The organism is Bacillus sp. ChL18 (assembly GCF_026241425.1).
GTDB lineage: Bacteria > Bacillota > Bacilli > Bacillales > Bacillaceae > Bacillus > Bacillus velezensis.
The window spans coordinates 172302-287644 of the sequence record NZ_JAPHWE010000002.1; the positions used below are offsets into that span (position 1 = coordinate 172302).

Below are 115343 nucleotides of genomic sequence, written 5' to 3' on the forward strand. Positions count from 1 at the left end.
AGGGGAGGCATCACGATGGGCAAACAAGATATTCTGTGGGGCATCGCTCCCATTGGGTGGCGCAATGACGATATGCCGGAAATCGGAGCCGGGAATACGCTGCAGCATTTGTTAAGCGATATTGTTGTCGCCGGCTTTCAAGGTACGGAAGTGGGAGGGTTTTTCCCTGAACCCTCCGTCCTCAATAAGGAGCTGGCTCTCCGGAACTTGCGGATTGCGGGGAAATGGTTCAGCAGCTTTATCATTCAAGACGGTATTGAAAAAACGGCTGAACAATTTACAGAACACTGTGATTATTTGCAGAAAGTCGGAGCGGATGTCGCCACCGTTTCTGAACAGACGTACAGTGTTCAAGGCTTGGACATTGATGTATTTAAGAAAAAACCGCACTTCACAGATGAAGAATGGGATACACTGTGCCAAGGCTTGAACCGTCTCGGGAAAATCGCTGGCGAATACGGGCTGGATCTCACATTTCATCATCATCTCGGCACAGGTGTCCAGACGGCGGAAGAAGTTGACCGGCTGATGGATGGAACGGACCCGCGGTATGTCCATTTACTATATGATACCGGCCATGCCTATATCTCGGACGGAGACTATATGACGATTCTCAACAAGCATATGGATCGGATCAGACACGTTCATTTCAAGGACGCGCGGTTTGACATTATGGAGCGGTGCAGACAGGAAGGCAAGTCATTCAGGCAGTCGTTTTTACAGGGCATTTTTACGGTTCCCGGAGACGGTTGCATCGATTTTACCGAAGTATACCGAACGCTCGTCCGTCATGATTATTCAGGCTGGATCGTCATCGAAGCCGAACAAGACCCGGCAGTCGCCAATCCGCTTGAGTACGCGCTGATTGCGAGAAAGTACATCGACAGTGAACTGCTTGATCCTGCAAATTAGAGGGGGACTTATATGAATAGTGCCAAGGCGGAATCAGCTTTCAGCAAAAGGACTATCGCCGCAGCATTAGCAAATTACATTGATGCAGGTTCCATCGTGGCAGGATCAGCGGGTTTATCTATGTGGGCCAGCTATTTAAAGCTGTCCGACAGCCAGATCGGATTGCTCGGCGCCTTCAGCGCAAATGCGATATCAGCGGCCGTCGGCGCGCTGCTCGGCGGGTATTTGGCTGATAAAGTCGGCCGAAAAGCTGTATACACAAACAGTATGCTCGTCTACGCCTTAGGAATTTGTTTGGTTTTGTTTGGATTCAACTTTCCCATACTGTTATGCGGATACATGATTATCGGGATTTCTGTAGGCGCGGATATTACGGCTTCATGGACCATTATCGCGGAAAACGCCCCCGAGAAAAACCGGGCGAGGCATTGCGGAGTGGCGCAGGCGGCGTGGGCCGCAGGAGCTGTTGTGGTTCTGCTGTTATCCGTTTTGGTCGGTGACCTCGGGCTTTTAGGAAATAAAATTGTCTTTGCGCATCTATTGGTGATCGCCCTTATCACATATGTGATAAGAAAGCGTTTACCTGAGTCGGATGCCTGGAAAAACAGTGAAGAGCGGCCTGCCGCCGTGAAAAAAACATCTTATTTTGACCTGCTTCAGCCGAAATTTTTCAAGAACATTTTGTTTTTAATGGGTGTGTTTCTCGTATGGAATCTCGCCGCGGGCGTCATGGGATTCTTCATGCCGTACATCTACCAGCAGGTCGGCGGCGTATCCGCAAATACGGCCAACATTCTGCAGATGGCCCTGTTTATCTTCACCGGGCTCGGCGTCGCCTGTATCTTCATGCCTTTTGCAGATAAATATCGGAAAACGGTGTTCGGAATCTGCGCATTTATGGCCGTTGTCGGCTGGTCGCTGTTTTTACTGCCGTTTCAGGGGCTCCCGATGCTGCTTTTGTTTGTTTTAGCGATCGGCATCAATAACGGAGCCGGCCAGCAGGCGAACTACCAGCTGTGGGCAAGCGAGCTGTTCCCGACAGAATACAGAGCGTCAGCACAAGGGCTCATGTTCTTTCTCGTCCGTATTTCAATCGGCATTTGGAGTTTATTTGTGCCGGTCATCATGTCACAATTCGGCATCGGTTTTATGGCCGGTATTCTGCTCATATGCGTGACGGCCAGTATGATCATCGGGCTTGTCTTCGCACCGAATACGTCCGGCAAGTCGCTTGAACAGATACAGAAGGAACTGTACGGCGCTCCTCAGGACGGCAGCGGGAAAAGAAAGACGAAAACCATTATTTGATTATCAGAAGGAGTGGCGATCAATGAATTTACGTATAGGTGTTATCGGAACCGGTGCTATCGGAAAAGAGCACATCAACCGCATCACAAATAAGCTGTCCGGAGCGGAAATTACCGCTGTCACAGATGTGAATCAGGAGACCGCGCAGCAGACCGTTCAGGATTTCAATTTGAACGCCTCCGTTTATCCTGATGACGACAGCCTCCTCGCTGCTGAAAATGTGGATGCCGTCTTAGTGACAAGCTGGGGCCCGGCTCACGAGTCCAGCGTTTTGAAAGCGATTCAGCACGGCAAGCACGTGTTTTGTGAAAAGCCGCTTGCGACAACGGCAGAAGGCTGTATGCGCATTGTCGAGGAAGAAATGAAGACGGGAAAACGGTTGGTGCAGGTAGGTTTCATGCGCAGATATGACAGCGGTTACGTTCAGCTGAAAGAAGCGATTGACAACCGCGTGGTCGGCGAGCCGCTGATGATTCACTGTGCGCACCGCAACCCGACAGTCGCATCGAATTATTCAACAGACATGGCCGTCGTCGATACGCTCGTTCATGAAATTGATGTCCTCCACTGGCTCGTCAATGACGACTATGAATCCGTACAGGTGATCTATCCGAAGAAATCAAAAAATGCGCTGTCGCATCTGAAAGATCCGCAGATGGTCATCATCGAAACAAAAGGCGGCATCGTCATCAATGCCGAAATCTACGTGAACTGTAAATACGGCTACGACATTCAATGTGAAATCGTCGGGGAAGACGGTGTCATCAAGCTTCCGGAACCGTCAAGCATCAGCTTGAGAAAAGAAGGGACATTCAGCACCGATATCCTGATGGACTGGCAGCGCCGATTTGTGGCTGCGTATGATGTGGAAATTCAAGACTTCATTGATTCGATCCGGAATAAAGGCGAAGTCAGCGGTCCGACGGCATGGGACGGTTATATTGCCGCGGTGACAACTGACGCGTGCGTAAAAGCTCAGGAATCCGGCCAGAAAGAGCCAGTGGCGCTTCAAGAGAAACCGGCATTCTACCAATCATTTACGACTGTGAACAAATAATAGATCGGGAGTGAAAGAAATGAAACTGGCCTTAGATCCATCCATGTACCGCGATGATTTAACTTTGGAGGAAACGGTCTATAAAACGGCGGAACTCGGATACGAATATATCGAACTGTCTCCGCGCGAGGATTTTTGTCCTTTCTATAAATATCCGAAAGTCGATTCAGCAAAAATCAAACAATTGAAGCGCCTTTTAAAAGATACAGGTGTGAAGCTGTCTTCTCTTCTTCCGCTTTACCACTGGGCGGGTCCTGATGAAGACCGCCGACAGGCCGCCGTGCGCAACTGGAAACGGGCGATCGAAATTGCGGTTGAACTTGAAGTGGATTTGATGAACAGTGAATTCAGCGGTTCAAAATATGATCCGTTGACAAGTGAAGAAAAATTCATAAAATCCATGGATGAACTGCTGCCCGTCTTTGAAAAAGAAGGCGTTAAACTCAATCTTCAGGCTCACCCATACGATTTTATCGAAACGCACAAAGGGGCGATGGATATGATCCGCGCGCTTGACAAGGATTGGATCAATCTTGTCTACTCGACTGCGCATACGTTCTTCTATGATGACGGAAAAGGCGATATTGCGACCATGTTTGATGAAGCCGGCGACCGCCTCACACATGTTTTATTTGCAGATACTTTTAATCATAAAGCGGCGCACGGTCTGCGCTACATCGTCAACCCGCCTGATGCGAAAGTAACGGTTCACCAGCATTTGGACATCGGGCAAGGCGAGGTCGATTTTGAGACGATTTTCAGAAAGATGAGAGAGATGAAATTCGACGGAATTGCGACGAACGCCGTTTTTGCTTGGGTCGGCGAAAGAGCGGATGAATCAAGCCGGACCATGCTTAAGAAATTAAAGGAAGAACTGGGTATGGCATAAGCTGAGTATGGAGTTCGGCGGAGCGGGGCAAACAAGCCCTCCTGCCGGACTCCCTTCATATCGAAAACGCGGATGGGAGAGGCTGACATGAAACTTTGCTTTAATGAAGCGACTACGCTGGAGAATTCAAACCTGAAACAGGATTTAGAACTGTGCGAAAAGCACGGCTATGATTATATTGAAATCCGCACAATAGATAAGCTGCCGGAATACTTAAAAGACCATTCACTGGCCGATCTGGCGGAATATTTTCGAACCCATCACATTAAACCGCTTGCCCTGAACGCACTGGTTTTCTTCAACAACCGTGATGAGAAGGGCTATAGGGAGATCATTTCGGAATTCAAAAGCATGATGGAAACCTGCAGGACGCTCGGCGTGAAATATGTGGTGGCCGTGCCGCTTGTGACAGAGCGGAAAATCTTGAAAGAAGAGATCAAAAAGAGCAGCATAGAGGTGCTGACTGAGCTTTCGGACATCGCGGAGCCGTACGGCGTAAACATTGCCCTTGAATTTGTCGGCCACCCGCAATGTACGGTCAATACATTTGAACAGGCGTATGACATCGTGAACGCTGTCGGCCGCGATAATGTCGGACTGGTGTTTGACAGCTTCCATTTCCACGCGATGGGCTCCAATATTGAGAGTTTGAAGCAGGCGGACGGAAAGAAAATTTTCATCTATCATATCGACGATACAGAAGACTTTCCGATCGGCTTTTTAACGGATGAAGACCGCGTCTGGCCTGGGCAGGGTGCGATTGACTTAGACGCCCATCTGTCAGCGTTAAAAGAAATCGGATTCAATGATGTTGTCTCCGTAGAGCTGTTCAGACCTGAATATTATAAGCTGACTGCGGAGGAAACGATCAAAACGGCAAAGGAAACAACGGAAGCCGTCGTATCAAAATACTTCATGAAGGAGGCGTGAACATGGCTTTTGTCACCATGAAACATCTTCTTGCAGAAGCGAAACGGGAGCATTATGCAGTCGGCCAGTTTAATATCAACGGCCTCCAATGGACGAAGGCGATTCTGCAGGCGGCGCAAAAGGAGCAATCGCCGGTCATCGCCGCGGCTTCCGATCGTCTGGTCGACTATTTAGGCGGATTTAAAACGATTTCCGCCATGGTCGGCACGTTAATGGAAGAAATGGCGATTACCGTTCCCGTCGTGCTCCATCTTGATCACGGAAGCAGTGCGGAACGCTGCAGACAGGCCATTGACGCGGGATTCAGCTCAGTGATGATTGACGGCTCCCATCATCCGATTGATGAGAACATCGCGATGACAAAAGAAGTTACCGACTATGCCGCAAAGCACGGCGTCTCAGTAGAAGCAGAAGTCGGTACGGTCGGCGGCATGGAAGACGGGCTGGTCGGCGGGGTCCGCTATGCCGATGTCGCCGAATGTGAGCGGATCGTCAAAGAAACCAATATCGACGCGCTGGCCGCCGCCCTCGGCTCCGTCCACGGCAAATATCAAGGTGAACCGAATCTCGGATTTAAAGAAATGGAGGCTATCTCCCGCATGACTGATATTCCTCTCGTTCTTCACGGGGCATCCGGGATTCCGCAGGATCAGATCAAAAAAGCCATCACGCTCGGCCACGCGAAGATCAATATCAACACGGAATGTATGGTAGCCTGGACAGACGAAACACGCCGCATGTTTCAGGAAAACGGAGATCTGTACGAACCGCGCGGCTACATGACACCCGGCATTGAAGCCGTGGAAGAGACAGTGCGAAGCAAAATGAGAGAGTTCGGATCAGCCGGTAAAGCCGTAAAGCAGCAGGTCGGCTGATGAAAAGCACTCACAACATCGTGAGTGCTTTCGTCTTTCCGTTTATTTCCTTCTCACGTTTCACCAAAGTATACAGCTTGCCCCCTCGTTTACTATAGTTATGAAAACTAGAATTCGTTATTATCCTTTTCTTATCGATGACGTCGGTAACTTTCTTTTTTGTTAAAATAATCTATAAGTCATGTATTTTTGGCTTTCGCAGTGATTTCATTATTACCTTGTCTCGAATTCTCATAAGTTTATACCGCATATACCCTACGTAAGGTCTCGTTTAGTAAAAGTTCTTATTCCGTAAACCAGGAGACCGAGACATGTTATTACCATAATTGAGTAAAATAGGAAGTTTGATTGAATCGGTGATTCATCTTCGGGTGACATTGCTAACATAGGCTGTGTCCATGGATATACTTGACCTAATGGTGTACTGGCAATAATAATGGCCGGTAATGTAAAAACAATGCTAACAGCGAGTGGTATGCCAAATGTTTTAGACCTGATTGAAACAATAAGCTGCAATAAAATTAATGGTAAACAAGCTAAGATCCCTCTAATTCCATAACCTAGAATTGTAAGTAAAGGAAGAGTCCCGCTTATGCCTAACATATAACCGAATCCAATAAATAAGAGGATTAAAATGAACATACTAATGAATATCATGCGGACCACTGTTAGAAACTTTCCCAGAAAGATATCTGAGTGTTTGACTGGTAAGGCTAGAAGCTGTTTCCAACCGCCTCCTACATGTTCCCCCCTGCAAACAAGGGCGGCGAAAATTCCCACTACGATAGGCAATACAAAAGGGCCCATAAATAAGGCAACTTGTGTCCAAGCCTCTACCCAGGGATTGTCTCCAGGATTCATAAAAAGGTTATAGTTTTTAATAAAGTTAGTGTATGCCAGGGATACACCTAACAAAGGCCCTAATAAATAGATGATCCATAACTTTGATCGCTTAAGCTTTAAACGTTCTACAAATAAAATGTTTTTCAAGTATTTCGCCTCCTTTTTACAAAGCATCCCGTTTAGCAAAATGAATAGAGCCTAGAAATAATATAATTATCCCTAAGAAAAGGCTAATGCAAAGGTAAGATGAAAGATCTGGGTTATATCCTATCCCTTCATACTGCAGAATGACTGTCGAAGATTGACTAGGATAAGCAAGCGGAAACCATCTCGTTGATTGAGCAGCTGCCAAAAACAAACCCATTATAGATGATACTGATCCTACAAGAATTGAGAATGCCTGGTTGCTAAACACCATAGATAACCATATCTGGAATGCCATTATAGGCAGTACTGTAACTAACATGCTGTAACTATCTCCAAACAAAAGTCCCCAAGGTACACTACCTTCGAATCCTACCAGTTTGCCCAGCAGTACCATGCCGAGCAAGAAGATTGTTGACGAAATAAATAAACTGACTACTAAGCAAATAAATTTACTTACATAAATTCGCATTCTAGATACAGGAAAAGAAAGGGTTTGCTTCCATCCGTTTGCTTGATGCTCTATATTTGCTATTATTGACGCAGAAAGTGTGGCGGCTAATGGAAAACCCAGACCAAATAACAAACTGTTATCATACAGTAAATACATCCACATTGATCCAGCATGGAACATTTCAGCTTGTTTTTCCACGTATTCAGATCGATAAGTAAGATTTACCAACTCATATGCTATAATGAGTAAGGGAACCAATAAGACTACAATCAATAACGACGAACGTTTCAGTTTTAATTGATCTGCCCATAATAACTTTTTCATAGACTTCCCTCTGTACCAGTTAATTCTAAAAAAATATCCTCAAGCGATCGTGTCTTTTCTTCAAGTCGAAATACAGACAGCCCTGAATGAAGAAGTATGGAATTGATTTCTGAAACAAATTCCGGTTCTGTTTGAGACAGCCACAAATAATTTTTTTGTAAATCAACCTTTAATCCTTTCCTGTTTAGTATTGTTTTTGCTTCGATTACGTCACTAACACCGACTTTTAATAGTGGTTTTCGTTTTTGATGTAAACTTGCAATCGAGTCCTGAAAAATCATCCTTCCATTGTTGATAATTCCCACTTGAGTAGCCATTTGATCTATTTCACTCAATAAGTGGCTGGATACAATAACACTCATTCCCGATTTAGGCAATTCTTTAATTAGCTCTCTTATTTCTTGGATACCGGATGGATCTAAACCGTTTGTCGGTTCATCCAGAATTAATAAATCAGGACTGCTTAACAGGGCAACTGCAATTCCCAAACGTTGTTTCATTCCAAGGGAATACTCCTTAGTCAGTCGATTTGCTACTTTAGATAACCTTACAGTTTCCAATACTTCATTGACCCGTTGTTCCGGAAGTCCTCGTAACCTCCTAACAGTTTCTAAGTTTTCGTAACCTGTTAAATTACCATAATAAGTTGGAGATTCTACCAGTGACCCGATTCTTTGCAATATCTGCAAACGATTCTTGTTTAGGTTTTGGCCAAAGATTTCGATGTTTCCTTTTGTTGGTTTAATTAAACCTAATAACATTCGGATGGTTGTTGTTTTACCAGCACCATTCGGTCCAAGAAAACCATAAATTTCGCCGCGCCTAATCCTTAAGTTTAATCCATCAACAGAAGTATGCTTTTTATACTTTTTAGTTAGATCGTGTGTTACCACTATTTGATCATTCATTTGTCTCTCACCTCACTTTTATCATAAGCGATGTTCTTTAAACACAAACGAAACTCTTCCTAAACATTCACTTAACGACATCCCTGGTTTATTTTCTGTATGTAGTTATATTGATCCCTGAATATCAAGGTTAAAAATTTAAAAGAATATTCTGAACCCTTAACGAAAGTTAAATTCTTTCCTTTTCTGACCTTTATGTCATTGATCTCATATAAAATAAGAAATAAAAAGGAGGGTAACTTATGACGTTAGAAGAGAACAAAATCCTCATGGTGGATGATGACGAACATATCTTAAACTTATTAATAACTTGCTTTGAAAAGGAAGGTTTCAGCAATATTTCCACAGCTATGACAGGGAGCGAAACCCTTCTGAAAATCGATCAGGAACTTCCGAATATTATTTTATTAGATGTCATGCTTCCGGACACTGATGGCTTCACCTTATGCAGCAAAATACGCTCGCATACAAATGTGCCGATACTCTTCTTAACGGCAAAAACAACAGATTTAGATAAATTGCAAGGGTTTAGTTTTGGGGGAGATGACTATATTACTAAACCATTTAATCCACTGGAAATTGTAGCTCGTGTAAAAGCCCAATTAAAGAGAATGACTCAACTCTCTTCTGCTTACCCTCTAAAACAGGTATACGATTATGAATATTTTAAAATAGATCCCAATACCGGAAGACTTGTTGTTAACGGGACAAGAATCGATTGCCCTGCTCAGGAAATGAAACTTCTGATTTATTTCTGTGAACATCCCAATCAAATTTTAAGTAAACACCAAATTTATAAAGATGTGTGGGGGGAGTTTTATGGCGGAGATAGTACTGTAATGGTACATGTAAGACGATTACGTGAAAAATTAGAGGAAGACCCGAGCAGACCTAGATGGATTAAAACGGTTCGAGGACAGGGCTATATATTTGAAGCAGAGCCTATAGATGAGGATTTATTTTGAAGCTGAGAAATAGGATAGCATTTTACTTCGTATCGAGACTTTTTTTACTCATGTTTATTTGGGGTCTGCTCATTGTGGGCAGTATCATATTTTTCAGCCTCGCCTTAGGTCAGAATAAAATGGAAACGCCGCACTTATCCTTAAAAAAAATTGTTGACCAAACAGTTGTTGCAGATAAACAATTTTCAATAAATACGAAAGCAAAAGAAGATTTATTAGAGAACCGAATGTGGATTCAAATTTTAGATGAACAAGGAGATCAGGTTTTTTCTTTTAATAAACCTCAAAATATACCTAAGCATTATATTCTTGGAGAGTTAATATCAGATTACATGTATCCTGCCAAAAAAGGTTATCAATTATCTACGTGGTACGAAACGAAAAACAATCAGGATTTAACATGGGTATTGGGAAAGCCGATGGAAAAAAATAACCCTTTTTTCTATTGGGTGAATAACTTGTGGATAGTTTCTATTATTATGGCAGGGATTGTAATTGCAATATTTTACGGAAAAAAACTAGGTGCTCCCCTGCTGTTTATTGTATCTTGGATTGAGAATTTGTCTAAAGAAAAATATGAAGAACCTTATGATTGGAAGTTTCATTCAAGCAAATATAGACATAATAAATCTGGATATAAGACCTATCAAGAATTAATGCAGGCTCTGTCTGAACTTACCTCAACGCTTCAAAGGAATAAGGCTGAGCGAGAATTATTGGAAAAGACACGAGAAGAGTGGATGGCCGGTGTCTCACATGATTTAAAAACCCCTCTTTCGGTTATTAAGGGATATACGGTTCTTTTATCTTCAAATGAATATGATTGGGAAAATCAGCAAGTGCGTGATTTTTCCTTAATAATGGAAGAACGTGTAGAATATATGGAAAAGCTGATTGAAGATTTCAACTTAACTTTTCAATTGAAAAATGAGTCGCTTCCAATCCATCTTGAAGAAAAAAACGTAGTGAAAGTAATTCATGACACTTTAGAAAAAATGAAGCTGCTACCGGAGTCAGAAAATAAGAGATTCGCTTTAGAATCCAGTCACAATAAGATACTTTTTAATATGGATGAAAGGTACCTAAAGCGCGCAGTTGAAAACTTGATTGCTAATTGTATTAAACATAATCCTCCGGGCACTAAAATAAAGATCATATTATATCAGGACGTGTTACATGACAATGAAATACAAATTATAATAGAAGACGATGGGATAGGAATGGACGAAGAGACGGTCGAATGTTTATTTGATCGGTATTTCAGAGGGACAAGCGCTACGTCAAATAACTCAGGGACTGGATTAGGAATGGCTATTGCTCAACAAATTATCAAGGCACATGGGGGAAATATTGATATATATAGTCAGCCGGGAATTGGCACAAGATTTAAAATTACCTTTCCGAGTCCGCCATCTAAGTATAACAATGTCAATTAGAAATAATCGATCTTACATTGAGAAAGGGAGAAGCGGGTCTTTTATAAAGGCCCGCTTTCTCATGTTGCAGAGAACCGATGAAAGCATTATGATGGGGGCATCAAATAATGAGGGCTCAGAAAAGCCGTATCCTTTTGGAGGATGGTTGCATGAATAAAATCATGATTGTGGAAGATAGTGAAGACATTCGCGGACTATTGCAGAATTACCTTGAAAAATACGGATATCAAACCGTGGCCGCCGCGGATTTCACGGCTGTTCTTGATGTTTTTTTGCGGGAAAAGCCTGATGTGGTGCTGCTTGATATCAATCTGCCGTCTTATGACGGCTATTATTGGTGCCGCCAGATCCGCCAGCATTCTACAAGCCCGATCATTTTCATCTCAGCCAGAAGCGGGGAAATGGATCAGGTGATGGCGATTGAAAACGGCGGAGATGATTATATCGAAAAACCGTTTTCTTATGATATTGTGCTGGCGAAAATCAAAAGCCAGATCCGCAGGGCATACGGAGAGTACGCCGCCAAGCAGGGAGAGAAAGTGGTTGAATATGCCGGTGTGCAGCTCTTTGTGGAACGGTTTGAACTGCGCTTTCAGGACGAAAAAAGCGAGCTTTCTAAAAAAGAAAGCAAGCTTTTGGAAGTGCTGCTGGAGCGGGGAGAAAAGGTGACGAGTCGGGACCGGCTCATGGAAAAAACGTGGGACACCGACATTTTCGTCGATGATAATACGCTTAACGTGTATATCACGCGGCTCAGAAAAAAACTGCGGGAGCTGAATGCGCCTGTTTCCATTGAATCGGTGCGGGGCGAAGGCTACCAGCTGAGGGCGCTGTCATGAAGCTGTTTCTCCGGTCTCATGCCGTGCTGATCCTGCTTTTTCTCCTTCAAGGGCTGTTTGTCTTCTTTTATTACTGGTTTGCGGGTCTTCATTCTTTTTCTCACCTGTTTTACATATTGGGCGTGCAGCTTCTTATTTTAGCGGGGTATCTTGCCTATCGCTGGTACAAAGACCGCAGCGTGTATCATTGGCTCAGCTCGGAGCAGGAAGGGACGGACATCCCGTATCTCGGTTCTTCAGTGTTTTGTTCAGAGCTGTATGAAAAGCAGATGGAGCTGATCCGGCTGCAGCACCAGAAGCTCCATGAGACCGAAGCCAAGCTCGAGGCGCGAGTGACGTATATGAACCAATGGGTGCACCAAGTAAAGACGCCGCTGTCAGTCATTAATTTAATCATTCAGGAAGAGGATGAGCCCGTCTTTGAACAAATCAAAAAAGAGGTTCGGCAGATTGAATTCGGGCTGGAGACGCTTCTTTATTCTTCAAGGCTCGACCTGTTTGAGCGGGATTTTAAAGTCGAAGCGGTTTCCTTATCAGCGCTTCTCCAATCGGTCATTCAAAGCTATAAACGATTTTTTATTCAATACCGCGTCTATCCGAAAATGGACATTCGCGATAATCATCAGATTTACACCGATGCGAAATGGCTCAAATTTGCGATCGGCCAAGTGGTCACAAATGCGGTCAAGTATTCGGCAGGCAAGAGTGACAGACTGGAGCTGAATGTCTTCCGCGATGAAGACAGGACGGTGCTTGAAGTCAAAGATTACGGTGTCGGGATTCCCTCGCAGGACATCAAGCGGGTGTTTGACCCTTATTACACCGGCGAAAACGGACGGCGTTTCCAAGAATCTACGGGAATCGGCCTCCATCTCGTCAAAGAAATTACGGGCAAGCTCAATCACACGGTGGACATCACTTCGTCCGCCGGTGAAGGGACATCGGTCCGATTTTCATTTCTTACAAAAATGTAAGACTGCGTTAAGAAAACAACATAGCTCGTTCTGTTTCCCCTTGATAACATGGATTTATGTCAAGGGGATTTTTTATGCTGAACGTCCCGGCACTACATGAAAGAAGCCCAGATCAACAAGAATAAAACCATAAGGAGGATTTTCATGGCGAATATGCTTGAAGTCAAACATATAAATAAAACCTATAAAGGACAAGTGTCCTATCAAGCTTTAAAACAAATTTCGTTTTCAATAGAAGAAGGCGGGTTCACGGCGGTGATGGGACCGTCCGGCTCCGGAAAAACAACGCTTTTGAATATCATTTCAACGATTGACCGTCCGGATTCAGGCGATATCCTGATTCACGGAGAAAACCCGCACCGGCTGAAGCGGACAAAGCTCGCTCATTTCCGCCGCAAGCAGCTCGGATTTGTGTTTCAGGATTTCAACCTTCTGGACACACTGACAATCGGTGAAAATATCATGCTGCCGTTAACGCTTGAAAAAGAAGCGCCGTCTGTCATGGAAGAAAAACTGCACGGCATCGCGGCAAAGCTCGGAATCGAAGACCTGCTCAACAAACGGACGTTTGAAGTATCCGGCGGACAGCGCCAGCGGGCCGCCATCGCAAGGGCGGTCATTCATAAGCCGTCACTCATTCTGGCCGATGAACCGACGGGAAACCTTGATTCCAAAGCGTCAAAAGACGTCATGGAAACGATGCAGAGCCTGAATCAGGATGATCATATCACGGCTTTGATGGTGACCCACGATCCGGTTGCGGCAAGCTACTGCCGCCGCGTCATCTTTATAAAAGACGGCGAACTGTTTAATGAGATTTACCGCGGGGAAAACCGCCAAGTCTTTTATGAGCAGATTCTTGATGTGCTGTCTATGCTGGGGGGAAACGCAAATGACCTTTCTTCAGTTCGCTTATAAAAACGTCACGAGAAACAAAAGGGCCTATCTTGCATTCTTCTTGAGCAGCGCTTTTTCCGTTTTGATTTTCTTTACCTTTGCGATGTTCCTGTTTCATCCGGCACTAAAGGAAGGCTACCTGAATAACATCGCCAGAAAAGGCTTAACCGCCGCGGAATGGATGATCTTTGTTTTTTCTTTCTTATTTGTTCTGTATTCGGTTAACGCATTTTTGAAATCGAGAAATAAAGAATTCGGTATTCTGCTGATGCAGGGTATTACGCCGGTGCAGCTGAGAAAGCTCATTACGGCGGAAAACATGATCATCGGCGTCATGTCGATCGCAGCCGGGATTATCGGAGGCTTCATTTTTTCGAAAACGTTCTTTACGGTCGGCGCTTATATATTAGAAATGGACGCGCTGCCTCTGTATATGCCTTGGAAAGCGCTCGGCATTACAGCCGGCGGATTTCTGCTCTTATTTTTCCTTTTATCGCAGTTCACGATCCTTTTTGTCAGATCAAATACGGTGATCAAATTAATAAAGGGCACTGACAAAATCAAGCCGAAGCCGAAGCCGTCCGTGCTTCTGTCCTTATTCGGCATCGCCTGTCTTTGCGGCGGGTACGGCATGGTTCTGAAAGGCAATGTCCACGGGACCGAGCCGTTCATCATTTTACTGCTTACCGTCATCGGCACGTATTTCTTTTTCAGCCAAAGCAGCATCTGGATTCTACGCGCGCTGAAGAAGTGGAAAACCTTTTATCTGCGCGGGAAAAATGTCATTTGGGTTTCTGATCTTGTCTATCGTTTAAAAGACAACGCCCGCCTGTTCTTTATCGTCAGCATTATTTCCGCGGTAGCCTTTACGGCGACAGGCGTGCTCGCAATGTACAAATCGACCGTCGGGGCGGAAGAGTCCGCCTATGAGATGGAGTATGTATCTTTCAGCAATAATCCAAAAGAAAAGACTCATTTGAAAGATATTGACCATGAACTGAAAACACACGGCTTTACGTATAAGAAAGACAAAATAAATGTTTCCTATGTCCGCTATCAGGAAGGAGATGCTGTTCCGCCTGTTTACATGATCAGCGAATCGGAGGCGGCGAAGTACTTCCATGTTAATCTAAACGGCCTGAAACATGGTGAGGCCGTCTATTTCCCGGGCACGTATGACCGCAATTTCAAAAACGAAGCGCCGGATCAGCTGAAGCTGCTGAACCAAAAAGGCAAGCCGTCTGACCAAAAACTGACGGTAAAAGAAGTCAAAAAACCGCTGATCTCATTGAATGCCATCATCGCGGTGAACGATCAAACCTTTGATCAGCTGAAATCACTCGGTGAGAAAGCGTCATTATACGGCTACAGCTATGATCATTGGAAAGACAGTCTTGGGATCAGCCAATCCTTGAAAAATGAGATTTACGGCAACTATATCGATGTCCATTCTGATTTTATGGCAAAAGCCGGGACGTACTATGATACGGTTCAGCTGCCGAGCCTGAGTTTATTCATCGGCCTGTTTATCGCGATCGTCTTCTTTGTCGCGGCAGCAAGTTTCTTATATTTCAGGCTGTTCACCGATTTAGATGAAGACAGGGAGCGCTACCGTTCATTGGCCAAAATCGGCCTGAGTGAGCGTGAAATGGCACAAAGCGTAACGATACAATTGGCGATTTTGTTCTTCTTCCCATTTGTCATTGCCGTCATGCATACGCTGTTTGCTTTGAGAACATTGGCCGTGGAAGGCTATTCCGATGTAGCGGGGCCGCTCAGTCTGACCATCGGAGGGTTTTTCATCTTTCAGCTTCTATTCTTCCTCGCGGTGCGGACAAGCTATTTGAAAAAAATGAACAAGTAAGGGGAGTGCAAAGATGAAAAAAGCATTGGCAATCCTGGCCGTCTTGGCGGCCGCTGCCGTCATATACGGACTTCTCTTTTTTCATAATGATGTTACAGACCGATTTAATCCGTTTATTCACCAGCAAGATGTTTATGTACAGATTGATCGAGATGGCAAACATCTTAGCCCGGGCGGTACTGAGTATACATTAGACGGATACAACGCATCCGGGAAAAAAGAAGAAGTGACCTTTTTCGCCGGGAAAGACCTTCGAAAGAACGCGTATTTGAAGGTGAAGGCGAAAGGAAAGTATGTCGAGACCTGGGAAGAAGTCAGATTTGAAGATATACCGGGCTCCGTACAGTCAAAATTAAAGTGAACAGGAAAAACGGCACAGTGTCATGACTGTGCCGCTTTTTTTATTTTTTATTTTCTTCAGCCCGTTTGATCAGCATGTCGGTGATGATATCCATCTGTTTGCTGACGGCAATCGGGTCATACGGATAGAAGGTGTTGAAATCGTTGATAAAGACACGATTGTGTTTTACGGCATCGAGATTTTTCCAAACGGATGAATCTTTCAGACGCTCAAATGTTTTGCTTTTTCCATTCGGATTGTAATCGGTAATGAACATATAATCAGCCGCATATTGAGGGATGACCTCTTGGGAAACCTGTTTCATGGCGCCCGTTTTCATGATGTTTTTTTCAATTTTGGCCGGCGCTTTCAATCCGAGCGCGTTATAAACGGCTTGGCCGCCGCGGCCGGAATTGTCATTGAAAACCCAGATCTCGCCTTTATCCGTCGTTTCATATAGGCCGACTGTCTCGTCTTTGCCGATCACGTTTTTGAGGCGCTTTTGATTCGCTTCGGCTTTTTTGTTGAAGTCTGCCATAAAGCTTTTGGCTTTATCCTTCGCCCCGGCGATGTCGCCGAATAGGCTGACCGTATCTTTCGTATTCTTTGCGGTGTTAAAAGGAATGACAATCGTCGGCGCGATTTTTGATAGTTTCTCGTATTGGTCTTCCTTCATCAGCACGATTAAATCAGGCTTCAGCTGCATCACTTTCTCCACATTGACGGGATTGCCGATGTCAGTAATGTTTTTCAGCTGTTTTTTGATAAACGGATTTTTGAAAGTCCATGAGCCCGCCCCGACGACATTTGCGTCAACGGACAGCAGCTCACCCGCATAAAAGTCAGTGACGATCCGCTTCGGATGTGCGGGTATGTCAATATTTCCTTTTGTTGATTCATATGTACGCATGTCTGTCTTTCCTTTGCCTGATGCCGATCCGTTGTTTTCCTTCGCGCCGCTGCAAGCGCTTAATGCGAAAACAAGCAGAAGTGCCAGGCCGATCAGCCATGATTGTTTCTTCATAATGATCCCCCTATTTCAGTGATAATGATTATCATTATTAATATAGCAGGAAGACGTCATTCCGTCTATGTTTTTTATAGAAAACCTTCCTTGATTATCCATGTTATAGTAGTAAAGGAGGAATGAATGTTGATTACGAAAAGAGGGACTTGGTGGGAAGTGCTGCACAGCTGGTGGCTGCTGCTGACTTTTGCGCCGTTTGCGCTGACCGCTTTCTTGGCCTTTTTCTATATCGGCTACCGGGCCAAGAACAAAAAATGGCTGAAATACGGACTTATCTATTTTATTATTTTAGCAATTGCTTTTGTGCTGCCGAGCACGCCGGGCGTGTATATCGTGCTGCCTTTATGGGTCATCTCCATTATCCACGGGCTGAAAGTGCGGGCGGCTTATTTGATACAGCTTGATGTGTTTAAACAAAACGTCGAAGCAAGAGCGTTTGAAGCGGTAAGGCATGAGGCTGAAGCAAAATTCGGCGGACAACCCGCTCATCGCATTGATCTGACAAAACAGAGATAAAAACAAATGACAAAGCCGGTATCTCGCGCTTTGTCATTTGCATGACCGGCCTATTGCTGGTATGAATGCTGCTGAAACGGTGTGTGATGCTGTGTTTGCGGGAATGAAGAAACATTAGCGTTTGCCATCGGTGCAGGCATGTGTCCGCTTACTTCCTGCTGAAGCTGATTGCACACATTCACGATTTGCTGGCATTTCTGAATGGCCAGTTCATGCCCCTGCAGCGCTTGCTGAATGGTATGAACGGCATGCTGTTCATGGTTAAGCATCTGCTGAAGCATTTGGATGTTTTGCTGTTCCTGCTGGAGCATTTGCTTGTACTGCTGACTGCTTTGCTGTGTCTGCTGAATAAGCTGCTGTGCTGTTTGGCGGCATTGCTGCAGCTGATTTCCGCTGTATTGGTTTTGGTACATCATGAAAACCTCCTGGAGTGATTGATTTTACACATTTATCATGTGAAAGAATAGGAGAGGCATTCATGCAAGAAAAGGATTCAAATATTTACCTGTTATGTACAGAGCGGAATACAAGGCTCGGGATGGCCTGTCGAGCTTTGTATTCCGGCCCTTTTTCTCAGAAGCCGCCTTCTGTAGCGTGAAAAGGAATATTGAGTCTGTTTTCGACTGCGCGCAGGCGCTGATTCAAACGGTTTAAGCGGCGGGTATGGATTTCAATGGACTGGCTCAGCCGTCTGATCTGCTCATTCATACGCGTGATTTCCCGGTTTTGGCGCTGGTCTTCTTGTGAGAGGCGGGTGAGCTCTCTCGTTTGCTGGGCGTTTTGTCTTTCAAGCTGGGCAACTCTCCGTTCTAAACCTGTCGGCTGCCGCTCTTCGGACTGAGGGGGCGCATAATAATAGCTTTCCTGCTGCTGATACGGCTCATACTCAACGCGGCTCACTTCGTATTCCTGCTGCTGAGGGAAATAGGCAGATGGGGTGTAGTACTGATATGGGTTCATTCATCATTCTCCTTATCTAGTGAAGTCTTTATACACTATGTAGTCAATTGCACAGTGCCACGGCATCCGCCTAAGTTACAGGCGTAAAAAGCTTCAAAGGAAGGTGATCATGTTGCGGAACATACGGATTTTCATCATGACGGTTCTTGTTTTCGGATGCGTCATGATAACAGGCTGCTCGCAAAAGAAAGCAGACGATACCCCTTTTTATTACGGGACATGGGATGCGGGGCTGAAACCGGGCCCGATGGACGGGGTCAGATCTGAAACCGTCACGTTTACGAAAGACAGCGTGCTGACAAAGCAGGTCATTCAAGGCCGCGGCGAGGTTGCCATGCCCTCAGATGTGTACAAGGTGATCTCACAAAACACGGACGGGACGATCGAGATTGAATACCTCGGACATCCGCACCCCGTCAAAAGCACGTTGAAAAGAGGAAAAAACGGTACGCTCATTTGGAAGATATACGGAGAAACAAAAACAATGACAAGATTAAAAACCGGCGGGGAGGATGCACATGAGAAATAAGGCTGCCGACAGACTCGTTTTGACGGGTGTCATCGTACATATCATTCAATGGTTTTCACTGTTATGGTTATTTTTTATGCTTTTTGATCAGTTCGGGCGTTTTACCATTTACAATCCCAATGTCGTTAACGGCAGCATGCAGTCTTTTTCATTCTTTGATATGATGCGCGCTCTTCTGTTTTCCGGCACGCTGCGGAATACGCTTCTGCTGTTTCTGTTTGCGGCAATGCTCATTTACTTGTGGGTGAACGCTCTGTTTATCCTTCTGGAAATCGTTTCTTATATCATGATCAGGCGGAACAGCCGTTCATTATGGGCATACTTTCCCGCAGCGATGGGAATAAAGCTTGCCCTTCTGGACATAGCGGCCGTCCCTTTCTTTGCGGCGGGGCTGATGCTCTTGAAGCAGAAAACAGACGACGGCGGCGAACAAGCTGACAAGAGGAAAAGACGGCCCCGCATCCGGAGGCAGGCCCGGTATACGAAGAGAAGGCGGAGAAACTTGTCCATTTGATTTTTCATTGAAACGAAAAAACGATATGATGAAAGCATAAGTAGAAAAGGATACAAAGGAGATGCAGGATGTACAAGTTAATCGCAATAGATATGGACGGAACACTATTAAACGATCATCATGAAGTGACGGATGAAGTCCGCGGGGCGCTTGATGCCGCCAAAGCGGAAGGGGTCAATATCGTCCTGTGCACGGGCCGGCCGATCGGCGGCGTGCGTCGGTATTTGGAAGAGCTGAATTTACAGGAAGAAGGCGACTTTGTGATTGCCTATAACGGCGCACTCGTCCAAAATACGTATACAAACGGTGTCGTGGCCGAGCAGTCATTAGGCTTTGAAGATTTGGAGTCGCTTTACGAGCTGAGCTTACAGCTGGATACCCCGATGCATTACTTTGACACAGCCAATCTGTACACGCCGAACCGGGATATCAGTGAATACACGGTATACGAATCATACATTACGAAAGTGCCGCTTCATTTCCGCACGATCGATGAAGTGCCGAAGGATATTCTGATTCCGAAAGTCATGTTCATTGACGATCCGGACAAGCTGGAGAAAGCGATCGCTTCCATTCCGGAATCATTCAAGGAAACATACACAATGGTCAAAAGCGCGCCATTCTTCCATGAGATTCTTCACCCGAAAGTCAGTAAAGGAAACGCGGTCAAGCTGCTGGCCGAAAAACTCGGCATTGAACAGAAAGACGTCATGGCAATCGGCGATAACGGCAACGACATGTCCATGATTCAGTGGGCCGGCTGCGGTGTGGCAATGGCCAATGCCATCCCGGAAGTAAGGGAGATTGCCGATTTTGAAACGAAATCAAATAACGAACACGGCGTGGCGCATGCGATTCAGGAGCTTGTGCTGAAAAAATAGGCACCCCATCAGAGGGTGCTTTTTTACCGCGTGTTTTGGTGATATGATAAGCGGAGAGGGGAGGCGCGACATGGATCGTGAAAAACAGCAGCTCAGCATAGAAGCGGCAAAACTATATTATCAATCAGATTACAGCCAGCAGCAGATCGCCGAACGGCTTAATCTGTCACGCCCCACCGTTTCAAGGCTGCTTCAGTACGCAAAGGAAAAAGGGTATGTGCAAATTCGCGTCATGGACCCGTTTGAGGATCTGGACGAACTCGGTGCGAAGCTGGAAGAAAAATACGGGCTGCTTGAGGCACACGTCGTCTTTTCTCCAAGCGACGATTACCAGGCCATTACACATTACTTAAGCCGCTATGGCGCAGACTATATGCATAAAACCGTAAAGGACGGCGATATACTCGGCGTAAGCTGGGGGACGACGATGTACCAGATCGCAAGCCGCATGGAGCCGAAGCAGGTAAAGAGCGTTGAAGTCGTGCAGCTGAAAGGCGGCATCAGTCATTCCAATGTCAATACGTATTCGTCAGAAACGATTCAGCTGTTCGCCGAAGCATTTCAGACGATGCCGAGGTATTTGCCGCTGCCGGTTATATTTGACAGCGCCGATGTGAAACAGATGGTCGAGCGGGACAGACATATTAAGCGGATCATTGAAATGGGCAGACAAGCCAATATCGCCCTGTTTACGGTCGGAACCGTCCGGGATGAGGCGCTGCTTTTCAGACTCGGCTATTTCCGGGAAGAAGAGAAACAATTGCTGAAAGCACGCGGAGTCGGCGATATTTGTTCGCGCTTTTTTGACGAGGAAGGCAGGATTTGCAGCAGCAGCATTAACGGCCGGACGATCGGAGTTGAGCTCAGCGACTTGAAAATGAAAGAGCGTTCGATTCTGGTGGCGGGCGGCAGCAGAAAATGCAAGGCCATTCACGGTGCCCTGAAAGGAAAGTACGCCAACGTTTTGATTACCGATCAGCATACGGCCAAAAAACTCATTCAAGAATTGTGACAATTCATGAACATAATTTCAATTACCAATTTACATATGTTCAAAATTCGGTTATTCTAAACGTATCCTAGGAAAAAGGAAGTGCATACAATGTCAATTGCAAGTCAAATAGACCATACTGCTTTGAAACCGCATACACAAAAAGCGGATATTTTACAACTGATAAAAGAAGCAAAAGAATATAAATTCGCTTCCGTTTGTGTGAACCCGACTTGGGTCAAACTCGCAGCGGAGGAACTGAAGGGCACGGGAGTTGACGTTTGCACCGTTATCGGATTTCCTCTCGGCGCAACGACATCGGAAACAAAAGCATTTGAAACGAAGGATGCCATCTCAAAAGGAGCCACTGAGGTTGACATGGTCATCAATATCGGCGCATTAAAAGACGGCGATGATGAAGCGGTTGAAGCTGATATCCGTGCGGTAGTTGAAGCAGCTGATAAAAAAGCGCTCGTCAAAGTGATCATCGAAACATGCCTTTTGACAGATGAAGAAAAAGAGCGCGCGTGCCGCTTAGCGGTATCAGCCGGCGCCGATTTCGTCAAAACGTCTACCGGTTTTTCTACAGGCGGGGCAACGGCTGAAGATATCGCTCTTATGAGAAAAACAGTCGGACCGGACATCGGGGTCAAAGCATCAGGCGGCATCAGAACAAAAGCTGATGTTGACAGCATGATCGCTGCGGGCGCGAGCCGGATCGGCGCAAGTGCGGGCGTCTCTATCGTGAGCGGCGGAGACAGCGGCAGCAGCGACTATTAATCAGCAGTGCGGAAGCCGAAAGCTTCCGCCATCCTCTTTCTTTGTTGATGCATAAAAAATTGTAAGCGAATACAAATAAAAGGAGAACACATATGAAGTATCTCATCGGAATTATCGGAATCATTGTGTTTTTAAGTCTTGCCTGGCTTGCCAGCAACGGCAAAAAAAGAATCAGAATCCGGCCGATCGCCGTCATGCTCGTGCTGCAGCTGATTCTCGGTTATATTCTCCTCAACACCGGTATCGGGAATTTTCTTGTCGGCGGTTTTGCAAAAGGATTTAACTACTTGCTGGAATATGCATCAGAAGGGATTAACTTTGTATTCGGCGGGCTTGTGAATGCGAAACAGACGACGTTCTTCATGAGCGTGCTTCTGCCGATCGTTTTTATATCCGCTTTAATCGGAATTCTGCAGCATTGGAAGGTCCTCCCCTTCATCACGAAGTATATCGGTCTTGCGTTAAGCAAGGTGAATGGAATGGGGAAAATCGAATCTTACAACGCTGTCGCATCCGCGATTTTAGGGCAATCAGAAGTCTTTATCAGTTTGAAAAAACAGCTCGGTTATCTTACTGAACAGCGCTTATATACGCTTTGCGCATCCGCAATGTCGACGGTCTCAATGTCGATCGTCGGTTCTTACATGATGATGCTGAAGCCTGAATACGTCGTGACGGCGCTTGTGCTGAACTTATTCGGCGGATTTATCATCGCTTCTATCATCAACCCGTACACCGTCAGCAAAGAAGAGGATTTGATCGTCGTTCCTGAAGAAGAAAAGCAATCCTTTTTTGAAGTGCTCGGTGAGTATATAATGGATGGATTCAGAGTCGCTGTCGTCGTAGCGGCGATGCTGATCGGATTTGTCGCACTCATTGCCCTGGTCAACGGCGTTTTTAACGCGGTCTTCGGCATTACATTCCAGGCGCTGCTCGGATATGTATTCGCGCCGTTTGCGTTTTTAACCGGTATTCCGTGGAATGAAGCGGTGAGCGCCGGAAGCATTATGGCGACGAAAATGGTATCGAATGAATTTGTGGCGATGCAGACACTCTCATCCGGCGATTTCCATTTCAGTGCGCATACACAGGCAGTAGTATCTGTATTCCTTGTCTCATTCGCAAATTTCTCCTCTATCGGGATCATTACCGGTGCGGTGAAAGGGCTGCATGAAAAACAAGGAAACGTCGTCGCGCGGTTCGGGCTGAAGCTGCTGTACGGCGCAACGCTCGTCAGCTTCCTGACAGCGGCGATCGTCGGATTGATTCACTGAACATAAATGAAGGACAGGTGATAGATCATGAGAATGGTAGATCTTATTGTAAAAAAACAAAATGGAAAAGAACTGACAACAGAAGAAATTCAATTTTTCGTAAAAGGATACACGGACGGAAGCATCCCTGATTATCAGGCAAGCGCACTGGCTATGGCGATTTACTTTCAGGATATGACAGATCAGGAGCGCGCCGATCTGACAATGGCGATGGTGAATTCAGGGGAAACGATTGATCTCTCCGCCATTGAAGGCATTAAGGTCGACAAGCACTCTACGGGCGGGGTCGGCGACACGACAACTCTCGTACTCGCACCGCTCGTCGCGGCGCTCGGCGTTCCCGTCGCTAAAATGTCCGGCCGCGGTCTTGGCCATACGGGGGGTACCATTGATAAGCTGGAAGCGATCGAAGGCTTCCACGTGGAATTATCAAAAGATGAATTCATCAAGCTTGTGAACCGCGACAAGGTAGCGGTCATCGGACAAAGCGGCAATTTGACGCCTGCCGATAAAAAGCTGTATGCGCTGCGTGATGTAACGGGTACGGTGAACTCCATCCCGCTGATCGCAAGCTCAATTATGAGTAAAAAAATCGCCGCCGGAGCAGATGCCATCGTGCTTGACGTCAAAACGGGAGCCGGCGCGTTTATGAAAACGGATGAAGACGCCGTGAACCTCGCCAAAGCAATGGTCCGCATCGGAAACAACGTCGGCCGCCAGACGATGGCCGTGATTTCTGACATGTCGCAGCCGCTCGGTTTTGCGATCGGGAATGCTCTGGAAGTACAAGAAGCCATTGATACGTTAAGAGGGGAAGGGCCTGAAGACTTAAACGAACTCGTCCTCACGCTCGGCAGCCAAATGGTCGTATTGGCGAAAAAAGCCGAGACATTGGAAGAAGCAAGAACGAAGCTGCAGGAAGTCATGAAAAACGGCAAAGCGCTTGAAAAGTTCAAAGAGTTCCTGAGCAATCAGGGAGGAGACGCTTCTGTCGTTGACGATCCGTCCAAACTTCCGCAGGCGGCGTACAAAATTGACGTTCCGGCGAAAGAAGCGGGTGTCGTTTCAGAAATCGTCGCTGACGAAATCGGCGTCGCAGCGATGCTGTTAGGCGCGGGACGTGCGACAAAAGAGGACGAAATCGACCTTGCCGTCGGCATTATGCTCCGCAAAAAAGTCGGTGACAACGTCGAAAAAGGCGAGCCGCTCGTCACCCTTTACGCCAACCGCGAAAACGTTGAAGACGTGACCGCCAAAGTCTATGACAACATCCGCATCTCAGAAAAAGCGGAAGCGCCGAAACTGATTCATACGCTGATTACGGAATAAGAGAAGAAAGGCACATACCTCATCAGTATGTGCCTTTTTTTATGGCATGGTTTTATCCAAATGAATGTCACGGACGGATTGTTTCGGCTGTTTCTTTCTCAAAAAACGAATGAGATAGCACAGGATCATACAAGGAATTCCGCAGAAGAGGGCGATTCTTTGATTGGGATCAAATGCAAGGCCTACGCATGAAGCGAAACATAAGATCACAGCGGCGATCGGAACGAGAGGGTATAACGGTGTGCGGAAGGTCAGATCCGAGACGCGTCCGCCGTTTTTCACATAATGTTTTCGAAATAACAGCTGAGACAGGGCGATGCTCATCCACACCACGACGCCGGCAAATCCGGCTATTGCCACGAGCACCACGTAGACCGTGCCCGGGGCGGCGATGCTTGAGATCAAGGATATGCAGGAAACGGCCATGCTGGCGAGCAGAGCATTCAGCGGAATGCCTTTCGGCGTGACTTTTTTGAACCGGGCGCTGATCATGTTTTCATTCGCAAGAGACCACAGCATCCGGGTGGAAGCATACAGTCCGGAGTTGGCGACCGAAAGCAAAGCCGTTAAAATCACGAAGTTCATGATATCTGCGGCGTATGGGATACCGATTTGGGAAAAGACCGCGACAAACGGGCTTTCAATCACACCGGCTTCCTTCCAGGAGATCAGTCCGGACAGCACAAAAATGGCGCCGATAAAAAAGATGACCGTTCTCCAGGCGACATTTCGGATCGAACGCGGAATATCTTTTGCCGGATTGGCGGTTTCACCCGCGGTAATTCCGATCAGCTCCGTCCCTGAAAAGGCGAAGCTTACGGAAATCATTGCGATGAAAACCGCAAGAAAGCCGTTCGGAAACAGTCCGCCGTGTGAGGTGAAATTCGACAGCATCGGAGCTTCACCCGAACCGTGCAATGAAATCAAACCGAACATCGCGGCGCCGCCTAAGATGATAAATAAAAGGATGGTAACGATTTTGACGCTGGAAAACCAAAACTCCGTTTCTGCAAACAATTTAACGGAGAATGCATTGGCGGCAAAAAGGAGAGCCGCGAAAATCGCGCTCCACATCCAGACGCTGCTGTGGGGAAACCAGCGCTGCATGAGGATACCGGAAGCTGTAAACTCCGATCCTACCGTCACCACCCAATTCACCCAATACATGATACCGACCATAAAACCCGTGGACGGCCCGATAAACGTTGTCGCATACGTTTGAAATGAACCGGTCACAGGCATGGCTACTGACAATTCCCCGAGACACTGCATGACAAGATACATCATCAAGCCGCCGATCAGGTAAGCGGCGATCGTCCCGCCCGGCCCGGCCTGGCTCAATGTATACCCTGTGCTCAAAAACAGCCCCGTGCCGATGACTCCTCCCAATGAAATCATAAATAAGTGCCTGCTTTTCATCGTGCGCTTTAGTTGATTGCCGCCTTGATCAACATCCATCGTGATCTCCCCCTTTTTGCGTGGCGTGAGAATCTTCCGGCAGCCGAGAGCACGCGTGCCGGATTTGACTTTAACGTGACAATTTAAATCCCTTTAATGCATGTAAAATGACGTGTGCGGCTGCCCGGCTTGTCATATCGCGAAAATCAAGTGTCGGATCAACCTCAACGATCTCAATACCCGAGATGTCAGCCTCCTGGGCTAAAAACCTGACCGCCTGAAGCAGTTCCTCGGTATACAGACCTCCGGGACCGATCGCGGGGCAGCCGGGCGCATGAGCTTGATCCAGCACATCCATATCAACCGAAATAAAAATGGCGTCGGCTCTTTTTTGAACGGCCGGCAAGACCTCTTGTATCGTTCGGAGGAGCCCTTTCTCCCGGATCATCTCCATTGTATGCACGTCTGCCTGCCGCTCTTTTACATATTGTTCATATGCCAAGCTGTTGCTGAACTCCCTGATTCCAAGCTGAATCAGGTTTTGTCCGCTTATGATATTTTCATCTAACAGCCGGCGGAATGGCGTGCCGTTTGTCGGCCCTCCGTCTTCTGTGTTGCGGACGTCGTGGTGGGCGTCGAATTGAAAGACGGCCGTTGTTCCTTTCGTTTCCGCAATGGCTTTAATAGTGGAATAACTGATGGAGTTGTCGCCGCCGAGAATGACAGGCACCCAGTCAGGCTGATCCGTCAGAATGTCATGAATGGTCCGATAAATGTGTTCGTGAGATGTGACGACATCCGTGACGTGAATCTGAATATCGCCGATATCGTACAGATGGTCAATGACATGCTCCCGCAGCTCTGCGGAATATGCGGAAATGCCGCCGAGCGCCCGGCGGATCGCACCGGGTGCAAAGCAGGCGCCGGAATGGCTGATTGACGACTTAGAAAGCGGAACGCCGATCAAAGCCGGCCCTTTGATCGTTTGTCCCGCCCACGCTTCCGTCACATCGCCGATCCTTGTCACATGGCGGTCGTTGAAGAGGGAGCCGGCTTTTTGCAGAAACGGATACTTATCCAAGAGCGGCTCCCTCCCTTGAAACGACCGTCTTTCCGTTCTTGATGACACGGAGGACATGATTGACGCCGTAATGATACGGGATATACATGTAATTCGGCGCTTCCCAAATGACAATGTCAGCCGCCCGTCCGGCTTTAATTTGTCCGGCCTCTTCGCCTTTTCCAATCGCATACGCGGCATTAACGGTGACAGCGTGCCAGATTTCTTCTGCGGTCATTTTTAAATGAAGCGCGGCAATCGACATGATGAGCTGGAGATTTTCCGTCGGTGAGCTGCCCGGGTTGAAGTCAGTCGCCAAACTGACCCGTACGCCCGCATCAATCATCTCCCGGGCTCTCGCATAAGTGTGTTTGCCGAGATAGAAAGTCGTGCCCGGCAGCAGGACGGCGATCGTTCCGGACTCCGCTAGCTTTTCGATGCCTTCGTCAGACGCCCCCACCAAATGATCGGCAGAAACAGCATGCAGCTCTGCCGCCAATTCCGCGCCGCCGAGCGGGTCAATCTCATCAGCATGGATTTTCAGGCCGAAACCAGCTTCAGACGCCTTTTTCAGGTAGTCCCGTGACTGGCTGACGGTAAAGACGCCTGTTTCTGTGAAAATATCGGCAAATTGCGCGAGGCCTTTTTCTTTTATTTCAGGCAAAAGCTGCAGCATGCGATTCAGAAATTCGTCAGGGCTGTTCCGGTACTCAGGCGGAATGGCGTGTGCCCCCATAAAGGTCGTGACAAGGTCGACCGGCTGGCGCCCGCCCAGTTTTTTCGCCGCGGTCAGCTGTTTCAGCTCCGTGTCTTTGTCGAGTCCGTACCCGCTTTTTACTTCCGCGGTCGTGATGCCGTATGACAGCATGCGTCCGAGGTGAAAAAGCCCTTTTTCAATCAGTTCTTCTTCGGAGGCGGCTTTCGTGTCTTTGACCGTTGACAAAATACCGCCGCCTTGTGCCAGAATATCCAAATAGGACATGCCCTGAATTTTTAAATTCAGTTCTTTTTCCCGGGACCCTCCGAATACAAGGTGGGTATGGGGATCGACGAGGCCGGGGGTGACGAGCCGTCCCCCGCAGTCGATGTTGTCTCGTGCCTCGTATCCTTCCTCTGCTCCTTGATGTCCGGCAAAAACAATGCGCCCGTCGTGAATGCCGATGACGGCATCTTCCGTGACATGAAGATCCTGCATGCTTCCGCCTGATCGGGGGCCGCCGGATTCCATCGTCAGCAGCTGGCCGATGTTGGTGAGTATGGTATCTATTTGCTTCGGCATGTTACCGCTCCTTTTTCATCGGTATCATAATGTTTTGTTCCTCGGCGACTTGAGCCGCTTTTTCATAACCTGCGTCCGCATGGCGAATGATGCCCATTCCCGGATCGCTTGTCAGAACGCGGGAAAGCCGTTGTTCCGCAAGGATGCTGCCGTCAGCGACCGCGACCATTCCCGCATGAAGGGAATATCCCATGCCGACGCCCCCGCCGTGGTGAAAAGAAACCCAGCTTGCGCCTGAGGCCGTGTTGATCAGCGCGTTCAGCACCGCCCAATCGCCGACCGCGTCGCTTCCGTCTTTCATCGCTTCTGTTTCCCGATTCGGAGAGGCGACAGATCCGCAGTCTAAATGGTCTCTTCCGATGACGATCGGGGCTTTCAGCTCGCCGTTTCTGACCAATTCATTGATGGCGAGCCCCATCTTTTCCCGTTCACCGTAGCCGAGCCAGCAAATACGGGACGGCAGGCCTTGGAATGTGACTTTTTTCTGTGCCATGTCAATCCAGCGGTGAAGGGCTTGATTTTCTGGAAACAGCTCTTTTAATAAAGCGTCCGTGCGGTATATATCTTCAGGATCGCCCGACAGTGCAGCCCAGCGGAACGGCCCTTTTCCTTCACAAAATAACGGCCGGATGTAAGCGGGAACGAATCCCGGGAAATCAAAAGCATCGGCGAGCCCCTCATCTTTGGCAGCCTGGCGGATATTGTTGCCGTAATCAAAGACGATAGCCCCTTTTTTCTTGAAGGCGAGCATGGCTTCCACATGCTTTTTCATACTTTGCTTGGAAAGCCTTACGTATAATTCAGGCTGATCCCGGCGCAGGCAGCCGGCCTCTTCAAGTGAGTATCCTGCCGGAATATAGCCGATCAGCGGGTCGTGAGCGGAAGTCTGATCGGTCACGATGTCAATATGGACGCCGCGGTTCAAAAGCTCATGATGCACCTCAGCCGCATTGCCGAGAAGACCGATCGATAAAGGTTCTCCGGCTTGTCTGGCTGCTTCGGCCCAGCGCAGCGCTTCGTCAATTGATGCGGTTTTACGGTCGCAATAGTTTGTTTCCATCCGTTTATCAATCCGTGTTTCATCCGCTTCAACGGCGATGACGACGCCATCATTCATCGTGACGGACAGCGGCTGGGCGCCTCCCATTCCGCCAAGTCCGGCCGTCAGCGTTAGGGTTCCTTTCAGACTGCCGCCGAAATGCTGTCTCGCAAGCTCCGCAAAGGTTTCATAGGTGCCTTGCAAAATACCTTGTGAGCCGATATAAATCCAGCTGCCGGCCGTCATCTGCCCGTACATCATCAGCCCTTTTTTCTCAAGGTCATGGAAATGCTCCCAATCCGCCCATTTCGGCACGAGAACCGAATTAGCCAGCAGGACGCGGGGCGCGCGGCTGTGCGTGCGGAACAGTCCGACCGGTTTTCCGGATTGAATCAGCAGTGTTTCATCATCTTTTAACGTTTTGAGGGAGCGCTCAATCGCGTGAAAAGCATCCCAGTTTCGAGCGGCCTTGCCTATGCCGCCGTATACGATCAGATCCTCCGGCTTTTCGGCAACCTCCGGGTCAAGGTTGTTTCGGAGCATGCGGAGCACGGCTTCCTGCTCCCATCCTAAGCATTCAAGATCGGTGCCGCGGCCGGCGCGGATTGATTTCTTTACATCAGTCATCTTGTCAGTCCCCCTTCATTGGTCATCAGTTTTTGGTGATGCTCATTCGGCAGAAAAGACTCCTTCTTCAGCCAGTCACTCAGATGCTCGATGTCATAAGAAAATACGCGGTCTTCTTGTATGGACGGCACGATGTTTCTCATTTCGTGATAGAGCTGTTTTGTGTACGAGGCGCAATGTTCCGCACCCCGGTATTCCACGGCCTGCAGCGCGCAAATGGCTTCAACGGCAAGCACCCGTCTCGTATTCGCGATGATCTGGTAGGCGTGCCTTGAGGCGATGGTTCCCATGCTGACGTGATCCTCCTGGTTTGCCGATGAAGGAATTGAATCGACACTGGCGGGATGGGCCAGGGTTTTATTTTCTGACACGAGGGAAGCCGCCGCATATTGCATGATCATCGCTCCGGATTGTAAGCCGGGCTGAGGGCTCAGAAAGGGCGGCAGGTCATTCAGCTGCGGATTTACAAGCCGTTCGATCCGGCGTTCAGAAATATTCGCAAGCTCGGCCGCCGCTACTTTGAGAAAATCCATGGCAAAGGCGATCGGCTGTCCGTGAAAGTTTCCGCCTGAGATGATTTTGGCGCCGTCTTCGAAAATGAGCGGGTTATCTGTCGCGGCATTCATCTCAATTTCTAGTTTTTCTTTTACATACGCTAATGTCTGCCATGATGCGCCGTGGACTTGAGGAATACAGCGGATCGAATAGGCGTCCTGGACACGCAGCTCCCCTTGGACGGTCGTCAGCTTGCTGTCTGACAAGTAATAGCGGATTCGCTCTGCGACATCCATCTGTTCCTGATATCCGCGGGCGGCATGAATGTCCTCGTCAAACGCATCGATAATGCCCTGAAGGCCTTCGATCGTTAAGCTCGCGATCCGTTCCGACTGATAGGCCAGCTTTTCGGCCTCGAGGTAAGCGATCAGACCCATCGCGGTCATGGCCTGCGTTCCGTTGATCAGCGCGAGCCCTTCCTTAGAGGTCAGGACGGCCGGCTGAAGGTTTGTCTTTTCTAAAGCATGAGCTGTCGGCATCCGGGCCCCTTCGTAAATGACTTCGCCTTGCCCGATAAGCGCCAGTGCGAGATGAGAAAGCGGCGCCAAATCTCCGCTCGCCCCCAGTGACCCTTGCTGCGGGATGACCGGGTGAATGCGATGATTGAGATACGCGAGCAGTTGATCAATCAGCTCAGTCCGCACGCCGGAAAAGCCTTTCAGCAGGGCATTGGCTCGCAAAAGCAGCATGGCCCGCGATACAGATTCCGGAAACGGATCACCGACGCCGCACGCGTGAGAAAGAATCAGATTCAGCTGCAGATCCGCGGCGTCTTCTTTTTGAATCAGCACATCGCTGAACTTGCCGAATCCCGTCGTAATCCCATAAATGGTCTTCTCTTCTTGAACGATCCTTTCAACCGCCGCCCTGCTTTTTTTCACACGTTCCATGCTTGCGGCAGATGCCTGAACCTCTTCAAAATCAAACAGCACACGCTGGGCATCTGCGGTTGTCAGTGAGGAACCGTCTAACGTCACCATCATTTCAACCCCTTTTCCTTTACTTTGGTAAAGCGCCCATACAAAAAGGAGCTATGCCATGAAAATGATATTTCACGCATAGCCCCCTATCATCTGAAATCTATGGGCTGATTCATATGTGATTAATTCCGACTCCGAATGTTTCGTGCTCAAGCCCCTTAATCGGAGCCCCGATCGTGCCGTAAAGTGAAACGGCGATCCAATCGCCTTCCGCCTCGCTTTCATACGGATTTCCCCGCAAGACGGCAAACTTCAGGCCCACGGTACGAAGCAGCGAGCCAAGCAGCATTTCGCCCCGCGTCACTCCGTGCAAAGCTTCCATTGTGGCATGATACAGCGCATGTGATTCGCGATAACCCTCAGATTGAATGACGCCGCTCTTTTTGGAAGCGGTTTCAATTGCGGCTACCACCTTATGCGCATCCATTGAACCCACCCTGCCGAGACAGACTTTCCAGCCGTCCCGTTCCAGCCGGCTGATCTGCTGGTTTTCTTCAGTCTCATGAAGCAGAAGAAGGACGGACAATCGCCCGATGCGGCGGTCTTTGTGTAAGGTCATATATGCTTCACTCAATTCTTAAATATTCTGATAACTAGTAACTGTTTTTTATATTAAGTGTTTGCGAATCAGAAGTCAAAACTTTTTTTCCAGTCTTTCACAAATCAGATTGCTATCGAAGTAAAGCGGTACATCGTGAAGCCGGCGCTGTTGATCACATACTTCCGCCATCCGCAACATAAAATGGAGCGTTGTCTTGAAAGCGTTTTAAGAAAAGAAGAGAGCGAGGCGATTTCAGAAAATGAAAACCAGTTTCTTTCGTGTGTGCCTGGTCTCAGCAGCGGTCATCGGGTTCACTCTGCCGCAGGCAAAAGCCCAGCATCCGGTTTTTTCAGAGGTCAGCGTGCATGATCCGTCCGTCATCAAAACAGGCGATACATATTATGTATTCGGCTCGCATTTGGCTTCCGCCAAGTCGAAAAACCTGATGCAGTGGCAGCAGCTGTCTTCAAGCGTCAATCCCAATAATCCCCTGATCCCGAACGTCTACACCGAATTAAAAGAGACATTCGACTGGGCCCAGTCTGATACGCTGTGGGCGCCAGACGTCGCCCAGCTGGCTGACGGGAAATATTACATGTACTATAACGCCTGTAAAGGAGACTCGCCGCGATCCGCTCTCGGTGTCGCCGTGAGTGACAAGATCGAAGGGCCCTACAAAAACAAAGGCATCTTTTTGAAATCGGGCATGGAAGGAAAAAGCGAAGACGGCACGACGTATCATGCAAACGTTCATCCGAATGTCGTAGATCCGCAAACGTTTTTTGACCATAAAGGCAAGCTTTGGATGGTGTACGGCTCTTACTCCGGGGGGATTTTTATACTGGAAATGAATCCGAAAACCGGTTTCCCGCTCCCGAACCAAGGCTACGGAAAAAAACTGCTCGGCGGAAATCACAGCAGAATCGAAGGCCCGTACATCAGCAGCTACAATCCGGAAACGAAATATTACTATCTGTATCTGTCATTCGGCGGACTTGACACAGCCGGCGGTTATCATATGCGTGTGGCGCGCTCTAAAAACCCGGACGGTCCGTACTATGACGCCGCAGGCCATAACATGCTTGATGCCAAAGGAAAAGACGGCAGCTTCTTCGACGACAAAGCAATTGAACCGTACGGGGTCAAACTCATGGGCGGCTACAGCTTCGCCTCACAATCTGAAAAAGGCACGGGCTACATATCACCGGGACACAACTCCGTGTTTTACGACGGGAAAACGAAACGATCATACCTCATTTTCCACACCCGTTTCCCGAACAGAGGCGAAGAGCACGAAGTCAGAGTGCATCGGCTGTACATGAACAAAGACGGATGGCCCGTTGCAGCGCCATACCGCTATGCGGGAGAACCGGATTCACACATATCGGCAGCCGCCGCATCCGGAACCTACAAACTCATCCAGCACGGAAAAGACATCACAGCTACGATCAAAACCCCAAAAAACATCCGGCTTAACAACGACGGCACCATTTCCGGGGAAATGACCGGAACCTGGACAATAACGGACAGCAGCAAAGCCCGAATCAACCTGAACGGCACAAATTATGACGGCGTCTTCCTGAAAGAATGGGACTCGGCGAGAGAGAAAGAAGTTGTGACGTTTAGTGTGCTGAGCGGTGATGGGGAGGCTGTTTGGGGAGTGAAGTGAGGCGGACTCAGAATCTTCTTTTAATTAAGAAGGTTCTTTTTTTGTAATATAAAAAATCACTTGAAAAGTAATTAATACTCTATAGAGTATAATATTGTTATAGAGATTGTTTTATTATAGTTGTAAGTTCTTTTAAAACAAGTTCATTTTTTGAAAGAGGAGAAATATGAGTAATGTTGTACTTCAAAGCTTTTTAGAAAAGGTTATAGCGAAAAAGATTTTAGATAAGTTAAATAGTATCCGGGATAATAGTAATATTAAACAAACTCATTTAAGTACAAAAGCCGGTAAGAGTGATAATGCTTTTAACAAAATGCTGAATGAAATGAAGGTTCCTAAAATATCAACAGTTTTGAGATACCTCGATGCTACTAATGAGCTGCTGAAAGAAAATAAAATGAATGAAATAACAATAGACGAGCTTTTGGATATTGAAATTCTAGAAATAGTGAGAAGAACAAATAACATTACAGATGGCGATTTTGACAGTTATATTGAACACAATAAGGATTTTTTAAAAGGTATAACGTTCTATTTTGAAATTATGAAAAAGAAAAAAATAATGAGTATTGAAGAAGAAAAACTTTATATGAAAATTAAAGAATTATAAACAGAAATGGAGACTGAGATATGGCAGCAGAAAGGCTTATTTGGTTCATTACAAGGCCGGAAAGGGATCCAAAGTTTCACAAGGAAGCCATAAAGGCTTTATATAAAGCAACTGATGATTTAAAACTGACTTGGTCAGGTAATAGAGAAGTACACAAAAGATATGAACAAGAGTTAGCAGATATAGGTATTAAAAGACAGAATATAAGTGAGAGCGGATCGGGCGGGAGAACATGGATGGCATTACTAAGGACTTTTGCTTATTGTTATTTAGATGAAGAGGGAAAGGTTGTACTGACTAAAGCCGGAAGGTCTATACTAAAAGAGGAAAAAGTATATCAAAATATTCGGAAGCAGATACTCACCTTTCAATATCCAAATGCATACTTCTTAGAAAAAGGATTTAAACCTAAGTTTCATGAGGACTTTCAAATACGTCCCGTAAGATTTTTAATTAAATTAGTTAATCAAGAATCGCTAGATTATTATGTTACAAAAGAAGAAATTACCTATTTTGTAATGGTGGCCCAAAAAGATAATCAAATAAAAGAAATAACAGAAAGTATTATCAATTTCCGAAATTCTAGTGTTGAAGAACAAAATAAATTAAAACAAAATATAGCTGAAAAGTTCGAACATAGAGAGAGGTCAGATAAAGGAGCTCGAGATTTCAATACTGCTCATTCTGATGTTGCGCATACTTTTATGCTGATAAGCGAGTATACAGGATTGGTGAAATATGTTAGAGGCAAAGCATTAATAGTTGAAAATTCCAAAAAAGAGGAAATAAAAAATGAGATGGAAATATTGGATGCAAAGTATCCGTTTAATAAACGCTATCTCATTTCTTTGCAAAGAATGTTTGAAAATAACGGATTAGATGTTGACAGCTACAAAGCAAGCTCCTTCCATAACATAAAACCTGCAACTAATTCATTAAAAACAAAAAGGAAGCTTCAAAGTATTCTTAAAAATATACCTACTCCGTCTATGCTTGATAAAGAAGATCTTGTTGGAATTCTAAATGAAGAATTTCCTCGGAGTGATGCAGAAGAGTATGCTGATGAAATCCTGGCTGATAATCAATATAAAGCCTTAAATATTAACTTTGTCGAGAGCTACTTAAATGAGAACAGCGATCATCAATTTGAAAAAAGTACGGGAAACATTTTTAAAGCGTTGGGTTTTGAGGTCACAATGCATCCTAAAGCTTTAAATGGGGAAAGAACAGAAATTGATATTTTAATCAGTTATGGTAACGTGTATGGAATAATAGATGCAAAGAGATACAAGGATAAGTTTACATTAAGTGCTTCTTTTGCCTCTCATATGGCTTCGGAATATATACCAAATTATAAAGGTTACGAGGATAAAGAAATGGTTTTTTATGGGTACGTAACAGCATCAAATGAATTTAGAGGTGTTAAAAATTTAGAAAAAATAAAAAGATTAACTGAAAGAAATCTTCAGGGATACTCTGTTGATGGTATTATGCTGAATTCTAAAACTTTATTAGGATTACTGGATTATTGTATAGAAAATGAATTAATGCCTGAACAAAGAGTAAGTATTTTTCTCGGAGCAGTAAAAAATAAGAGTTTTTCATCATTTGAACAATTACTAAAAGAAGTCAACAAAGGTTAAGAGATTGAATTATGCATTTAGAGTAGAAACTTTAAATTATCTATTAGTACTATGTTTTTAAGCGTGCTTACAGAGTTGTGCTTATATTTATAGAGTGCCTGAATTAGAAAAAGGAATCTGACTGCAGATTCCTTTTCCTTAAATCATATAAGGAACTTTTTCCTCTTTAACTAACTCTTTAAAAGTCCATTTTGGCTCAATAGAGTCATATTCAATTCCAGCAAACGTTTTTAGTATCGCTTCTGCAATAATTTGAGCAGCTTTTGGAGGGACAGCCATGCCGATTTGCTGTCTTACCTTTTCTTTCTTTCCTTCAAATACAAAATGATCAGGAAAGGTTTGCAGGCGTGCCCGTTCTCTATTTGTTAAGGCGCGGGGCTCTTCCCAATGGTACACGTGAGTGCCGCCGCCGCCGCTTCCAGTCACCGTATAAGATGGTTCATCCGGATGAAGACGTTTATAAATCTGACTCATTCGGGCACCTTTCACTTTGAGTCGTAATTCTTCCGGGATGCCCTCATACCAAGCGTTCTTTCCGGGAGGAATATAGTTCAGCATCTCAATAGTTTTTTGATTATGTTTCGTAGGCTCATGATTTTCAGTAAAATCAAGAATAGGCGGATTATTGAGTGCGTCGTATGCAGTAACATACTGATTTGGAGTAGTAGGAGCAGGAATTTTAAATTCTAAATTCTGGTCTTTTCTGATACCTACTATAATAATACGGTGTCTTTTTTGCGGTACGCCGTATTCCTCAAATTTATATAAGTGAGGAGTGATTGTATAACCCATCCCCGCTTCTCCCAGTTCCCTCAATATCTGAATAAAAGCTTTACCTTCATTTGCACTTTGCAGACCGCCCACATTTTCAGCAATGAAAAATTTCGGGTTATGATAATTGAGCACCTTTACACCATATGAGTAAAGAGGGCCGTAATCGCCGCTCATTCCTTTATGTTCTCCAACTATACTGTAATCATTGCAAGGGAATCCAAAGGCTAATGCATCTATAGGAGGGAGGCTTTCTATATCCAATTCTTGCACAGGACCCTCAATTACTGACGGGTCATCAATATTTTTGCAGATATTTCTTCTGTATGTTTTACATGCAGATTCGTCATAATCATTAGACCACTCATGTTTTATGCTGTATTCATTACCGGAACTGTCAACGACACGGGCACTTGTAATTCCTAAAGACAGTCCTCCTGGTCCGCTGAACAATTCTCCTTTTCGGAAGATCATATAAAAACCTCCATTTGTTGATCTCATACACATTATAAACTATAACACATCTTAACGCTAAAAGGGGAACGTTTGTTTCGCGAATTTGAAAGGAGATAACTTTTGTTTTAATAGAAGATTTAAATGTTCTCATTAAGGGAAAACTTTTACAAATCGGGAGGGGAATCGATGGCTGACACTCATACAAAAGAACAAAGAAGAAAGAATATGCAGGCGATTAAAGCAAAATCAAAATTAGAAGATAAAGTATCCGCAGCCTTATGGAACAGGGGCCTGCGATTCAGAAGAAATGTTTCATCTCTTTTTGGTAAGCCAGATATAGCTATTAAAAAATACAAAATTGTTATCTTTGTTGATTCTTGCTTTTGGCACGGATGCAGCTCTCACGGAAATCAGCCAAAAAGCAACAAAGCGTATTGGGAGAAAAAACTGAAGCGGAATAAGGAAAGAGATCAAGAGGTTACTTCCTACTATATAAAACATGGCTGGCATATATTAAGGGTTTGGGAACATGCTTTTAAAGAGAATTTTGAAAGAACAATAGATGAGATAGAAACTTTTATAAAAACGAATATGTAGATAACTGATTATAAATTTTCCGGTGATAAATAATTCCTTTTGCCTATTCATCCAAATAAACCCATAGCGTAACATAAAAATAGTCTATAATGCCCATAATTTACAAGCGAGGTGTTTACTTATATTAGCAGAGATGAACGCATTACATTCGGAAAGAGCCGACTTTGCTATAAAACAAGAGCACATTCATGCCCTGAAACAAGTCAGACATGAAATAACAAATTTAAAACATGAGTTTTCAGATATCAACCATTTGATCAGTCAGCCTCATTTATCCCCGCATACGTGGAAAGGGAGCCATGCAAAGGCCTTTGAAGAGTGTCGCGAAGATATGGCACATGCCTGGGCTGATATCAAAAAGGACCAGGTGAACGGGATAATTGAACCCATTAATGAAAAGATTTCTATATTAGAGGGTGACGTGCATACACTTCAGCACAGAATACGATCAATTGAGAATGAGATCCGAAAACAAAAAGAGAAGAGATGAGGTGCGATATGGGACAGGAGATCAAGATGGATTTCCATATGGTAAAGCAGGGGACAAACTGAAGCTGTATCAAGCCCATTTAATAAATTAATTGTAGAAGAAGCTAACCGGCAGTACGGTTGCGGGTGGATTTTTCTCACGCTGACTGTCAGAAATATAGCAGGAGAAGAGCTGAAGTCTAAGATTTCTGACATGATGAAAGGGTTTAATCGTCTCATGAAATACAAAAGGGTCGATACAGCGGTACTTGGCTATTTTAGAGCTTTAGAGATTACTAAAAATCATGAAGAAGATACATATCATCCGCATTTTCATGTGTTATTGCCTGTGAAGAGAAGTTATTTTGGCAAAAATTATATCAAGCAGGCAGAATGGACAAGTCTTTGGAAAAGGGCGATGAAACTGGACTATACGCCGATTGTTGACATTCGAAGAGTCAAGGGAAGAGCTAAAATTGATGCTGAGCAAATTGAGAGCGATGTGCGGGAAGCCATGATGGAGCAAAAAGCAGTTCTCGAAATTTCTAAATATCCTGTTAAGGACACGGATGTGGTGCGTGGCAGCAAGGTGACGGATGATAACTTAAATACTGTGTTTTACTTGGATGATGCGCTTTCTGCGCGAAGGCTGATCGGGTACGGCGGCATTTTGAAGGAGATAGGAGATACATAAAGATCTGAGATCTGAACCTTGAAGATGCGGAAGACGGCGATCTGGTTAAGATTGATGAGGAAGACGATGAGGTGGCAAACAGCGCTTTTGAGGTCATGGCTTATTGGCACCCCGGCATCAAAAATTACATAATCAAGTGAAAGGGAGCAGGCCATGTGGCTTGCTCTCTTACTTTGTGGAACCGTTATTCAATACAAGCAGAAACGATGGCCGTAATGCCAAAGAAGTCCATTATCGCCTCTTTTATTTCAGGGCTGGCTTTTGAAGCTGCTTTGGAGACTGCTTTGTTCCAAGCGGTTTTTTTACTGCGGTATTTTTTCTTGTAATAATTGTAGTACTGATATGTTTTAGTGACGAATGTCTTTACTCCACCCAAGGCTTTTATTGCCTTTTTGATCTTTAACAATTTTGCAGGAGCGAAAGCTAGGCTGGCAAGTGCGGTACCAACAGCACTTATACAACCTAGGACACCTTGAGTCTTGAATGGTTTGTCCGATTGATGAAGCTCAGTTGCAGCGGCGTTCATATCATTGATTAGCGATTGATCATCGATGTTATTTCTGAACCAATCTAAAATTACATCAGAACCTTGGTTGACCACTGAGTCAGGTATGTTTTCAATTGCGTATAATGCTTTTTGACTAGAAAGCAAACTTGAAAATTCTTTTTCGAGATTAGTGTCTCGAACTAATGATTGATTATTCGGTGATTCAGCGGCTTCAGCGGCTGTCGTTCCAAGGATTGAAAATAAAAACACTGAAACAACTGCCAAAATAATTTTACTTCTGTACTTTAGAACAAATTTCATATTATCCCCCTTTTTTACTTAAAAATACCTTGTAAATTATAAACCATTTTACCGCTTGATTCCATAGCGGAAATTGTGTCATGATGGATTTAGGTATATAAAGTGTTTAACAGAAAGAGTGAGGGGATCAGCAATGAGTGACAAAAAATATGAATCTATACACTGGTTTGCGTCAGTACTAGCGTTTTTATTAATAATTTTGAATAGCTTTTTTACAAAAATTGAGGGTGTAACTGTTGGTATTGCGATTGTATACATAGTGATCATGGGAATTGTTAGGAGTACATGGAAAAAAGCTAAAATAGATTAAGCAGGCCTTCAGGCCTGTTTTTTTATTGCGGTGCAAAAGAGAGAAAATTGTTATGCATGAGTGAAAAAATAAAAAAGTGGACTCGGTGAAAGTCTCCTTTTTTGTAACACGCCTGACGGAAATCGAGAGATTTAGCATGTACACAGGTTTGTATGTATAAGTGCGCCATTTTCCGTGTGTTCTATTTCCAAAATTGCCACTACTTTTTTTGTTTAGTGGCTGCGATCATTCTTTGTGTCTCTAGCGACTTCCGTAATGCCGCAGTGAGTGTCTCGTGTCTTTCATGCTGTCTTTTTTCGAATTGTTCCATCCGTTCTGCCATTCTTTGGTTGGATTCTTCCTGTCGCTTCATGAATTCCACCAAAGGATTGTCCTGTAGCGATGTAGCGGTATCCGATATGGTCAGTTTTGAACGATACAGGCTTGCTATATGCTTTACCGTTTCGTCGAGTGAGTGTCCATTGATCTTAGTCATTGTACATAGATACTCTAAAGTCTTTACGTCATCTTCGGTATAGAGTCGCCATCCTTTCGAATCTTTATTGAACGAGTAGCCTTGTTCTTCAAGCATACTGGCATACTTGCGGACAGTCACCGGCTCTATACCGAGGTGTTTTGCGACGTCCTTGGACGATAATTTGACTCCCATATCCATCACGAATCACCTCGTAAAATAGGTTCGCTATGGCGAGGTCAGACACCTTTAAGTGTTGCACCCTTTATTATGATTTGAGTTGTTTTGAAAAGGGTGCATTTTAAAAGGCGCTGCATACCTAAACGAGAGGAAAAATCCAGTCATGACAGGGGACTGACTGGGTTCTTTTGTGTTTGAGTTTGTTTTGGAATTTAGGAGCGGTCACGGAGTGCCCAGTTATACGCACCATAAATTGGGGCGTACTGGCGAAAATGACCCGCAGGGCCTTTTGATAAAGAGGAGGGGTAGTAATGCAAGAGATTGATTTTGAAACAGGGATGAAATATGTAAGAGCAACCCTTGGCTTTGAGGGCTTAGTGCTGACGGAAGAAGAGGAAAAGCTCTTAGAAAGGCGGTTTCATGGAGAAATCACAGAAGAAGAATACATACGAAAAGCGCTAGAGCTGTCTTATTCCGGTAGTTCAAAATAAGGGATGTGAAGTTTTCGAGGGGTTGGGAAGGAGCCGAAAAAATGAATGTTGATAAGAAGAGGGAAATCCAAAGAAAATATAAAGAGCAAATGCGAAGGAAAAAAGTGACCTACACTGTAGAAGCAGTGGTTGTTACTGCGATTGTTGTGTTAATTATTTTTTTGAATTGCGTTATTAAAGGATTTTAGGGAAGCAAGCGAATAGGGCGTGAGTCAACGGTAACCGGACCGTAGGGAGGATTAAGGAGTTGACTCACTCAGCGCCACCCGAACCCTTTTAGAATGAAAAAACGCTACGGCTATATCTATGTCGACCGCGGCAATGATGGAAAAGGCACGTTTGAAAGAAAAAGAAAAGTTTTTATTGGTATAAAGACGTCATCCCACAAACGGAGAAAGTCTGTAAGCGCAATGTTCCGGAGCAAGCCGGCAAAATTGACATTCAGCAAAGAGAGGAGGACAATAAAAGCAGAAAGGCGGGATTCATATGTTTAAAAAAATTCTTGCAGCAGTAGACGGTTCAGACATGAGCGGCAAAGCTTTGGACGCAGCGATCCATCTGGCGAAAGAACAGCAGGCTGAACTCACCATTCTCTATGCGGGACGTGAAGCCGTTGTCTCCACATCAGCCTTAACAGGGATTGTCTATGTTCCGGAAAACTTCATTGAAGACATCAAACATGAAGTCGAGCAAAAAGGAGCGGCCATTCTGGAAGATGCCAAGCAGAAAGCGGCTGAAAGCGGAGTAAACGCGGAAAGCCTGTATGTCCAAGGCGAACCTGCGCATCAAATTTTAAACATAGCGAAAGAACAGCATTTCAATCTGATTGTCGTCGGAAGCCGCGGAATCAGCGGATTTAAAGAAATGATGCTCGGAAGCGTGAGCCATAAGGTCTCACAATTGTCTCCTTGTCCTGTACTGATCGTTCATTAAACAGAAGACCCTGCTGATGCGGGGTTTTTTTAATGAGAAAAGACCGCCGGCTTTCGAAAAATAGGATGAAATGTTCCTCTGAATCAAGTAAAATGGCTGTTAGTATTTGTCTGAATAAACAGTCAATGATATGGGGGAAGCAAATCAATGAAAGCTGAACAAACATCAAATGCCGTCATCAAAATGGTCATTTCCATGGTCATTTTCGGATCAATCGGCTTTTTTTCGGAACATACGAATGTGCCTTCAATTGAACTGGTCTTTGTGAGATGTCTGTGCGCCTCTTTGTTTCTGGGCGTTTGCTGGTTTGGTTCCGGACGGTACCGCACCGAACAATGGAACCGGCGTGAGGTGCTGCAGACACTGGCCTGCGGATTTTTTCTCGTGCTGAACTGGGTGTTTTTATTTAAATCATTTGAGGAGACATCAGTGACGATAGCGATTTCCGTTTATCATCTGGCTCCGGTTCTCGTCCTTCTCCTAGGGAGCCTTATATACCGGGAGAAACTGCATATTGTGTCCGTCACTTCCATCGTGATTTGTTTTCTGGGCACCGCCCTGATTTCCGGCATCAACGGAAGTACATCATTTTCTCAGCTGATGGGATCGGGTATTATTTGGGCCGTGCTGGCCGCCCTTTTTTATGCTTTTACGACACTGGCCGGGAAAGGCATCAACAGCCTCAGCCCATACGCCGTCACCTGTTTGCAGACCGGATTGGGCGTTATCATTCTTCTCCCGTTCGTCCGTTTCGGCGCTTTTTCTGATTTGTCGCATGTGAACTGGATCATGATTGTGTCGACCGGCATCATTCATACGGGAATTGTGTATTTGCTCTTTTTTGACAGCTTGCGGTTTTTATCCACCCGGTTTATTTCAATCATCGTATTTCTTGATCCGGCGGTGGCGATTGTGCTTGACACCGTATTTACGGGATTTCGCCCCGACCTTTATCAATCTTTGGGGATTGTATTGATTTTTGCGGGAATGGCGCTGTCCCTGATTCGAAAGCAAAAAGCCGTGCCGGCGGAAACTCAGGCAGACAGCACCCGTATATAGGCGGCCGTACCGGCTGCTTTTTTTATTTTGGGGCTATTCAGCCATAACGAAAAAGCAGACAAACAGATCATGGAAAAAGAGGATAGTAATTGTATAATACTTCTTGTGTTTACAATTTAAGAGATTAAAGGAGTGAAGGGCATGATAAACAAGACGCGTCATCTCGCTTTCTTGGCTGCACTCGGCTTTGCGCTTTGTCTGGCCATCGTATGTTCCGTATCAAAGCAGGCAGAAGCGGCAGCGGCTTATCCGGATGTGATGCAGGGACTTACCGGATTCGCGGGAAATGCGGAGGACCATAACGGAAAAGCAAAATCCGCCGTATCGGGAGGCCAAGGCGGCCCCGTCGTCTACGTCAGCAATCTTAATGATCTGAAAAACAATGCGGGCGGAACGGACCGCAAAACCATCGTCATCACAAGTGATATTTCTTCCCCGGGTAAAGCCGTTGTGACAGTCGGCGCCAATAAAACCATCGTCGGCTCTTATACCAGCCACAGGCTGACCAACATCTATCTGACCACCGGCTCCGGCTCAAACAATGTGATTTTCAAAAATCTCATTATCAGCCATAGTGCCGCCATTACGGGCAACAACGACATTCCGATGTACATAGCGAACGGACAGAATTACTGGATTGACCACGTGTGGTTTGAAGGACACAGCTACAATCCGAACAGCCGCAGTGATTTGGGAAAGCTTCTGTATGTCGGCGCCAAAGCGGATTTTGTGACGCTGTCTAACTCTAAATTCACAGACCATCTGTACGGCCTGATTCTCGGTTATCCGAATGATGATAACGAAGGACGCAATTATATCGGCTATCCGCATATGACGATCACCAACAACTATTTTAATAACGTCTATGTGCGTTCACCGGGTCTGATGAGATACGGCTATTTTCACGCGAAAAACAACTATGTAACCAATTTCAATTTAGGATTCACCATTCATACAAACGCGACTGTCTTCTCAGAAGCCAACTATTTCGGCAACGGAAATGAAAAAGGCGGAATGATAGACGACTACGGGACGGCCCAATTCACCGACACCGGTTCATTCCCGTCGCTCAAAGCCCCGAAATCACCGCGCACCGGCTGGAATCCGAGATCAAATTACAGCTACGGCACCCTTTCAGCCCAGGACGCCAAAAACTTCGCCCAATCCTACGCGGGAGCGCAAAATACAAATCTCCGCTATCCATAATACGAAAACCGCCGGCAGCCGGCGGTTTTTTTATATGAACAAAAGGTTCAAAATACCTATAATCCTTAAAATAACCTTAAATACCTAGGAAAATATTGGTAAACAATTTCAATAATATTACTATTGTTAAGCCTATATTACAAAAGAAGGAGGAGAACCTATGAAAATAGGAAAAAAGAACAAGTGGAAAAAGTGGCTGGCCGGCACTCTTGCGGCCACGCTGATGATTTCCATTGCGCCTGCCGATGTGTTTGCGGCAGAAACGCGTGAAAAACAAGATCAAGCGAAAACCGCCGCCATTCCGGCCGCAGACCCGGAAAAAGATCTTCCGGCGGAAAAAGCATCTGAGCAGATGCCTTTTGATCAAAAAGATATCAATCAAGACGGTGAGATCACGTCTGAAAGAACTGAGAATTCAAAGCTTTACTATGAAGGCGAGGGTGTGTACAAACAGGAAATCTACACAGACCCCATTCATACGAAAGAAACCGCCAATGCGGACTGGGAAGACGTTTCTCCTGAATTGAAAACCGGCTCAAAGGAAGTCGGAACGGAAAATACAGTGCTGAACTCCGATTTTCTGAAGCAAATGAAAAACGGATTATACGCTACATTTGAACACGATGATCATAAGCTCACATATTCATTAACCGGCGCAAAAGGCCCCGATCAGGCTGCAATTACTCCGACAGATGCCTCAGCAAAAGTAAGGGAAGACAGCAACGAGCTTACGTATCAGCAAGTGTTTCCTGCAATTGATTTACAAACCTACACATTTAACGAAAACATAAAAGAAGACCTTGTGCTTCACAAATATGAAGGCTACAATTCCTTCACCTTTCAAATCAAAACCGACCTGCAGGCTAAAGAACAGGAAGACGGCTCGATCGCGTTTTCTGATGATAAAGACAATGTCGTCTACACCGTGCCGAAGCCCTTTATGACCGACTCAGATCTCGACGAAAAGTCAGGTGAAGTCAACAGGTCAGAAGATGTCAGCTTCAAACTTGAAAAAAACAGCGAAGGCTACTTGCTCCATGTAACGGCCGATGAAAAATGGCTGAAAGATCCCAAGCGGGTTTATCCGGTATCTATTGACCCTTCAACATCAGTATCTGTGTCATCCGATACCTTTGTCATGAGCGCGTACCCGACGACAAACTACTCTGCCGCATCGCAGAAATGGGATGCCGGATTGAAAGCGTACGTGCTGAAAACTGGATATTATGACGGCACAACCGGAACGAACTACGCTTTTATGAAGTTTGATAATCTAAAGCCGATCAAAAACATGACGGTGACGAAAGCGACGCTCAAAGCATACACAGCCCACTCCTATTACGGATCAAAGGCGACGGGGCTTTGGCTCGACACCGTTAACAGCAATTACGACAATGCCAAGATTACGTGGAAGAACAAGCCGGGCTCCAAAAACATCGGCAAAGCCGAGGTCTATAAAGGCCAATGGGCAAGCTTCGATGTCACCTCCGCAGTCAAGTCGTGGAATAGCGGCGGCGCCAATTACGGCTTTAAGCTTCACGCAAACGGCAACGGAAAAGAATATTGGAAGAAGCTGATGTCATCAGCAAACTCTGCTAAAAAACCATACATTGAAGTGACATACACGATTCCGAAGGCGGACACGCCGTCTGTCAAAGCGTATCATAACGGAGATTCGACAGGATTTTTCAATATCAGCTGGAAAAAAGCTGAAGGCGCCAAAAGCTATAAAGTGTGGCTTTATAACGGGAAAGAATATCAAGCCATTCCGGTCGGCAATGCAACCTCTTGGAGCACAAGAGGGAAAAAGATTTGGCCGACAAAAGCGGAAATCGACTCCGGCAAATATAAGCTGCATACAGACGGAAAAGGCGGAAGTGAATTAGCGCTTAATCCTTCGCCGGTCTATAAAAACTCCGGCGGCAGCTATCCGGCAAGTAAAAATTACTGGGTCGCGGTCAGCGCGGTGTTTGACCAGGGAGAAGGCGCCATGTCTGCGGCCGCCAAGCCCGTCATTCCGAATATTGGCAGAGTTCAGAAACCAAGTACGAAAGGCTTTAATAACAACAACGCCACAGGCTGGTTTGATCTTTCCTGGAAAGCCGTATCAGGCGCAGCCGGGTATAAAATGCAAGTCTTTAACGGCAAAAGCTTTGAAACGCTTGACCTCGGAAATAAAACATCCTGGTCCACAAAAGATCAAAACATCTGGCCGACAAAGGCGGAAATCAGCGCCGGAAAATATGCGCTTCACCTGAAAGACAAAAAAGGCGCGGAATTGCCGATCAACCCGGGCCCCGTTTATAAAAACGCCGGCGGAGATGCGAACCGGAAAACCTACGGATTTAAAGTCATTGCCTATAACAAAGACGGAGAAGCGATCGCCTCACCGGAAGCGAGTCCGGCGCTGCCTGATATCGCAAAGCCGAAAAACCTGACAGGCTACGTCTATACGAACACGAAATCCAGCCAAACGGGTTATGTCAATCTCATATGGGATAAGGTGAAAAACGCGAAAGGCTACAAAATCAACATCTACAACGGAAAAGACTATCAATCATTCGAGATCGGTGATACCGATCATTGGACGACCCAAAACAAACACATCTGGCCTTCAGCCGATGAAGTGAAAGCGGGAAGATTCCAGCTTCACACGGACGGAAAGGGCGGCGAACTGGCGCTTGACCCTTCACCTGTTTACGAAAACGCAAACGGCAATTACAAAGGGAAGAAGAACTATTCCTTTACGCTGACCGCCTATGACGCAAACGGTGACAGCATACCGACCGCACCTTTTAACCCTGTTTTCCATGAAGGGGCGGAATTCCTCGGAACGGAAGAATTCTGGTCCATTATTGACATTCCGGACGGACAGCTGAACGGCGCAACGGGAAATGTCATCGTCAATGAAGAAGATATGTCAATCGACGGACGCGGACCGGGGCTCGGACTCTCCCGGACCTTCAACAGCCTTGACAGCTCTGACCATATGTTCGGCCAAGGCTGGTATGCCGATGCGGAAACGTCGATTCTTTCTGAAGACGGCAGAGCCGTTTATATTGATGAGGACGCGACAACACATGTCTTCACGAAAAAATCTGACGGCACGTATCAGCCGCCGACAGGCGTTTATCTCGAACTGACGGAAACAAGCGATCAATTTGTATTAAAAACAAAAGATCAGACGAACGCTTATTTCAGCAAAAAAGGCGGAAAGCTCCAAAAAATCGTTGACGGACACAACAACACAACCGTATACGAGTATAACGACAGCAATCAGCTGACCGCCATAACAGACGCATCAGGGCGCAAGCTGACATTTACCTATGATGAAAACGGCCATGTCACATCTCTTACAGGGCCGAAAAACAAAAAGATTTCGTATTCATATGACAAAGACCTTCTCAAAAAGGTGACGGATACTGACGGCAGCGTCACAAGCTATGACTACGATGACGAAGGGCGCCTCGTCAAGCAGTATTCTGCAAACAGCACGGATGACAAACCGCTGTTCACTGAATACCAATATAGCGGCCACCGCCTGACCAAAGCCGTCAATGCGAAAAAAGAAACGTACGACTACAGCTATGACGCGGACAAAAAAACGCTGCTCATGACGCAGCCGAACGGCCGCAAAGTGCAGTACGGCTATAATGAGGCGGGCAACCCGATTCAAATAATCGATGATGCCGAAGGGCTGAAAATCACGACCAACACTGTATACGAAGGCAACAACGTCATTCAGGACACCGATCCGAACGACGCGGATGCGGGCAAAGCGACAGAAAGCTATCAATATGATAAAGACGGCAACGTCACAGCCGTAAAAGACAACTATGGCACCGAAACGTATCAGTACAACAAAAACAATGACGTAACGAAAATGAAGGACACCGAGGGGAACGTCACTGATATTGCGTACGACGGACTTGATGCCGTTTCTGAGACGGATCAAAGCGGAAAATCCTCATCCGCCGCCGTGTATGACAAGTATGGAAATCTCATTCAATCAAGCAAAGAGCTGGCAGCTTCGGCAAGCCTGCTGAAAGACGGCAGCTTTGAAGGAACAAAGCTGGGCTGGAATCTCACCGCTACGAGAGACAGCGGAAGTATTGCATCTGTAAAAGCAAGAAGCGGCGCGCTGTCCGGACAAAAAGCACTGGAGATCTCCTCACAATCCGCTTCAGCCGGAACAGAGCACGGCCATGCGTCCGCAACGCAGGAAGTGCAGCTTGAGCCGAATACGACGTATACACTCAGCGGCCAGATCAAAACGGATCTGACAAAGGCGAGAGCGTATTTCAACATTGATCTGCGTGACAAAGACCAAAAACGCATTCAATGGATTCACAATGAATCAGGCGCATTAGCCGGAAAGAATGACTGGACGAAACGGCAGATCACCTTTACCACACCGGCCAATGCAGGAAAAGCCATCGTCTATATGGAAGTGGATCATAACGACAAGGACGGCAAAGGAAAAGCGTGGTTTGATCAGGTTCAGCTGGAAAAAGGGGAAGTCTCTTCAAGCTATAACCCGGTGCAAAACAGCAGTTTCACGGCTAAAGCAGACGGCTGGAGCACAAGCGGAGCCGCCGCTGACCTTGATGAAGGCTTCGATGATGACAGCTCATTAAAAGCGTCCCGCACAAATGCATCACAAGCCAATGCGGCCGCAAAACAAACCGTTACATTAGGCCAAAGCGCGGACGATAAGCCGGTATATATCACGCTGACAGGGATGTCCAAGGCTGACGGCGTAAAATTAACGAACGACAATGATTACGCGCTTCAGGCTGACGTCACTTATGCGGACGGCACGACAGGCGTATACACCGCCAAATTCCCGCAGGGGACACAGGAATGGAACCGGGCAGCGGCAGTCATCCCGAAAAACAAAGCCGATCAATAAAATCGAAATCAGCATTCTGTTCCAAAAAAGCGCCACAGGAACGGCGTGGTTTGATGATATCCGTTTAATCGAAGGAAGCATCCTGACGAAAAACACCTATGACGAAAAAGGAAACTACGTCACAAAAGAAGAAGACGAACTAGGGTATGCAAGCACTGCTTCATATGACGAGACTGGAAAGAAAATGTCTGAAACCGACGCGAAAGGCGAAACAACCGCCTACGAATACGATCAGGCCGACCAGCTGACAAAGCTGACCCTGTCAAACGGCACATCCATCCTTCACAGCTATGACAAGGAAGGAAATGAGCTGACAAAAACGATTCGGGCCGGCGCAGATCAGACCTATCAATATGAATATGACGTCATGGGCAAGCTCGTCAAAACAACCGACCCGCTCGGCAATGTACTGAAGAGTGAATATGACGCCAACAGCAACTTGACGAAAACCGTTTCCGCCAACGGAAATGAAGTGTCGCTGACCTATGACGGCACCGATCGGGTTAAGTCAAAAGCGTATAACGGCACTGAAAAATATAACTTTACCTATGACAAAAACGGCAATGAAACGTCTGTCACAAACAAAGAACAAAATATAACGAAAAAACGCACCTTTGACAACAAAAACCGCCTGACCGAATTAACCGACCGCGGCGGCAGCCAAAGCTGGACGTATCCGGCTGATTCGGATAAGCTGAAAACTTTCTCATGGAGCCACGGCGGCCAAAAAGGAACAAACAGCTTTACGTACAACAAACTTGATCAAATGATTGAAATGAAAGACGGCACTTCAGCCTATACATTTGATTATGATGAAAACGGCAATGTCCAGACATTCATCAGCGGCAATGAAGTCGGCACGAGTTTTTCATATGATGAGCGGAATCTCGTCAGCTCTCTTCATATCGGAACGAAAAACGGCGGCAGCATCTTCCGGGAAAGCTATGAATATGACGCCAACGGCAACCGCACGGTCATCGACAGCTCAGCGGGCGGAAAGGTGCAGTACGAATACGGCAAGCTCAACCAGCTCGTCAAAGAAACTCATGAAGACGGCACCGTCATTCAATATACGTACGACGGCTTCGGCAACCGGACAAACGTCACCGCCACAAAGGACGGCGCAAGCAAATCAGTCAACGCATCCTTCAACATCATGAACCAGCTGACGAAGGTGAATGACGAAGACCTGTCCTACGATAAAAACGGCAATCGCACATCCGACGGCAAATACACATATACGTGGGACGCGGAAGACAACCTGACCGCCGTCACGAAAAAAGGCGAAGACAAGCCGTTCGCAACATACAAATACGATGAAAAAGGAAACAGAATCCAAAAAACCGTCAACGGAAACGTCACGAACTACTTCTACGACGGAGACAGCTTGAATGTCCTGTATGAAACAGACGCAGACAACAACGTCACAAAATCATACACGTACGGTGACAGCGGCCAGCTGTTATCCTATACAAAGAACGGCAAGAAATATTTCTATCACTACAACGCACACGGCGACGTCATCGCCATCTCAGACAGCACCGGAAAAACTGTTGCCAAATATCAATACGATGCGTGGGGAAATCCGACAAAAACCGAAGCGAGCGACGAAGTAAAAGACAATCGCTACCGCTACGCAGGCTACCAATACGACGAAGAAACCGGCCTGTACTATCTCATGGCCCGCTACTACGAGCCAAGAAACGGCGTATTCTTATCACTAGACCCAGACCCGGGCAGTGATGGGGATTCATTGGATCAGAATGGATATGCATACGGAAACAACAACCCAGTCATGAACGTCGATCCGGATGGGCATTGGGTGTGGATGGTAGTAGGTGCTTTAATTGGAGGAGTCTCTTCTTACAAAGCAGCGAAGGCAAAGGGAGCAAGAGGTTGGAGGTTAGTTGGATCTGTAGCCTTAGGTGCTGCTGGCGGAGCAATCGGAGGAAACTATCTACGAGTAGGACGTACTCTATATAAGGCTGGAAAATTATCTAAAACATATTGGAATGCTAGAAAAGTCGCAAAGGCAAACAAAGGTGTGATTAAGAGAGCTAAAACTAAGAAAGGTTGGGTAGTTACTACTAAAAAACATACAGTAAGATTAATGGGGAAGAATTCTGGTCAGCGAAAAAAACCTTACTATAGAATGTCAGTTAGAAATAAAGGTCCTTTAAATGCAAAAGGGCATTTCTCAAATAATCCTTATGAGACTCATATAAAGTTAAGATGGTCATCACATCGAAATATAAATAAACGCTTACGCAGTAAGTCACACAGATGATATTAGTATAAATGTATAGCTCTAAGTTTTGATCCATTTAGGGGTTAATAATAGCAATTAACATAGATAGAGATGCAGATGGTTATACAGGTGAATTATATTTACGTATATTTTCTAAGTTGCCATCTGCATTTTCAAACCTTTTTACTTAAATAAAGTGAGGAGAATGTTATTACATGAACAGTATTGAACAATGGATAGACTATATGAATCATGATGTTAATTGCTTTTTGCACGATATTAATTTTGAATACTTAGAGAATAGATTAACTCTTTATTTCAAGGTATATGATGGAGGAGAAAAAGCCACTTTAAAAGAAATTACATTTAAAGATGTAAACGGAGTTTATTTCGGTGTTAATAACAAGTTTGATAAAAATATGCCCAGTGATGCTAATTGGTACCTTGAGGAAATCAGTTATTTCAAAGAGGGAATTGGAAAAATGCAAAATGGTATATTAGGTGATCAAGTCTCAAGTGCTAATTTTCTTATAGAAATTAACGGAACTTTACTTGCCATAGAATGTAAATATATATACTTTGATTCTAAAGAATATCAAGTGTTTAATTATCACGAGAAAACTGAAAAAAATCAAAGGGGTCATATAGTGGCTGGAATCAAGAAAATCTTTTCAAGGAGGGAGGATTCAGGTGAATAATCCATTACAAAAGCTACTGATTGATTCGGAATGCATCGTATTAAAAACAGATTTTCATTTCTTTAAAAAAGAGTTTATTCTTCATTTGGAAGTGAATACGAAAGGAAAAAAGCAACAGCATTGTATTGAATTCAAAAATGTATCATCATTATTTTTTTATGCGGGCAAGGAATCATCTTTAGATGGAGTCAATGCAGAGAAAAGATGGAGGTTACATTCGTTCTCATGCTATCCTCAGGGGATTGGAACAATATATCACCCTTTAATTGAAGATTATGAATCGAATGCAAACATTTTGATTGGGATTAACGAAGCAGTCTATGCAATTGAAACCGAACGGGTGATCTTTGATTCAACTGAAATATATGCATCAGATAAAGATTGATCGTAACGAATAATTTATCTAGATGGTTTTGAAAGGTAATTCCTCTTTTGTGAGGTCTGGCTTTACATTTGTCTTAATAAAAAAGAGGCAGGAGATGACCATGTACAAAACCATTAATGAATGGGTAGATTACATAGATGGGGGGTGCAGTGTCCTTCATTTAGATTTTAATGTGTTTAAAAAAGAACTCTCATTTGATATTAAGGTTTTTGAAAGTGAAGCTGAATATACGCATAAAATATTATTTCAAAATACAGCATCTGTTTATTTTAGTGCAGATATTGGTGATATGAGATTAGAAAAAATAGATCCCGAAGAATACAATTGGCAAGTATTTGAGATGAGTTACCACCCGGAAGGAATCGGAAATCTATCAAATTCTGTAATTCCGGAATATCAATCAAATGCTAATTTTCTTATAAATATGAACAGCATGCTGATTGCTGTAGAGGCTGAAACAGTTCGCTTTGACGACCAATCATTTTATGCGTATCAGTCGAAATCATAAATAAACAAATAAGAGAGGTTCCCAGCCTCTCTTTTCTTACATAACGAAATCGTTCGCGGAGGCAAACATGAACACTCCTTTAAATTTACAAAAAGAATCATTGAGGGCTATAGGGAATCTGGATGTGATTAATCCGCTTAAATACAATTCGATTTATTCATGTGATCTAGTGAGTAAAGATACTTTTTCTCAATTAATGAATGACTTAGAGTTCGAAACAGCTCTAATAGAAGTAATGGCATTTCCTTCTTTTATTGAAGAATGGAAGAAGAAGGTTGAAAAGAAAATGATACATATGAATACTGTATCGAAAAAGTTCATTCATATTGAATGTGCCCTAACCAAAGAAGAATTGATGGCAGATCACTTATTAGATGAATTATATTTTTTAGCATCGATCAATGACTTTGTTGTTATAATAGCAAATCCTGCCAAAAATAAGTCCTATATGAACCTGAACACTCAAAAGGTTGATGTAACTACTGAAAATAATGAAAAAATCATTTGGTTTGAATACGATGCAGCAGATTTATATATCATTGATTAATTTAATATAAATTTCAGGTTCCTAATCAACGGAGTGTTGCTGATGTTAGAACTTACCGCGGAGCGTGTTGGGTCATATGAAAGGGAAAATATCATTTATTTCAATGCGGGTCGGGATGATCAAGTGTTTATTGTGTCCGTGCACGATCACAAAGTAATATTGGAGGTTATGAAAGGCAGCTCTCTTTTAATCAAAAAAGAGTTACACGGATTTTCTGAAGATGCCCATTTCTATCTGGTTGATTCGTATGATAACACAATCGTTATCGTTTACCTGGAAAATCATACGTGTCAATTAGCCGTATACTGCGTAAACAGTAATAAAATCAATCCGATTTGTTCTTTTCTATTAAGCGCCAATGTATTTCATCTGGGTGAGGATGGATTATTATGGATCGGATTAACGGACGAGGGTATGTATGATGAGAGAAATCCTCAAGGAAAAGCGATATTTGCTTTTCATGCAGAAGACAGAACGTTTTATTTTGAAGACGATTTTAAAGAAATGATGCATGAATGCTATGCCGTACAATCGATCAAATCTGATTTGTATGTATGTTTCGAGGGAGAGGATTGCTGTGTCATCGGGCATTATCAGATTGGACGGGATAGAATTCGTACTGTTGCAGAATATGTGCTGGACGGCGATCAATACTCCTATTGTGATCAGCTATCCGTTTCGAAAAAAAGGGTGCTGCTGATTCAGAGTCATGAGGATACCCTATTTACATTTCATGAAGAGCACAAAGGCTTATCAGAGACTGACGTCATGATACACGGTATTGATAGAAAAGGAGAAACAACGTACAGAGCCGTACAGGACCGTATTTTTATCTTTAGTGATAACGATTTATATCTGGTAAAGTATTGATCAATCCTATGCAGATGGCTTTTTTCAGCCATCTGCATATCATTTTACAGAGTGAACGATCGATATAAATAAAATACCATCCAAGACTCAAGGGGTAATTATATGAAAATAAAAATGAATAAGATAGTCGAAGAATCAGTAAAAGGATGTTTTTGTCATTTTGATAACTGCGGGCGTCTGTATCTCGGACGGCATCAGAATGGCGGGCTTTCGATTACGATCATCGATGAATCAGGTGATATTCGAGTGATTCTGAGATGTTAAGATCCAACAGATATTCTTTAAATAATGACGTCATCCGAAACCTGAAATTATACAAAAAAGAATTAGAGGGGCCGCTGCCTTCAGATACAGGGAGATTCGAAGAAGACTTTGAGGGTGCTGCCTGTGCTGGGGATTTTTATGAATACTTCGCACTTATCTGCGGCGGCTTAGATTTTGTGTTGGCGAATAAACAAATGCCTGCACGGCAGCGTAAAGCCTTATATAAATCCTTTTTTGAGCTGTATCCGCAATATGCGCAGCTGAAAAACGCTTTAACAGATTATCCGGAGCTCAGCCGGGAAATCGGGCGGCACGAACGGGCCAGGAGGCTGTTAGTCAGCATTTTAAACAAGAAATGAAAGGCAGGCTTCTAACGTGAAAGAACCCACAAGAGCAGAATGTCTGAAGAAGGCTGGTCTGATCCTGAACGGTCAAGCGGCGAGGAAAGAAGTGTCGGATTGGGCGTGCGAGTACGTGGCTGCAGATGATCCGGCGGTTGAGGACGAAACCGTTTGGGAGATGCTCGTATATTTGAGCGGGTTTGATCTGAAAGATTCGCCTGATTCGTATCTGCATACGAAAGAAGAATTAAAAGATTGGATGCAGACATATAAAGAAATTCATGGGGGGGTGTAAGATTCATTTGAGTCAGACATGCCAATTCAGCTGAAAAAAAGGAGGCACAAAATGGAGTGGCACAAACATGAGAAAGCAGTTCTACTGAGGCCGGATGATCTTGAAAGCATCACCGACATCCATCTGGATATCAGCCCGATCGACGGCGGCTGGGAATCGATCCGCTACTATGTCGATGACGGGGAAGGAAGCATGAGCTTTTATTGCGCCAAATGGGTCGTGCTTGACATGAAGAAAAAGCACTCCCCCCGAATGGCCCGGCAAAACGTCAGGGTAAAGCGGCGGCATTTCGCGTATAATGAGGGGAGCCGGACAGAGAAGGAGTTTAGTCATGAATGAGTTTAATGAATATGCGATCAGCCCCGAGATCCGACGGGCGCTGAATGGCTTGCAATACACCGAGCCGACTGAAGTGCAGCGGCGCGTCATCCCCGCCGCGCTGCAAAAAAAAGACCTCGTCGTCAAATCGCAGACGGGCAGCGGCAAAACCGCGGCTTTCGGCATTCCGATCTGCGAGCTTGCGGAGTGGGAGGAAAACAAACCGCAGGCGCTGATTTTAACGCCGACCCGCGAGCTTGCGGCGCAGATTAAAGAAGATATCACGAATATCGGCCGTTTCAAACGGATAAAAGCCACGGCGGTTTTCGGAAAAGCTTCTTTTGACAAACAGAAAACCGAACTGAAGCAAAAAAGCCACGTCGTTGCCGGAACGCCGGGGCGTGTGCTTGATCATATAGAGAAAGGGACGCTGCCGCTTGAACGGCTGGCGTATGTAGTGATTGACGAAGCGGATGAAATGCTGAATATGGGATTTATTGAACAGGTGGAAGCCATCATTCAGCATCTGCCGAAAAACAGAGTCACCATGCTGTTTTCAGCGACGCTGCCGGATGACGTCGAGAAGCTGAGCCGCACATATATGAAAGACCCTGAATTGATTGAAGTAAAAGCGGAAGGCCTGACGACAAAAGACATTGCGCATTTTGTCACCAGAACAGAAGAAGAGGACAAAACATCTTTGCTGCGTGATGTCCTGATCACCGAAAACCCGGACAGCTGCATCATATTCTGCCGGACAAAAGAAAGAGTCATCCAGTTAACCGATGAGCTGGACAGGCTGGGCTACCCTTGCGATAAAATTCACGGCGGCATGGTGCAGGAAGACCGCTTTGACGTCATGAATGAATTCAAGCGCGGCGAGTTCCGCTATCTCATTGCGACCGACGTTGCCGCCAGAGGAATTGATATCGAAAACATCAGCCTCGTCATCAATTATGATATTCCGCTTGAAAAAGAAAGCTATGTGCACCGCACCGGCAGAACGGGCCGCGCCGGGCACCGCGGACGGGCCGTCACGTTTGTGACGCCGTCTGAATCGCGGTTTCTGAATGACATTGAGACATATATCGGTTTCCGCATCCAGAAGCGGGAGGCGCCGTCCGAGAAAGAAACAGCGGAACGGAAAGCGGCTTTTGCAGAAAAATTGAACGCCCGCCCCGATGTCAAAACAGACAAAAGCGAACAGTTAAACAAAGACATCATGAAGCTGTACTTTAACGGCGGGAAAAAGAAAAAACTCAGAGCGGTCGATTTTGTCGGAACGATTGCGAAAATCGACGGCGTTTCAGCCGATGATATCGGGATTATCACGATTTTGGACAACGCATCGTACGTCGAGATTCTGAACGGCAAAGGTCCGCACGTTCTTGACATCATGAAAAATACGACGGTCAAAGGCAAAAAACTGAAAGTCCATAAAGCCAAGAAATAAAAAAGAAAGCCTGCCGCGCGCAGGCTTTTTTTACGCCGTCTCCTCGGGGACGAACGCAAGGATGCCAATCCCGATTACAAACAAAATGATCAGGCTGAACACGGCGGCTGACGAATTTCCGGTCAGCTGGGCGGTGACGGCAATCAAAAGCGGGCCGATAATCGAAGCGAACTTGCCGAAAATATTATAAAAGCCGAAAAACTCATTGGCGTTCTGTTTGGGGACAAGCTTGGCAAAGTAAGAGCGGCTCAGCGCCTGAATACCTCCTTGGGAAGTGGCGACAAGCATAGCCAAAACCCAGAAATCAAAAGCGGAATCCATAAAATAAGCATACGTGCAGACAATCATATACACGCCAATTCCGGCATAAAGCATCGTTTTTCCTTTAAACCGTTCGGCCAGCCGTCCGTACAAAATCGAAAAAGGCGCGGCGACGACCTGTGTGACAAATAAAACAATCAGCAGATTTGCCGCGCTGATGCCGAGGTCAGCCCCGTATGACGTGGACATCGTAATGATGGTGCCGACCCCGTCGATGTAGAAGAAATAGGCGAGCAGAAACAAAAACAGCGCCCGGTGCTTCCTGATCTGCTTCAGCGTGCCGGCCAGCCGTATAAAACTGCTGAGTACAAGCCGCGGCTCCCTCTCGATATAATAGCGCTGGCGGACGCGGAGAAGGAGCGGGATCGAAAACAGCCCCCACCATGCCGCCGTAATCAAAAAGGCAATGCGGCCGGCAGCCTGGGCGGACAGCGGAATCACCTCCGCTTGGGCTGAAAGAATGACGGCAATGCTGAGGAGAAAAGGGATCGTGCTGCCGATATAGCCCAGTCCAAATCCCCTGGCGGACACCATATTCATCCGCTCCTTTGCGGCCACATCAACGAGAAACGCATCATAAAACACATTAGATCCGGCAAAGCCGATCGTGGAAATCGTATAACAAATTAATAACAGCATCCAAGATTCGCCGGGAATCAAAGCCAGCGCGGCTGTGCCCGCCACACCGATCAGAAGAAAGAAGGCAAAAAACCGTTTCTTGCATCCTTTGTAGTCGGCAATCGTTCCTAAGACGGGGCCGAGCATCGCCAAAATAAAAGTCGCGGCGGCAATCGTATAGCCCAAATAAGCGGTAGAATCAGCCGCGCTGACACCGTTTTCCGCCGCCGCGGCTTTAAAAAACAAGGGGAAAACAGCCGTCATAATAATGACCGAATAAGCTGAATTGGCCCAATCATACAGCATCCAGCTGCTTTCTTCTTTCGAAAACCGTTTCATCACACACGCTCCTTCCCAAAAACCGGTTCTCTGCATTATATGCGCCTCATCCGCATCGTTGGACAAAGATTTCTGAACGGCGTTTTCTGATTGACCTGGAGATATTGAACTAGTTCAAAGGTGTAGCAGGTAAATGGTCAGGCGGGAGGGAGACAGAATTGAACATTGCGAAAGTCATTAATAATAATGTTGTCAGTGTGCTCAAAGAAGGCAATCAGGAATTGGTCCTCATGGGCCGGGGCATTCCATTTTAGTTTCCTTGTATTTATTTTGTCTTACATTCACATATGACTTGGTTAAGGCAGGCAAAACCTAAATTACAATGAGCGCGGATCATTTCTGTTTGTGCTGTTGGTAATTTAGGTTTTTTTAAGATTCATTATTATCATTATTCTGACCGATGTTCCCTTTTAACAGAATCATGTATGATCGATAAAGAAATCGCTTTCAAAGAAAGGGGAATGCCAACATGTTTTATCGTATGAAACGAGTGCTGCTGCTTCTTGTCACTGGATTGTTTTTGAGTTTGTGTGCGATCACTTCTACTGCATCAGCTCAAACAGGCGGATCGTTTTTTGAACCTTTTAACAGCTATAACTCCGGATTATGGCAAAAAGCAAATGGTTACTCCAATGGAGATATGTTCAACTGCACGTGGCGTGCAAATAATGTATCAATGACGTCATCAGGTGAAATGCGATTGGCGCTGACAAGCCCGTCTTATAACAAGTTTGACTGCGGGGAGAACCGCTCCGCTCAAACCTATGGCTATGGACTTTATGAAGTCAGAATGAAGCCGGCTAAAAACACAGGGATCGTTTCATCGTTCTTCACTTATACAGGTCCAACGGATGGTACTCCTTGGGACGAGATTGATATCGAATTTTTAGGAAAAGACACGACGAAGGTTCAATTTAATTATTATACAAATGGAAAGGGAAATCATGAGAAGGTCGCGGATCTCGGATTTGATGCGGCCAATGCCTATCATACGTATGCGTTCGATTGGCAGCCAAACTCTATTAAATGGTATGTCGATGGGCAATTAAAACATACTGCGACAAGCCAAATCCCGACAACACCGGGAAAGATCATGATGAACTTATGGAATGGGATAGGTGTCGATGACTGGCTCGGTTCCTACAATGGTGTAAATCCGCTATACGCTCATTATGACTGGGTGCGCTATACAAAAAAATAATGTACAGAAAAGGATTTCCGCCATCGGAAATCCTTTTTTAATTAAAACGAAATAATCCCAATCAAAAGCGCCGCAATCGTCATCACAATCGTTGTCCCCACGGCCCATTTAATAGTGAATTTTTGATGATCGCCAAAGCTGACGCCTGCCATTCCGACCAATAGATAGGTGGATGGCACAAGCGGGCTGAGCAGATGCACAGGCTGCCCCAGCAAGGAGGCTCTTCCGATTTCAGCGGCGTCTATTCCGTAAGCGGAAGCGGCTTCAGCGATGATGGGAAGCACACCGAAGTAAAAGGCGTCATTCGACATGAAAAAGGTGAAAGGCATGCTGGCAATCGCAGTGATCAAAGGCAGATGCGGGCCCATGGCATCAGGGATGAGGGAAACGAGAGAATGCGCCATCGCATCGACCATTTTTGTGCCGGAGAGAATGCCTGTGAATATGCCTGCCGCAAACACCATTGAGACAACGTTTAACGCATTACCCGCATGCGCTGAGATCCGTTTCTGCTGCTCTTTGACATTTGGATAGTTGACCATCAAGGCGATGGCGAACGCGGTCATAAAAAGAACAGGGATTGGCAGCAGGCTGGTGATCAGCGCGGCCATCAGAGCAACAGTCAGCAGCAGGTTAAACCATTGGAGAGCGGGACGCTTCAGCGGCGTCGCCTCCGGATCAGAAGACGGCGTGTGTTCAATCGAAATGATGCCGAGACGCTTCCGTTCTTTTTTTCCGAGGAGATAAGCAACGGCGATCACCCAGAGAACGCCGGCAATCATAGCGGGAATCAGCGGCGTAAAAACTTCTGACGTGTCCAATTTCAAGGAAGCCAAAACCCTCGCCGTCGGCCCGCCCCACGGAATAATATTCATCACTCCCGAACCGAGCATCGCAATTCCCGCCAGCATCAAACGGTTCATGCCGAGCCGTTTGTAAAGGGGCAGCATTGCCGCAATCGTAATCATATACGTTGTTGTTCCATCTCCGTCCAGCGAAATGGTCATCGTCAGAACCGCTGTGCCGATGGCGATTTTTAACGGATCCCCTTTGACAAGTGATAGAATTTTGGCAATGAGGGGATCAAACAGACCTGAGTCAATCATAATGCCGAAATACAGGATGGCGAATAACAGCATGATCCCGGTAGGAGCGAGGTCTGTAACGCCCTGAATCATCATCCCGCCGAGATCTTTGCCAAATCCGCTGATCAGGGCAAACACAACAGGAACGACAATCAAAGCAATAAGAGCGGAAAGCCGGTTAGACATAATAAGATACATAAAGACAATCATCATCACAAAACCGAGTATGGCAAGCACGATATGACCTCCCCTGTTCAACAGTTGTATTAGTAAGCGCTTTCACAATTTATTTCTGTGAAAATGGCTTATTTCAAAATGTGTATGACCGCATATGTAAATACAGACCTAAAATCCTAATGAGCGGATCAGCAGTTTATATGAAGAACGCCGCGGGTAAATGTGCTGTAGAATGTTTCGTTTTAAAAGGGGGAACTGACATGAGTGATGATCAAAACAAACGAGTAAATGAACACTCAAAGGACGAACAGCTGGAGCAGTACCGGTCTGATAACAGCGGCAAAAAAATGACGACCAATCAGGGGCTTCGCGTGTCTGAGGATGAGCATTCTTTAAAAGCGGGCGTCCGCGGCCCCACGCTGATGGAGGATTTTCATTTTCGTGAAAAAATGACGCACTTTGACCACGAGCGGATTCCGGAACGGGTCGTTCATGCGCGCGGGTACGGCGTTCATGGGCATTTTCAGGTGTACGAACCGATGACGGAATATACACGGGCGAAATTTTTGCAGGACCCGTCCGTCAAAACGCCTGTTTTCGTCCGTTTCTCAACAGTGGCGGGCTCCAAGGGATCAGCCGACACCGTCCGTGACGCCAGGGGATTTGCGACGAAGTTTTATACTGAAGAAGGGAACTATGACCTCGTCGGAAACAATATTCCGGTGTTCTTCATTCAGGACGCGATCAAATTCCCGGATCTCGTTCACGCCATAAAACCGGAACCGCACAATGAAATGCCGCAGGCTGCGACGGCTCATGATACGTTCTGGGATTTTGTCGCAAACAATCCTGAATCCGCGCACATGGTCATGTGGACGATGTCTGACCGCGGCATCCCGCGAAGCTATCGGATGATGGAGGGCTTCGGCGTGCATACGTTCCGTTTCGTCAACGAGAAAGGAAAAGCGCGCTTTGTAAAATTCCACTGGAAACCTGTGCTGGGCGTTCATTCCCTCGTATGGGATGAAGCGCAGAAAATTGCCGGGAAAGATCCCGATTTCAACCGCCGCGACCTGTGGGAAACGATTGAAAACGGCGGCAAAGTCGAGTATGAGCTCGGTGTTCAGATGATTGACGAAGAAGATGAATTTAAGTTTGATTTCGATATCCTTGATCCGACGAAGCTGTGGCCGGAGGAGTTGGTTCCCGTCAAGCTGATCGGAAAAATGACCCTCGATCGCAATCAGGACAATGTCTTTGCGGAAACGGAACAGGTCGCCTTTCACCCGGGAAATGTCGTGCCGGGCATCGATTTCACCAATGATCCGCTTCTTCAAGGCCGGCTTTTCTCTTATACAGATACACAGCTCATCCGTCTTGGCGGGCCGAATTTTCACGAGATTCCGATCAACCGGCCGGTCTGCCCGTTCCATAACAACCAATACGACGGCTACCACCGGATGACGATTAATAAGGGCCCTGTCGCCTATCATAAAAATTCTCTGCAGAACAATGATCCGTCGCCGGCCTCAGAAGAAGAAGGCGGATACGTTCATTACCAGGAAAAAGTAGAAGGCAGAAAAATCCGCCAGCGCAGTGAGAGCTTCAATGACTATTTTTCTCAGGCCAAGATGTTCTGGAACAGCATGTCTCCCGCCGAGAAAGAACATATCATCTCCGCGTTCTGTTTTGAAGTCGGAAAAGTGAACAGCAAGGATGTGCAGCAGCAGGTGGTTGATGTCTTCAGTCATGTCGACGCCGGGCTTGCCGAGCGTGTTGCGAAAGGAATTGGCGTGAACCCGCCGCCGAAGGACCGTGAATCTGATGAAACGTTCACTTCCCCTGCCTTAAGTCAGGAAAACACGGTGAAGACGGCAGCGACAAGGCAGGTTGCGGTTTTAACCGACCACGGGTTTTCTGATGAGAAAGTCAAACAAGTGCTTGACGTATGCAAACAGGCGGGAGTCAGAGCCGATATCATCAGCCCCGCGCTTGGGACCGTGAAGGGAGAAAACGGCACGGAGCTCGAAGCGTCAGCCACTTTCCTGACAGCGGATTCCGTCCTGTACGACGCTGTTTTCATTCCGGGCGGAAAACAAAGCACAGACAGCCTCAAAGCCCAAAAATCGGCCAGAGACTTCGTCAGCGAAGCCTTCAGCCATTACAAAGCGATCGGCGCCTCCGGTGAAGGAAAAGAACTTCTCGCCCTCGCCGCCGGAACCGAAAACGGCCCCGGCCTTGTTCCGGACGGAAACTGCGAACAATTTCTGAAAGCCGTGGCAGCGCATCGGCATTGGGACAGAAACATATAAGAATGAAAAAGCGCCTTTTATGAAGGGGGCGCTTTTTTCTTGTGAAAGTGAAATATCTGAGGAGAAAACGAAAATTGCTTCCGTGCAAATCCGTACCTTCCGCTGTCCGGGACATTCAGACAACAGTTTTAGAGAGTCAGGGCATGCGCCATTTAAAGCAGGCGGGTTGATGAAATAATATGTTTCACCCTCTTTGGTTTACTTCCGCTCTGTGTTTGTGTATCTTAGGGGTAGATTTTCTGGAGGAGCGAATGATAGTGAAGCCGTTTACCGAAAAACAACTTGAAGAATATTACCGGCGTGACGAAAACATGATGATTTTGGTGTTTGCCCAATGGTGCGTCAATCATGACCTTGATCCGATGGCCATTTACAGCAAGGCTTACCCCGGACAGCCTTTAAACGAAGAGCTGCGAAAAACGGCTGAAGAACTTGTCGTGCCGAAGGAGGAATCAGAACCGATTCCTGATCAAACCGTTATCGGCGTTTTGGAGATGTTCGGCAACTCCGATTTGGCGGAAGCCGTTTATGAAGCCATTGCGCAAAGACCTTCACGGTAAAAGAGGCGTGGATTTTCCATGTCTCTTTTTTTCATGGAGAAAATGTGAAAGAAGGCCCAGAAACAATTTGCTGATCTGCGCTGTCTATAGAGTGTAACCCGTTTTCAAAAAGGGAACGGTAATGAAAAGGAGGAGTTGTGATGAAAAAGGCATTCAAAATGATGGCGGCCGTGCTCTTAACCGTGCTGACAGCCGCGCCGTTCGGAGGTTTCACGCCTTCAGCCGAAGCCGCGCAAACCGCAAAGCCCGTTGTCAAAAGCCATACGTATAAGCATGTAAAGCAGCTGACATACCCCGAGGTCACAAATACGGGAAACGCATCTTTTGAAAAGAAATTCAATCAGGACTTCAAGCGCTATATTGAAAACTCGTACCAAGAATATGTAAAAAACAAAAAAGACGGTGAGAAACAAGGCTACAAAGCGGAATACCAGGCAGATTTCAAGGTGAAGTATAATCAAGACGGCAAGCTCAGCATTCAGACGGAAGACTACAGTTACACAGGCGGCGCACACGGGCTGACATCCGTTCAGACCTTTAATTACGACTTGGCCGCAAAAAAACGGGTCACACTCGATAATGTGCTGAATACAAAAACGAAAGCTAACAATACGAGAGACTATCTTTACGGCTACATCAAGAAACATGATAATCTGTTCGATCAGGACGTCAAAAAACAAGAGATCATCCTGAATAACGAAAGACCTTTCTTCTTTACGAAAAACGGCATTGCCGTTGTGTTCGGACAATATGATCTCGGACCGTACGCGGCAGGAATCCGGGACGTTTTCGTACCTGCATCCGTCTATCAATAAAAAAAGCGATATCACTCCAAAACGGAGCGGTATCGCTTTTTTCTTTTACCAGACAAACAATCCGACAATCGCCGCGCTCAATAGGGAAACGGCAATTCCGCTGACAAGCAGCTTCCAGACGTTTTTTCCGATGATGGCTGATTTTTCACCATCAAGCAGAGATTGATAAGATCCGTAGATCATACCGATGGTGCTGAAGTTTGCGAATGATGTCAGGAATGTCGTAGCCACGGCAATCGTGTGCGGCGGAAGTGAATTCAGCTGCCCTTTCAGATCGGCCATTGCCACAAATTCATTTGTCGCGAGCTTGATGCCCATCAGCTGTGCGACATACATCGCGTCATGTCCGCCTAATCCGAGAAGGAAGGCAAACGGACTGAAGATGTATGAGAAAATCTTTTGAATGGTCAAACCGTGCACGAACAGTCCGAGTACGCCGTTTAACGCGGCCGTTAACGCCACATAGCCGATTACCATTGCTAAAATGACAATGACCATGTTCATGCCGACAAGCATACTGTTAGAAATCGTGGAGAAGAAGTCTTTTTTCTCCGCTTTTGAAGGAACGTAAATAATATCATCCTCTTTAGAAACGTCCACGGGATTCAGCATATTGGCGATTAAAAGCGCGTTTAAGCAATTCAGCGGGATGGCTGTAAACACATAAGTGGACGGAACCATCGTCAAGTACGATCCGATGATCGAGCCGCTGATGCTGCTCATGCTCATCAGCCCGAATGTCAGAAGCCGATTGTTGCTGACGGCGGCAAGCTGCTGGCGGATGACGGCTAAAGCTTCCGTATTTCCTAAAAACATCATCTGGATGGAGAAAAAGCTCTCCAGTTTCGGCAGACGGGATATTTTAGAAATCAGCCAGCCGATTTTATCAATGAGCCACGGCAGAATACCGAAATACGACAGCATATCAAAGAAGGTCACGACGAAGATAATCGGCAGCAATGCGCTGAAGAAAAAATCAACCGTCGGGTTCGCCATGACAGACGGAAAAGCGAACGCAATCCCTTGACTGGCGCAGGAAATCAGCCATGTAAAGAACGCGCCGATCTTCCCGATGACAAAGCCGCCGATTTTTGTCCCTAACATAAACCAAGTAATCAGAAACTCAAAGACGAGGAGCATGACAATCGGACGCCATTTAATCTTCTTCTTGTTGGGAGAGCATAAGAAAACAACAGCCATGACAACAATGAGACCGACAATGTTCAATAAAAAGTACATGTGAGCAACTCCTATAAGGGTATTATGGAAATAAAAAAAGCTCTTATTCGTCACAAATTCCTGAAAGCCAGAAAGTGTGATAAATAAGAGCCAAAAGAAAAGAATAGACAGCGTCATATGCTTTTCACTCGTTCAAATTTATGCAAACTTTCTTGTAGTCTAGTCTTTTACGGCACTAGGTAGAAACAATCAGACCATATTACTGATCATATACAAGAATAACGATATTACATGAGATAGCAGTATTTTATCGTTTCAATTTTTGAAAATCAACCTTTTTAGATATTTTCAAAATAATAAATTTATATTATAAATAAAGAAAATAAAGGATGTCTATAAGTAATTGGATAATAAAGGTATAAAAAACTCCTAAAAACCGTTCCGGTTCATTGTAAAGACGGGATGCAGCTGATAAAATGGATCTGAGGGCACAGCCTTCAAAAGACGGCAGAAAAGGGGTCATTTTCGTGATCATCCAGTTCATTCGTTACAGATAATGAGAGGTATAGATAAATAGGTTAAACCTTCCAATTCGGCAAGGTTTATTTGTCTATGCCTTTTTCATTTCATCGGAATAACGAATGAATGAGGTGTTTTTTTGACGTCTATAAAAAGAAAACGCGCGGAATTACTGCAATCATGTCAATCCGTGTTCAGGTGTCCGCTATGCCGGTCGGCCATGGCGGTCTCACAATACCGAAGCTTGATTTGCGGACAGGGGCATACATTTGATATATCAAAGCAGGGATATGTGAATTTCCTCAATAAATCGGTCAAAACCCGCTATGACAGGCAGCTGTTCGAAGCGAGACGCGAGCTTTTTGACAGCCGGGAATTTTTTGCTCCGGTTCAAAAGGAGATCGCCGCCATCATCACCCATATTCAATCTCCGCAAAAACCGGCGGCGATATTGGATGCGGGATGCGGAGAAGGCTCTCATTTAGCCGCCGTATGCAAATTGCTTCAGCCCGCTTTTTCCGTGACGGGAATCGGCATTGATCTCTCGAAAGAAGGTGTGCTGCATGCCGCAAAGGCCTTCGGGAATCATTTGGTTTTTGCCGTCGCTGATGTGGCGGATGCGCCGTTTGCCGACAGCTGTTTTGATGTCGTGATGTCTGTTTTATCACCTTGGAATTACAAGGAATGCAGCAGACTTTTACGAAAGGGCGGCACAGTCATTAAAGCGGTGCCGCGGCGTGATTATTTGAAGGAGGTAAGGGAATTTTTCTTCGGAGACAGCCCTCGGCGGAAAGACACCGCCGATTCTGCGGCCGGACGATTCCAAGCGGGCTTTCAAACCTTTGAGCGCAAACGGCTGTGTTACACGAAGACCTTAGCGCAGCCTGACCTCGAGCGGCTTGTGAAAATGACGCCCTTAACATGGAAATGTACTGATGACAGCATCCGGCGGTTTATCAGCCGGAAAGAGGCTGCTGTCACGATAGATATCGATATTTTAATCGGAACCGATCCGCTGTAAAACGGAAAAGACACGCTAGTCGCGTGTCTTTTTTTTATTTCCAGACTTCTCCGGCAATGTTGACGACATGGCGCAGTTTCGCCCATTGCTGTTCTTCTGTGATCAGGTTTCCTTCCTCAGTGGAGGCGAATCCGCATTGCGGGCTGAGGCAAAGCTGGTCCAGGCTGACATATTGTGAAGCTTCTTCAATCCGGCGTTTAATCGAGTCCTTGTCTTCAAGTTCGCCATGTTTCGACGTAATCAAGCCAAGCACAAGCTGAAGATCAGAGCGTTTGACATAACGGAGCGGTTCAAAGCCGCCGGAGCGGGAATCATCATATTCCAGGAACAATCCGTCAAGATCAAGCCCGTCAAAAATCGTTTCAGCCGCTGCATCATAGCCGCCTTCAGCCGTCCATGTGGATTGGAAGTTGCCGCGGCAGATATGCATCGTAACCTTCAGATCGTCAGGGCGGTCCTTGATGGCGTCATTAATGGATGCGGCAAACAGCTTGCGCAGCTCATCCGGCGTTGTGCCGAAAGCTTCAATCTGACGAAGCCCCGCTTCTGATAAGAAAACGGCCCATGCGGTGTCATCGAGCTGAAGGTAGCGGCACCCGGCGTCATAGAAAGCTTGAATTGCTTTTTTATACGCCTTTGACACATCGTGCTGAAATTGTTTGTAATCATTCTGGTAAGACGCTTTTTCCAATTTTCCGCGGAAAAACAGCATATTCGGACTTGGGATGGTCATTTTCGGAACAGCATCGCCGGCAATGCTGTGCAGGAATTTATAATCTTCGAGCATCGGATGCTGAGAAAAATCGATATCTCCCGTTACTTTAATGCCGCGCGCTTTCGTCTGTACGTTGTGAAACTGAATGCCGCTTTCAGGCGTAAACGCTTCAACGCCGTCTAAATTTTCGAGAAAATCAAAATGCCACCAGGCCCGGCGGAATTCGCCGTCAGTCACGACATTGAGGCCGGTTTCTTTCTGCTTTTTCACACTGCGGATGATTTCTTTGTTTTCGATTTCGCGCAGCTGTTCTGCCGAAATCTCACCCGCCGCTCTTTGCAGGCGGGCTTGCTTCACAGCTGCCGGCCGCAGCAGGCTTCCGACCTGGTCCGCGCGAAACGGCGGGTTTTTTCTTAGAAGCGTATGCAATGGTTGTTCTGTGTTTTGCTGTGACATGAACGATTCCTTCTTTCCTGATGAAATATAAAAAAAACTCTTCCCTCGGATAGGGAAGAGCTTGCGTCCGCAAATCTCAACCTTATCTTCAGGATTTAGCACCATTCTGCTGAACAGCGGTTGCCGGGTATCATAGGGCCAGTCCCTCCACCTCTCTTGATAAGGAAATATGCTATTTTTCAGAATAAACTGTAATACTCTTAATCTTAGTATATTATCTTATATTGTCAATATATTTCGATAAATATTTTTATTTATCACCCTCAAATAGAATCATATCTATCACAATGGCGATCGCGAGACAAAGAACGATATCCTCTTCCTTTTCAATCTGCAAATGATAGGAATCGCCCCAGCTCATCCATGATTTGGTGACGGTCATCCGGTTTGATTTTCCGTCTGTCACTTGAAAATTCCGGCCCCACACATCGCCGGTAAGATCCCAGCCGAGTCCGGAAATTTCAAATTTCGGTTTGAAAAACGTGACTTTCTTGATGACTTGGCAGACGGGTTTGCCGCTGACGGAAATCTCGTAACGGGGAACGAGCGACATCAGTTTCTGATTGACGCTGGCGAGCGTGCGGCCGTCCAAATCAGTCAGCTTCAGTTCATCACCGAATGAAAACAGCTTTCCTTCAACATTGTAGACTTCTTTTCCGCTTTCAAGAAACACTTGAAAACGATTCTTAAACGTCAACATTCGCTCTTTGATATAAAAATGGTACATAAAAAAACTCCTTTTTTATGTTGTACGAAAAAAGGAGGCGGTTGGTTTCATATCGGCCGGGTGCATAAAAAAAAGGCTGCCGATTTTGCGGCAGCTGTCGTTTTTATGATAGCGGCATCCGGCGTTTTTGGCGGATCGCATTTAAATCAATGATGTTATTCGTGTCGGCAGCTGTCACCAGCGGGCTTGTCTTTGGCGTTTTCCGGCGGTTGTCCTTACTGAAAGAGAAAACAAGATACCCTGTCAAAGCAGCAAAAATAAGTAGCATCATTTTACATACCTCCCAAAAAAAGTTTTGGTATTATTATTGTACGAAAAAACAAACGAAAAGTATTCAAACAATTGTCACTTTTTTAAAAAATAACGTCATTTTCCGTAAAAATGACTATGGGTTGAAGAAATTTTGCTCTTGTTGTGGTTCTATAGATTGTATCGGCTGATGAATGATGATCGTTTATATAACTTTTTCACTATTTTTTGTAAGTGTCTAATTAACTACTTCAGTGTTTTCGTTTGCCTTGTGTTATTCAGTACCCTAAAAAACCTTATGATATGCAAAATAACTGCTTCTAACAGATGACTGCAAGTTGACAGCGCTTTCTTTATTTTTTTAAAGAAAACGAGATGTTATCTTAAAAAAATCGTTTGAACATTTTCCGCAGTTTTTTAAAAGGGTTTGATTTTGTCTCCAGAACACGCGGGTCTTTTAAGGTTTTTTTCAATTCTTTCGCTACAGTCCCTCTTGCCATAGTCTTCACTCCTTCTTTCCAATTCATACCTTATATACGGAAAGAAAGAAGGAAAGGTTTCATGTGAAAGAAAAAAACCAAAGCAGGGGGCTTTGGTTTTAAGCGCGCTCTTCAAAGAGCCTGGCGATTTCAACAATGACGTTTACCGCCTTTTCCATATGATCGACGGAAATGTATTCATATTTTCCGTGGAAGTTTTGGCCGCCCGTAAAAATGTTCGGTGTCGGCAGTCCCATGTAAGAGAGCTGTGATCCGTCGGTTCCGCCCCGGATCGGTTCGATAATCGGTTCGATGTCGAGGTTTTTCATGGCTTGATAGGCGACATCGACTATCTCTTTGACCGGTTCGATTTTTTCTCTCATGTTGTAATATTGATCACGCAGTTCAAGCTTGATGCTTTCGTTGCCGTATTTGGCCGCCAGCGCATCGGCGGTTTTCTGCATATATTCTTTTCGTTCTGCAAAGCGGTCTCTGTCAAAGTCTCTGATGATGTACGACAGGGCGGCTTCAGAAACGTCTCCGTTCATGGAAAGTAAATGATAGAAGCCTTCATACCCTTCCGTATATTCCGGCGCTTCTTCTTTCGGCAGCGCGTGATGAAATTCCATCGCGATTTTTGAAGCGTTGACCATTTTGTTTTTCGCCGTTCCGGGGTGGACGCTTTTTCCGTAACAAGTAAGCTTTGCGGCTGCTGCGTTAAAGCTTTCATATTGCAGTTCGCCGAGGGGGCCTCCGTCTATCGTGTAGGCGAATGCGGCGTTGAAGCGGCCGACATCGAATTTGTGAGGGCCTCTGCCGATTTCTTCATCAGGCGTGAACGCGACCCGGATCGTTCCGTGTTTGATGTCCGGATGTTTGATCAAGTACGCCATTGCCGTCATGATTTCAGCAATGCCCGCTTTGTTGTCGGCTCCGAGCAGCGTCGTGCCGTCTGTTGTGATCAGCGTCTGGCCTTTATAGCGGGAGAGCTCCGGGAATTGCTCAGGCGACAGGACGACATTGAGTTTGTCATTCAGAACGATATCATGTCCGTCGTAGCTCTCAATAATCTGAGGATTCACATTTTTTCCGGTAAAATCGGTCGCGGTGTCCACGTGAGCCAGAAAACCGACAGTCGGCACGTCTTTATCCGTATTCGCCGGCAGAGTCGCCATGACGTACCCATTGTCATCGACTGTGATGTCTGTCATGCCGATCGACTTTAATTCATCTGCCAGCATGTTGGCCAATGTCAGCTGGCCGGGGGTTGAAGGGCAGTTTTCATTGTTTTCGTCAGACTGTGTATCGACTTTTACATAAGAGGTAAAGCGTTCAATGATTTCATTTTTCATACCGTCATCTCCTTTGTCTTATCTTACCATGCGCGGGGGAGGGATTTCTATTTCGCAACCGTTTTGAATCGAGGGCTCTGTGTTTTACGCGAATGAAAACAAATTATGAAGAAACGATGACTAAACGATTAAACTTTTTGGAAATGGATGATTGAGGAAGAAAAAACCGATATAATATGGTCAATTCATTCAATAGAGGAGGCTTTCTTCATGGCGATTTTAGTGACAGGCGGAGCGGGTTATATCGGAAGCCACACATGTGTCGAGCTGTTAAACGGCGGCTATGACATCGTGGTTCTGGATAATCTGTCAAATAGTTCACCGGAAGCATTGGAGCGTGTGAAAGATATTACCGGAAAAGGGCTTGTGTTTTATGAAGCGGATCTCCTTGACCGTGACGCCGTTCACCGGGTGTTTGCTGAAAATGAGATTGAAGCCGTCATTCATTTTGCGGGATTAAAAGCCGTCGGTGAGTCTGTGGCTGTTCCGCTCCGTTATTATCATAATAATCTGACGGGGACGTTTATTTTATGTGAAGCCATGCAGGCACACGGTGTGAAAAAGATCGTCTTCAGTTCTTCAGCGACGGTTTACGGCGTTCCGGAAACAACGCCGATCACTGAGGATTTTCCATTAAGCGCGACCAATCCTTACGGGCAGACAAAGCTGATGCTGGAACAGATTTTACGCGATCTGCATAAAGCGGACTCTGAATGGAGCATTGCGCTGCTCCGCTACTTTAATCCGTTCGGCGCGCACCCGAGCGGGCGGATCGGAGAAGACCCGAACGGCATTCCGAATAATTTAATGCCGTACGTCGCACAAGTCGCTGTCGGCAAGCTTGAGCAATTGCAGGTGTTCGGCAATGATTATCCGACAAAGGACGGCACCGGCGTGCGGGATTACATCCATGTCGTTGACCTTGCCGAGGGCCACGTCAGAGCGCTTGAGAAGGTGCTGAACACAACAGGCGCGGATGCCTATAATCTCGGCACGGGAAGAGGCTACAGCGTTCTTGAGATGGTCAAGACGTTTGAAAAAGTATCAGGAAAAGAAGTGCCGTACCGTTTTGCCGCCCGGCGCCCGGGAGACATCGCCGCATGCTTCGCAGACCCGGCAAAAGCGAAGGCTGAATTAGGATGGGAAGCAAAGCGCGGGCTTGAAGAAATGTGCGCCGACTCTTGGAAGTGGCAGTCCTCCAATGTGAACGGGTACCAAAAGGTGTAAAAAGAAAGAGACCTTCAAATGGTGAAGGTCTCTTTTATTACGGTCATTATTTAATTTTCACTTCAACATCGTTGCTGAACTTTAATTTCCAAGTGCCTTTAGAGTATGCGTTTTTATCAACTTCAAAAGCTTTTACGTCAGTAACTTTAATGTTCGGGTTCAAGTCACTTAAAATTTTACTGTTGTCTACTTTTGTTTCTGTTGCATAGCTTGAAGAAGCATCAATATCTGAATCATAGGATGTTCCTTTAGAATCTACTAATTTCGCTCTTGGAATGGAGAAAGAGCTTAACGGCTTGTTTGAAACATTTTTAACTGTGTATTGAACAGCTACGATAACGCCGCCGTCAGACGCTTTTTTCTCGACAAATTGAGAGCCTACTGAATCTCTTTTTTCCACTTTGGTAACAGTAACTTCAGTTTTCTCAGTCTTAACAGTGTCACCGATGTTATACAGTTTTTCCTTGGATTCCGCAGCTTTTGAAGACGCGGTTTTAGATGATGAAGATCCGCCTCCGCCGCCGAGGTTTACGAGAATGATAATAACCACTACTGCCAGAAGCAATGTGATAATTTTATGTCTCATAAAAAAGTTTCTCTGATCTTTACCGCAGTTTGGGCATTTTTTAACGCCTTTAGCGATTTCTTTGCCGCATGCCTTACAAGACACCAGGTTGCCTGCCATAATATTTCCTCCTATGTAAACTATTTCTTGAAAACTACATACTATAATGCCTGTAAAATAACCTATAGTCAATGATATTTTGAGAAAAAAAGTATTTTAATGATTTTTTAGTCATGTATTTTAAGGAGCTTTTTTAGTATCGGCAGATCGTTCGAATTTTTTATATGTTTAATGAAAAAAAGAGTGGTTGAACATGTTCGTGATTTCCCGTATAATCTTGAAAGATATACAAAAACTGAACATAAAAAACAGTGGTTTTCTAGGGTTCCGCAATGCTGAATTGGTCTGGACCGAGAGAAAACACACAGCAGGTTCCTGCTGTGACACGTTGGGATAAAAGCCCGGGAGTTTCTGCTCTTTTAATGAAGAGTGCTCTCCCGGGTTTTTTTGATTTTATATAAAGGGAGTGTCTGGGATGAAAAAGAGATTGCTGGATGTGCTGATGCTGATTATTGGGGCTTTTATCTTTGCTTTGGCCGTTAATTTATTCGCCATTCCGAATGATCTTGGAGAGGGCGGGGTAACGGGAATCACACTGATCTTGTACTATGTGTTTGAATGGTCGCCCGGGGTGACGAATATCATTTTGAACGGGATCTTATTGATTATCGGATATAAATTTTTAGACGGAAAAACAACGCTTTATACGATCATTACCGTTGTTGCCAACTCACTGTTTCTGCATCTGACGCATGATTGGCACTCGCCTTCACATGAACTCATTATTAATACTATTTTTGCGGGTGTGTTTGCCGGTGTCGGAATCGGGATCATTATTCGAGTCGGAGGCACGACTGCGGGTTCTGCCATTTTGGCGAGGATTGCGAACAAATATCTCGATTGGAATATCAGCTATGCGCTTTTGTTCTTTGATCTGATTGTCGTCTTCAGTTCTTATTTCATCATCGGTGCGGAAAAAATGATGTTTACCATTGTCATGCTGTACATCGGAACGAAGGTGATGGACTTTATCATTGAAGGCCTGAATACGAAAAAAGCGGTGACGATTATATCTGAGCATAAGCACGAAATCGCTGAACAGGTCAACACGCTTATGGACAGAGGGGTTACGCTGCTGTCGGGTAAAGGAAATTACACGGGGCAGTCGAAGGAAATTTTATATATCGTCATCCAGAAACAAGAGCTTTCCATGCTCAAAAAAATTATTAAAAGCTGTGATACAAAAGCGTTTGTCATTGTTCATGATGTGCGTGACGTCTTTGGTGAAGGCTTCGTCGATATCTCTAAATAAAAAAGGATCCCTCTGCCGGCGCGGAGGGTTTTTTCTTATGCCGGCAGAAGCGGTTATGATCCGTTTCCCGGGAAATAGCCTGAAAGCTGTTTCTTAAAACGAAGTGGATACAATCGGCCGGACGTTTTATACTGAAAATATGATAGAGCGATAGAGAGGAGCGCATATGAACCCGTTATTGGCAATTTACCCGAGGGCTGTGTTGTCTGATACGTGCTGTACGGCGGAGGATGTCTTTTGCTTTTATGATGAGAAAAGGCGGGTCTATGTCGCCATTCCGAAGGAGGATATCACCCCGAAGGAGAAACTGCTTCTGGAATCATTTTTGACGCCCGCTGAAGAAAAAGGCGACTTTTTTCCGGAGACGGCGGCAGCAAAGAGGTGGCGGCGTTTTCTGCTGGAAGAAGGTCCGGTGCCTGATGTCAAGGAGCCTCGTGTCCGTTTTATCCATTATGACTTATTGGGAGAACGGGACTGGGGGGCATTTACGGAAGCGCTGTGCCATTTCTGGCCGGTTTCATATACAGTTGTCCGGACGGGAAGGGATCAAGGCGTGATTGTGGAGGAAGAAAAGCTGGAAGCGCCAGATTCGGATGACATCGCATCTTTTGTGAAAATTCTCGAAGGCGATTTTTATTTCAGTGTCCGTTTTTTCATCGGAAGGTATTACGGCGCGGGAGAACGTCTGCGCCTTCATTATCGGAGAGAACAGCAATATTGTCAGATTGGCCGGCGTCATCTCCCGCAGCTGAGCACGCTGACCGCGGAAACGGTATTTCCGGCCATGCTCATGGAAGAAAGCAGAGAAAAGCTCTCAGCCTTGCTTCACGAAGAAGCGGCGCTGCTGTTTCAGAAAGAACCGGAGCTGAAGCATACGATTCAGACTTTTATTGAACATAACTCGAACATGTCGCTCACATCGAAAAGACTGCATTTGCACCGCAACAGTCTTCAATATCGGATTGATAAATTTGCGGAACGCTCAGGTATTGATATTAAGACATATCGGGGCGCCCTGCTGGCTTATTTCATTTGTCTGCAGTATGAAAAATCACATTAAATGGGAAATGTGCACGAAGGCAGCGGACTTTTTTTATGAACATTGCCTATATCCGCCGCCGCCTGACGCTGTTACAATCCTATTTAAGAAAGCGTTTACAAAAAAGGGGAGATGACATGGCGGAACTTCGGCTGGAGCATATTTATAAGTATTACGATCAAAAAGAAGCGGCTGTCGATGATTTTAACCTTCATATTAAAGATAAAGAGTTTATCGTGTTTGTCGGTCCGTCGGGTTGCGGCAAGTCGACAACTTTGCGGATGGTTGCCGGGCTGGAGGATATAACGAAGGGTGATTTCTATATCGGTGACACGAGAGTGAATGACATCGCTCCTAAAGACAGGGATATCGCCATGGTGTTTCAAAACTATGCGTTATATCCGCACATGACGGTCTATGATAATATCGCTTTCGGTCTGAAGCTGAGGAAGATGCCGAAACCTGAGATAAAAAAACGGGTCGAAGAAGCGGCGAAAATGCTGGGGCTCACAGAGTATCTGCACCGCAAACCGAAAGCGCTCTCCGGCGGGCAGCGGCAGCGGGTTGCATTAGGACGGGCGATTGTAAGGGATGCCAAAGTGTTCTTAATGGATGAGCCGCTGTCAAATCTGGACGCAAAGCTTCGGGTGCAGATGCGGGCAGAAATTATTAAGCTGCATCAAAGGCTGCAAACAACCACAATCTATGTGACGCACGACCAAACAGAAGCACTGACGATGGCGACACGCATCGTGGTCATGAAGGACGGAAAAATTCAGCAGATCGGCACCCCGAAAGACGTGTATGAACATCCGGAAAACGTATTTGTCGGCGGGTTCATCGGCTCCCCGGCGATGAACTTTTTCAAAGGAAAGCTGACGGACGGCGCCATTCACATCGGTTCAGCCGCTCTCAGCGTGCCGGAAGGGAAAATGAAAATGCTACGGGAAAAAGGGTATGCCGGCAAAGATGTTATCTTCGGCATCCGCCCGGAAGACATACATGACGAGCTGATTGTGGTAGAATCCTATAAGAATTCATCCATCACAGCTAAAATCAATGTCGCGGAATTGCTCGGGTCAGAAATTATGGTCTATTCCCGGATCGGGGATCAGGATTTTATCGCCCGGATTGACGCCCGCCATGACATTCGTGCCGGTGAGGAATTGACCGTCGCTTTCGACATGAATAAGGCTCACTTTTTTGACAGTGAAACAGAAATCAGAATCCGCTCATAACGCAAAGCCGGACAGCTGGATGTCCGGCTTTTTTGATGTAACAATTTATGACGCATAACCGATATAAAAAGTAAATAGAAGACAGAAAGCAGGAAAACGATGAAACGCATGATCATGTGCATGTGCCTTTTGGCTGCCGTGTTTACGCTTGCCGCCTGCTCGGGCCATGAGGCAAGCGCCGAACAAAGCATTCCGAAGGCAGAAGCGCACCACGATAAAAAATCTGTAAAGCGCCAAATCAAAAAAGAGCCGGATACGTCCGCCTGGGTTCAAACGAAAGGAACGGCAAGACTGCCGATTCTGATGTACCACAGCATTTCTGAGGGAAACAGTCTGCGTGTGCCGAAGGAAGAATTCCGGCAGCATATGAAGTGGCTTCATGATCACGGCTATTATACGATGACTCCTGAAGAGGCCTATCTGATGCTGACGGAGGATAAGGAGCCGCGTGAAAAATGTGTTCTGATCACATTTGATGACGGCTATACCGACAATGTGAAAGCGGCTTATCCCATTTTAAAGAAATACAAGATGAAAGCGACAATCTTTATGATCGGAAACTTTATCGGGCATAAGAATCATCTGACTGAGAAGCAGATGAAGGAGATGGCCGCCCACGGCATTTCCATCCAGAGCCATACGATGAACCATCTCGAATTGAACGGGCTCACACCGCAGCAGCAGCGACGTGAAATGAAGGACTCTAAGCGTTTATTTGATCAAATGTTCGGGCAGCGGACGTCTATGATCAGCTACCCTGTCGGACGATATAATAAGGAAACATTAAAAGCCGCCGCCGCGTCAGGCTACCGTATGGCGGTTACGACGGAGCCGGGAGCGGCGTCAAGAGATCAGGGGCTTTACGGGCTTCACCGCGTCCGTGTGTCGCCGGGCATGTCCGGCGCGGCATTCGGCTCTTATATTCAAAATGTGATGAAATAACAGAGCCTCCGCATATGCGGAGGCTTTTTTCAGTTTAATAGAATTGATGAAGCAGCAGAAGGGTGACACTCACGGTAATCGCTCCGCCGATTCTGGTCGACACTTGGGCGAACGGCATCAGCTCAAGCCGTTCAGCGGCGCTCAAGATCGCGACGTCGCCGGTGCCTCCCTGGCCGGAATGGCAGGCATTAATAATCGCCGTCTCAATCGGATACAGATTCATCCATTTTCCGGTCAGAAAACCGACGGCCATCATCGTGACGACGATTGATAAAATGGTAATGATGTTGCTGATCGTAAACGCCGCAATCAGCTTGTCCCACGGTGTCATTGAAACGCCGATCGCAAATAAGAGCGGATAGGTCACGGCTGTCGAGAAAAAGCGCGAGACGCCGAAGGCTCCGTTTTCAATCGAAGCCGGCGCCAGCCTGAACAGCTTAATGAGAACGGCAAGGACGAGCATCACGACAGGAGCCGGAAGCTGAAAGAAATCATGCGCCAGCATGCCGACCAAATAGAGGGAAACCGCTAAAATACCGCCCGAAGCGAAAAAGGACAAATCAAACGTTTTATCATTGGCCGGCTGTTCCAATGCGGGAGCGGAATGATCAGACTTATCAACCTTCCCGTTGCCCGTCCATTCCGGTTTGCGTTTCCCGATGACATTCAGCAAACCCGATAACATAATGGCGCACAGGCTGCCGAGCATGATGGACGGCAGCACAAGCGCAAAGGCGTCTCCCTGGGACATCGGCATAATATCGGAGTAGCCGATGGATAAAGGAATCGCGCCTTCACCGACACCCCCCGCCATAATCGGAACGACAATATAAAGCAGCGTGTGCTGAAAGCCGAGCCCGAGCAGCGTCCCGATGCATAAGCCGACGATGGCGGCCGCGATCGAGCCGGCGATCAGCGGAATAAAAATCTTGATGAAAGCTTTGACGAGCGTCTCTCTTTTCATCCCGAGAATACTGCCGACGACGATACCGGCAATAAATAGATAGAGAAAGTTGGAGCTTTCCGTGAATTTTGTTGTTGAAGTAATAATGTCTTTCGGAAGCAGGTGGTAGTAGACGACAGCGGATGGAATAAAGGTTGCGAGAATCGCAGGGCCGCCGATGGACCGCACGATCGGAATGGATTTTCCGATCTGGCCGAAGGTAAATCCGAAAAAACTCATGACGGCAATTGATGTCAGAATGTCGCTTTTTACATCACGGCTCATGACAAACACCGTAATAAGCAAGAAAAGCAGGATATAAATAGGAAGAGGAATAATGCCGATTCTTATATTCATTGCTCTGGCAAACCAGTTATCAGTCCGTTCCTGTTTTTGGATTGAATCCGTTTGCAATTTTGGTTGAAGTTCTCCCATGCTTGTTCCCCCAGTCGTTATGTAGTGAAAAAATATCCCCATTTAAAGTATACTAAAAAATTTAAATTGTTCATATATTATGAATTTACTAGAGGACATGCTTTCTTCACATTTTCTTTCTCAAAATGGCGATTTGGCGGGCTTTTTCACCGAGAAAAGCATTTTGTTCGCCACACGAATAAAAAAGAGGTACGATATCAAAGGGACAAATATCCTAGGTGCTGACATAAAATCTCTACAAATCCGACAATAATCGGTCACAATTTCAGCCTTATTTTAGGTATATTGATCTTTTTTTTTAGGCTGAATCGTTGTAAAGTAATGATATTGAATCATTTCTATGACAGCCGCTGTCCCCCAGGGTGTACAGGCTGATATTTCAATAGTTTTGACGAATTTGTGAAACATTGAGCAAATATATCATTTTTTGTGAAATACCGAGCAATGATTTCGCTATGTTTGTGAAATGTTGAGCAATTTACCAGATTGGAGGAAAAACATCATGAGTGAGTTGGTATTAGCCCGCATTCAATTTGCATCTACAACATTGTTTCACTTCTTGTTTGTGCCTTTGTCTATCGGGCTTGTGTTTATGGTTGCTTTGATGGAGACGCTTTATGTTGTCAAAAAACAAGAGACCTATCTCAAAATGGCTAAATTTTGGGGGCATCTCTTTTTAATTAACTTCGCTGTCGGCGTCGTCACAGGGATTCTTCAGGAATTCCAGTTCGGATTGAACTGGTCTGATTATTCCCGTTTTGTCGGAGACGTATTTGGAGCTCCGCTTGCGGTTGAAGCGCTTTTGGCGTTTTTTATGGAGTCTATTTTTATCGGATTATGGATTTTCGGCTGGGACCGTTTATCTAAAAAAGTGCATTTGCTTTGCATTTGGCTTGTGTCCTTCGGAACGATTATGTCATCTTTCTGGATTTTGACGGCAAACTCATTCATGCAGGAGCCGGTCGGCTTTGCGATTAAAAACGGCCGCGCGGAAATGAATGATTTCGGGGCGCTTTTGACAAACCCTCAGCTTTGGGTTGAATTCCCTCACGTCATTTTCGGAGCGCTTGCGACGGGTGCTTTCTTTATCGCCGGTGTCAGCGCATTTAAATTATTGAAGAAAAAAGAAGTGCCTTTCTTCCATAAATCTTTCAAGCTTTCGATGATTGTCGGTCTGATCGCCGGTATCGGCGTTGCGTTCAGCGGACATATGCAGGCTGAGCATTTAATGGAATCGCAGCCGATGAAAATGGCTGCCAGTGAAGCGCTTTGGGATGACAGCGGTGATCCTGCCGCGTGGACGGCTTTTGCAAATATTGATACGAATAAAGAAAAAAACACATCAGAAATTTCAATTCCTTACGCACTCAGCTACTTGGCTTACCAGAAGTTCAGCGGCAGTGTGAAAGGGATGAAAACACTTCAAAAAGAATACGAAAAAACGTACGGAAAAGGCGACTATATCCCGCCTGTTAAAACGACGTTCTGGAGTTTCCGCATTATGGCGGGAGCGGGCGCGCTTATGATTTTTGCCGCGATTGCCGGTTTTATTCTGAACCGCCGCAAAAAGCTTCATACGAGCAAGTGGTATTTACGGGGCATGATCGCACTGATCGCATTCCCATTCATTGCGAACTCTGCCGGTTGGATTATGACTGAAATCGGCCGCCAGCCGTGGACGGTCATGGGACAATTGACGACCGCACAATCCGTTTCTCCTAACGTAACGACGGGATCTCTGCTGTTTTCAATTATCAGCTTCGGCGTCATGTACTTGATTTTAGGCGCGCTGCTTGTTTTCCTATTCGTTCGTGAAATTAAAAAAGGTGCGGACCATGATGATCATAAGGATGTTCCTGTGTCAACGGATCCGTTCAGTCAGGAGGTCTACCATGGGGTCACTTCATGATCTTTGGTTTATACTCGTTTCAGTTTTGTTTGTCGGATTTTTCTTTTTAGAGGGTTTTGATTTCGGTGTCGGCATTTCGACCCGATTTCTTGGCCATAATGAATTAGAACGCAGAGTGCTGGTTAACACCATCGGCCCGTTCTGGGATGCGAATGAGGTGTGGCTTATCACAGGTACGGGAGCGATCTTCGCGGCATTCCCGAACTGGTATGCGACGATGCTGAGCGGATATTACATTCCGTTTATCATCATTCTTCTTGCCTTGATGGGGCGCGGCGTGGCATTTGAATTCCGCGGCCAAGTGAATAATCTGAAATGGGTCAAAACATGGGACTGGGTGATTTTCTTCGGCAGCCTTATCCCGCCATTTGTATTCGGACTTATTTTCACAAGCTTGTTCCGCGGTGTGCCGATTGACGGTCATATGAACATTCACGCAGGTTTTTCAGATATTGTGAATGTGTATTCCGTTCTTGGCGGAGCAGCCGTCACCCTTCTTTCATTCCTGCACGGTTTAATGTTTATCACCCTGCGCACGATCGGTGATTTACAAGAGCGTGCGAGAAAAATGGCAAAACGCGTAATCGGTGTTATCTTTCTTGTTGTACTTGCTTTCTTTGCGATGTCTGCATACGATACGGATATGTTTACACGCCGGGCAAATATCACGATTCCGGTATTCGTGCTGATTGTCATCTGCAACGTTCTTGCCGTTGTGTTCATGAGCAAGAAAAAAGACGGCTGGGCATTCGGTATGACCGGCGCGGGTCTTGCCTTGACAGTTGCGATGATTTTTATCTCTCTGTTTCCGCGCGTCATGGTCAGCTCGCTGACAAGCGCGTATGACTTAACAGTAGCTAACGCGTCTTCCGGTGATTATTCACTTAAGGTCATGACAATTGTCGCACTGACTCTGCTGCCGTTTGTCATCGGCAGTCAGATCTGGAGCTATTATGTCTTCCGGAAACGCGTCAGCCATAAGGAGCCTATGACTTATTAATGGGAAAAGACCTGTTTCTTTATAAAGGAATGAAGCGGATTCTTGCGATCATTACGGGATTAACGATTATACAAACGGCTGCCATCATCTTGCAGGCGGAATGGCTGAGCCAGGCGGTAACCGGATTATTTAACGGGAAGCGGATTGCTTCTCTTTATCCGGTTATCGGCTTTTTCCTGCTTGCGTTTTTGGTCCGGCATGCGGTGACAACGGCCCGGCAGAAAATCGTGTACCAATATGCCGCGCAAACCGGCGCAGACTTAAGAAAAAGATTTCTTGAGCAATTGTTCCGTCTCGGCCCCCGCTTTGCGAAAAAAGAGGGAACAGGCCGGATGGTGACGCTGGCGATGGAAGGCATCAGCCAGTTCCGCCGTTATTTAGAGCTGTTTCTGCCGAAAATGGTCAGCATGGCGATTGTGCCGGCGGCCGTTGTTATTTACGTGTTTTTTCAGGATAAAACATCGGCATTGATTCTGATTCTTGCGCTTCCGATTTTGATTGTATTTATGATTCTGCTCGGACTTGTCGCACAGAAAAAAGCCGATCGCCAATGGAAGTCTTATCAGACGCTTTCCAATCATTTCGTGGATTCGCTCCGCGGACTGGAGACATTGCGGTTTTTAGGATTAAGCAAATCACACAGTAAAAACATCTTTCATGTCAGTGAGAGATACCGCAAGGCGACGATGAGCACGCTCCGGGTCGCGTTTTTATCATCATTCGCCCTGGATTTCTTTACGATGCTGTCGGTGGCGACAGTGGCGGTGTTTCTCGGCTTGCGGCTGATAGACGGACAAATTCTGCTCGGGCCGGCATTGACCGCGCTGATTCTCGCGCCTGAATATTTTCTCCCGGTCCGCGAAGTGGGGAATGATTACCACGCGACGTTAAACGGGCAGGAGGCGGGGAAAACCATTCAAGCGATTTTGGCGCAGCCCGGTTTTAAAGAAGAAAAGCCGCTCGAACTTGATACGTGGACTGACGGGGATGAATTACAGCTTACGCGTTTGTCCGTCCGAGAATCGATGTCTGAATTTCATCTGTCCTTTAAAGGGAAGAAGAAAATCGGAATTATCGGGGAAAGCGGTGCGGGAAAATCGACACTCATTGATGTGCTGGGCGGCTTTTTAGAGCCTGCGTCCGGTGAGATCAAGGTAAACGGTGAATCCCGCTCGCATCTGCAGTCGGACGGCTGGCAGAAGCAGCTGCTTTATATTCCGCAGCACCCGTACATTTTTGATGACACGCTTTTGAATAATATCCGGTTTTATCATCCTGATGCTTCCCGTGAGGAAACGGCGCAGGCCGCTGCTTCGGCGGGTCTTTCCGAACTGATCCGTGATCTGCCCGGCGGTCTTGACGGCCGGATCGGCGAGGGCGGACGGATGCTCAGCGGAGGACAGGCTCAGCGTGTCGCGCTGGCCAGAGCCTTTTTAGGAAACCGGCCGATTCTCCTTTTGGATGAGCCGACCGCTCACCTTGATATTGAAACAGAATATGAAATAAAAGAAACGATGAAAGACCTGTTTGAAAACAAACTTGTCTTTCTGGCCACTCACCGTCTTCACTGGATGCTTGAGATGGACGAAATTATCGTGCTTGATGACGGCGCGGTGGCGGAAATCGGCACCCACGACGAATTGATGGAGAAACAAGGCGTATACGCCAAACTTGTAAAGGCGCAACTGGGGGAAAGAACATGAGAAAAGAAGAATGGATTCTGCCGTATATGAAGCAAAATGCCCGTTTGTTTGTTCTTGTGATTTTTTTAGGCGCGGTGACGATTTTTTCGGCGGCCTTTCTCATGTTCACTTCCGGTTTTTTGATCTCTAAGTCGGCGACCAGGCCTGAGAATATCCTGCTGGTGTACGTTCCGATTGTGGCCGTGCGCACCTTCGGGATTGCCCGTTCAGTTTCACGGTACGCCGAGCGTCTGACGGGGCACCATATCATTTTGAAAATCGTGTCCGACATGCGGGTGCGGCTTTACAATATGCTGGAGCCGGCCTCGCTCATGCTTTCATCCCGTTTTCGGACGGGCGACATGCTCGGCATTTTGGCTGAGGATATTGAGCATTTGCAGGATGCGTTTTTAAAAACGATTTTCCCGGCGGTTTCCGCTTTGCTGCTGTATGCGGCATCCGTTATCGGACTCGGCTTTTTTTCCTGGCCGTTTGCCGCTTTTGCGGCGATTTACCTGTTTATATTGGTTGTATTGTTTCCGGTTGTGTCGCTTCTTGTGACGAGAGCGAAAAACATGAGGCTGAAAAGCGGCCGGAATACGCTCTACAGCCGGCTGACAGATGCCGTGCTCGGCGTGAGCGACTGGATGTTCTCGGGACGCCAGGCGGCCTTTATTTCCTCATATGAAGAGAAAGAGAAGGCGTGGTTTGACCTTGAAAGCAAACGTCAGCGGTTTACGAGATGGCGTGATCTCGCCGCGCAATGTCTTGTCGGTGGCTTCATATTGATCATGCTGTTCTGGACGGCGGGTCAGTATGCGGACGGCAGCATCGCCAACACGATGATTGCGGCCTTTGTGCTTGTCGTATTTCCATTGACGGAGGCGTTTCTGCCCCTTTCGGATGCGCTGACGGAAGTGCCTTCTTATCAGGATTCCATCAAAAGAATGAGTAAGGCGGCTCCGGAGCTGCGAAGTCGTGAGGTGAAGCAGACAGATGAGAAACTGGATGTATCGGATGTGACACTTACATTTGATAACGTGACGTTTTCTTATGATCAGCACAGTCATGTGCTTGACCGTTTTTCCTTCACTCTCCGCCAAGGTGAAAAAATGGCGCTGCTCGGCAGGAGCGGCTCCGGTAAGTCGACCTCTCTCGCTTTAATTGAAGGCGCCTTAGTTCCCGATTCGGGCAAAGTGATGCTGAACGGGCTGGAAACTGCGGCCGTGCAGGAGCAGATTTCCTCAGCGGTGGCCGTTTTGAATCAGAAACCTCATCTCTTTAACACGAGCATTATGAACAATATCCGGCTCGGAAACGGCAAGGCGAGTGATGAAGATGTTAAGCGTGCGGCTCGGCAAGTGAAGCTGCATGATTATATTGAATCATTGCCTGACGGATATGAAACGTCTGTGCAGGAGACGGGGATTCGTTTCTCAGGCGGGGAACGGCAGCGGATCGCGCTTGCCCGTATTCTGCTCCAAGACACGCCGGTCATTATCCTTGATGAACCGACGGTCGGCCTTGATGCGGTCACTGAACGCGAATTGCTTGATACGATTTTTGATGTCTTTAAAGAGAAAACGATCCTCTGGATTACACACCATTTAGCGGGTGTGGAAACAGCTGATAAAATCGTCTTTTTAGAAAATGGAAAAGCAGAAATGGAAGGAACCCATCAAGAGCTGCTTGCAGAAAACGAACGGTACCGGAAGCTTTACCGTCTTGATGTTCCGATCAGAACATAAACAGCCGCAAACGAGCGGCTGTTTTTTTGTGCGGTTTAAAATCTCTTCTTGTTTGGAATATAAATAGGAGACAGAAGAGGAGGTACAGAGATGAATATAATGGATTGGACGGAACAGGATGTGAAAGATACGCTGCCGAAGCGGGAGGCAGACAGCCATAAGGGGACGTTCGGGACGGCGTTATTACTGGCCGGTAGCGAAGACATGCCGGGAGCCGCCCTTCTGGCCGGATTGGGCGCGATGAGGAGCGGTGTCGGCAAGCTCGTCATCGGTACATCGGCAGGCGTCATTCCGCTTATCGTCCCGGTGCTGCCGGAAGCGACGTACTGGCGTGACGGCTGGAAAAAAGCCGCGGCGGGCCAGCCCGGGGAAACCATCCGGGCCGCTGCCATCGGACCGGGCCTTCCCCAAACAGACGAAGTGCAGCAGGCGGCTGATCAGCTGCTTTCTGCCGATTATCCCGTCATACTGGACGCGGGCGCCATTACGAAAAGAACCTATCCAAAGAGGAAAGCCCCTGTGATCTTGACGCCTCATCCCGGCGAATTTTCCAGAATGACAGGCCTTCCGATTCAAGAGATTCAGCAGAACAGAGCGGGATATGCCGCGGAATGGGCGGAGCTGCTTCACGCCACGATTGTCTTGAAAGGAAACGAAACCATTATCGCTTTTCCCGACGGGGAATGCCGCAGAAATACAACCGGAAACGGCGCGCTTGCAAAAGGGGGGACCGGCGACACGCTGACGGGAATGATTCTCGGCATGCTGTGCTGTCATCAAGACCCGCAGCATGCCGTATTGAACGCCGTCCGACTTCACGGCGAATGTGCGGAATTATGGACGAAAGAGCGCTCCGCCCATACCTTATTGGCGCACGAACTTTCTGAACTGCTGCCGCGTGTATGGAAGGAATATGAATAAAGAAAAGGCGTCTTCATAGAGAAGGCGCCTCTTGTTGTTTTACCCTTGATTTCATCAGGACATAATACAGCAGCGACGGAACGGCCAGGCCGATGACCCAGGCAATGTCGCCTCCGCCGAATATTTCAGCGAGCGGCCCGATGTAAAAGGATGTATTGATGAACGGGATTTCTAATATAATCGACAAAACGAAGGCGGCCGCTGTAATCCAATTGACCCTGCCATATTGTCCGTTGACATCAAACATCGATTTGACGTGGTATTTTCCGCGTCGGATAAAATAGTAATCCACGAGGTTGATCGCCGTCCATGGAATTAAGAAATAACTGATGAAAAAGATGAAATTTAAAAACAGTTCCATGAAATTGCTTTGGCCCAAGAGACTTAATACAGTACCCGCTGCCGTCACACAAAGGATCATTACCACTCTCGTTTTCGGCGTCACCTTCAGTTTTAAAAACGGCTCCAAAGTAGTCGTCGTTGACATAAAGGCTCCGTATAAATTAAAGACGTTGATCGCCATTTGTCCGAACAGGACAATGATCAGCATAATGAAGGAAAACGGACCGAACAATCGGACAATCTCATTTCCCGCATTAGCGGTAAATTCCGGGAGCGCCGTCGTCAAAATGGCGCCGAGAAGCATCATCCAGATGGAACTGACTGACGTACCTGCGTAGCTGTACCAAAAGGTATGCGATGCCGGTGTTTTGACCGGCAGATAACGGGAATAATCTGCGACATATGGCGCATATGCCAGCTGCCATGTGGCCACCGCGCTGACCGCCACTAGAAAAACAGGCAGATCTAATGAGCCGGGCACCCAGCTTCCTGAAGGAATCGGCAGTTGAAAAATAAGAATCGTTGCAGCAAAAAAAACGGCAAAGGAGGTCCAAGAGAGGATTTTCTGCATTTTGTGAATCAGATCATGACCGTAGATCGTGAGTAAAAAACAGATGGCGCTTAAGCCGATAATACACCATGAAGCCGGAATCGGTACAAAGCTGCTCAATGTACCGGCTGCGAGAATCGTACTGCTCGCAAAGAAGCCCAGGTAGATAAACATGACCAAAAAGAGGGGCAGAATCGCTCCGATCACGCCGAATTGCGCGCGGCTTTGAATCATTTGCGGAATTCCGAGCTGAGGTCCTTGTGCGGAATGAGACGCCATAAAGATTGCGCCGATAAAGGTCCCGATAATAATGGCGGCGATACTCCAAAAGAGATCGAGTCCCATTGTAACGGGCAGTGTGCCTGTGACTAACGTCGTAATATGCATATTAGCCCCGAACCAGACGGGGAATAAATCTTTAGCCTTTCCGTGTCTTTCGTCATGCGGAATATGTTCAATCGTTCGCCTTTCTACTTTCAATAGATAATCTCCTCCGTATGTTCTTCTTTAACATAAAAACATAGCTTAACAGATTGACCTGCCGTTTACAAATTCCAGCATGCAGGAAAAACATTGTAAAGCCTCGCTGACAGCCGTTCAAAAGTTTTTTTGAAAAACGGTACAAACACTGCCGCCAAAACGATTTGCCAGGGTTTAAAAGGCATGGATATGCTTACGGACTAATATGTATTAAGGAGAAATGTGTCAATCTTTTGACGAATGGAGCCATTATTCGTTAAGCTGAAAGAATAGTTTACTTTGTGTAAATTTCATTAATGAAAAGGGGATTGATGATATGTGTACAAGTCTTACATTGAAAACGGCAGACGGTAATCACCTATTGGCGCGAACGATGGATTTTGCATTTCAGCTCGGTACGGACGTCGTGCTTTACCCTCGTCAGTACAGCTGGAAAAGCGAAGCTGACGGCAGGATGCATAAGACGAAATACGCATTTATCGGCATGGGGAGAAATCTCGGCAATGTTCTGTTTGCCGATGGCGTAAATGAAAAAGGGCTGTCGTGTGCGACGCTGTATTTTCCGGGCTTTGCGGGATACGAGAAAGCGGAACGGGAGGGCACCTGTCACATCGCTCCTCATGAGTTTGTCACCTGGGCCTTATCAAACTGTGAATCTCTTGATGACATAAAGGAAAAGCTCTCAATGCTGACGATTGTAGAGAAGAAGTTAATGTTATTGGATACGGTGCTGCCTCTTCATTGGATTTTATCAGACCGCACGGGCGGCTGCATTGTCATCGAGCCGACACCGGAGGGAATGAAAGTATATGACAACCAACCCGGAGTGATGACCAACAGTCCGGAATTTCCTTGGCATGTGACCAATCTGCGCCATTATATCGGAATCAGGCCGCAGCAGTCAGAAAGCAAAACATTGGGCGGAATGACATTAACCGCTTTCGGCCAAGGATCTGGAACGATCGGGCTTCCCGGTGATTACACGCCGCCATCCCGATTCATCAGAGCCGCTTATCTGAAAGAGCATTTAGAGCCTGCCGCTCATGAAACGGATGGCGTTACGGCCGCTTTTCACGTGCTGTCCAATGTGAATATTCCAAAAGGCGCGGTGATCACAGAGGAGAATGAAATTGATTATACGCAGTATACGTCGGTCATGTGCTGTGACACCGGGAACTACTACTTTCATCTGTACGACAACCGGCAGATTCACAAAGTAAGTTTACTCCATGAAGATGTTGACCGTCCGGAGCCGAAAGTATTTGCGGCCGCGGCGGAGCAGAATATACAGGAGCTGAATTAGCTCAAAAAAAACAGGACGCGATTGTCCTGTTTTTTTATTTAATACGGATCAGACGGATGGCTTTCCTGTTCAGCCTGTTTTGCGGCTTGGGCCGTATCTGTAGTGCCGATCGGTCCGCCGCTGTTGCTTTCGGAGGCTTTTTTCAGCCCTTCCGCAACACGTTTTCCGTAGTCCGGATCTGCTTTTGTGAAATTCTCAATCATTTGATCCTGAATGTCTTTCCGGCAGGAAGAAAGCGTATTGACCAGGTTTGTGATCAATTCGTTCCGTTCAAATTCCGAAAATCTGCGGTACGTTTCACCGGCTTGGCCGAAATGATTCGACCGGTCGATCGCTTCCCGCTTCACATCGCCTTCGACATGAGGTGTATGGTCTTTCCCATCCTGCTTTGCTTCGTTGAGTCCTCCCATAATGGACGGCTCATAGTTGACGTGCGGGTTTTGTCCTTCTGCCCGATCGACCCGATACTGCATTTGCCCGCCTTCCTGGTTGGTGGCGACATGCTTTTTCGGCGAGTTGATCGGAAGCTGCAGGTAATTTGCGCCGACCCGGTACCGCTGGGTATCTGAATAGGCGAATGTCCGCCCCTGAAGTAATTTGTCATCTGAAAAATCAAGGCCGTCCACAAGCACGCCCGTTCCGAATGAGGCCTGTTCCACCTCGGCATGGTAGTTTTCCGGGTTTTTGTTCAGAACCAATTTACCGATCGGTTTCCAAGGGAAATCGTCTTTATACCACAGCTTGGTCGGATCAAGCGGATCAAAATCCAGCTCGGGGTGTTCGTCATCAGTCATGATTTGCGCATACACTTCCCATTCAGGGTAATCGCCTTTTTCAATCGCTTCATACAAATCCTGTGTCGCATGGTTAAAGTTTTTCCCCTGAATCTCTTCCGCTTCCTTCTGTGTCAGGTTGCGGATGCCCTGTTTCGGTTCAAAGTGATATTTGACGAGCACGGCTTTACCTTCTTCATTGACCCATTTGTAGGCATGGACGCCTGAGCCCTGCATCTGCCGGTAGTTGGCCGGGATGCCCCACGGCGAAAACAAGAAAGTGATCATATGAGTCGCTTCAGGTGATTGGGAAATGAAGTCGAAAATACGCTCGCCGTCCTGAATGTTCGTAACGGGATCAGGCTGAAATGCGTGCACAAGATCCGGGAACTTCAGCGGATCACGGATAAAAAAGATTTTCAGGTTGTTGCCGACCAGATCCCAGTTGCCGTCTTCGGTATAAAGCTTAACGGCAAAACCCCGGGGATCACGCAATGTTTCCGGGGAATGCTTTCCGTGGTTGACGGTAGAAAACCGCACAAACGCCGGAGTTTTCGTTCCTTTCTTTTGAAACACTTTCGCTCTTGTGTATGTAGAAATCTCCTCGTCTCCAAAACTTCCGTACGCCTCAAAGTATCCGTGTGCTCCGGCGCCGCGCGCGTGAACGACGCGCTCGGGAATCCGTTCGCGGTCAAAGTGGCTGATTTTCTCCAAAAAATCATAATTCTCCAATGTCGTCGGTCCTCTATTGCCGACTGTCCTGACATTCTGGTTGTCAGTGACCGGATGGCCCTGCCGGTTTGTCAGCGTGTCTTCTGACTCGCCTTTACCGGTCGTCTTACTGGAAAGCGTTTCTTCGCTGTTTTTGTTATTTTCCATTGTTGAACCCTCCTTTTTGAACGGTAACAATATGCCCAGCAGAGCCGTTTCTTAAAACCGATTTTCAAAAGAAACAGTTATTCCGCGATCGGCGTCAAGGACCCGCCGTTCCATATTTCGCCCTTGTTCAGCGTCCAGCTGTTTTGATAAAGGCTTTGCGCGCCTTGATTGGCCGCCGGACTTAATTGTTCATCCCATGTCAAAAAGTACGTTGTCTCGGGATACTTTTGCCTGATCGCATTGATAAAAGCAGCATAATCAAAGCTTCCGATATTGCCGGACGGACCGGTTTCGGCAAAGGCAAACGGTTTTTTCAGAGACAGCATTTCATCATAGCCTGATATCGCATACGGATCAGTGAAGTAAGCGTCCAGACCGGTAATATCCACATAAGATGAGCCTGGGTAGAAGTCTGTTTTAAAGTCTCTGTTGGCATCCGGCGAATACACCCACAAAAGGTTATCCAATCCTCTTGTCTCTGTCATATAACGGTATATCTTCTTGTAAAGCTCTTTGTACAGCGAGATTCTTTCCGTGTCTTTTTGGTTGTAGCCTGTCAGCCCCCACCAGAACCACTCGCCGTTCATTTCATGCAGCGGTCTGAACAGAACGGTGATGCCTTGATTTTTCAGCTGAGTAAGGCCGTCGGCGATTTTGCTGAGCAGCGCCTCAAGGCGTTTTCCTTCAACAGTTGAAGGGTCCAGGATGTTTTTGTACTGGCTGTTTGAGATGGCCGTTTTATAGTTTCCGGATGGAAAAGCCGGATTTGCGAGATGCAGGCTGACCTGAGGGAGGCCGCCGCTTTTCCAGTATGAGATTAAGCTGCTGTTGCAGCTGTAATCGATAGAATCGGTGATATCCGCTGTTTCAAGCCATCCTCTCCCATAGTCACAGCCGTAGATGGCGGGAGACTGTCCCGTCACGTTTTTCAAGCGGTTTTCCTCTGTCATTGAAAAAGTGACATCGCTGTACCCGCCGAACGCCCCGGACATGACCCTGTTTTCTGAACGGTTGGGCAGGTGCGCCAGCCAGTTCATGATATCTTTTGTCGTCTGCTGGGCATTTGGGTTGACGGGATAAACGGTTTGAGCCGATATCGGACTGGCGGCTCCTAAGAGTAATAAAACGATAGACAGGCAGACAGCTAACTTTTTGAGCATAAAAAAGACCTCCTGATTTTTAGGGTGATGAAGGATGTGAAACGATAACCTCACAATCTCCTTCTATAACAAAACCTCCGGAATCCGCCGGCACGATAAAGTGATCGCCTTTGTGAACGGGGCATCCATCCAGTTCTCCGCGTCCTTTAATGACGCTTGCGAGTAAATACCGGCCGGGTGCGGGGAATGATGCTTTCCCGCTCACATTCCATTGATAAACTGAAAAGAACGGTGTCTCTGCGAGTATTGTAATGAGAGCATCTCCGATCCGATGCTTTGTGCTTTTTACTTTTTCATCGGTATGCGGAATCTCTGTTACGTCAATTGCTTTCTGAAGATGAAGCTCGCGTTTATTCCCGTTCCCATCCGTCCGGTCATAGTCGTAAAGCCGGTAGGTGGCATCAGAGCTTTGCTGGATTTCAAGAACGAGCGTACCTTCGCATAAAGCGTGCAGTGTGCCGCTCGGGACATAGAAAAAGTCGCCGGGTTTAATGGGGATGCGGCGGAGCAGGTGATCCCACTCGTTTCGTTCAATGAGCTGAACGAAGTCTTCTTTTGTTTGGGCGCGATGCCCTAAAATGAGCTCCGCGTCTTTTTTGCAGTCCAACACGTACCAGCATTCCGTTTTTCCGAGTTCTCCGTTTTCATGCCGATGTGCATATGCGTCATCCGGATGCACCTGCACGGATAGATCCATATCAGCGTCAAGAATTTTTGTGAGCAGGGGAAAAGCCTCTTCATTCGGATGTCCGAACAGGTCAGGGTGTTCATTCCAGAGACGGTGTAATGATGTTCCGGAAAAAGGCCCGTTCCGCACGATGGATGTGCCGTGCGGATGAGCTGAAATCGCCCAGCACTCGCCCGTCCGCTCAGAAGGAATCTCATACCCGAATGTATCGCGCAGCTTCGTCCCGCCCCATAATCTTTCTTTAAAAACCGGTTCCAAAAATAAGAGTTTCGTCATTTTCCCGCCTCCCGGTTTGCCGCTTCTAAGGCCTGCTCCGCCAATACGAGCGAACCGGCCGCGCCGGAGTGAATCCCTAATTGAGGGGGAACGATGTATTTTTCAATATCGGGCAGATCAATATATTGATTCAGCCGCTTTTTCACGTGCTGACGGATAGAAGAGAACAGCTGATGCTGCTTCATGACGCCCCCGCCGAGAATGATCTTTTCCGGCGAAAGTATGAGAATATACTGCACAAGCGCTTCGGCAATATAATAGCCCTCAAGCTCCCACACTTCCTGCTGATCCGTGAGCAGAAATGCTTTTTTCCCCCAGCGTTTCTCAATGGCGGGGCCTGCCGCGAGGCCTTCCAGACAATCTGTATGGTACGGGCAATTGCCCTTGTAGCCGTCGTCCGGATGTCTTCTGACATAAATGTGGCCCATTTCAGGATGAGACAGCCCTTGAACAAATCTGCCGTTCATGATGGCGCCCGCGCCGATGCCTGTGCCGACCGTCAAATAGAGGCAGCTGTCCGCGTTTTTGGCCGCGCCGAAAGAAGCTTCTCCAAGCGCCGCCGCATTAACGTCGGTGGTGAAGCCTGCGGGAATATCCAGAGCGCTTTTGATCGTTTGAAGAATAGGGCAGTTCCGCCAGGCTGTCTTCGGCGTCGCGGTGATGCACCCGTATGTTTGACTGTCGGGACGGATATCAATCGGCCCGAACGACCCGATGCCGATGGCGTCTATCGGGAATTCTTCAAAGTAACGGATCACCTGTCTGAGTGTGTCATCCGGTTCTCCCGTCGGAAACTCTGCTCTGTCCAGAATGGTGCCGTCTCTTTGTCCGGCGGCACAGACAAATTTCGTGCCGCCGGCTTCAATACCTCCAAGCATGGCCGTCCCTCCTCATCTGTTAAAATCCGTTTTGATCGGAAACGGCTTTGAACCAGCGGCCGCTTTTTTTGACGGTCCGTTCGCCCCCGTTTTCCAGATTGACAGATACAAAGCCGTAGCGGTTTTTATAAGCGTTTGTCCAAGACCAGTTGTCCATGAAAGTCCACAGGTGATAGCCTTTTACATTTGAACCTTCTCCGATGGCCCGATGCACCCATTTGAGATGTTCCTGGATAAATTCAATCCTGTAATCATCCTGAATGATGCCGTTTTCATCGCGGAAGCGTTCCTCGCCTTCTACTCCCATGCCGTTCTCAGAAATAAAACATTCGATATTTCCGTAATGTTCTCTGAGATTTGTGAGAATGTCGTAGATTCCTTTTTCGTAAATTTCCCACCCGCGGTGAGGGTTCATTTTACGGCCGGGCATGACATACGGATCGAAGAAACGCTCGGGCAGGAAAGGGGCATGCGGATTCGGAACATGTTCTTTTGCCTTGACGCGCCTCGGCTGGTAGTAGTTCACGCCTAAGAGGTCAACCGTATGCTCCTGAATGAGGCGGAGATCTTCTTTCTCATAATGCGGCAGAAAGCCTTCCGCCTTGAGAATCTCGACAAGCTCCTCAGGAAATTCGCCCTTTACGGCGGGATCTAAAAATGAGCGGTTGAAAAAGGCGTCGGCAATCCGGGACGCTTTGACATCTTCAGGATGTGAGCTTCTCGGATAAGAAGGCGTCAGATTCAGAATGATTCCGATTTGTCCGTCCTGTTTCAATTCTCTGTAGGCTTTGACAGCCCTTGCATTCGACAGCAGGGTATGGAAGCCGGCCTGCACCGCTTCTTGAAAATTAACATGATTCGGGTAGTGAAAGTCGTATAAGTAGCCGCCTTCAATCGGCACAATCGGCTCGTTGTGAGTGAACCATTTTTTCACCTTGTCACCGAATAGCGAAAAGCATGTTTTGGCGTAATGTTCAAACGCGTCAACGGTGTTCCGGCTGACCCAGCCCCCCTTCCGCTGAAGGGCGAGCGGCATGTCAAAGTGAAACAAATTGACAAACGGCTCAATGTGATGGGCAAGCATTTCATCGATGACGTCCTGATAAAACGCGACCGCTTTCTGATTGACCTCGCCAGTTCCGTCCGGAATCAATCTTGACCAGGAAATAGACAGCCGGAAGGAGTTATGGCCGATTTCTTTCATCAGCCGGATATCCTCCTTGTATTGATCGTAAAAACGTGACGTGTCGCCGGGGCCGACGCCGTTAAAAAAACGGCTCGGCTCTTTTTCATACCAGTAATCCCATATGTTTTGGCTTTTTCCTTCTCTGTCGGCGGCGCCTTCTGTTTGGGTGGCGGAGGCGGAAGACCCCCACCAGAATCCTTCCGGAAAACGATATTGAATATTTGATTCAGTCATTTGATTTCTCTCCCTTACTGCGATTTTGATTACATACTCATGCTGTCATCCCGGGCATGCTGCTCGGTCTCGGCTTCTTTTTCCTTTGCCATGTTTAATTTGTCCAGCGCTTTAAGAAACGGGAACCAGATGACAAACACAATACAGAGGTTGACCAGCTGCATAATGCCGCCCATGACGGAATTGGTCGCCATAATCCCGTTAATGAATAGGGGGACGGTCCAAGGCACGGTCACGCCGGTAGGAGGGGGCACGATCCCCGCCGACATGGCCAGGTAGGTGACAAGTGTGACAACCATCGGCGCGATCACCCACGGAATGATAATGATCGGGTTCATCACGATCGGCAAACCGAAAATAACCGGCTCATTGACATTGAAAATGCCTGGCGCGAGACCGAGTTTGGATATCTGTTTCATCTGTTTGCTTTTCATAAAAAGCAAGATGGCGATCACTATGGCCAATGTCATTCCGGTTCCGCCCATTCCGACGGTGTAAATCTCCATAAACGGCTTAGAAATAATATGGGGAATCTCTTTTCCCGCTGTATACGCAGCCAAATTTTCGACCTGTAATGTATTCCAAATCGGGTCCATCACGGAATTGATAATGATTTGTCCGTGAAGGCCGAAAAACCATAAAATCTGAATAAAGAAAACAGCGATTAATGTAGGGATGATGCCGCTTCCAAGTCCGACAAGCGGGGCTTGAACCGTATGATAAATGACATCATGCAGATTGGTGTGAAAGATCTGGGTGACAGCCGCATTGATCAAGAGGAAGACGGTAAGCGTGATAAAAGCCGGAATCAATGCGGCGAACGATTTAGCAACAGCCGGAGGAACACCGGCAGGCATCTTAATCGTTAAGTTTCTCTGGACGATTCTTCTGTAGATTTCACCTGACAAAAAAGCGGTTATCATGCCGAGAAACATCCCTTTTGCTCCAAGCCGGTCAACCGGAATGACGCCTGCGACCGCTTTGCCCGTTTCCGGCTCTAAGACGAACGGGGTGAGCAGCAGAAAAGAAACCAATGCGATCGCTCCGCCGAATACGGCCTCCACTTCGTAGCTTTTGGAAAGGTAATAGCCGATCCCGAAGACGACAAAAATGGACATAATCCCCATCGTCGCCGTCGAAGCGCCGCCAAATCCGGATTGAAAGACAGACAGTGCGGAGCTGCTCATGATTTTGTTTAAAAATGGCAGGTTCGTCAGCACGACGAACACCGAACCGAAAATGGTCAGCGGAAACGCCAGCATAAAAGCATCCCGTAAGACTTGCAAGTAGCGGTTATTGTTTAATTTGCCAGCGATCGGAATAAGGAATTGGCTGATTTTCTCAAACACGTCTTCACCCCCGGCTTTCTATAAATTTTTCGATTGAAATAAGTTGAGCATTTCTTTAACGAGCTCTTTCATTGAAAGCGCTGACATTAAGTGGTCTTCAGCATGCATAAAAAGCAGAGAGACATCCGTCTTGGCGCCGCCGGCTTCTTTTTGAATCATCTGAAAATGGATGTCATGCGCTTTCCCCAGTTCTTCTTCAGCCTTTGTCAGAAAGGTGCCTGACTCATCTGGCCGGCCGTCTTTATATGCGCGTATCGATTGAATAATATTGCTGCGGGCATTGCCGCTGTGAAGGATCAGCTGAAAACTGATCTGTTCATCCGTGTACGTTTCCATGCTTATCGCCTCCTTTATTTGTCCTCTATCAAGGCAACGGCCTGTTCGTATGCTTTTTTGCCGTCCCCCATGCCGTATGCCATCATATCAATCACATCAACGGTGATGTGAAGCGGGTCCGCCTCTTTTTGAAGCTCACCTTTTAAAAAACTCATCTGCGGGCCGATCAGTACGACGTCTGCATCTTTCATCGCTTCTTTTGCTTTATCCTGTCCGACTGCCCAAATCTCGGCTTCCTCACCGATGGAGCGGGCGTAATTCTGCATTTTCGTGACAAGAAAGCTGGTGGACATGCCTGAGCTGCAGGCTAATAAAATTCTTTTCATGAGGAATCCCTTCTTTCGTAAAGTTAAAACGTTTTCATGAATATTATAATCTTTTGAATTTAAATGTCTATACTTTTAAAATATAAAAGTTTTACATTTCGGATTTTTGACACAAAAAAACCTTTTAAGATTCAACTTAAAAGGTTTTTCATCTCAAGCGAGCCATAACAGCCATAAATAAAGTCCGATCAGGGTGATAAATAACGTCGGAATGGTTAATATCAGACCTGTCTTGAAATACATTCCCCAGGAAATTTTCACGTTTTTCCGGCTCAGCACGTGGAGCCATAACAATGTCGCCAGCGATCCGATCGGCGTGATTTTCGGCCCGAGGTCCGAACCGATAACATTCGCGTAAATCAATGCTTCTCTCATCAGCCCGTGAGTGCCCGTTCCGCTGATGGCTATGGCGTCAATCATCACCGTCGGCAGGTTATTCATAACGGAGGAGAGAATCGCAGCGATAAACCCCATTCCGAGTGTGCCCGCAAACAAACCGTGATCCGCCGCTTTCTGAATAAGCTGAGAAAGAAGATCCGTCAGTCCGGCATTCCGCAAGCTGTACACGACAACATACATGCCGACAGAAAAAAACACGATGGCCCACGGGGCGTCCTTGATGACTTGTTTCGCAGGGACGGCGGGGCTTCGCTGCGCCAGAATGAGAAAAATGACCGCGATGGAGCCGGCAACGAAGGAAACGGATATCGACAGCAGTTCGCTGACGAAATATCCGATCAATAAAACGGCCAGCACAGCCCACGATAACCGGAAAAGGCGTTCATCCTTAATCGCGGATGCCGGATGTTTCACAAGACCGGTGTCATACCGTTTCGGAATGTTTTTTCTGAAATAGAGATACAGCACCAAAATGCTTGCCGCCAGAGAAAAAAGGTTGGGCACCAGCATGCGTGATGCATATTCAATGTACCCGATATGAAAGTAATCGGCGGATACAATATTGACCAAATTGCTTACAACGAGCGGAAGCGAGGTGGTGTCGGCGATGAATCCTCCGGCGATAATAAACGGAAAAACCAGCTTTTCAGGTAAATTCAAAGCCCGCACCATCGCCAGTACGATCGGCGTCAAAATGAGCGCCGCTCCGTCATTGGCAAACAGGGCGGAGACAACAGCCCCTAAGACCGACACATAGAGAAACATCCGCAGTCCGCTGCCTTTGGCCGCCATGGCCATATGCAGCGCGGCCCACTCAAAAAAACCGATGCTGTCAAGAATCAATGAAATGATAATAATGGCGATAAAGGCAAGTGTCGCATTCCAGACGATTCCCGTCACTTCCGCGATATCGTGCAGGCTGACTGCTCCGGCGATCAAAGCGAGGACCGCTCCGCCGCAGGCAGACCAGCCGATTGATACATGTTTCGGCTGCCATATGACAAACACAAGTGTCAGCACAAAAATCAGCGCTGATAAAACCGCAACTCCCAAGAATATATCCCCCTTACCGGCATGTAACAGTGACTTCTTTTTGCCGCAATGTCTGTAAAACTTCGTCCTTTTCATCTATCTGCTGCAGAATCGAGCAAACCAGCGCGTATTCCGGACCGGACGGATGAAAGGCATAGTACCGCCACTGGCCCTCGCGTCTTTCCCGCACAAGGCCGGCGTTCTTTAATTTCCGCAAGTGCTGGCTGATGCCGGGCTGACTTATATCAAAAATAGCCGTCAGCTCGCAGACACAATATTCCTTATCCTCCAGAAGCTTCAGCATCAAAAGCCTCGTCCGGTCGCTTAGAAGCTTGAGGCACTGGCTGATCCCTTCGGAACTTAAAGCATGATGCCGCCGTTCCATGCGCTCACTCCTTTTTCACACTATTATATAAGCAGATGTTTATATAAGTAAACGACAATATAAAAAAAGCCGGTCTTGCACTTTTTGCAAAACCGGCTCATGTTTATTTTTGGAACAGTTTTTTCGCTTCATCCATTGCTAATTTATTTCCCAGTGCTGAATAATCAAGCCAAGGCTGATCGGCAATTTTATAGACGTGGTTTGCTTTCACGGCCTTCAGCCCTTTCCATACAGCGCTTTTTTGCAATTCTTTATAGGCTTGCTGTGACTTGTCGTCTCTGTTAACGACGACGAAAATCGCATCTGCGTTGTAATCAGGCAGCACTTCTTGAGAAATGACTTCATAAGGGCGGGAAGTGTTCATTTCTTTAATGCCATCAGCCGGTTTCAGCTTCAGATCGTCAAACAGAATCGGTCCCATCGGGCGGCGTGTGCTGAAGACGCGAAGCTCTTTTGCGTTCACGCGGATCGCCATGACTTTGGCGTTTTTCCCTAATTCCTTATTCATCATGGATCTGACTTGTTTTGTTTCATCTTCGTAATCTTGGATAAATGTTTTCGCTTCTTTTTCACGGTTGACGATTTTTCCGATGTCTTTTAAATGATCGCGCCATGTGCCTTTATCAAGGTCGAAAACGTGTGTGTTTCCGATTTTCTTGTATTTTGACACATCTTTTCCCGCAAATTCTTTATCAAGATAAATGTTGTCTGGATTCAACTCAAGTAAAGCTTCCATATCCGGGTCTGAGGCAGGTCCGAGTTTTTTCGTGTCTTTCAGCTGATTTTTCACATGAGGGAGAAAATCTTTTAATTCTCCGCCCACGACGGAACCGGCAGGTGTAACGCCGAGAGCCAGCAGATCATTTGTCAGGTGAATGGACATCGAAGCGATTTTATGATCGCCGGATTTCTTTTTTGACTCCGGCTGTGATGAATCGGATTGGCAGGCAGCCAGTAAGAAAATACACATGAAACTGATGAGCGCAATTGTTTTTTTCATGGGAATACTCCTTGTTTTATGATTTGATTTTCATGACGAGATAGAGAAAATACGGCGCGCCGATGGCTGCCGCAACCACGCCGGCCGGAATGGCATTCGGCTGAAACAAAGACCGGCCGATGGTGTCTGCCGCGACAAGAATGACAAGGCCGATTAATCCCGCAATCGGAATAATATGCTGATGCATGGTGCCGACGAGCCGTCTTGCCAAGTGAGGGGCGGCAAAGCCGATAAAGCCGATTCCGCCGGCCATCGCGACGCTCGCGCAGGACAAGCCGACCGCTATGGCGATCAGCATGATCCTTTTTCTCTGCACGTGTGCGCCGAGTCCCGCGGCTGCCTGGTCACCGAGCATTAAAATATTCAAAGACCGGGCGTTCAGCCATGCAAGCGGTGCGAGAATGCCGATCCAGGGCAATAGCGACCACACGTGAATCCAATCCCTGCCCCAGACGTTTCCCACCAGCCAGCGGGAAGCGAATGTATAGGTTTCTTCATTCAGGCGAAGCGACATAAACAATGTAACGGCGCTGAAGCCCGCGGAAACGGCGATCCCGACTAACAGCATGCGGATCGTTAAAAAACCGTTCAGCCTGTCGTACGTAAGCACTACGATCAGCAGGGCGGCGAGTGTTCCGCCCGCAAACGTAAACAGCGGGATGAACATCGACGCTTGCGCCTCCAAGGAATGAAAGAATGTGATATACATCATCAAACCGAAGGAAGCGCCGGCATGCAGTCCGAGAATGCCCGGATCGGCAAGCGGATTTCGGGATACACCCTGCAAAATAGCGCCCGACACTCCTAAACCGATGCCGGCCAGCATCGTCACCAGAATCCGGGGAAGCCGGTAATCGAATAAAACGGTTGTGCTTTGAAACGTGCCGTATCCGAACAGCGTTTTTCCCACGGTGAGAGGAGAAAGCCGGAATGAGCCCGTATGCAGCCCGATCAGAATCATGCAAACGGCGATGACCAGCAGAATGAGTCCTGCCGCCGCCGCTTTTTTTGTTTCTTTCTGCACTTTCATTTATAAGTCTCTCCCTTCCTTGCGGGCAATATAAAGAAAGAAAGGGACACCGACAAGTGCGACCATAATGCCTATCGCCAATTCCCTCGGGGGACTGACCGTGCGTGAGGCCAGGTCAGCCAAAATCAATAGAATCGCGCCGAGTAACGCGGACATCGGAATAATCAGCCTGTACGTAACGCCGACGATCTTTCGCGCGATATGGGGAATAACCAGCCCGACAAAGCCGATCGCGCCGGCAGCGGAAACAGACACACCGGCAAGAACGACGGCGATCATTAATCCGGCGGCACGCGTCAGAGCCGTGTTCACCCCTAAATTCGCCGCCACGTCATTTCCCATTGAGAGAAGGGTGACGGACCGGCCCATGAATGTCGCGAGAATGATGAAGACCGCAATCACGGGAACAAGGACTTGTAAATGAGCCCACTTGATCCCTGACACCCCGCCGGCGTACCAGAAGGCCAAATCCTGGCTTAAATCGTAATAAATCGCCACACCGGTACTGAGTGAATGTAAAAGAGCGGCCACGACCGCCCCGGCAAGCGTCACCTTTAAAGGCGTCATGCTGCCTTTTCCCGCCGCGCTGATAAAGAAAATCAAGCCGGTGCTTGCCAGTGCTCCCAAAAATGACATCACCATCAGCAGGGCGTATGACAAATGAGGGAAAAAAGCAAAACTGAGCGCAACAACAAACATGGCGCCCGCGTTTACGCCTAAGACACCCGAATCGGCAAGCGGATTTCTCGTGACACCCTGCATGAGGGCGCCGGCTGCGGCAAAAGCGGCTCCTGTAACGGCCGCCCCGAGCACCCTCGGAAGACGCAATTCATGAATGATCTGCTGGCCCGTTATGTTCGGATTGTAATCAGCAACAGCCGACCAAACCGTATGTAAAGTAATGTCTTTCGCGCCGAATGAGACGGCAAAAAAAATAGATACAAGCAGCCCGATCACCGCGATCAGGAAGAAAACCCCGTTTTTTAAGATACTGATCAGACGGTTTGCGGACGTGACAGAATCGCTCAAAAATCAATTCACCTACTTTTATGATCATTGTCCGGTATTTATTGAATATGAGAATCATTTTCATTTGAACCATCATATTATACCGAGCCGATTTTCAAAACGCAATAGAGCGTTCAACAATGATGTCCTTTTTTTCTCTCATGTTTATATTGTAAAAAAGAAGTGAAAAACGTGAAAGAGGAAATCGCTATATTCAGAAAGGAGGGAGGCAAATGGCGGGAGAAGGAAAGCCTTTGCCGATTGAATTTTACCAGAGACCGTCGGTGGAGCTTGCCCCTTTATTGCTCGGCTGTCTCTTGGTGAAGGAGACGGACGAGGGAACGGCTTCAGGTTTTATCGTGGAAACGGAAGCTTATATGGGAGCGGATGACCGGGCGGCGCACAGCTTCGGCAACCGGCGCACGAAACGGACGGAAATTATGTTCCATGAGGCGGGCCGCATTTATACATACGTCATGCACACTCATACATTAATGAACGTCGTCGCCGCGGACATCGGCATTCCGCAGGCCGTGTTAATCAGGGCGGCGGAGCCTCATGAAGGACAGTTCCTGATGGAGAGCAGGAGACCGGGCAGACCCCCGAGAGAGTGGACAAACGGCCCGGGAAAACTGACGAAAGCGATGGGCATTTCAATGAACGACTACGGCGGCATGATCACGGAACCGCCGCTGTATATTACCGAGGGCTTTACGCCTGAACATATATCAACAGGCCCGAGAATCGGGATTGACAACAGCGGAGAAGCCCGGGATTATCCGTGGCGCTATTGGGTGACGGGGAACCGGTATGTCTCACGCTGACCATGTTTATAAACGCTGATAACAGGGGAAAGACAAGGTAAAAGAAAGGGGATTCAGACATTGAAAAAATTTTTCAAAACGATTATCAAATGGGCGCCCGTCATCTATCCGATCATCAGAAAAATCATAAAAGAACGGAAGGCATCTAAGCGGAACCGCATGTCCGCATCCCGAACAGCCGGCTGATCCGGCTGTTTTTTTACGGGCTTGGCATCGGATTGCCGCATTGACTTGAAATCCTTCCCATTATAGAATTTACATACATTTACCCCTTCCTCATTCTTTTTGCCCATTTTTCACGTCTGCATCTGATCTGATAGGAGGTTTTTCTCATGCTTCATGGGCGGCTTCGTGAACTTCTGCGCTTGCTTTTAGCTGCTGAAACACCGGTTACAAGCTCAGTCATCGCTGCAAATGTAAAGGTAACGACACGGACGGTCCGCAATGACATAAAGGAACTGCAAACCATTGTAGAAAAACACGGCGCATCCATTCAATCTGTCAGAGGGAGCGGCTATAAGCTGCTGATCCGGAATGAACAGCCGTTTAAAAACTGGCTTCAGGACAATTTCCAGCAGAACAGCACCGTGCCGATTTTTCCCGATGAACGGATAGATTACCTTATGAAAAGAATGCTTCTGACCGACGGCTACCTCAAGCTGGATGACTTGGCGGAAGAACTGTTCATCAGTAAATCCACACTTCAATCTGATTTAAAAGAAGTCAAAAAACGGCTCCGCCCCTATGACATCATTTTGGAAACAAGGCCGAACTACGGCTTTAAGCTGCGCGGCGAAGAGCTCCGCCTCCGTTATTGTATGGCCGAATACTTAGTGGACGACCGCGAGCCTGAGCCTGATCTCCTGAGTGAAAAGGCCGGTATTCTGCCGAAAGACGACATTCATGTGATCCGCACAGCCATTATGAAGCAGGTTCGAAACCATAAGATCCCGCTTTCTTTCTTCGGCCTGAACAATCTCATCATCCATATCGCCATTGCCTGCAAACGAATCCGGACAGAAAACTATGTATCTCTCATTCCGGAAGATCTTCATGATATTAAGCTTGAAACAGAATATCAGTCAGCGGAAGCCATCGTAAAAGAGCTTGAATCTGCGCTTTCGGTCACCTTTCCCGAACAGGAAACCGCCTATATCGCCATTCACCTGCTCGGGACAAAGCGCATGACCCAGTCACAACTGGAAGGAAAAGAGCTTACAAGGCTGATAGACGGAGAAACAAGCCGTTTGACGGAGGCCATGATTGAAGCCATTGAGCGGGAGCTGAAGCTCGGAATCACGGACGACAATGAGCTGAAAGCGGGTCTTGCGCTCCACATCAAGCCGGCGATTAACCGAAACCGGTACGGAATGAACCTGAGAAACCCGATGCTCTCCGCCATAAAGGAAAATTATCCGCTCGCATTTGAAGCGGGAGTGATTGCGGGAATCGTGATCAAGGAGCAAACCGGCATTGATATTCATGAGAATGAGATCGGATATTTGGCGCTTCATTTCGGAGCCGCCATTGAAAGGAGAAAGACGGAACGGCCGCCTAAGCGCTGTCTGATTGTCTGTGCGTCCGGCGCCGGCAGCGCACAGCTTTTAAGAGAAAAGCTCCGTTCCCGGTTCGCAAAGCGTCTTGAAATCGTCGGAACGGCTGATTACTGCAGCCTTGACCAGCTTTCCTTTGAGTCGATTGATTTTGTGGTCAGCACAGTGCCGATCAAAAAAGACCTGCCCGTTCCCGTATTAAAGGTTCATACGCTGTTGGGCGGCGGGGATTTTACAAAAATCGACGCCATGCTGGAAGAAAAGCGGGAACAATTGAACTTTCTGAAACCGGAGCTGGTATTTTTGCAGCAGGATCTGGAGACGAAGGAGGACGTCATCCGTTTTCTCGGACAGCAGGTTGCAACAGCCGGCCTCGCTTCTGATTCTCTGACCGATTCTATTTTTGAAAGGGAAGCGATTTCTCCTACGAGTTTCGGCAATCTTACGGCGATTCCGCACCCGCTCGTTCCGCAGACAGACACGACGTTTTGGGCGGTATGCACGCTGAAGAAACCGATTGACTGGGCGGATAAGCGTGTCCAATTTGTCTGCCTGCTCTGCGTCGAGAAAGAAAGCAAAGCCGACCTCCAGCATATGTACAAATGGCTCGGCGGGATGTTAGATGATCCGGCCGCGGTAAGCCGTCTCTTAAAATGCACAACCTATCAGGAGGTTTTACGAGTATTCAGAGACAAACGATCAGAGAAAGACCGGGATACACCTTTTTTCCGTTAGCAGCGGAAAAAGCCTGAGTAGTTCTGAAAGCGATTTCATAATATGATGGTACTAACATCGAGACATACAAAATATCAAACTTTCAGGAGGTCTTTTACATGAATATATTACTCGTTTGCGCAGCAGGGATGTCAACAAGCTTACTCGTCACCAAGATGGAAAAAAGCGCGCAGGAACAAGGAAAAGAATATAAAATCTGGGCGGTGTCAGGCGATTCAGTCAACCAGCATATTGATAAAGCGGACGTATTGCTGCTTGGGCCTCAAGTCCGTTATTTGCTTCCGCAGCTGAAAAAATTGGGTGAATCAAAAGGAGTGCCGGTTGAAGTCATCAATACCGTCCATTACGGCACGTGCAACGGAGCGGAGGTTCTGAAATCAGCGGAACAGCTCGGAAACGCATCGTAGAAAGGGGCGGGCCGTGTGAATAAGGTGAACCAGTTTTTAGAAGAGAAAGTCATGCCCATTGCCGGAAAAATTGCCTCCCAGCGGCATCTGCAAGCATTGCGTGACGGGATCATCCTCACCATGCCGCTTATCATCATCGGTTCGTTTTTTCTGATCATCGGCAACCTGCCGATTCCGGGATATGCGGATTTCATGGCAAAGACGTTCGGAAGCGCCTGGTCTCAAAAACTGCAATATCCGGTTGATGCGACCTTTGAAATCATGGGTCTTGTCGCCGCTTTCGGAATCGCCTACCGCCTGGCCGAAAAATACGGGGTGGACGCTTTATCGGCCGGTGCGATATCTTTGGCGGCGTTTCTCTTGGCAACGCCGTACAAAGTTCCGTTTCTGCCTTCCGGCGCCAAAGAGGAAATCATGGTGGGCGGCGGCATCCCGCTGTCTCTCATGGGAAGCAAAGGGCTGTTTGTCGCGATGATCATCGCCATGCTGTCGACGGAAATTTACCGCCTGATCATCCAGCGGAATTTCGTCTTCAAAATGCCGGACGGCGTACCTCCGGCGGTCAGCAAATCGTTTGTCGCCTTAATTCCCGGCTTTGCCGTCATCTTTCTGATCTGGGGTGCGCGTTTAATTGTCGAAGCGACGCCGTTTGAAAGCCTTCATAATATTGTAAGCGTTGTACTGGGGACGCCGCTCTCGATTCTTGGGGGAAGTCTCGGCGGAAGCCTGATAGCCGAAGCGGTTCAAATGCTCTTGTGGGCGTGCGGATTACACGGGGCGAACATAGTCGGCGGCGTCATGGCGCCGATCTGGTTCGGAGCGATGGATGCCAACCGGATTGCGTTTCAGGCGGGCGATGCGCTTCCGAATATTTTCACCCAGCAGTTTTTTGAAATCTGGATCAACATCGGCGGAAGCGGCGCGACACTGGCGCTCGTGGTCACCATGTTTCTCCGTTCGCGAAGCAAGCAGATGAAGCAGCTTGGGAAACTCGCCATCGGGCCGGCCGTCTTTAATATTAATGAGCCGATTATTTTCGGAATGCCGATCGTCATGAACCCGATGCTTCTCATTCCGTTCATTATCACACCGCTTGTCACACTGGTCTTTACCTATATCGGCATGAGCACCGGCCTCGTCGCCAAACCTGCCGGCATTGCCGTCCCATGGACGATGCCGCCGATTTTCTCCGGCTATCTTGCCACGGGCGGAAAAATATCAGGGGCTGTCATGCAGGCGATTAATATCATCACAGCCTTTATCGTGTACTATCCGTTCTTCAGAATGTGGGATTCGCAAAAGCTGAAAGAAGAAAACGAACTTGAACAATCGCAGGCGCCAGCCGTACAGGGAGACGAAAAAGCCGTGCTGTAGAGAAAGGGAGTGAAACACATGAATGAAAAAATGGAACAGACCATTTTTCAGATCATCCTGCATGGCGGCAACGGCAGAAGTGCATCAATGGAAGCCATTGCCGCCGCAAAGCGGGGGGACAGAGCCATGGCGGAAGAAAAGCTTCAGGAAGCCGCAAGGGAACTGACCGAAGCCCATCATTATCAGACAGAATTGATCCAAAATGAAGCCGGCGGAGAAAAAACAGACATGACGCTTTTGATGGTGCATGCGCAAGATCATTTAATGAATGCCATGACCGTGAAAGACTTGGCCGCTGAGTTAGTTGAGATTTACGAAAAAGTGAGTCTGCAAGGGGGAGCAAAAATATGACAAAAGGAATTAAAATTGTAACGATCGGCGGAGGTTCAAGCTATACACCGGAGCTTGTGGAAGGCATCATTAAGCGCTATGAAGAACTGCCTGTCAGAGAATTATGGCTCGTCGACATTCCTGAAGGCGAGAAAAAACTCAATATCGTCGGCACGCTTGCAAAACGCATGGTCGAAAAAGCGGGTGTTCCGATAGAGATTCACCTGACGCTTGATCGGAGAGAAGCCTTGAAGGATGCGGATTTCGTAACGACTCAATTCCGCGTCGGCCTTCTTGAGGCCCGCGCCAAAGACGAACGGATTCCGTTAAAATACGGCGTAATCGGACAGGAGACAAACGGTCCGGGCGGTTTATTCAAAGGGCTGCGCACCATCCCGGTTATTCTGGAAATCGCGAAAGACATCGAAGAGCTTTGTCCGAATGCATGGCTCGTGAATTTCACAAACCCTGCCGGCATGGTTACCGAGGCCTTGCTCCGCTACTCGAATCTCACAAAAGTCGTCGGCCTCTGCAATGTGCCGATCGGCATTAAAATGGGCGTCGCAAAAGCATTGGATGTGGATGTCAGCCGGATCGAAGTGCAATTTGCCGGGCTGAATCACATGGTCTTCGGATTAGATGTTTTCTTAGACGGCGTCAGTGTGAAAGATCAAGTCATTGAAGCCATGGGAGACCCGGAAAACGCCATGACGATGAAAAATATTTCAGGCGCGGAATGGGAGCCTGAATTCCTGAAGGCGCTCGATCTGATTCCTTGCGGCTACCACCGCTATTATTTCAAAACGAAAGAAATGCTCGAGCATGAAATAGAAGCGTCACAGACGGAGGGCACACGCGCCGAGGTTGTACAGAAGGTTGAGAAAGAACTGTTCGAACTGTACAAAGATCCGAATCTCGCCATCAAACCGCCGCAGCTTGAAAAACGGGGCGGAGCGTACTACAGTGACGCGGCCTGCAACCTGATCAGCTCCATCTATAACGACAAACATGATATCCAGCCCGTCAATACAATAAACAACGGCGCGATCGCCAGCATTCCGAATGACTCAGCGGTCGAAGTGAACTGTGTCATGACGAAAGACGGTCCGAAACCGATCGCCGTCGGTGATCTGCCGGTGTCTGTCCGCGGACTCGTCCAGCAAATCAAATCATTTGAGCGCGTCGCCGCTGAAGCAGCCGTCACGGGAGATTATCAAACGGCGCTACTTGCGATGACGATCAACCCTCTCGTCCCGTCAGACTCCGTGGCAAAGGCCATTCTGGATGAAATGCTTGAGGCCCACAAAGAACATCTGCCTCATTTCTTTAAGTCGATTGAAGCATAAAGTAAAAAAAACCCGGATTCGCTTCCGGGTTTTTTGCTTATTTTGATTCGCTTAGTGAGGCGACTTCTGTCGTCCAGCCGAACACGTCGGCTTCCGCGCCTTTTTGAATGCCTGTAATGGTATCGTACAATTTCTTCGAGATCTCTCCGGTTTCACCGCTGCCGATGACAAGACTTTCATCATTCCAGATCAGTTCGCCGACCGGAGAAATGACCGCCGCCGTACCGGTTCCGAATGTTTCTTCCAATCGGCCGTCACGATGCGCCTGAATGATTTCATCGATCGAAATCTTTCGCTCAGACACAGTCAGTCCCCAATGTTTGAGAAGGGTGATGACGGAATTTCTCGTAATTCCTTCAAGAATGCTTCCGTTCAGCTCCGGCGTCACGATTTCGCCGCTGATTTTGAAGAAGATGTTCATGCTGCCGACTTCTTCGATGTATTTTTTCTCAATGCCGTCAAGCCATAAAACCTGGGAAAATCCCTTCTCTTCCGCAACCTGCTGCGCTTTCAGGCTTGATGCGTAGTTGCCGGCGGTTTTCGCGTTTCCGGTGCCGCCTTTGACGGCGCGCACGAATTCGTTTTCCACGGCGATTTTTACCGGTTTAATGCCTTCTTTGTAATAAGAGCCGACCGGGGAAAGAATGATAAACAGCTTGTACGTATGGGATGCCGCTACACCGAGGAAAGGCTCAGTCGCAATAATAAACGGACGGATATAAAGGGAAGTGCCTTCCGCTTTCGGAATCCAGTCTTTGTCGATGGCTACGAGCTGTTTCAGGCCTTCAAGAACAAGCTCTTCATCAATGAGCGGGATGCAAAGGCGGTCATTTGACTGGTTCAGGCGCTCCATATTTTTCTCCGGTCTGAACAGAAGCACTTCCTGATCCTTCGTTACATACGCTTTAAGCCCTTCAAAAACGGTTTGGCCGTAATGATAAACCATAGCCGCAGGATCCATTGAGATGGACTGATAAGGGATAATTCTCGGATCGTACCAGCCTTGATCAGCATCGTAATCCATAACAAACATATGGTCGGTGAAAATTCTGCCGAACGCAAGGTCATGGGGGTCCGGTTTCGGTTTTTTGGCTGAAGTCAATTCAACACGAATGTCTTGTTTCATAATGTTCTGTCTCCCTATTGGTGTTATTGTCAAACTTATTTGAAAATAATTTATATTCTATTGTATACCTTCAACAAATATTCGCAATAGTTTTCCTCAAATTTGTGAAAAAATCAAATCACATAAAAAGCAGGGGAGAGAATGCCCCCTGCGTGTTCGTTTTTACGTATTCTGTCATCACCGTGCTCAGTGAACCGTCACCTTGCCGGTTTTGTAAAACTGCTCCATTGCTTTATCGACGTACACCCAGCCCTTCCAGGCGATATGGATGGTGTCTTTCATAAAGTACGGATCATATTCGTGCTTGGATAAGTCGGCAACCTGAAAGCCCTTCGCTTTAATTTGCTTAGTGACTTTTTTGTAGTAATCAGTCCGGCCTTTTTTCGGGAAGCCGGTGTAGTCATACCATTTTCCGTTGACCGGAATAACCACGAACATCGGCTCAGCGCCGGCATCTTTCAGAATGTCCAGCATATCCGCAAAGTCGTGATATTCGACTGATTTGGCGTATGTTCTTCCTTTGTTGATTCCTTTCACTCTCTTTACTTTCTTCTTAATCTTTTTATAAGAAGCGTCATCGATATAGAAAGGATTGGACTTGGAGCTCCGTTCTCCTAATTGAGCGGCAGCTGTTTTTAACTCTGACCACGATTTCCCTTTCAGGTTTTCAGAGATCGTCCGTTCAGGGCCCTTGGTTTCTCCCATTGAATAATAAAGATCTTTTTTCTCAAGCAGAGAATAATAAGCTTTGGCAGCCGGCATGACCGCTTTCACTTTCCATGATTGTCCGTTGACCATTCCCTTGTATAATTCAGAAAGGACGGCATCATGCTGAACGACTTTAAAACGGAGCATGCGCTTCATCATGTTCTTTTTGACCGCGGGATCAATCTGGTTATTAAATGCTAAATCCAATGCCTGAAGTGATGAAAAATTCGGCGCAAAGTGCTGTTCATCAGAACCTTTTTTGATAAACCATTGCGGAGAAACAATGAATACCAGTTTTTTGCCCTTCAGCTGCTGATAATGCGCCGCAAAGTTCACGGCGTGTATCAAGGATTGGTCTCCGCCTTTTCCGACAAGATAAGGCGTAAAGCCTTGGTTGTTCACTTGGAAATAGTTGGACGGGTGAAACTCATCCAGTCTTGAAAGCTCGGAAGAACCGAAAATCGGCATATACCTCGAGTCTTCGAACATTTTGTTTTGCAGATAGAGCCCCTGGAACATATTCGGATTTAAGGCCGCCGCCGACTCTTCGACACGTTTTTCAGGAATGAAGCGCGTAAGCCATGAAGCCGGAACTGCGATAGCTCCGACAAACAGGACGAACGCTAAAATAATTGGTCCAAAGAAACGCTTTTTCATTTACTTCAACTCAGTCAGTTTGTTTACAATGTTGTTTGGCGTATTCCACTCGTCACGGTCAAATTCAGTGATCGGCACTGTAATGCCGAAGCGGTTTTCGATGGCGACCAGCAGTTCTACAGTTCCGAAAGAATCAAGCAGTCCTTCTTCAAAGATTTCAATATCAGGATTTTCTTTCACAGCGTCCTCCTGACAAACTTCAGCTAATACGTCTAATACTTCCTGTTTAAATTCCATGTGTTTTCAATCTCCTTTAGTGATGAAATGGTTTTCCTGAGAAAATATAAAATCCGAAACATACGAAATGGAATGTGATGACGATGGCTAAAAAGGCCGTAAAACGATTGGCGGGCAGCCATTTGTATTTCTTATTCCATTTCTCAAAAAAGTTATACCCGGTCATTAATACGGCGTGGTACAGGCCGTATACAATATATTGCAGGGCGAGTCCGTGCCAGACGCCCATCAGCATGAACAGCAGGAAATACCCGATGTTCGAGACGGCCATCCGGTTCTTTATCCATTTTTTCTTTGTCATCCAGAAAACAAAGCGCATAAATACGTAGTCTCTGAACCAGAAGGATAAGGACATGTGCCAGCGGTTCCAGAAGTCTTTAATGTTTTTGCTGATAAACGGCTTATTAAAGTTTTCCGGAGATTTGATACCCATGATATAGCTTACACCGACGGCAAACATCGTGTAACCCGCAAAATCAAAAAACAGGTACAAGCTGTATCCGTACATGTACAGCACATTACCCCACAGTTTGCTGTGGGTGATATGAGACAGATTCATAATGAAATACGTGTTAATCGCATATCCGATAATGAATTTGTATAAGAAACCGATAAAAATTTTATGAATGCCGGTATACAGTAAATCAGCGTATTCTCCCTTTGTCCATACTTTCTGTTCGTCCTTGGCAAATCTGCGGTATCTGTCGATCGGACCGGAAGAAATGGTCGGGAAAAACATAATAAAGTACAAAAGGCGGTGAAGCGGCATTTTTTCTTTAATCAGTCCGTCTCTCGTTTCCATGATCAGCTGGACGCCTTTAAATGTCAAATAAGAAATTCCTAAGAAACTGATCAGGTTATGAACCGGGTGATGAGGCGCCGGCGGAAAGAAAAACGGCCATAATTTAGATAAAAACAGGGGTAAAATGGACGCGATCACGGCCATACTGAAGACAAAGCCGCTGTTGGCTTTCAGTCTGTAAGCGAGATAACCCCTGATTAAAAGCACCTGCCACAGCGTAAAGATACATAGTGCGATCACGCCGTGCAGATCATGCGCGAAAATCAAAGCCAATACGATGATGGATATAAACATGTTGTATCCTTGGAATCTCTTGCCGTTCAGCCCTAAAATAATCGTCGGCAAAAGAAGGATTCCAAGTAAGATAAAGAAGAAAAACGAGCTGTAAGGCGTCATACAAGAACCTCTTCGCCAATGCGTTTACGGTCGATTTTTCCGTTCGCAGTCATTTGAATGTGATCCTGATAAATGAATTTTCTCGGAATCATGTAGGCCGGAAGCGAAGCGGCCAGTTCTTTCTTAATGGCGCTTGTCAGCTGGAATTCTTTTTCAAAATCGTGTTTTTCAGGCACGATGGCGGCAATTAAATATTCGACAGGTCCGTTAGGCTGATACGGGATGACAACCGCCGTGCGCACATATTGAGACTGCCTTACATGTACTTCGATTTCCTCCAGCTCCATGCGGTAGCCGTGAAGCTTAATCTGGAAATCAAGGCGTCCTTGGCAGAAAATCTGACCATCCTGAACATAACCGGCATCACCCGTGTGATATGCCCACTGGCCGTCGATCGGGAAAAACGCTTTTTCCGTCAGAGAAGGCTCTCCGAGATAGCCTTTGCTCACGCTCGGGCCCGCGATGATGATTTCCCCTTTTTCTCCGTCCGGAAGCTTATTCCCGTTTTCATCCATGATGAAGATATCCATATCGGGTTTTGCAAAACCGACAGGCAGAGATTCATGTTCATCGATGATCTGCTGCGTAATTTCAACGGAGGTGACGGCAACCGTTGTTTCAGTCGGGCCGTATGTATTGAATACGCGCGCCTTCGGAAAACGGTTTAACAGTTCCTGTGCCACGGCAGCCGGAAGCGCTTCTCCGCAAAACATAAATACTTCTGCCTCAGGCAGGAGCTCCTGCGTAAAGCCGGGGTCCATCAGACACATTTGGACGAAAGACGGCGTCGATGTCCAGACGTTCAGTTTGGATTTCTCCAATTCTTCAAATAGTACTTTCGGTTTATTGATTTTGTCTTTCGTTACGCAGTGCAGCGTACCTCCCGTTTGAAGCGAAGGGAAAATGTCCATGACAGATAAATCAAAAGAAAACGGCGCTTGGTTTAAGAAAGTCTTACCCTCGCCCACAGGAAAATCCCTGCAGATCCAGTCAGTGAAGCTTTGCAGGTTATCAGCCGATATCTGCACGCCCTTCGGATTTCCCGTGCTGCCGGACGTGTAAATAATGTAAAACGTGTCCAGCTCTTTTACCCAGTTCTCACGGCTGAGGTCTGCATCTCCGTCAGCTGCAAGCTCTTCGGGCGTAACGGTTTTAATCAGATTGCTTCCCGTATCGACTGCATCGCCCGATACGCTGATAAGCAGCTCTGCGCCTGAGCTTTCAATGATTTTGACGATCCGCTCCGCCGGAATGGAAACATCGACAGGGATGTAAGGGCGGCCCGCTTTGACGCTTCCTAAGAAAGAAACGATCATATTCGGCTCCATATGTCCGTAAACCAGGACAGGCGCTTTCGAACCGTCAGCTGTATGTTTTTGAATGCCGGACGCAACCCGCTCCGACAAATCCCATAATTCCCCGTAAGTGAGGGAATGATCTAAGGAACGAAACGCTTCGGCCTGCGGCTTGGCGTCTGCGTATGTTTTTATAGCATCAAGTAGTTTCATAGTTATCCTCCCCGATTAGAAATCGTTGTAAATATAAGTGCCGGTATTCGCTGTATGAAATCCATACATCCAAAAGAGCAATACTAATATCAGAAAATAAAAGCCCGTATGAAACGTCCATTTGATCAATGTATTTTCATAAGCACGTTTTAATTTTTGCATCATATTCAAAATTCCTTCCCCGCGTATTCAATAATTACACCAGTATATGACGATTAGATTAACAAAAAGTTTCAAAATATGTCTAATATCCTAAGCTTAAAATTTCCTTAAAAATGAATGAGGAACAAAAGGATGGAAAACACGCATGTATAAATTGGCAAATGATCATACTAAAAAGGCGCTGTTCAGGCGGGATTTTTAACTTATCGTAAATATAAACGAGGTAAAAAAATTTTGGCGGCTTTTTCTTAAGCAGGCTTGTGCCGAACCCCAATGGAGAAGGGCGAAAAGCCGTTTCCGGCAGGATAGCCGATAAAGCGCCGCATCTTGTGAAATGAGGAAGAAATTATTATGATAGATAAGGTAGCAGAAACGTGAAAACCCCAATTCAACACTACTGTTATCGGCTGACTGTGAAAGCCTTTTAATAGAAAGGAAGAGGAAAATGAATCAAAACAATATGGGGGGCAGCCAAAAGACGCCCGAGAAAGAAAGCATGGGCCGCATTTTGTGGCAGCTAACCCGCCCTCATACATTGACGGCATCGTTTGTGCCCGTACTTCTCGGCACCGTATTGGCGATGTTTTACGTAAAGGTTGATTTCCTGCTGTTTTTGGCCATGCTGTTTTCCTGCCTTTGGATCCAGATCGCCACGAACTTATTCAATGAATATTACGATTTTAAACGCGGTTTAGATACGGAGGATTCCGTCGGTATCGGCGGAGCGATCGTCCGCCACGGCATGAAGCCGAAAACAATTCTGCAGCTGGCGCTCGGCTCTTATGCGATTGCCCTCGTGCTCGGTGTTTATATCTGCATGAGCAGCAGCTGGTGGCTTGCGGTTATCGGCCTTGCCGGCATGCTGATCGGCTATCTGTATACGGGCGGCCCGCTGCCGATTGCGTATACACCGTTCGGGGAACTGTTCTCCGGCATTTGCATGGGCTCTGTATTTGTCCTTATTTCTTTCTTCATTCAGACAGGCAGAATT

At 46.7% G+C, this 115343-nt stretch carries 108 protein-coding genes, 5 pseudogenes and 3 riboswitches (1 of these 116 only partly in view); of the genes and pseudogenes, 69 read left to right on the plus strand and 44 right to left on the minus strand.

Translation table 11 applies throughout. The annotated features are described in order from the left end of the window. Nucleotides 1-15 precede the first annotated feature (15 nt). The 6 genes from iolE (at nt 16) to iolJ (ending at nt 5971) form a co-directional block, all read left to right on the plus strand. Nucleotides 16-912, plus strand: coding sequence for a myo-inosose-2 dehydratase (gene iolE / locus OQ477_RS11835; RefSeq protein ID WP_265972573.1), 897 nt, complete (start codon nt 16-18; stop codon nt 910-912). A 12-nt stretch (nt 913-924) separates the two neighbouring features. Further along, nucleotides 925-2220, plus strand: a complete 1296-nt coding sequence (locus OQ477_RS11840) for an MFS transporter (RefSeq protein WP_265972574.1) — start codon at nt 925-927, stop codon at nt 2218-2220. Between the two features lie 22 nt (nt 2221-2242). After that, nucleotides 2243-3277 (plus strand): Gfo/Idh/MocA family protein, encoded by a 1035-nt coding sequence (locus OQ477_RS11845; protein WP_265972576.1) that lies wholly within the window; start codon nt 2243-2245, stop codon nt 3275-3277. A 19-nt stretch (nt 3278-3296) separates the two neighbouring features. Further along, nucleotides 3297-4166 carry a sugar phosphate isomerase/epimerase family protein gene (locus OQ477_RS11850; RefSeq protein WP_265972578.1) on the plus strand — a complete coding sequence of 290 codons (870 nt, stop codon included), beginning with the start codon at nt 3297-3299 and terminating at the stop codon, nt 4164-4166. 87 nt (nt 4167-4253) lie between these two features. Further along, on the plus strand, nt 4254-5096 hold the full coding sequence (gene iolI / locus OQ477_RS11855; RefSeq protein WP_265972580.1) for a 2-keto-myo-inositol isomerase: 843 nt from the start codon (nt 4254-4256) through the stop codon (nt 5094-5096). A 2-nt stretch (nt 5097-5098) separates the two neighbouring features. Then, nucleotides 5099-5971, plus strand: coding sequence for a 6-phospho-5-dehydro-2-deoxy-D-gluconate aldolase (gene iolJ, locus OQ477_RS11860; protein ID WP_265972582.1), 873 nt, complete (start codon nt 5099-5101; stop codon nt 5969-5971). 255 nt (nt 5972-6226) lie between these two features. Here the strand turns inward: iolJ and OQ477_RS11865 are convergent, their stop codons facing one another. Genes OQ477_RS11865 through OQ477_RS11875 form a run of 3 tightly spaced genes read right to left on the minus strand, consistent with a single transcriptional unit; the run spans nt 6227 to nt 8644 of the window. Further along, a complete protein-coding gene (locus OQ477_RS11865; protein ID WP_029325768.1) occupies nt 6227-6961 on the minus strand; it encodes an ABC transporter permease in 735 nt (244 codons plus the stop codon). A 16-nt stretch (nt 6962-6977) separates the two neighbouring features. Beyond that, nucleotides 6978-7736, minus strand: coding sequence for an ABC transporter permease (locus OQ477_RS11870; RefSeq protein WP_007614844.1), 759 nt, complete (start codon nt 7734-7736; stop codon nt 6978-6980). Beyond that, the gene (locus OQ477_RS11875) at nt 7733-8644 is read right to left on the minus strand and encodes an ABC transporter ATP-binding protein (RefSeq protein WP_265972585.1); all 912 of its coding nucleotides are present in this window, start codon (nt 8642-8644) and stop codon (nt 7733-7735) included. The genes OQ477_RS11870 and OQ477_RS11875 overlap by 4 nt, the downstream gene beginning before the upstream one ends. A 242-nt stretch (nt 8645-8886) precedes the next feature. On the opposite strand from OQ477_RS11875, the gene OQ477_RS11880 reads away from it, so the two are divergent. The 7 genes from OQ477_RS11880 (at nt 8887) to OQ477_RS11910 (ending at nt 15980) form a co-directional block, all read left to right on the plus strand. After that, a complete protein-coding gene (locus tag OQ477_RS11880) occupies nt 8887-9609 on the plus strand; it encodes a response regulator transcription factor (RefSeq protein ID WP_265972587.1) in 723 nt (240 codons plus the stop codon). Continuing rightward, nucleotides 9606-11045: a HAMP domain-containing sensor histidine kinase gene (locus OQ477_RS11885; RefSeq protein ID WP_323054511.1), complete on the plus strand. Its 1440-nt coding sequence runs from the start codon at nt 9606-9608 to the stop codon at nt 11043-11045. The genes OQ477_RS11880 and OQ477_RS11885 overlap by 4 nt, the downstream gene beginning before the upstream one ends. 149 nt (nt 11046-11194) lie before the next feature. After that, nucleotides 11195-11884, plus strand: a complete 690-nt coding sequence (gene yxdJ / locus OQ477_RS11890; RefSeq protein ID WP_032875556.1) for a two-component system response regulator YxdJ — start codon at nt 11195-11197, stop codon at nt 11882-11884. Then, nucleotides 11881-12858, plus strand: coding sequence for a two-component system sensor histidine kinase YxdK (gene yxdK / locus OQ477_RS11895; RefSeq protein ID WP_265972592.1), 978 nt, complete (start codon nt 11881-11883; stop codon nt 12856-12858). The genes yxdJ and yxdK overlap by 4 nt, the downstream gene beginning before the upstream one ends. Before the next feature lie 144 nt (nt 12859-13002). After that, nucleotides 13003-13776, plus strand: coding sequence for an ABC transporter ATP-binding protein YxdL (yxdL, locus tag OQ477_RS11900; RefSeq protein ID WP_007614823.1), 774 nt, complete (start codon nt 13003-13005; stop codon nt 13774-13776). Further along, the gene (gene yxdM / locus OQ477_RS11905) at nt 13751-15619 is read left to right on the plus strand and encodes an ABC transporter permease YxdM (protein ID WP_265972593.1); all 1869 of its coding nucleotides are present in this window, start codon (nt 13751-13753) and stop codon (nt 15617-15619) included. The genes yxdL and yxdM overlap by 26 nt, the downstream gene beginning before the upstream one ends. Before the next feature lie 13 nt (nt 15620-15632). Next, on the plus strand, nt 15633-15980 hold the full coding sequence (locus OQ477_RS11910) for a YxeA family protein (protein ID WP_265972595.1): 348 nt from the start codon (nt 15633-15635) through the stop codon (nt 15978-15980). A gap of 40 nt (nt 15981-16020) precedes the next feature. On the opposite strand, the gene OQ477_RS11915 is transcribed toward OQ477_RS11910, so the two are convergent. Then, complete coding sequence (locus tag OQ477_RS11915) at nt 16021-16983, minus strand: iron-hydroxamate ABC transporter substrate-binding protein (protein ID WP_174737671.1); 963 nt, start codon at nt 16981-16983, stop codon at nt 16021-16023. A gap of 126 nt (nt 16984-17109) precedes the next feature. Between OQ477_RS11915 and OQ477_RS11920 the strand changes: the two genes are divergently transcribed. Next, the gene (locus OQ477_RS11920; protein WP_265972596.1) at nt 17110-17502 is read left to right on the plus strand and encodes a hypothetical protein; all 393 of its coding nucleotides are present in this window, start codon (nt 17110-17112) and stop codon (nt 17500-17502) included. A gap of 50 nt (nt 17503-17552) precedes the next feature. Here the strand turns inward: OQ477_RS11920 and OQ477_RS11925 are convergent, their stop codons facing one another. Together OQ477_RS11925 and OQ477_RS11930 are read right to left on the minus strand one after the other, a co-directional pair. Beyond that, nucleotides 17553-17915 carry a hypothetical protein gene (locus tag OQ477_RS11925; protein ID WP_004393264.1) on the minus strand — a complete coding sequence of 121 codons (363 nt, stop codon included), beginning with the start codon at nt 17913-17915 and terminating at the stop codon, nt 17553-17555. Between the two features lie 160 nt (nt 17916-18075). Continuing rightward, the gene (locus OQ477_RS11930; protein WP_061861682.1) at nt 18076-18462 is read right to left on the minus strand and encodes a hypothetical protein; all 387 of its coding nucleotides are present in this window, start codon (nt 18460-18462) and stop codon (nt 18076-18078) included. 109 nt (nt 18463-18571) lie between these two features. Between OQ477_RS11930 and OQ477_RS11935 the strand changes: the two genes are divergently transcribed. The 7 genes from OQ477_RS11935 (at nt 18572) to OQ477_RS11965 (ending at nt 24760) form a co-directional block, all read left to right on the plus strand. Continuing rightward, entirely contained in the window at nt 18572-18991 is a 420-nt protein-coding gene (locus OQ477_RS11935; protein WP_265972600.1) for a DUF3255 family protein, read from the plus strand. Next, a complete protein-coding gene (locus OQ477_RS11940) occupies nt 18981-19505 on the plus strand; it encodes a hypothetical protein (RefSeq protein WP_265972602.1) in 525 nt (174 codons plus the stop codon). The genes OQ477_RS11935 and OQ477_RS11940 overlap by 11 nt, the downstream gene beginning before the upstream one ends. 68 nt (nt 19506-19573) lie before the next feature. Beyond that, on the plus strand, nt 19574-20386 hold the full coding sequence (yidA, locus tag OQ477_RS11945; RefSeq protein WP_265972603.1) for a sugar-phosphatase: 813 nt from the start codon (nt 19574-19576) through the stop codon (nt 20384-20386). A 70-nt stretch (nt 20387-20456) separates the two neighbouring features. Further along, entirely contained in the window at nt 20457-21398 is a 942-nt protein-coding gene (locus OQ477_RS11950) for a sugar-binding transcriptional regulator (protein ID WP_004393275.1), read from the plus strand. 90 nt (nt 21399-21488) lie between these two features. Beyond that, nucleotides 21489-22157 carry a deoxyribose-phosphate aldolase gene (gene deoC / locus OQ477_RS11955; protein ID WP_004393277.1) on the plus strand — a complete coding sequence of 223 codons (669 nt, stop codon included), beginning with the start codon at nt 21489-21491 and terminating at the stop codon, nt 22155-22157. 92 nt (nt 22158-22249) lie between these two features. After that, complete coding sequence (locus OQ477_RS11960) at nt 22250-23431, plus strand: NupC/NupG family nucleoside CNT transporter (protein WP_265972605.1); 1182 nt, start codon at nt 22250-22252, stop codon at nt 23429-23431. A gap of 27 nt (nt 23432-23458) precedes the next feature. Further along, a complete protein-coding gene (locus tag OQ477_RS11965; protein ID WP_007407816.1) occupies nt 23459-24760 on the plus strand; it encodes a pyrimidine-nucleoside phosphorylase in 1302 nt (433 codons plus the stop codon). Between the two features lie 39 nt (nt 24761-24799). Here OQ477_RS11965 and OQ477_RS11970 read toward each other — a convergent pair whose 3' ends face one another. From OQ477_RS11970 to hutP, 6 genes are all read right to left on the minus strand, one after another. Further along, entirely contained in the window at nt 24800-26218 is a 1419-nt protein-coding gene (locus OQ477_RS11970; protein ID WP_007407815.1) for an amino acid permease, read from the minus strand. 70 nt (nt 26219-26288) lie between these two features. Beyond that, nucleotides 26289-27239: a formimidoylglutamase gene (gene hutG / locus OQ477_RS11975; protein ID WP_017418560.1), complete on the minus strand. Its 951-nt coding sequence runs from the start codon at nt 27237-27239 to the stop codon at nt 26289-26291. Continuing rightward, nucleotides 27232-28497 (minus strand): imidazolonepropionase, encoded by a 1266-nt coding sequence (gene hutI / locus OQ477_RS11980; RefSeq protein WP_265972608.1) that lies wholly within the window; start codon nt 28495-28497, stop codon nt 27232-27234. Before hutI ends, hutG begins: the two co-directional genes overlap by 8 nt. Before the next feature lies 1 nt (nt 28498). After that, nucleotides 28499-30163, minus strand: a complete 1665-nt coding sequence (gene hutU / locus OQ477_RS11985) for a urocanate hydratase (protein ID WP_265972609.1) — start codon at nt 30161-30163, stop codon at nt 28499-28501. Continuing rightward, nucleotides 30160-31698 carry a histidine ammonia-lyase gene (gene hutH / locus OQ477_RS11990; RefSeq protein ID WP_265972610.1) on the minus strand — a complete coding sequence of 513 codons (1539 nt, stop codon included), beginning with the start codon at nt 31696-31698 and terminating at the stop codon, nt 30160-30162. Before hutH ends, hutU begins: the two co-directional genes overlap by 4 nt. A gap of 112 nt (nt 31699-31810) precedes the next feature. After that, nucleotides 31811-32257, minus strand: coding sequence for a hut operon transcriptional regulator HutP (hutP, locus tag OQ477_RS11995; RefSeq protein WP_004393292.1), 447 nt, complete (start codon nt 32255-32257; stop codon nt 31811-31813). Between the two features lie 241 nt (nt 32258-32498). Here hutP and OQ477_RS12000 point away from each other — a divergent pair, with 241 nt between their 5' ends. The 3 genes from OQ477_RS12000 (at nt 32499) to OQ477_RS12010 (ending at nt 36161) form a co-directional block, all read left to right on the plus strand. Beyond that, complete coding sequence (locus OQ477_RS12000; protein WP_265972611.1) at nt 32499-33908, plus strand: glycoside hydrolase family 43 protein; 1410 nt, start codon at nt 32499-32501, stop codon at nt 33906-33908. A 166-nt stretch (nt 33909-34074) separates the two neighbouring features. Further along, nucleotides 34075-34518, plus strand: a complete 444-nt coding sequence (locus tag OQ477_RS12005; RefSeq protein WP_049589291.1) for a hypothetical protein — start codon at nt 34075-34077, stop codon at nt 34516-34518. Nucleotides 34519-34538: 20 nt separating this feature from the next. Next, on the plus strand, nt 34539-36161 hold the full coding sequence (locus OQ477_RS12010) for an AlwI family type II restriction endonuclease (RefSeq protein WP_265972613.1): 1623 nt from the start codon (nt 34539-34541) through the stop codon (nt 36159-36161). Nucleotides 36162-36299: 138 nt separating this feature from the next. Here OQ477_RS12010 and OQ477_RS12015 read toward each other — a convergent pair whose 3' ends face one another. Next, nucleotides 36300-37406: a DNA cytosine methyltransferase gene (locus OQ477_RS12015; protein ID WP_032875608.1), complete on the minus strand. Its 1107-nt coding sequence runs from the start codon at nt 37404-37406 to the stop codon at nt 36300-36302. A gap of 168 nt (nt 37407-37574) precedes the next feature. On the opposite strand from OQ477_RS12015, the gene OQ477_RS12020 reads away from it, so the two are divergent. The 3 genes and pseudogenes from OQ477_RS12020 to OQ477_RS12030 all read left to right on the plus strand — a co-directional run. Next, on the plus strand, nt 37575-37985 hold the full coding sequence (locus OQ477_RS12020; RefSeq protein WP_024085991.1) for a very short patch repair endonuclease: 411 nt from the start codon (nt 37575-37577) through the stop codon (nt 37983-37985). Between the two features lie 133 nt (nt 37986-38118). Next, on the plus strand, nt 38119-38475 hold the full coding sequence (locus OQ477_RS12025; RefSeq protein WP_265972614.1) for a YwqH-like family protein: 357 nt from the start codon (nt 38119-38121) through the stop codon (nt 38473-38475). Between the two features lie 81 nt (nt 38476-38556). Next, nucleotides 38557-39287, plus strand: a pseudogene (locus OQ477_RS12030) (protein rep); the annotation flags it as partial. Nucleotides 39288-39331: 44 nt separating this feature from the next. Here OQ477_RS12030 and OQ477_RS12035 read toward each other — a convergent pair. Then, nucleotides 39332-39955 carry a hypothetical protein gene (locus tag OQ477_RS12035; RefSeq protein WP_265972615.1) on the minus strand — a complete coding sequence of 208 codons (624 nt, stop codon included), beginning with the start codon at nt 39953-39955 and terminating at the stop codon, nt 39332-39334. A gap of 133 nt (nt 39956-40088) precedes the next feature. Here OQ477_RS12035 and OQ477_RS12040 point away from each other — a divergent pair, with 133 nt between their 5' ends. After that, the gene (locus OQ477_RS12040) at nt 40089-40265 is read left to right on the plus strand and encodes a hypothetical protein (protein WP_024085988.1); all 177 of its coding nucleotides are present in this window, start codon (nt 40089-40091) and stop codon (nt 40263-40265) included. Nucleotides 40266-40464: 199 nt separating this feature from the next. On the opposite strand, the gene OQ477_RS12045 is transcribed toward OQ477_RS12040, so the two are convergent. Then, a complete protein-coding gene (locus OQ477_RS12045; RefSeq protein WP_265972616.1) occupies nt 40465-40920 on the minus strand; it encodes a MerR family transcriptional regulator in 456 nt (151 codons plus the stop codon). Nucleotides 40921-41210: 290 nt separating this feature from the next. Between OQ477_RS12045 and OQ477_RS12050 the strand changes: the two genes are divergently transcribed. From OQ477_RS12050 to OQ477_RS12125, 16 genes and pseudogenes are all read left to right on the plus strand, one after another. Then, nucleotides 41211-41390, plus strand: coding sequence for a hypothetical protein (locus OQ477_RS12050; RefSeq protein ID WP_042635622.1), 180 nt, complete (start codon nt 41211-41213; stop codon nt 41388-41390). Nucleotides 41391-41431: 41 nt separating this feature from the next. Beyond that, entirely contained in the window at nt 41432-41578 is a 147-nt protein-coding gene (locus tag OQ477_RS12055) for a hypothetical protein (RefSeq protein WP_024085986.1), read from the plus strand. Between the two features lie 93 nt (nt 41579-41671). Continuing rightward, a pseudogene (locus OQ477_RS12060) lies at nt 41672-41795 on the plus strand (family 1 glycosylhydrolase); the annotation flags it as partial. Nucleotides 41796-41876: 81 nt separating this feature from the next. Next, nucleotides 41877-42323, plus strand: coding sequence for a universal stress protein (locus tag OQ477_RS12065; RefSeq protein WP_021494690.1), 447 nt, complete (start codon nt 41877-41879; stop codon nt 42321-42323). 147 nt (nt 42324-42470) lie between these two features. Beyond that, complete coding sequence (locus OQ477_RS12070; RefSeq protein ID WP_265972617.1) at nt 42471-43382, plus strand: DMT family transporter; 912 nt, start codon at nt 42471-42473, stop codon at nt 43380-43382. A 141-nt stretch (nt 43383-43523) separates the two neighbouring features. After that, nucleotides 43524-44588 (plus strand): polysaccharide lyase family 1 protein, encoded by a 1065-nt coding sequence (locus OQ477_RS12075; RefSeq protein WP_265972618.1) that lies wholly within the window; start codon nt 43524-43526, stop codon nt 44586-44588. A gap of 160 nt (nt 44589-44748) precedes the next feature. Further along, a pseudogene (locus OQ477_RS12080) lies at nt 44749-51787 on the plus strand (DNRLRE domain-containing protein). A gap of 176 nt (nt 51788-51963) precedes the next feature. Next, nucleotides 51964-52446 carry a hypothetical protein gene (locus tag OQ477_RS12085; protein ID WP_049627660.1) on the plus strand — a complete coding sequence of 161 codons (483 nt, stop codon included), beginning with the start codon at nt 51964-51966 and terminating at the stop codon, nt 52444-52446. Next, the gene (locus OQ477_RS12090) at nt 52439-52831 is read left to right on the plus strand and encodes a hypothetical protein (RefSeq protein ID WP_049627659.1); all 393 of its coding nucleotides are present in this window, start codon (nt 52439-52441) and stop codon (nt 52829-52831) included. The genes OQ477_RS12085 and OQ477_RS12090 overlap by 8 nt, the downstream gene beginning before the upstream one ends. Before the next feature lie 94 nt (nt 52832-52925). After that, nucleotides 52926-53339 carry a hypothetical protein gene (locus OQ477_RS12095; RefSeq protein ID WP_265972620.1) on the plus strand — a complete coding sequence of 138 codons (414 nt, stop codon included), beginning with the start codon at nt 52926-52928 and terminating at the stop codon, nt 53337-53339. Between the two features lie 67 nt (nt 53340-53406). Then, a complete protein-coding gene (locus OQ477_RS12100; protein WP_265972621.1) occupies nt 53407-53886 on the plus strand; it encodes a hypothetical protein in 480 nt (159 codons plus the stop codon). A 42-nt stretch (nt 53887-53928) separates the two neighbouring features. Further along, nucleotides 53929-54756: a hypothetical protein gene (locus OQ477_RS12105; RefSeq protein WP_265972622.1), complete on the plus strand. Its 828-nt coding sequence runs from the start codon at nt 53929-53931 to the stop codon at nt 54754-54756. Nucleotides 54757-55013: 257 nt separating this feature from the next. After that, nucleotides 55014-55379: a YxiJ family protein gene (locus OQ477_RS12110; RefSeq protein ID WP_130571318.1), complete on the plus strand. Its 366-nt coding sequence runs from the start codon at nt 55014-55016 to the stop codon at nt 55377-55379. Between the two features lie 16 nt (nt 55380-55395). Beyond that, nucleotides 55396-55656 carry a DNA-binding protein gene (locus tag OQ477_RS12115; protein ID WP_265972623.1) on the plus strand — a complete coding sequence of 87 codons (261 nt, stop codon included), beginning with the start codon at nt 55396-55398 and terminating at the stop codon, nt 55654-55656. 51 nt (nt 55657-55707) lie between these two features. Continuing rightward, nucleotides 55708-55933: pseudogene (locus OQ477_RS12120) on the plus strand (hypothetical protein). A gap of 54 nt (nt 55934-55987) precedes the next feature. Next, on the plus strand, nt 55988-57427 hold the full coding sequence (locus OQ477_RS12125; RefSeq protein ID WP_265972624.1) for a DEAD/DEAH box helicase: 1440 nt from the start codon (nt 55988-55990) through the stop codon (nt 57425-57427). A 30-nt stretch (nt 57428-57457) separates the two neighbouring features. On the opposite strand, the gene OQ477_RS12130 is transcribed toward OQ477_RS12125, so the two are convergent. Next, entirely contained in the window at nt 57458-58708 is a 1251-nt protein-coding gene (locus OQ477_RS12130; RefSeq protein ID WP_172869697.1) for an MFS transporter, read from the minus strand. Nucleotides 58709-58863: 155 nt separating this feature from the next. On the opposite strand from OQ477_RS12130, the pseudogene OQ477_RS12135 reads away from it, so the two are divergent. Together OQ477_RS12135 and bglS are read left to right on the plus strand one after the other, a co-directional pair. Next, nucleotides 58864-58956 (plus strand): annotated as a pseudogene (locus OQ477_RS12135) (CAT RNA binding domain-containing protein); the annotation flags it as partial. A gap of 218 nt (nt 58957-59174) precedes the next feature. Next, nucleotides 59175-59906: a beta-glucanase gene (bglS, locus tag OQ477_RS12140; RefSeq protein WP_224181339.1), complete on the plus strand. Its 732-nt coding sequence runs from the start codon at nt 59175-59177 to the stop codon at nt 59904-59906. Between the two features lie 41 nt (nt 59907-59947). Here the strand turns inward: bglS and citH are convergent, their stop codons facing one another. Next, a complete protein-coding gene (gene citH, locus OQ477_RS12145) occupies nt 59948-61228 on the minus strand; it encodes a citrate transporter CitH (protein WP_265972625.1) in 1281 nt (426 codons plus the stop codon). A 200-nt stretch (nt 61229-61428) separates the two neighbouring features. On the opposite strand from citH, the gene OQ477_RS12150 reads away from it, so the two are divergent. The 3 genes from OQ477_RS12150 (at nt 61429) to OQ477_RS12160 (ending at nt 64855) form a co-directional block, all read left to right on the plus strand. Further along, the gene (locus OQ477_RS12150; protein ID WP_265972626.1) at nt 61429-63480 is read left to right on the plus strand and encodes a catalase; all 2052 of its coding nucleotides are present in this window, start codon (nt 61429-61431) and stop codon (nt 63478-63480) included. 251 nt (nt 63481-63731) lie between these two features. After that, nucleotides 63732-64040: a hypothetical protein gene (locus OQ477_RS12155; protein ID WP_015418528.1), complete on the plus strand. Its 309-nt coding sequence runs from the start codon at nt 63732-63734 to the stop codon at nt 64038-64040. Nucleotides 64041-64180: 140 nt separating this feature from the next. Next, nucleotides 64181-64855, plus strand: a complete 675-nt coding sequence (locus OQ477_RS12160) for a DUF3298 and DUF4163 domain-containing protein (protein ID WP_265972627.1) — start codon at nt 64181-64183, stop codon at nt 64853-64855. Between the two features lie 45 nt (nt 64856-64900). Here OQ477_RS12160 and OQ477_RS12165 read toward each other — a convergent pair whose 3' ends face one another. Further along, nucleotides 64901-66094, minus strand: a complete 1194-nt coding sequence (locus OQ477_RS12165) for a NupC/NupG family nucleoside CNT transporter (RefSeq protein ID WP_101670248.1) — start codon at nt 66092-66094, stop codon at nt 64901-64903. 135 nt (nt 66095-66229) lie between these two features. Next, nucleotides 66230-66330, minus strand: a riboswitch (purine riboswitch). A 362-nt stretch (nt 66331-66692) separates the two neighbouring features. On the opposite strand from OQ477_RS12165, the gene OQ477_RS12170 reads away from it, so the two are divergent. Next, nucleotides 66693-67574 carry a methyltransferase domain-containing protein gene (locus tag OQ477_RS12170; RefSeq protein WP_265972629.1) on the plus strand — a complete coding sequence of 294 codons (882 nt, stop codon included), beginning with the start codon at nt 66693-66695 and terminating at the stop codon, nt 67572-67574. Between the two features lie 34 nt (nt 67575-67608). On the opposite strand, the gene OQ477_RS12175 is transcribed toward OQ477_RS12170, so the two are convergent. From OQ477_RS12175 to pepT, 4 genes are all read right to left on the minus strand, one after another. Beyond that, nucleotides 67609-68745 carry a 5-methyltetrahydropteroyltriglutamate--homocysteine S-methyltransferase gene (locus OQ477_RS12175; protein ID WP_265972630.1) on the minus strand — a complete coding sequence of 379 codons (1137 nt, stop codon included), beginning with the start codon at nt 68743-68745 and terminating at the stop codon, nt 67609-67611. A 79-nt stretch (nt 68746-68824) separates the two neighbouring features. Continuing rightward, nucleotides 68825-68911, minus strand: a riboswitch (SAM riboswitch). Nucleotides 68912-68995: 84 nt separating this feature from the next. Next, nucleotides 68996-69472, minus strand: a complete 477-nt coding sequence (locus OQ477_RS12180; RefSeq protein ID WP_025650049.1) for an LURP-one-related/scramblase family protein — start codon at nt 69470-69472, stop codon at nt 68996-68998. A 103-nt stretch (nt 69473-69575) separates the two neighbouring features. Continuing rightward, nucleotides 69576-69743, minus strand: coding sequence for a hypothetical protein (locus tag OQ477_RS12185; RefSeq protein WP_003150808.1), 168 nt, complete (start codon nt 69741-69743; stop codon nt 69576-69578). Nucleotides 69744-70319: 576 nt separating this feature from the next. Continuing rightward, nucleotides 70320-71552 (minus strand): peptidase T, encoded by a 1233-nt coding sequence (gene pepT, locus OQ477_RS12190; RefSeq protein WP_025285494.1) that lies wholly within the window; start codon nt 71550-71552, stop codon nt 70320-70322. Between the two features lie 210 nt (nt 71553-71762). On the opposite strand from pepT, the gene galE reads away from it, so the two are divergent. Next, nucleotides 71763-72779 (plus strand): UDP-glucose 4-epimerase GalE, encoded by a 1017-nt coding sequence (gene galE, locus OQ477_RS12195; RefSeq protein WP_265972631.1) that lies wholly within the window; start codon nt 71763-71765, stop codon nt 72777-72779. Between the two features lie 46 nt (nt 72780-72825). Here the strand turns inward: galE and OQ477_RS12200 are convergent, their stop codons facing one another. Continuing rightward, on the minus strand, nt 72826-73365 hold the full coding sequence (locus OQ477_RS12200; protein WP_265973219.1) for a DUF4352 domain-containing protein: 540 nt from the start codon (nt 73363-73365) through the stop codon (nt 72826-72828). A 347-nt stretch (nt 73366-73712) separates the two neighbouring features. After that, a riboswitch (guanidine-I (ykkC/yxkD leader) is annotated at nt 73713-73814 on the plus strand. A gap of 65 nt (nt 73815-73879) precedes the next feature. On the opposite strand from OQ477_RS12200, the gene OQ477_RS12205 reads away from it, so the two are divergent. From OQ477_RS12205 to OQ477_RS12220, 4 genes are all read left to right on the plus strand, one after another. Next, a complete protein-coding gene (locus tag OQ477_RS12205) occupies nt 73880-74716 on the plus strand; it encodes a YitT family protein (RefSeq protein WP_003150818.1) in 837 nt (278 codons plus the stop codon). 166 nt (nt 74717-74882) lie between these two features. Then, nucleotides 74883-75776 carry a PucR family transcriptional regulator gene (locus tag OQ477_RS12210; protein WP_265972632.1) on the plus strand — a complete coding sequence of 298 codons (894 nt, stop codon included), beginning with the start codon at nt 74883-74885 and terminating at the stop codon, nt 75774-75776. A gap of 116 nt (nt 75777-75892) precedes the next feature. Continuing rightward, on the plus strand, nt 75893-76993 hold the full coding sequence (locus OQ477_RS12215; protein WP_038460365.1) for an ABC transporter ATP-binding protein: 1101 nt from the start codon (nt 75893-75895) through the stop codon (nt 76991-76993). A 99-nt stretch (nt 76994-77092) separates the two neighbouring features. Further along, nucleotides 77093-77935, plus strand: a complete 843-nt coding sequence (locus OQ477_RS12220) for a polysaccharide deacetylase family protein (protein ID WP_007407765.1) — start codon at nt 77093-77095, stop codon at nt 77933-77935. A gap of 34 nt (nt 77936-77969) precedes the next feature. On the opposite strand, the gene OQ477_RS12225 is transcribed toward OQ477_RS12220, so the two are convergent. Further along, complete coding sequence (locus tag OQ477_RS12225) at nt 77970-79313, minus strand: 2-hydroxycarboxylate transporter family protein (RefSeq protein ID WP_265972633.1); 1344 nt, start codon at nt 79311-79313, stop codon at nt 77970-77972. Between the two features lie 502 nt (nt 79314-79815). Here OQ477_RS12225 and OQ477_RS12230 point away from each other — a divergent pair. From OQ477_RS12230 to OQ477_RS12250, 5 genes are all read left to right on the plus strand, one after another. Beyond that, nucleotides 79816-81222, plus strand: coding sequence for a cytochrome ubiquinol oxidase subunit I (locus OQ477_RS12230; RefSeq protein WP_007614697.1), 1407 nt, complete (start codon nt 79816-79818; stop codon nt 81220-81222). Beyond that, on the plus strand, nt 81206-82222 hold the full coding sequence (gene cydB, locus OQ477_RS12235; protein ID WP_007614694.1) for a cytochrome d ubiquinol oxidase subunit II: 1017 nt from the start codon (nt 81206-81208) through the stop codon (nt 82220-82222). Before OQ477_RS12230 ends, cydB begins: the two co-directional genes overlap by 17 nt. Then, the gene (gene cydD / locus OQ477_RS12240) at nt 82222-83925 is read left to right on the plus strand and encodes a thiol reductant ABC exporter subunit CydD (protein WP_265972635.1); all 1704 of its coding nucleotides are present in this window, start codon (nt 82222-82224) and stop codon (nt 83923-83925) included. Before cydB ends, cydD begins: the two co-directional genes overlap by 1 nt. Further along, entirely contained in the window at nt 83922-85652 is a 1731-nt protein-coding gene (gene cydC, locus OQ477_RS12245; RefSeq protein ID WP_039253327.1) for a thiol reductant ABC exporter subunit CydC, read from the plus strand. The genes cydD and cydC overlap by 4 nt, the downstream gene beginning before the upstream one ends. A 90-nt stretch (nt 85653-85742) precedes the next feature. Further along, the gene (locus OQ477_RS12250) at nt 85743-86573 is read left to right on the plus strand and encodes an NAD(P)H-hydrate dehydratase (protein ID WP_265972638.1); all 831 of its coding nucleotides are present in this window, start codon (nt 85743-85745) and stop codon (nt 86571-86573) included. Nucleotides 86574-86586: 13 nt separating this feature from the next. Here the strand turns inward: OQ477_RS12250 and OQ477_RS12255 are convergent, their stop codons facing one another. Further along, the gene (locus tag OQ477_RS12255; protein WP_015240847.1) at nt 86587-87945 is read right to left on the minus strand and encodes a purine-cytosine permease family protein; all 1359 of its coding nucleotides are present in this window, start codon (nt 87943-87945) and stop codon (nt 86587-86589) included. 316 nt (nt 87946-88261) lie between these two features. Between OQ477_RS12255 and OQ477_RS12260 the strand changes: the two genes are divergently transcribed. Next, nucleotides 88262-89248, plus strand: coding sequence for a choloylglycine hydrolase family protein (locus OQ477_RS12260; RefSeq protein ID WP_265972639.1), 987 nt, complete (start codon nt 88262-88264; stop codon nt 89246-89248). Nucleotides 89249-89286: 38 nt separating this feature from the next. Here the strand turns inward: OQ477_RS12260 and katX are convergent, their stop codons facing one another. The 13 genes from katX to OQ477_RS12325 form a co-directional block, all read right to left on the minus strand. After that, the gene (katX, locus tag OQ477_RS12265; protein ID WP_265972640.1) at nt 89287-90900 is read right to left on the minus strand and encodes a catalase KatX; all 1614 of its coding nucleotides are present in this window, start codon (nt 90898-90900) and stop codon (nt 89287-89289) included. Between the two features lie 77 nt (nt 90901-90977). Continuing rightward, on the minus strand, nt 90978-92060 hold the full coding sequence (locus OQ477_RS12270) for a glycosyl hydrolase (protein ID WP_265972641.1): 1083 nt from the start codon (nt 92058-92060) through the stop codon (nt 90978-90980). A gap of 19 nt (nt 92061-92079) precedes the next feature. After that, nucleotides 92080-93024, minus strand: coding sequence for a mannose-6-phosphate isomerase, class I (gene manA / locus OQ477_RS12275; RefSeq protein ID WP_265972642.1), 945 nt, complete (start codon nt 93022-93024; stop codon nt 92080-92082). Continuing rightward, nucleotides 93021-93902, minus strand: coding sequence for an ROK family protein (locus OQ477_RS12280; protein ID WP_265972643.1), 882 nt, complete (start codon nt 93900-93902; stop codon nt 93021-93023). Before OQ477_RS12280 ends, manA begins: the two co-directional genes overlap by 4 nt. 19 nt (nt 93903-93921) lie before the next feature. Beyond that, nucleotides 93922-95322, minus strand: coding sequence for a glycoside hydrolase family 1 protein (locus OQ477_RS12285; protein WP_265972644.1), 1401 nt, complete (start codon nt 95320-95322; stop codon nt 93922-93924). Between the two features lie 29 nt (nt 95323-95351). Continuing rightward, the gene (gene celB / locus OQ477_RS12290; RefSeq protein ID WP_038460341.1) at nt 95352-96671 is read right to left on the minus strand and encodes a PTS cellobiose transporter subunit IIC; all 1320 of its coding nucleotides are present in this window, start codon (nt 96669-96671) and stop codon (nt 95352-95354) included. Nucleotides 96672-96689: 18 nt separating this feature from the next. Beyond that, on the minus strand, nt 96690-97007 hold the full coding sequence (locus OQ477_RS12295) for a PTS lactose/cellobiose transporter subunit IIA (RefSeq protein ID WP_265972646.1): 318 nt from the start codon (nt 97005-97007) through the stop codon (nt 96690-96692). A 14-nt stretch (nt 97008-97021) separates the two neighbouring features. Then, a complete protein-coding gene (locus OQ477_RS12300) occupies nt 97022-97333 on the minus strand; it encodes a PTS sugar transporter subunit IIB (protein ID WP_265972648.1) in 312 nt (103 codons plus the stop codon). A 153-nt stretch (nt 97334-97486) separates the two neighbouring features. Then, complete coding sequence (locus OQ477_RS12305) at nt 97487-98785, minus strand: arsenic transporter (protein ID WP_265972649.1); 1299 nt, start codon at nt 98783-98785, stop codon at nt 97487-97489. 13 nt (nt 98786-98798) lie between these two features. Beyond that, complete coding sequence (locus OQ477_RS12310) at nt 98799-99149, minus strand: ArsR/SmtB family transcription factor (RefSeq protein WP_038460339.1); 351 nt, start codon at nt 99147-99149, stop codon at nt 98799-98801. 103 nt (nt 99150-99252) lie between these two features. Further along, nucleotides 99253-100149 carry an ABC transporter substrate-binding protein gene (locus OQ477_RS12315; RefSeq protein WP_032868637.1) on the minus strand — a complete coding sequence of 299 codons (897 nt, stop codon included), beginning with the start codon at nt 100147-100149 and terminating at the stop codon, nt 99253-99255. 16 nt (nt 100150-100165) lie between these two features. After that, a complete protein-coding gene (locus OQ477_RS12320) occupies nt 100166-101179 on the minus strand; it encodes a FecCD family ABC transporter permease (RefSeq protein ID WP_021494727.1) in 1014 nt (337 codons plus the stop codon). Further along, entirely contained in the window at nt 101180-102178 is a 999-nt protein-coding gene (locus OQ477_RS12325) for a FecCD family ABC transporter permease (RefSeq protein ID WP_042635747.1), read from the minus strand. Between the two features lie 242 nt (nt 102179-102420). Here OQ477_RS12325 and OQ477_RS12330 point away from each other — a divergent pair, with 242 nt between their 5' ends. The 7 genes from OQ477_RS12330 to licH all read left to right on the plus strand — a co-directional run bounded on the left by OQ477_RS12330 (nt 102421) and on the right by licH (nt 108756). Next, nucleotides 102421-103011, plus strand: a complete 591-nt coding sequence (locus tag OQ477_RS12330) for a DNA-3-methyladenine glycosylase (RefSeq protein WP_003150858.1) — start codon at nt 102421-102423, stop codon at nt 103009-103011. 51 nt (nt 103012-103062) lie between these two features. Beyond that, nucleotides 103063-103197 (plus strand): hypothetical protein, encoded by a 135-nt coding sequence (locus OQ477_RS12335; protein ID WP_369719122.1) that lies wholly within the window; start codon nt 103063-103065, stop codon nt 103195-103197. Between the two features lie 146 nt (nt 103198-103343). Further along, nucleotides 103344-105299 (plus strand): transcriptional regulator LicR, encoded by a 1956-nt coding sequence (gene licR / locus OQ477_RS12340; RefSeq protein WP_265972650.1) that lies wholly within the window; start codon nt 103344-103346, stop codon nt 105297-105299. Between the two features lie 98 nt (nt 105300-105397). Beyond that, the gene (gene licB / locus OQ477_RS12345; RefSeq protein WP_003150863.1) at nt 105398-105706 is read left to right on the plus strand and encodes a PTS lichenan transporter subunit IIB; all 309 of its coding nucleotides are present in this window, start codon (nt 105398-105400) and stop codon (nt 105704-105706) included. A 15-nt stretch (nt 105707-105721) separates the two neighbouring features. Then, nucleotides 105722-107080 carry a PTS cellobiose transporter subunit IIC gene (gene celB / locus OQ477_RS12350; RefSeq protein ID WP_032875716.1) on the plus strand — a complete coding sequence of 453 codons (1359 nt, stop codon included), beginning with the start codon at nt 105722-105724 and terminating at the stop codon, nt 107078-107080. Between the two features lie 18 nt (nt 107081-107098). Continuing rightward, entirely contained in the window at nt 107099-107431 is a 333-nt protein-coding gene (licA, locus tag OQ477_RS12355; RefSeq protein ID WP_003150867.1) for a PTS lichenan transporter subunit IIA, read from the plus strand. Then, nucleotides 107428-108756 (plus strand): 6-phospho-beta-glucosidase LicH, encoded by a 1329-nt coding sequence (licH, locus tag OQ477_RS12360; protein WP_003150870.1) that lies wholly within the window; start codon nt 107428-107430, stop codon nt 108754-108756. Before licA ends, licH begins: the two co-directional genes overlap by 4 nt. Before the next feature lie 37 nt (nt 108757-108793). Here licH and OQ477_RS12365 read toward each other — a convergent pair whose 3' ends face one another. From OQ477_RS12365 to OQ477_RS12390, 6 genes are all read right to left on the minus strand, one after another. Next, on the minus strand, nt 108794-109885 hold the full coding sequence (locus OQ477_RS12365) for a branched-chain amino acid aminotransferase (protein ID WP_025650062.1): 1092 nt from the start codon (nt 109883-109885) through the stop codon (nt 108794-108796). Nucleotides 109886-110068: 183 nt separating this feature from the next. Continuing rightward, the gene (gene dltD / locus OQ477_RS12370) at nt 110069-111247 is read right to left on the minus strand and encodes a D-alanyl-lipoteichoic acid biosynthesis protein DltD (protein WP_265972652.1); all 1179 of its coding nucleotides are present in this window, start codon (nt 111245-111247) and stop codon (nt 110069-110071) included. Continuing rightward, nucleotides 111248-111484, minus strand: a complete 237-nt coding sequence (dltC, locus tag OQ477_RS12375) for a D-alanine--poly(phosphoribitol) ligase subunit 2 (protein ID WP_003150875.1) — start codon at nt 111482-111484, stop codon at nt 111248-111250. 16 nt (nt 111485-111500) lie between these two features. After that, entirely contained in the window at nt 111501-112682 is a 1182-nt protein-coding gene (dltB, locus tag OQ477_RS12380) for a D-alanyl-lipoteichoic acid biosynthesis protein DltB (protein WP_012118762.1), read from the minus strand. Then, entirely contained in the window at nt 112679-114190 is a 1512-nt protein-coding gene (dltA, locus tag OQ477_RS12385; protein ID WP_007614638.1) for a D-alanine--poly(phosphoribitol) ligase subunit DltA, read from the minus strand. The genes dltB and dltA overlap by 4 nt, the downstream gene beginning before the upstream one ends. Before the next feature lie 15 nt (nt 114191-114205). Beyond that, nucleotides 114206-114355, minus strand: coding sequence for a teichoic acid D-Ala incorporation-associated protein DltX (locus OQ477_RS12390; RefSeq protein WP_003150882.1), 150 nt, complete (start codon nt 114353-114355; stop codon nt 114206-114208). A 442-nt stretch (nt 114356-114797) separates the two neighbouring features. Between OQ477_RS12390 and OQ477_RS12395 the strand changes: the two genes are divergently transcribed. Further along, nucleotides 114798-115343, plus strand: partial view of a 1,4-dihydroxy-2-naphthoate polyprenyltransferase gene (locus OQ477_RS12395; protein WP_007614633.1) — the 5' portion only. The gene runs 390 nt beyond the window's last position; only the first 546 of its 936 coding nucleotides appear in the window; the start codon lies at nt 114798-114800; its stop codon lies beyond the right edge, outside the window.

Coding starts and splice junctions, on each gene's coding strand:
- iolE (WP_265972573.1), top strand. CDS start 16: ATGGGCAAACAAGATATTCTGTGGGGCATCGCTCCCATTGGGTGGCGC.
- OQ477_RS11840 (WP_265972574.1), top strand. CDS start 925: ATGAATAGTGCCAAGGCGGAATCAGCTTTCAGCAAAAGGACTATCGCC.
- OQ477_RS11845 (WP_265972576.1), top strand. CDS start 2,243: ATGAATTTACGTATAGGTGTTATCGGAACCGGTGCTATCGGAAAAGAG.
- OQ477_RS11850 (WP_265972578.1), top strand. CDS start 3,297: ATGAAACTGGCCTTAGATCCATCCATGTACCGCGATGATTTAACTTTG.
- iolI (WP_265972580.1), top strand. CDS start 4,254: ATGAAACTTTGCTTTAATGAAGCGACTACGCTGGAGAATTCAAACCTG.
- iolJ (WP_265972582.1), top strand. CDS start 5,099: ATGGCTTTTGTCACCATGAAACATCTTCTTGCAGAAGCGAAACGGGAG.
- OQ477_RS11870 (WP_007614844.1), bottom strand. CDS start 7,736: ATGAAAAAGTTATTATGGGCAGATCAATTAAAACTGAAACGTTCGTCG.
- OQ477_RS11875 (WP_265972585.1), bottom strand. CDS start 8,644: ATGAATGATCAAATAGTGGTAACACACGATCTAACTAAAAAGTATAAA.
- OQ477_RS11880 (WP_265972587.1), top strand. CDS start 8,887: ATGACGTTAGAAGAGAACAAAATCCTCATGGTGGATGATGACGAACAT.
- yxdJ (WP_032875556.1), top strand. CDS start 11,195: ATGAATAAAATCATGATTGTGGAAGATAGTGAAGACATTCGCGGACTA.
- yxdK (WP_265972592.1), top strand. CDS start 11,881: ATGAAGCTGTTTCTCCGGTCTCATGCCGTGCTGATCCTGCTTTTTCTC.
- yxdL (WP_007614823.1), top strand. CDS start 13,003: ATGGCGAATATGCTTGAAGTCAAACATATAAATAAAACCTATAAAGGA.
- yxdM (WP_265972593.1), top strand. CDS start 13,751: ATGACCTTTCTTCAGTTCGCTTATAAAAACGTCACGAGAAACAAAAGG.
- OQ477_RS11910 (WP_265972595.1), top strand. CDS start 15,633: ATGAAAAAAGCATTGGCAATCCTGGCCGTCTTGGCGGCCGCTGCCGTC.
- OQ477_RS11915 (WP_174737671.1), bottom strand. CDS start 16,983: ATGAAGAAACAATCATGGCTGATCGGCCTGGCACTTCTGCTTGTTTTC.
- OQ477_RS11920 (WP_265972596.1), top strand. CDS start 17,110: ATGTTGATTACGAAAAGAGGGACTTGGTGGGAAGTGCTGCACAGCTGG.
- OQ477_RS11925 (WP_004393264.1), bottom strand. CDS start 17,915: ATGTACCAAAACCAATACAGCGGAAATCAGCTGCAGCAATGCCGCCAA.
- OQ477_RS11930 (WP_061861682.1), bottom strand. CDS start 18,462: ATGAACCCATATCAGTACTACACCCCATCTGCCTATTTCCCTCAGCAG.
- OQ477_RS11935 (WP_265972600.1), top strand. CDS start 18,572: ATGTTGCGGAACATACGGATTTTCATCATGACGGTTCTTGTTTTCGGA.
- OQ477_RS11940 (WP_265972602.1), top strand. CDS start 18,981: ATGAGAAATAAGGCTGCCGACAGACTCGTTTTGACGGGTGTCATCGTA.
- yidA (WP_265972603.1), top strand. CDS start 19,574: ATGTACAAGTTAATCGCAATAGATATGGACGGAACACTATTAAACGAT.
- OQ477_RS11950 (WP_004393275.1), top strand. CDS start 20,457: ATGGATCGTGAAAAACAGCAGCTCAGCATAGAAGCGGCAAAACTATAT.
- deoC (WP_004393277.1), top strand. CDS start 21,489: ATGTCAATTGCAAGTCAAATAGACCATACTGCTTTGAAACCGCATACA.
- OQ477_RS11960 (WP_265972605.1), top strand. CDS start 22,250: ATGAAGTATCTCATCGGAATTATCGGAATCATTGTGTTTTTAAGTCTT.
- OQ477_RS11965 (WP_007407816.1), top strand. CDS start 23,459: ATGAGAATGGTAGATCTTATTGTAAAAAAACAAAATGGAAAAGAACTG.
- OQ477_RS11970 (WP_007407815.1), bottom strand. CDS start 26,218: ATGGATGTTGATCAAGGCGGCAATCAACTAAAGCGCACGATGAAAAGC.
- hutI (WP_265972608.1), bottom strand. CDS start 28,497: ATGCCGAAGCAAATAGATACCATACTCACCAACATCGGCCAGCTGCTG.
- hutU (WP_265972609.1), bottom strand. CDS start 30,163: ATGACTGATGTAAAGAAATCAATCCGCGCCGGCCGCGGCACCGATCTT.
- hutH (WP_265972610.1), bottom strand. CDS start 31,698: ATGGTGACGTTAGACGGTTCCTCACTGACAACCGCAGATGCCCAGCGT.
- hutP (WP_004393292.1), bottom strand. CDS start 32,257: ATGACCTTACACAAAGACCGCCGCATCGGGCGATTGTCCGTCCTTCTT.
- OQ477_RS12000 (WP_265972611.1), top strand. CDS start 32,499: ATGAAAACCAGTTTCTTTCGTGTGTGCCTGGTCTCAGCAGCGGTCATC.
- OQ477_RS12005 (WP_049589291.1), top strand. CDS start 34,075: ATGAGTAATGTTGTACTTCAAAGCTTTTTAGAAAAGGTTATAGCGAAA.
- OQ477_RS12010 (WP_265972613.1), top strand. CDS start 34,539: ATGGCAGCAGAAAGGCTTATTTGGTTCATTACAAGGCCGGAAAGGGAT.
- OQ477_RS12015 (WP_032875608.1), bottom strand. CDS start 37,406: ATGATCTTCCGAAAAGGAGAATTGTTCAGCGGACCAGGAGGACTGTCT.
- OQ477_RS12020 (WP_024085991.1), top strand. CDS start 37,575: ATGGCTGACACTCATACAAAAGAACAAAGAAGAAAGAATATGCAGGCG.
- OQ477_RS12025 (WP_265972614.1), top strand. CDS start 38,119: ATGAACGCATTACATTCGGAAAGAGCCGACTTTGCTATAAAACAAGAG.
- OQ477_RS12035 (WP_265972615.1), bottom strand. CDS start 39,955: ATGAAATTTGTTCTAAAGTACAGAAGTAAAATTATTTTGGCAGTTGTT.
- OQ477_RS12040 (WP_024085988.1), top strand. CDS start 40,089: ATGAGTGACAAAAAATATGAATCTATACACTGGTTTGCGTCAGTACTA.
- OQ477_RS12045 (WP_265972616.1), bottom strand. CDS start 40,920: ATGGATATGGGAGTCAAATTATCGTCCAAGGACGTCGCAAAACACCTC.
- OQ477_RS12050 (WP_042635622.1), top strand. CDS start 41,211: ATGCAAGAGATTGATTTTGAAACAGGGATGAAATATGTAAGAGCAACC.
- OQ477_RS12055 (WP_024085986.1), top strand. CDS start 41,432: ATGAATGTTGATAAGAAGAGGGAAATCCAAAGAAAATATAAAGAGCAA.
- OQ477_RS12065 (WP_021494690.1), top strand. CDS start 41,877: ATGTTTAAAAAAATTCTTGCAGCAGTAGACGGTTCAGACATGAGCGGC.
- OQ477_RS12070 (WP_265972617.1), top strand. CDS start 42,471: ATGAAAGCTGAACAAACATCAAATGCCGTCATCAAAATGGTCATTTCC.
- OQ477_RS12075 (WP_265972618.1), top strand. CDS start 43,524: ATGATAAACAAGACGCGTCATCTCGCTTTCTTGGCTGCACTCGGCTTT.
- OQ477_RS12085 (WP_049627660.1), top strand. CDS start 51,964: ATGAACAGTATTGAACAATGGATAGACTATATGAATCATGATGTTAAT.
- OQ477_RS12095 (WP_265972620.1), top strand. CDS start 52,926: ATGACCATGTACAAAACCATTAATGAATGGGTAGATTACATAGATGGG.
- OQ477_RS12100 (WP_265972621.1), top strand. CDS start 53,407: ATGAACACTCCTTTAAATTTACAAAAAGAATCATTGAGGGCTATAGGG.
- OQ477_RS12105 (WP_265972622.1), top strand. CDS start 53,929: ATGTTAGAACTTACCGCGGAGCGTGTTGGGTCATATGAAAGGGAAAAT.
- OQ477_RS12110 (WP_130571318.1), top strand. CDS start 55,014: ATGTTAAGATCCAACAGATATTCTTTAAATAATGACGTCATCCGAAAC.
- OQ477_RS12125 (WP_265972624.1), top strand. CDS start 55,988: ATGAATGAGTTTAATGAATATGCGATCAGCCCCGAGATCCGACGGGCG.
- bglS (WP_224181339.1), top strand. CDS start 59,175: ATGTTTTATCGTATGAAACGAGTGCTGCTGCTTCTTGTCACTGGATTG.
- OQ477_RS12150 (WP_265972626.1), top strand. CDS start 61,429: ATGAGTGATGATCAAAACAAACGAGTAAATGAACACTCAAAGGACGAA.
- OQ477_RS12155 (WP_015418528.1), top strand. CDS start 63,732: ATGATAGTGAAGCCGTTTACCGAAAAACAACTTGAAGAATATTACCGG.
- OQ477_RS12160 (WP_265972627.1), top strand. CDS start 64,181: ATGAAAAAGGCATTCAAAATGATGGCGGCCGTGCTCTTAACCGTGCTG.
- OQ477_RS12165 (WP_101670248.1), bottom strand. CDS start 66,094: ATGTACTTTTTATTGAACATTGTCGGTCTCATTGTTGTCATGGCTGTT.
- OQ477_RS12175 (WP_265972630.1), bottom strand. CDS start 68,745: ATGTCACAGCAAAACACAGAACAACCATTGCATACGCTTCTAAGAAAA.
- OQ477_RS12180 (WP_025650049.1), bottom strand. CDS start 69,472: ATGTACCATTTTTATATCAAAGAGCGAATGTTGACGTTTAAGAATCGT.
- OQ477_RS12185 (WP_003150808.1), bottom strand. CDS start 69,743: ATGATGCTACTTATTTTTGCTGCTTTGACAGGGTATCTTGTTTTCTCT.
- pepT (WP_025285494.1), bottom strand. CDS start 71,552: ATGAAAAATGAAATCATTGAACGCTTTACCTCTTATGTAAAAGTCGAT.
- galE (WP_265972631.1), top strand. CDS start 71,763: ATGGCGATTTTAGTGACAGGCGGAGCGGGTTATATCGGAAGCCACACA.
- OQ477_RS12200 (WP_265973219.1), bottom strand. CDS start 73,365: ATGAGACATAAAATTATCACATTGCTTCTGGCAGTAGTGGTTATTATC.
- OQ477_RS12205 (WP_003150818.1), top strand. CDS start 73,880: ATGAAAAAGAGATTGCTGGATGTGCTGATGCTGATTATTGGGGCTTTT.
- OQ477_RS12210 (WP_265972632.1), top strand. CDS start 74,883: ATGAACCCGTTATTGGCAATTTACCCGAGGGCTGTGTTGTCTGATACG.
- OQ477_RS12215 (WP_038460365.1), top strand. CDS start 75,893: ATGGCGGAACTTCGGCTGGAGCATATTTATAAGTATTACGATCAAAAA.
- OQ477_RS12220 (WP_007407765.1), top strand. CDS start 77,093: ATGAAACGCATGATCATGTGCATGTGCCTTTTGGCTGCCGTGTTTACG.
- OQ477_RS12225 (WP_265972633.1), bottom strand. CDS start 79,313: ATGGGAGAACTTCAACCAAAATTGCAAACGGATTCAATCCAAAAACAG.
- OQ477_RS12230 (WP_007614697.1), top strand. CDS start 79,816: ATGAGTGAGTTGGTATTAGCCCGCATTCAATTTGCATCTACAACATTG.
- cydB (WP_007614694.1), top strand. CDS start 81,206: ATGGGGTCACTTCATGATCTTTGGTTTATACTCGTTTCAGTTTTGTTT.
- cydD (WP_265972635.1), top strand. CDS start 82,222: ATGGGAAAAGACCTGTTTCTTTATAAAGGAATGAAGCGGATTCTTGCG.
- cydC (WP_039253327.1), top strand. CDS start 83,922: ATGAGAAAAGAAGAATGGATTCTGCCGTATATGAAGCAAAATGCCCGT.
- OQ477_RS12250 (WP_265972638.1), top strand. CDS start 85,743: ATGAATATAATGGATTGGACGGAACAGGATGTGAAAGATACGCTGCCG.
- OQ477_RS12260 (WP_265972639.1), top strand. CDS start 88,262: ATGTGTACAAGTCTTACATTGAAAACGGCAGACGGTAATCACCTATTG.
- katX (WP_265972640.1), bottom strand. CDS start 90,900: ATGGAAAATAACAAAAACAGCGAAGAAACGCTTTCCAGTAAGACGACC.
- OQ477_RS12270 (WP_265972641.1), bottom strand. CDS start 92,060: ATGCTCAAAAAGTTAGCTGTCTGCCTGTCTATCGTTTTATTACTCTTA.
- manA (WP_265972642.1), bottom strand. CDS start 93,024: ATGACGAAACTCTTATTTTTGGAACCGGTTTTTAAAGAAAGATTATGG.
- OQ477_RS12280 (WP_265972643.1), bottom strand. CDS start 93,902: ATGCTTGGAGGTATTGAAGCCGGCGGCACGAAATTTGTCTGTGCCGCC.
- OQ477_RS12285 (WP_265972644.1), bottom strand. CDS start 95,322: ATGACTGAATCAAATATTCAATATCGTTTTCCGGAAGGATTCTGGTGG.
- OQ477_RS12295 (WP_265972646.1), bottom strand. CDS start 97,007: ATGGAAACGTACACGGATGAACAGATCAGTTTTCAGCTGATCCTTCAC.
- OQ477_RS12300 (WP_265972648.1), bottom strand. CDS start 97,333: ATGAAAAGAATTTTATTAGCCTGCAGCTCAGGCATGTCCACCAGCTTT.
- OQ477_RS12310 (WP_038460339.1), bottom strand. CDS start 99,149: ATGGAACGGCGGCATCATGCTTTAAGTTCCGAAGGGATCAGCCAGTGC.
- OQ477_RS12315 (WP_032868637.1), bottom strand. CDS start 100,149: ATGAAAAAAACAATTGCGCTCATCAGTTTCATGTGTATTTTCTTACTG.
- OQ477_RS12320 (WP_021494727.1), bottom strand. CDS start 101,179: ATGAAAGTGCAGAAAGAAACAAAAAAAGCGGCGGCGGCAGGACTCATT.
- OQ477_RS12330 (WP_003150858.1), top strand. CDS start 102,421: ATGGCGGGAGAAGGAAAGCCTTTGCCGATTGAATTTTACCAGAGACCG.
- licR (WP_265972650.1), top strand. CDS start 103,344: ATGCTTCATGGGCGGCTTCGTGAACTTCTGCGCTTGCTTTTAGCTGCT.
- licB (WP_003150863.1), top strand. CDS start 105,398: ATGAATATATTACTCGTTTGCGCAGCAGGGATGTCAACAAGCTTACTC.
- licA (WP_003150867.1), top strand. CDS start 107,099: ATGAATGAAAAAATGGAACAGACCATTTTTCAGATCATCCTGCATGGC.
- licH (WP_003150870.1), top strand. CDS start 107,428: ATGACAAAAGGAATTAAAATTGTAACGATCGGCGGAGGTTCAAGCTAT.
- dltD (WP_265972652.1), bottom strand. CDS start 111,247: ATGAAAAAGCGTTTCTTTGGACCAATTATTTTAGCGTTCGTCCTGTTT.
- dltC (WP_003150875.1), bottom strand. CDS start 111,484: ATGGAATTTAAACAGGAAGTATTAGACGTATTAGCTGAAGTTTGTCAG.
- dltB (WP_012118762.1), bottom strand. CDS start 112,682: ATGACGCCTTACAGCTCGTTTTTCTTCTTTATCTTACTTGGAATCCTT.
- dltA (WP_007614638.1), bottom strand. CDS start 114,190: ATGAAACTACTTGATGCTATAAAAACATACGCAGACGCCAAGCCGCAG.
- OQ477_RS12390 (WP_003150882.1), bottom strand. CDS start 114,355: ATGATGCAAAAATTAAAACGTGCTTATGAAAATACATTGATCAAATGG.